107 protein-coding genes, 1 tRNA gene and 2 pseudogenes (2 of these 110 only partly in view) are annotated in these 112,659 nt (G+C 62.2%); 58 read left to right on the top strand and 52 right to left on the bottom strand.

Translation table 11 applies throughout. From position 1 onward, the window contains the following. The 3 genes and pseudogenes from glgX to treY form a co-directional block, all read left to right on the top strand. On the top strand, window positions 1–974 hold the end of the coding sequence (gene glgX, locus ACVW17_RS18565; RefSeq protein ID WP_456753216.1) for a glycogen debranching protein GlgX. 1,099 nt of this gene lie to the left of the window's left edge; 974 of the gene's 2,073 nt are visible here — the last part of the coding sequence; its start codon lies beyond the left edge, outside the window; the stop codon is at window positions 972–974. Then, window positions 971–2,722: a malto-oligosyltrehalose trehalohydrolase gene (gene treZ / locus ACVW17_RS18560; protein WP_456753215.1), complete on the top strand. Its 1,752-nt coding sequence runs from the start codon at window positions 971–973 to the stop codon at window positions 2,720–2,722. Before glgX ends, treZ begins: the two co-directional genes overlap by 4 nt. Before the next feature lie 4 nt (window positions 2,723–2,726). Continuing rightward, a pseudogene (gene treY, locus ACVW17_RS18555) lies at window positions 2,727–5,511 on the top strand (malto-oligosyltrehalose synthase). A gap of 9 nt (window positions 5,512–5,520) precedes the next feature. Here the strand turns inward: treY and ACVW17_RS18550 are convergent. Further along, the gene (locus ACVW17_RS18550) at window positions 5,521–5,829 is read right to left on the bottom strand and encodes a polyhydroxyalkanoic acid system family protein (RefSeq protein ID WP_456753213.1); all 309 of its coding nucleotides are present in this window, start codon (window positions 5,827–5,829) and stop codon (window positions 5,521–5,523) included. Between the two features lie 166 nt (window positions 5,830–5,995). On the opposite strand from ACVW17_RS18550, the gene ACVW17_RS18545 reads away from it, so the two are divergent. After that, complete coding sequence (locus ACVW17_RS18545) at window positions 5,996–6,160, top strand: DUF3309 family protein (protein ID WP_082190472.1); 165 nt, start codon at window positions 5,996–5,998, stop codon at window positions 6,158–6,160. A gap of 162 nt (window positions 6,161–6,322) precedes the next feature. On the opposite strand, the gene ligD is transcribed toward ACVW17_RS18545, so the two are convergent. Continuing rightward, entirely contained in the window at window positions 6,323–8,965 is a 2,643-nt protein-coding gene (gene ligD / locus ACVW17_RS18540; protein WP_456797778.1) for a DNA ligase D, read from the bottom strand. A gap of 106 nt (window positions 8,966–9,071) precedes the next feature. Between ligD and ku the strand changes: the two genes are divergently transcribed. Continuing rightward, complete coding sequence (gene ku, locus ACVW17_RS18535; protein WP_456753211.1) at window positions 9,072–9,959, top strand: non-homologous end joining protein Ku; 888 nt, start codon at window positions 9,072–9,074, stop codon at window positions 9,957–9,959. 110 nt (window positions 9,960–10,069) lie between these two features. On the opposite strand, the gene ACVW17_RS18530 is transcribed toward ku, so the two are convergent. From ACVW17_RS18530 to ACVW17_RS18500, 7 genes are all read right to left on the bottom strand, one after another. Further along, window positions 10,070–10,312 (bottom strand): DUF6496 domain-containing protein, encoded by a 243-nt coding sequence (locus ACVW17_RS18530; protein WP_456753210.1) that lies wholly within the window; start codon window positions 10,310–10,312, stop codon window positions 10,070–10,072. A gap of 185 nt (window positions 10,313–10,497) precedes the next feature. Next, a complete protein-coding gene (locus ACVW17_RS18525) occupies window positions 10,498–11,187 on the bottom strand; it encodes a response regulator (RefSeq protein ID WP_456753209.1) in 690 nt (229 codons plus the stop codon). After that, complete coding sequence (locus tag ACVW17_RS18520; RefSeq protein ID WP_456753208.1) at window positions 11,184–13,895, bottom strand: DUF4118 domain-containing protein; 2,712 nt, start codon at window positions 13,893–13,895, stop codon at window positions 11,184–11,186. The genes ACVW17_RS18525 and ACVW17_RS18520 overlap by 4 nt, the downstream gene beginning before the upstream one ends. Before the next feature lie 39 nt (window positions 13,896–13,934). Continuing rightward, window positions 13,935–14,540: a K(+)-transporting ATPase subunit C gene (locus ACVW17_RS18515; protein ID WP_456753207.1), complete on the bottom strand. Its 606-nt coding sequence runs from the start codon at window positions 14,538–14,540 to the stop codon at window positions 13,935–13,937. A gap of 114 nt (window positions 14,541–14,654) precedes the next feature. Continuing rightward, window positions 14,655–16,766 (bottom strand): potassium-transporting ATPase subunit KdpB, encoded by a 2,112-nt coding sequence (gene kdpB, locus ACVW17_RS18510; RefSeq protein WP_456753206.1) that lies wholly within the window; start codon window positions 16,764–16,766, stop codon window positions 14,655–14,657. A gap of 24 nt (window positions 16,767–16,790) precedes the next feature. Further along, the gene (gene kdpA, locus ACVW17_RS18505) at window positions 16,791–18,494 is read right to left on the bottom strand and encodes a potassium-transporting ATPase subunit KdpA (RefSeq protein ID WP_456753205.1); all 1,704 of its coding nucleotides are present in this window, start codon (window positions 18,492–18,494) and stop codon (window positions 16,791–16,793) included. A 117-nt stretch (window positions 18,495–18,611) separates the two neighbouring features. Further along, window positions 18,612–18,701 carry a K(+)-transporting ATPase subunit F gene (locus ACVW17_RS18500; protein WP_016846764.1) on the bottom strand — a complete coding sequence of 30 codons (90 nt, stop codon included), beginning with the start codon at window positions 18,699–18,701 and terminating at the stop codon, window positions 18,612–18,614. A 380-nt stretch (window positions 18,702–19,081) separates the two neighbouring features. On the opposite strand from ACVW17_RS18500, the gene ACVW17_RS18495 reads away from it, so the two are divergent. The 6 genes from ACVW17_RS18495 (at window position 19,082) to ACVW17_RS18470 (ending at window position 23,400) form a co-directional block, all read left to right on the top strand. Continuing rightward, window positions 19,082–19,546 carry a hypothetical protein gene (locus ACVW17_RS18495; RefSeq protein ID WP_456753204.1) on the top strand — a complete coding sequence of 155 codons (465 nt, stop codon included), beginning with the start codon at window positions 19,082–19,084 and terminating at the stop codon, window positions 19,544–19,546. A gap of 13 nt (window positions 19,547–19,559) precedes the next feature. Next, window positions 19,560–19,835 carry a hypothetical protein gene (locus ACVW17_RS18490; protein ID WP_456753203.1) on the top strand — a complete coding sequence of 92 codons (276 nt, stop codon included), beginning with the start codon at window positions 19,560–19,562 and terminating at the stop codon, window positions 19,833–19,835. A gap of 114 nt (window positions 19,836–19,949) precedes the next feature. Further along, on the top strand, window positions 19,950–20,204 hold the full coding sequence (locus ACVW17_RS18485; RefSeq protein ID WP_456753202.1) for a hypothetical protein: 255 nt from the start codon (window positions 19,950–19,952) through the stop codon (window positions 20,202–20,204). Window positions 20,205–20,213: 9 nt separating this feature from the next. Further along, window positions 20,214–21,131 (top strand): 4-hydroxy-tetrahydrodipicolinate synthase, encoded by a 918-nt coding sequence (gene dapA, locus ACVW17_RS18480; protein ID WP_456753201.1) that lies wholly within the window; start codon window positions 20,214–20,216, stop codon window positions 21,129–21,131. 113 nt (window positions 21,132–21,244) lie between these two features. Continuing rightward, on the top strand, window positions 21,245–22,639 hold the full coding sequence (locus ACVW17_RS18475; protein WP_456753200.1) for an NfeD family protein: 1,395 nt from the start codon (window positions 21,245–21,247) through the stop codon (window positions 22,637–22,639). Then, window positions 22,636–23,400 (top strand): slipin family protein, encoded by a 765-nt coding sequence (locus tag ACVW17_RS18470; RefSeq protein WP_456753199.1) that lies wholly within the window; start codon window positions 22,636–22,638, stop codon window positions 23,398–23,400. The genes ACVW17_RS18475 and ACVW17_RS18470 overlap by 4 nt, the downstream gene beginning before the upstream one ends. 9 nt (window positions 23,401–23,409) lie before the next feature. Here the strand turns inward: ACVW17_RS18470 and ACVW17_RS18465 are convergent, their stop codons facing one another. Then, window positions 23,410–23,574, bottom strand: a complete 165-nt coding sequence (locus ACVW17_RS18465; protein ID WP_456753198.1) for a hypothetical protein — start codon at window positions 23,572–23,574, stop codon at window positions 23,410–23,412. A gap of 1 nt (window position 23,575) precedes the next feature. Then, a complete protein-coding gene (locus ACVW17_RS18460) occupies window positions 23,576–23,851 on the bottom strand; it encodes a hypothetical protein (protein ID WP_456753197.1) in 276 nt (91 codons plus the stop codon). Window positions 23,852–24,113: 262 nt separating this feature from the next. Here ACVW17_RS18460 and ACVW17_RS18455 point away from each other — a divergent pair, with 262 nt between their 5' ends. Both ACVW17_RS18455 and lon read left to right on the top strand, forming a co-directional pair. Further along, the gene (locus ACVW17_RS18455; RefSeq protein ID WP_456753196.1) at window positions 24,114–24,521 is read left to right on the top strand and encodes an Hsp20/alpha crystallin family protein; all 408 of its coding nucleotides are present in this window, start codon (window positions 24,114–24,116) and stop codon (window positions 24,519–24,521) included. 12 nt (window positions 24,522–24,533) lie between these two features. Beyond that, window positions 24,534–26,912: an endopeptidase La gene (gene lon, locus ACVW17_RS18450; RefSeq protein WP_456753195.1), complete on the top strand. Its 2,379-nt coding sequence runs from the start codon at window positions 24,534–24,536 to the stop codon at window positions 26,910–26,912. 179 nt (window positions 26,913–27,091) lie between these two features. Here lon and ACVW17_RS18445 read toward each other — a convergent pair whose 3' ends face one another. From ACVW17_RS18445 to mobB, 4 genes are all read right to left on the bottom strand, one after another. Beyond that, complete coding sequence (locus tag ACVW17_RS18445; RefSeq protein WP_456753194.1) at window positions 27,092–27,343, bottom strand: hypothetical protein; 252 nt, start codon at window positions 27,341–27,343, stop codon at window positions 27,092–27,094. A gap of 93 nt (window positions 27,344–27,436) precedes the next feature. Beyond that, window positions 27,437–29,092, bottom strand: coding sequence for an OFA family MFS transporter (locus ACVW17_RS18440; RefSeq protein ID WP_456753193.1), 1,656 nt, complete (start codon window positions 29,090–29,092; stop codon window positions 27,437–27,439). Between the two features lie 323 nt (window positions 29,093–29,415). Continuing rightward, entirely contained in the window at window positions 29,416–29,685 is a 270-nt protein-coding gene (locus tag ACVW17_RS18435; protein WP_456753192.1) for a sulfurtransferase TusA family protein, read from the bottom strand. Window positions 29,686–29,732: 47 nt separating this feature from the next. Then, window positions 29,733–30,260 (bottom strand): molybdopterin-guanine dinucleotide biosynthesis protein B, encoded by a 528-nt coding sequence (gene mobB, locus ACVW17_RS18430; protein WP_456753191.1) that lies wholly within the window; start codon window positions 30,258–30,260, stop codon window positions 29,733–29,735. Between the two features lie 624 nt (window positions 30,261–30,884). Between mobB and ACVW17_RS18425 the strand changes: the two genes are divergently transcribed. Further along, window positions 30,885–31,196: a hypothetical protein gene (locus tag ACVW17_RS18425; RefSeq protein WP_456753190.1), complete on the top strand. Its 312-nt coding sequence runs from the start codon at window positions 30,885–30,887 to the stop codon at window positions 31,194–31,196. A 163-nt stretch (window positions 31,197–31,359) separates the two neighbouring features. Next, window positions 31,360–33,921, top strand: coding sequence for a fused MFS/spermidine synthase (locus ACVW17_RS18420; RefSeq protein WP_456753189.1), 2,562 nt, complete (start codon window positions 31,360–31,362; stop codon window positions 33,919–33,921). Between the two features lie 130 nt (window positions 33,922–34,051). Here the strand turns inward: ACVW17_RS18420 and ACVW17_RS18415 are convergent, their stop codons facing one another. Further along, on the bottom strand, window positions 34,052–36,001 hold the full coding sequence (locus ACVW17_RS18415; RefSeq protein WP_456753188.1) for a molybdopterin biosynthesis protein: 1,950 nt from the start codon (window positions 35,999–36,001) through the stop codon (window positions 34,052–34,054). 9 nt (window positions 36,002–36,010) lie between these two features. After that, window positions 36,011–37,120 carry a molybdopterin-binding protein gene (locus ACVW17_RS18410; protein WP_456753187.1) on the bottom strand — a complete coding sequence of 370 codons (1,110 nt, stop codon included), beginning with the start codon at window positions 37,118–37,120 and terminating at the stop codon, window positions 36,011–36,013. A gap of 306 nt (window positions 37,121–37,426) precedes the next feature. Between ACVW17_RS18410 and ACVW17_RS18405 the strand changes: the two genes are divergently transcribed. After that, window positions 37,427–38,617, top strand: coding sequence for an ABC transporter substrate-binding protein (locus tag ACVW17_RS18405; protein WP_456753186.1), 1,191 nt, complete (start codon window positions 37,427–37,429; stop codon window positions 38,615–38,617). A 125-nt stretch (window positions 38,618–38,742) separates the two neighbouring features. On the opposite strand, the gene ACVW17_RS18400 is transcribed toward ACVW17_RS18405, so the two are convergent. Then, the gene (locus ACVW17_RS18400; protein WP_456753185.1) at window positions 38,743–39,723 is read right to left on the bottom strand and encodes a TAXI family TRAP transporter solute-binding subunit; all 981 of its coding nucleotides are present in this window, start codon (window positions 39,721–39,723) and stop codon (window positions 38,743–38,745) included. Window positions 39,724–39,842: 119 nt separating this feature from the next. On the opposite strand from ACVW17_RS18400, the gene ACVW17_RS18395 reads away from it, so the two are divergent. Together ACVW17_RS18395 and ACVW17_RS18390 are read left to right on the top strand one after the other, a co-directional pair. Further along, the gene (locus tag ACVW17_RS18395) at window positions 39,843–40,811 is read left to right on the top strand and encodes a Bug family tripartite tricarboxylate transporter substrate binding protein (protein ID WP_456753184.1); all 969 of its coding nucleotides are present in this window, start codon (window positions 39,843–39,845) and stop codon (window positions 40,809–40,811) included. Between the two features lie 112 nt (window positions 40,812–40,923). After that, window positions 40,924–40,999: transfer RNA gene (locus ACVW17_RS18390), tRNA-Ile, on the top strand. Window positions 41,000–41,004: 5 nt separating this feature from the next. On the opposite strand, the gene ACVW17_RS18385 is transcribed toward ACVW17_RS18390, so the two are convergent. The 6 genes from ACVW17_RS18385 to ACVW17_RS18360 all read right to left on the bottom strand — a co-directional run bounded on the left by ACVW17_RS18385 (window position 41,005) and on the right by ACVW17_RS18360 (window position 44,485). Next, the gene (locus ACVW17_RS18385) at window positions 41,005–42,150 is read right to left on the bottom strand and encodes a tyrosine-type recombinase/integrase (protein ID WP_456797777.1); all 1,146 of its coding nucleotides are present in this window, start codon (window positions 42,148–42,150) and stop codon (window positions 41,005–41,007) included. Continuing rightward, window positions 42,147–42,404 (bottom strand): helix-turn-helix transcriptional regulator, encoded by a 258-nt coding sequence (locus ACVW17_RS18380; RefSeq protein ID WP_456797776.1) that lies wholly within the window; start codon window positions 42,402–42,404, stop codon window positions 42,147–42,149. Before ACVW17_RS18380 ends, ACVW17_RS18385 begins: the two co-directional genes overlap by 4 nt. After that, window positions 42,404–42,982 carry a hypothetical protein gene (locus ACVW17_RS18375; RefSeq protein ID WP_456797775.1) on the bottom strand — a complete coding sequence of 193 codons (579 nt, stop codon included), beginning with the start codon at window positions 42,980–42,982 and terminating at the stop codon, window positions 42,404–42,406. Before ACVW17_RS18375 ends, ACVW17_RS18380 begins: the two co-directional genes overlap by 1 nt. 5 nt (window positions 42,983–42,987) lie before the next feature. After that, window positions 42,988–43,182 (bottom strand): hypothetical protein, encoded by a 195-nt coding sequence (locus tag ACVW17_RS18370; RefSeq protein ID WP_456797774.1) that lies wholly within the window; start codon window positions 43,180–43,182, stop codon window positions 42,988–42,990. 566 nt (window positions 43,183–43,748) lie between these two features. Continuing rightward, window positions 43,749–43,961 (bottom strand): hypothetical protein, encoded by a 213-nt coding sequence (locus ACVW17_RS18365; protein ID WP_456797773.1) that lies wholly within the window; start codon window positions 43,959–43,961, stop codon window positions 43,749–43,751. Continuing rightward, a complete protein-coding gene (locus tag ACVW17_RS18360) occupies window positions 43,958–44,485 on the bottom strand; it encodes a hypothetical protein (RefSeq protein ID WP_456797772.1) in 528 nt (175 codons plus the stop codon). Before ACVW17_RS18360 ends, ACVW17_RS18365 begins: the two co-directional genes overlap by 4 nt. A 543-nt stretch (window positions 44,486–45,028) precedes the next feature. Here ACVW17_RS18360 and ACVW17_RS18355 point away from each other — a divergent pair. Beyond that, the gene (locus tag ACVW17_RS18355) at window positions 45,029–45,433 is read left to right on the top strand and encodes a hypothetical protein (RefSeq protein ID WP_456797771.1); all 405 of its coding nucleotides are present in this window, start codon (window positions 45,029–45,031) and stop codon (window positions 45,431–45,433) included. Window positions 45,434–46,118: 685 nt separating this feature from the next. On the opposite strand, the gene ACVW17_RS18350 is transcribed toward ACVW17_RS18355, so the two are convergent. Further along, a complete protein-coding gene (locus tag ACVW17_RS18350) occupies window positions 46,119–46,259 on the bottom strand; it encodes a hypothetical protein (protein WP_456797770.1) in 141 nt (46 codons plus the stop codon). Window positions 46,260–46,432: 173 nt separating this feature from the next. Here ACVW17_RS18350 and ACVW17_RS18345 point away from each other — a divergent pair, with 173 nt between their 5' ends. Continuing rightward, window positions 46,433–46,870 carry a DUF5658 family protein gene (locus ACVW17_RS18345; RefSeq protein WP_456797769.1) on the top strand — a complete coding sequence of 146 codons (438 nt, stop codon included), beginning with the start codon at window positions 46,433–46,435 and terminating at the stop codon, window positions 46,868–46,870. 60 nt (window positions 46,871–46,930) lie between these two features. Here the strand turns inward: ACVW17_RS18345 and ACVW17_RS18340 are convergent, their stop codons facing one another. From ACVW17_RS18340 to ACVW17_RS18295, 10 genes are all read right to left on the bottom strand, one after another. Next, window positions 46,931–47,575 carry a hypothetical protein gene (locus ACVW17_RS18340; RefSeq protein ID WP_456797768.1) on the bottom strand — a complete coding sequence of 215 codons (645 nt, stop codon included), beginning with the start codon at window positions 47,573–47,575 and terminating at the stop codon, window positions 46,931–46,933. Continuing rightward, window positions 47,572–48,090 carry an ATP-dependent Clp protease proteolytic subunit gene (locus ACVW17_RS18335; protein WP_456797767.1) on the bottom strand — a complete coding sequence of 173 codons (519 nt, stop codon included), beginning with the start codon at window positions 48,088–48,090 and terminating at the stop codon, window positions 47,572–47,574. The genes ACVW17_RS18340 and ACVW17_RS18335 overlap by 4 nt, the downstream gene beginning before the upstream one ends. 182 nt (window positions 48,091–48,272) lie before the next feature. Then, window positions 48,273–49,541 (bottom strand): hypothetical protein, encoded by a 1,269-nt coding sequence (locus ACVW17_RS18330; protein WP_456797766.1) that lies wholly within the window; start codon window positions 49,539–49,541, stop codon window positions 48,273–48,275. A 102-nt stretch (window positions 49,542–49,643) separates the two neighbouring features. Further along, complete coding sequence (locus tag ACVW17_RS18325; RefSeq protein WP_456797765.1) at window positions 49,644–49,964, bottom strand: hypothetical protein; 321 nt, start codon at window positions 49,962–49,964, stop codon at window positions 49,644–49,646. 236 nt (window positions 49,965–50,200) lie between these two features. After that, window positions 50,201–51,253 carry a phage major capsid protein gene (locus tag ACVW17_RS18320; RefSeq protein WP_456797764.1) on the bottom strand — a complete coding sequence of 351 codons (1,053 nt, stop codon included), beginning with the start codon at window positions 51,251–51,253 and terminating at the stop codon, window positions 50,201–50,203. Further along, window positions 51,237–51,869, bottom strand: a complete 633-nt coding sequence (locus tag ACVW17_RS18315; protein ID WP_456797763.1) for a hypothetical protein — start codon at window positions 51,867–51,869, stop codon at window positions 51,237–51,239. The genes ACVW17_RS18320 and ACVW17_RS18315 overlap by 17 nt, the downstream gene beginning before the upstream one ends. 364 nt (window positions 51,870–52,233) lie before the next feature. Beyond that, complete coding sequence (locus ACVW17_RS18310; RefSeq protein WP_456797762.1) at window positions 52,234–52,617, bottom strand: hypothetical protein; 384 nt, start codon at window positions 52,615–52,617, stop codon at window positions 52,234–52,236. Then, window positions 52,614–52,886 (bottom strand): hypothetical protein, encoded by a 273-nt coding sequence (locus tag ACVW17_RS18305; RefSeq protein WP_456797761.1) that lies wholly within the window; start codon window positions 52,884–52,886, stop codon window positions 52,614–52,616. The genes ACVW17_RS18310 and ACVW17_RS18305 overlap by 4 nt, the downstream gene beginning before the upstream one ends. A gap of 371 nt (window positions 52,887–53,257) precedes the next feature. Continuing rightward, window positions 53,258–54,430 (bottom strand): VapE domain-containing protein, encoded by a 1,173-nt coding sequence (locus ACVW17_RS18300; RefSeq protein WP_456797760.1) that lies wholly within the window; start codon window positions 54,428–54,430, stop codon window positions 53,258–53,260. 753 nt (window positions 54,431–55,183) lie between these two features. Further along, entirely contained in the window at window positions 55,184–56,017 is an 834-nt protein-coding gene (locus ACVW17_RS18295) for a sugar transferase (protein ID WP_456798985.1), read from the bottom strand. 356 nt (window positions 56,018–56,373) lie between these two features. Here ACVW17_RS18295 and ACVW17_RS18290 point away from each other — a divergent pair, with 356 nt between their 5' ends. Beyond that, the gene (locus tag ACVW17_RS18290) at window positions 56,374–57,714 is read left to right on the top strand and encodes an O-antigen ligase family protein (protein ID WP_456797759.1); all 1,341 of its coding nucleotides are present in this window, start codon (window positions 56,374–56,376) and stop codon (window positions 57,712–57,714) included. On the opposite strand, the gene ACVW17_RS18285 is transcribed toward ACVW17_RS18290, so the two are convergent. Next, window positions 57,655–58,971 (bottom strand): glycosyltransferase family 4 protein, encoded by a 1,317-nt coding sequence (locus ACVW17_RS18285; protein WP_456797758.1) that lies wholly within the window; start codon window positions 58,969–58,971, stop codon window positions 57,655–57,657. The two genes, ACVW17_RS18290 and ACVW17_RS18285, sit on opposite strands and share 60 nt — an antisense overlap. Beyond that, a complete protein-coding gene (locus ACVW17_RS18280) occupies window positions 58,946–59,659 on the bottom strand; it encodes a class I SAM-dependent methyltransferase (RefSeq protein ID WP_456797757.1) in 714 nt (237 codons plus the stop codon). The genes ACVW17_RS18285 and ACVW17_RS18280 overlap by 26 nt, the downstream gene beginning before the upstream one ends. A gap of 289 nt (window positions 59,660–59,948) precedes the next feature. On the opposite strand from ACVW17_RS18280, the gene ACVW17_RS18275 reads away from it, so the two are divergent. From ACVW17_RS18275 to ACVW17_RS18265, 3 genes are read left to right on the top strand one after another with little or no spacing between them, the layout of a single operon-like run. Next, complete coding sequence (locus tag ACVW17_RS18275; RefSeq protein WP_456797756.1) at window positions 59,949–61,127, top strand: polysaccharide deacetylase family protein; 1,179 nt, start codon at window positions 59,949–59,951, stop codon at window positions 61,125–61,127. Between the two features lie 17 nt (window positions 61,128–61,144). Then, window positions 61,145–62,620 carry an oligosaccharide flippase family protein gene (locus ACVW17_RS18270; protein WP_456797755.1) on the top strand — a complete coding sequence of 492 codons (1,476 nt, stop codon included), beginning with the start codon at window positions 61,145–61,147 and terminating at the stop codon, window positions 62,618–62,620. After that, window positions 62,617–63,840 carry an acyltransferase family protein gene (locus ACVW17_RS18265; RefSeq protein ID WP_456797754.1) on the top strand — a complete coding sequence of 408 codons (1,224 nt, stop codon included), beginning with the start codon at window positions 62,617–62,619 and terminating at the stop codon, window positions 63,838–63,840. The genes ACVW17_RS18270 and ACVW17_RS18265 overlap by 4 nt, the downstream gene beginning before the upstream one ends. Here ACVW17_RS18265 and ACVW17_RS18260 read toward each other — a convergent pair. From ACVW17_RS18260 to ACVW17_RS18250, 3 genes are read right to left on the bottom strand one after another with little or no spacing between them, the layout of a single operon-like run. Further along, window positions 63,837–65,093 (bottom strand): polysaccharide biosynthesis/export family protein, encoded by a 1,257-nt coding sequence (locus ACVW17_RS18260; protein WP_456797753.1) that lies wholly within the window; start codon window positions 65,091–65,093, stop codon window positions 63,837–63,839. The genes ACVW17_RS18265 and ACVW17_RS18260 overlap by 4 nt on opposite strands. Window positions 65,094–65,114: 21 nt before the next feature. After that, window positions 65,115–66,737, bottom strand: a complete 1,623-nt coding sequence (locus ACVW17_RS18255) for a hypothetical protein (protein ID WP_456753174.1) — start codon at window positions 66,735–66,737, stop codon at window positions 65,115–65,117. A gap of 43 nt (window positions 66,738–66,780) precedes the next feature. Further along, window positions 66,781–67,905 (bottom strand): hypothetical protein, encoded by a 1,125-nt coding sequence (locus ACVW17_RS18250; RefSeq protein WP_456753173.1) that lies wholly within the window; start codon window positions 67,903–67,905, stop codon window positions 66,781–66,783. Window positions 67,906–68,340: 435 nt separating this feature from the next. Between ACVW17_RS18250 and ACVW17_RS18245 the strand changes: the two genes are divergently transcribed. Next, complete coding sequence (locus tag ACVW17_RS18245) at window positions 68,341–69,588, top strand: WecB/TagA/CpsF family glycosyltransferase (protein WP_456753172.1); 1,248 nt, start codon at window positions 68,341–68,343, stop codon at window positions 69,586–69,588. Window positions 69,589–69,609: 21 nt separating this feature from the next. Then, complete coding sequence (locus tag ACVW17_RS18240; protein ID WP_456753171.1) at window positions 69,610–70,839, top strand: glycosyltransferase family 2 protein; 1,230 nt, start codon at window positions 69,610–69,612, stop codon at window positions 70,837–70,839. 23 nt (window positions 70,840–70,862) lie between these two features. Here the strand turns inward: ACVW17_RS18240 and ACVW17_RS18235 are convergent, their stop codons facing one another. Then, window positions 70,863–71,804, bottom strand: a complete 942-nt coding sequence (locus ACVW17_RS18235) for a glycosyltransferase family 2 protein (RefSeq protein WP_456753170.1) — start codon at window positions 71,802–71,804, stop codon at window positions 70,863–70,865. Between the two features lie 432 nt (window positions 71,805–72,236). Here ACVW17_RS18235 and ACVW17_RS18230 point away from each other — a divergent pair, with 432 nt between their 5' ends. From ACVW17_RS18230 to ACVW17_RS18215, 4 genes are all read left to right on the top strand, one after another. Beyond that, window positions 72,237–73,058, top strand: coding sequence for a response regulator transcription factor (locus tag ACVW17_RS18230; protein WP_456753169.1), 822 nt, complete (start codon window positions 72,237–72,239; stop codon window positions 73,056–73,058). Window positions 73,059–73,641: 583 nt separating this feature from the next. After that, entirely contained in the window at window positions 73,642–74,145 is a 504-nt protein-coding gene (locus tag ACVW17_RS18225) for a YciE/YciF ferroxidase family protein (RefSeq protein ID WP_456753168.1), read from the top strand. Between the two features lie 93 nt (window positions 74,146–74,238). Further along, window positions 74,239–74,835: a hypothetical protein gene (locus ACVW17_RS18220; RefSeq protein WP_456753167.1), complete on the top strand. Its 597-nt coding sequence runs from the start codon at window positions 74,239–74,241 to the stop codon at window positions 74,833–74,835. Window positions 74,836–74,858: 23 nt separating this feature from the next. Then, window positions 74,859–75,626: an SDR family NAD(P)-dependent oxidoreductase gene (locus tag ACVW17_RS18215; RefSeq protein WP_456753166.1), complete on the top strand. Its 768-nt coding sequence runs from the start codon at window positions 74,859–74,861 to the stop codon at window positions 75,624–75,626. Window positions 75,627–76,351: 725 nt separating this feature from the next. Here the strand turns inward: ACVW17_RS18215 and ACVW17_RS18210 are convergent. Then, window positions 76,352–77,539, bottom strand: coding sequence for a DUF2252 family protein (locus tag ACVW17_RS18210; RefSeq protein ID WP_456753165.1), 1,188 nt, complete (start codon window positions 77,537–77,539; stop codon window positions 76,352–76,354). Window positions 77,540–77,708: 169 nt separating this feature from the next. On the opposite strand from ACVW17_RS18210, the gene ACVW17_RS18205 reads away from it, so the two are divergent. Beyond that, a complete protein-coding gene (locus ACVW17_RS18205; RefSeq protein ID WP_456753164.1) occupies window positions 77,709–79,088 on the top strand; it encodes an inorganic phosphate transporter in 1,380 nt (459 codons plus the stop codon). Between the two features lie 182 nt (window positions 79,089–79,270). Here the strand turns inward: ACVW17_RS18205 and ACVW17_RS18200 are convergent, their stop codons facing one another. Then, a complete protein-coding gene (locus ACVW17_RS18200; RefSeq protein ID WP_456753163.1) occupies window positions 79,271–79,507 on the bottom strand; it encodes a hypothetical protein in 237 nt (78 codons plus the stop codon). 438 nt (window positions 79,508–79,945) lie between these two features. Here ACVW17_RS18200 and ACVW17_RS18195 point away from each other — a divergent pair. After that, window positions 79,946–80,600: pseudogene (locus ACVW17_RS18195) on the top strand (carbonic anhydrase). An 88-nt stretch (window positions 80,601–80,688) separates the two neighbouring features. Here ACVW17_RS18195 and ACVW17_RS18190 read toward each other — a convergent pair. Beyond that, the gene (locus ACVW17_RS18190) at window positions 80,689–81,639 is read right to left on the bottom strand and encodes a cation diffusion facilitator family transporter (protein WP_456756466.1); all 951 of its coding nucleotides are present in this window, start codon (window positions 81,637–81,639) and stop codon (window positions 80,689–80,691) included. 424 nt (window positions 81,640–82,063) lie between these two features. Here ACVW17_RS18190 and ACVW17_RS18185 point away from each other — a divergent pair, with 424 nt between their 5' ends. From ACVW17_RS18185 to ACVW17_RS18105, 17 genes are all read left to right on the top strand, one after another. Then, on the top strand, window positions 82,064–82,588 hold the full coding sequence (locus ACVW17_RS18185; RefSeq protein ID WP_456753161.1) for an NADP-dependent oxidoreductase: 525 nt from the start codon (window positions 82,064–82,066) through the stop codon (window positions 82,586–82,588). Next, window positions 82,582–82,998 (top strand): zinc-binding dehydrogenase, encoded by a 417-nt coding sequence (locus ACVW17_RS18180; RefSeq protein ID WP_456753160.1) that lies wholly within the window; start codon window positions 82,582–82,584, stop codon window positions 82,996–82,998. The genes ACVW17_RS18185 and ACVW17_RS18180 overlap by 7 nt, the downstream gene beginning before the upstream one ends. A gap of 12 nt (window positions 82,999–83,010) precedes the next feature. After that, the gene (locus ACVW17_RS18175) at window positions 83,011–83,241 is read left to right on the top strand and encodes a hypothetical protein (protein ID WP_456753159.1); all 231 of its coding nucleotides are present in this window, start codon (window positions 83,011–83,013) and stop codon (window positions 83,239–83,241) included. Continuing rightward, the gene (locus ACVW17_RS18170; RefSeq protein WP_456753158.1) at window positions 83,238–84,212 is read left to right on the top strand and encodes a cupin domain-containing protein; all 975 of its coding nucleotides are present in this window, start codon (window positions 83,238–83,240) and stop codon (window positions 84,210–84,212) included. Before ACVW17_RS18175 ends, ACVW17_RS18170 begins: the two co-directional genes overlap by 4 nt. A gap of 1,479 nt (window positions 84,213–85,691) precedes the next feature. Continuing rightward, on the top strand, window positions 85,692–86,963 hold the full coding sequence (locus ACVW17_RS18165) for a DUF892 family protein (RefSeq protein WP_456753157.1): 1,272 nt from the start codon (window positions 85,692–85,694) through the stop codon (window positions 86,961–86,963). Window positions 86,964–87,053: 90 nt separating this feature from the next. Beyond that, the gene (locus tag ACVW17_RS18160) at window positions 87,054–87,176 is read left to right on the top strand and encodes a hypothetical protein (RefSeq protein ID WP_456753156.1); all 123 of its coding nucleotides are present in this window, start codon (window positions 87,054–87,056) and stop codon (window positions 87,174–87,176) included. Between the two features lie 82 nt (window positions 87,177–87,258). After that, window positions 87,259–88,269: a cytochrome c oxidase subunit II gene (gene coxB / locus ACVW17_RS18155; protein ID WP_456797752.1), complete on the top strand. Its 1,011-nt coding sequence runs from the start codon at window positions 87,259–87,261 to the stop codon at window positions 88,267–88,269. Continuing rightward, a complete protein-coding gene (ctaD, locus tag ACVW17_RS18150) occupies window positions 88,266–90,179 on the top strand; it encodes a cytochrome c oxidase subunit I (protein WP_456753154.1) in 1,914 nt (637 codons plus the stop codon). The genes coxB and ctaD overlap by 4 nt, the downstream gene beginning before the upstream one ends. Next, entirely contained in the window at window positions 90,176–90,775 is a 600-nt protein-coding gene (locus tag ACVW17_RS18145; RefSeq protein WP_456753153.1) for a cytochrome c oxidase subunit 3, read from the top strand. The genes ctaD and ACVW17_RS18145 overlap by 4 nt, the downstream gene beginning before the upstream one ends. After that, the gene (locus tag ACVW17_RS18140; RefSeq protein WP_456753152.1) at window positions 90,772–91,125 is read left to right on the top strand and encodes a hypothetical protein; all 354 of its coding nucleotides are present in this window, start codon (window positions 90,772–90,774) and stop codon (window positions 91,123–91,125) included. The genes ACVW17_RS18145 and ACVW17_RS18140 overlap by 4 nt, the downstream gene beginning before the upstream one ends. Continuing rightward, the gene (locus tag ACVW17_RS18135) at window positions 91,113–92,108 is read left to right on the top strand and encodes a cytochrome c oxidase assembly protein (RefSeq protein WP_456753151.1); all 996 of its coding nucleotides are present in this window, start codon (window positions 91,113–91,115) and stop codon (window positions 92,106–92,108) included. The genes ACVW17_RS18140 and ACVW17_RS18135 overlap by 13 nt, the downstream gene beginning before the upstream one ends. Before the next feature lie 44 nt (window positions 92,109–92,152). After that, on the top strand, window positions 92,153–92,896 hold the full coding sequence (locus ACVW17_RS18130; RefSeq protein ID WP_456756465.1) for a heme-binding protein: 744 nt from the start codon (window positions 92,153–92,155) through the stop codon (window positions 92,894–92,896). Window positions 92,897–93,047: 151 nt separating this feature from the next. Continuing rightward, window positions 93,048–94,844 (top strand): PQQ-dependent dehydrogenase, methanol/ethanol family, encoded by a 1,797-nt coding sequence (locus ACVW17_RS18125; RefSeq protein WP_456756464.1) that lies wholly within the window; start codon window positions 93,048–93,050, stop codon window positions 94,842–94,844. Further along, window positions 94,828–95,658 (top strand): substrate-binding domain-containing protein, encoded by an 831-nt coding sequence (locus ACVW17_RS18120; RefSeq protein WP_456797751.1) that lies wholly within the window; start codon window positions 94,828–94,830, stop codon window positions 95,656–95,658. Before ACVW17_RS18125 ends, ACVW17_RS18120 begins: the two co-directional genes overlap by 17 nt. A 3-nt stretch (window positions 95,659–95,661) precedes the next feature. Then, window positions 95,662–96,285, top strand: coding sequence for a c-type cytochrome (locus tag ACVW17_RS18115; RefSeq protein ID WP_456753149.1), 624 nt, complete (start codon window positions 95,662–95,664; stop codon window positions 96,283–96,285). A gap of 20 nt (window positions 96,286–96,305) precedes the next feature. After that, a complete protein-coding gene (locus tag ACVW17_RS18110) occupies window positions 96,306–96,695 on the top strand; it encodes a c-type cytochrome (RefSeq protein ID WP_456753148.1) in 390 nt (129 codons plus the stop codon). A 5-nt stretch (window positions 96,696–96,700) separates the two neighbouring features. Further along, the gene (locus ACVW17_RS18105; RefSeq protein WP_456753147.1) at window positions 96,701–96,919 is read left to right on the top strand and encodes a hypothetical protein; all 219 of its coding nucleotides are present in this window, start codon (window positions 96,701–96,703) and stop codon (window positions 96,917–96,919) included. 82 nt (window positions 96,920–97,001) lie between these two features. Here the strand turns inward: ACVW17_RS18105 and ACVW17_RS18100 are convergent, their stop codons facing one another. Beyond that, window positions 97,002–97,859: an SDR family oxidoreductase gene (locus tag ACVW17_RS18100; protein ID WP_456753146.1), complete on the bottom strand. Its 858-nt coding sequence runs from the start codon at window positions 97,857–97,859 to the stop codon at window positions 97,002–97,004. A 119-nt stretch (window positions 97,860–97,978) separates the two neighbouring features. On the opposite strand from ACVW17_RS18100, the gene ACVW17_RS18095 reads away from it, so the two are divergent. Beyond that, complete coding sequence (locus ACVW17_RS18095) at window positions 97,979–98,299, top strand: low affinity iron permease family protein (protein WP_456753145.1); 321 nt, start codon at window positions 97,979–97,981, stop codon at window positions 98,297–98,299. 1,285 nt (window positions 98,300–99,584) lie between these two features. Here ACVW17_RS18095 and ACVW17_RS18090 read toward each other — a convergent pair. The 4 genes from ACVW17_RS18090 to ACVW17_RS18075 form a co-directional block, all read right to left on the bottom strand. Continuing rightward, window positions 99,585–99,896: a DUF6894 family protein gene (locus tag ACVW17_RS18090; protein ID WP_456753144.1), complete on the bottom strand. Its 312-nt coding sequence runs from the start codon at window positions 99,894–99,896 to the stop codon at window positions 99,585–99,587. Between the two features lie 432 nt (window positions 99,897–100,328). Continuing rightward, complete coding sequence (locus tag ACVW17_RS18085) at window positions 100,329–100,664, bottom strand: hypothetical protein (RefSeq protein WP_456753143.1); 336 nt, start codon at window positions 100,662–100,664, stop codon at window positions 100,329–100,331. A gap of 176 nt (window positions 100,665–100,840) precedes the next feature. Further along, complete coding sequence (locus ACVW17_RS18080) at window positions 100,841–101,086, bottom strand: DUF3551 domain-containing protein (protein WP_456753142.1); 246 nt, start codon at window positions 101,084–101,086, stop codon at window positions 100,841–100,843. Window positions 101,087–101,345: 259 nt separating this feature from the next. Then, on the bottom strand, window positions 101,346–101,654 hold the full coding sequence (locus tag ACVW17_RS18075; RefSeq protein ID WP_456753141.1) for an NUDIX hydrolase: 309 nt from the start codon (window positions 101,652–101,654) through the stop codon (window positions 101,346–101,348). 322 nt (window positions 101,655–101,976) lie between these two features. Between ACVW17_RS18075 and ACVW17_RS18070 the strand changes: the two genes are divergently transcribed. Next, entirely contained in the window at window positions 101,977–103,353 is a 1,377-nt protein-coding gene (locus ACVW17_RS18070) for an Nramp family divalent metal transporter (protein WP_456753140.1), read from the top strand. A gap of 98 nt (window positions 103,354–103,451) precedes the next feature. On the opposite strand, the gene ACVW17_RS18065 is transcribed toward ACVW17_RS18070, so the two are convergent. Then, window positions 103,452–104,237 (bottom strand): SDR family NAD(P)-dependent oxidoreductase, encoded by a 786-nt coding sequence (locus tag ACVW17_RS18065; protein WP_456753139.1) that lies wholly within the window; start codon window positions 104,235–104,237, stop codon window positions 103,452–103,454. Window positions 104,238–104,392: 155 nt separating this feature from the next. On the opposite strand from ACVW17_RS18065, the gene ACVW17_RS18060 reads away from it, so the two are divergent. From ACVW17_RS18060 to ACVW17_RS18045, 4 genes are all read left to right on the top strand, one after another. Continuing rightward, the gene (locus tag ACVW17_RS18060; protein ID WP_456753138.1) at window positions 104,393–105,568 is read left to right on the top strand and encodes a zinc-dependent alcohol dehydrogenase; all 1,176 of its coding nucleotides are present in this window, start codon (window positions 104,393–104,395) and stop codon (window positions 105,566–105,568) included. A 43-nt stretch (window positions 105,569–105,611) separates the two neighbouring features. Further along, on the top strand, window positions 105,612–106,127 hold the full coding sequence (locus ACVW17_RS18055; protein WP_456753137.1) for a hypothetical protein: 516 nt from the start codon (window positions 105,612–105,614) through the stop codon (window positions 106,125–106,127). 34 nt (window positions 106,128–106,161) lie between these two features. Then, entirely contained in the window at window positions 106,162–107,301 is a 1,140-nt protein-coding gene (locus tag ACVW17_RS18050) for a DUF305 domain-containing protein (protein ID WP_456753136.1), read from the top strand. Window positions 107,302–107,598: 297 nt separating this feature from the next. Further along, the gene (locus ACVW17_RS18045) at window positions 107,599–108,396 is read left to right on the top strand and encodes a Crp/Fnr family transcriptional regulator (RefSeq protein WP_456753135.1); all 798 of its coding nucleotides are present in this window, start codon (window positions 107,599–107,601) and stop codon (window positions 108,394–108,396) included. Here ACVW17_RS18045 and ACVW17_RS18040 read toward each other — a convergent pair. Together ACVW17_RS18040 and ACVW17_RS18035 are read right to left on the bottom strand one after the other, a co-directional pair. Beyond that, window positions 108,300–109,331 (bottom strand): hypothetical protein, encoded by a 1,032-nt coding sequence (locus tag ACVW17_RS18040; RefSeq protein WP_456797750.1) that lies wholly within the window; start codon window positions 109,329–109,331, stop codon window positions 108,300–108,302. The two genes, ACVW17_RS18045 and ACVW17_RS18040, sit on opposite strands and share 97 nt — an antisense overlap. Then, window positions 109,328–109,636 (bottom strand): hypothetical protein, encoded by a 309-nt coding sequence (locus tag ACVW17_RS18035; RefSeq protein ID WP_456753133.1) that lies wholly within the window; start codon window positions 109,634–109,636, stop codon window positions 109,328–109,330. The genes ACVW17_RS18040 and ACVW17_RS18035 overlap by 4 nt, the downstream gene beginning before the upstream one ends. 336 nt (window positions 109,637–109,972) lie before the next feature. On the opposite strand from ACVW17_RS18035, the gene ACVW17_RS18030 reads away from it, so the two are divergent. The 3 genes in view from ACVW17_RS18030 to ACVW17_RS18020 are tightly spaced (at most 3 nt apart) and all read left to right on the top strand, a layout consistent with a single transcriptional unit that may run on beyond the window. Beyond that, entirely contained in the window at window positions 109,973–111,067 is a 1,095-nt protein-coding gene (locus ACVW17_RS18030; protein ID WP_456753132.1) for an inositol-3-phosphate synthase, read from the top strand. A 3-nt stretch (window positions 111,068–111,070) separates the two neighbouring features. Then, entirely contained in the window at window positions 111,071–111,664 is a 594-nt protein-coding gene (locus tag ACVW17_RS18025) for a histidine phosphatase family protein (protein ID WP_456753131.1), read from the top strand. After that, window positions 111,661–112,659, top strand: partial view of a CgeB family protein gene (locus ACVW17_RS18020; RefSeq protein WP_456797749.1) — the 5' portion only. 105 nt of this gene lie beyond the right edge of the window; only the first 999 of its 1,104 coding nucleotides appear in the window; the start codon lies at window positions 111,661–111,663; the stop codon falls past the right edge of the window. The genes ACVW17_RS18025 and ACVW17_RS18020 overlap by 4 nt, the downstream gene beginning before the upstream one ends.

Raw genomic sequence — 112,659 nt, 5'->3', positions numbered from 1 at the left:
TCCGTCAGGACCCGGTATTGGCAACGGTGAAGATGGTCGCCGAACCCTGGGACCTCGGCCTCGGCGGCTACCAGGTCGGCGCCTTTCCATCGCAATGGTCGGAGTGGAATGACCGCTATCGCAGCGCGATGCGACGCTACTGGAGCGGCGAAGGCAGCCTGATCGGCGACATCTCCGGCCGCATGACCGCGTCGTCGGATCTGTTTCACCACGACAATCGCGCGACCCGCGCCAGCATCAACCACATCACGGTGCATGACGGCTTCACCCTCGCCGACCTGTTCAGCTACAACGAGAAGCACAACGAGGCCAATGGCGAGGACAATCGCGATGGCTCCAACGACAATCACAGCAACAATTGCGGCCATGAAGGCCCGACCGACGATCCCGCGATCATCGCGCTGCGCCGCCAGCTCAGGAAGAACGCGCTGGCCTGTCTGCTGCTCGCCCAGGGCACGCCGCTGATCCTCGCCGGCGACGAGGTCGCCAACACGCAAGGCGGCAACAACAACGCCTATTGCCAGGACAATGAGACCGGCTGGATCGGTTGGGACAATCTCGGCACCGACGACGATGCGACCGATTTCATCGGCCACCTCACTGCGCTGCGCCAGCGCTTCGGCCAGATCCGCTGCCAGAGCTGGCTCGACGGCCGTCGCACGGACGGCAGCTATGGCGTGCTGTGGCTGACACCAGCTGCGGAGGAGATGAAGGAATCCGACTGGAAATTCCCGGAGAGCCGGTTCCTCGCCTATGTGCTCGGTCCCATGGAACAAGGACAGGCGCCGATCTTTATCGTGCTCAACGCCGCGCCGCAGGAGATCGTGTTCAGGATGCCGAGGATGGTCGAATACAACAGCTGGCAGCAGGTTTTGAACACGACCAAGACCGAGCAGACCGGCGAGCAGTTTGCATCCGGCGCCGACACCACCGCACCGCCGCGCTCGGTGCTGGCATTCGCAGGCTCCGCATGAGCACCCAGCATTTCGGCCCTGAGCTCACTCCCGATGGCACGCGCTTCCGGCTGTGGGCGCCGGCGGCAAAGCGCGTCGACCTGCTGCTAGACAAGCCGCACCCGCTGGCGCGCGACGCGGCCGGCTGGTACGTCGCCGAGATCCCGGGCGCCCGCGCCGGCTCGCGTTACAAATTCCGCATCGATGACGAGGTCGACGCGCCCGATCCCGCCTCCGCCTTCCAGCCGGACGACGTGTTCGGCCCGGGCGAAGTCATCGATCATGCCGCCTTCCAATGGCGCGCGACCGACTGGCGCGGACGTCCATGGCATGAGGGCGTCGTTCTCGAGGCCCATGTCGGCACCTTCACGCCGGAGGGCACCTACCGCGCCATGATCGACAAGCTCGATCATCTCGTCGCAACCGGCATCACCGCACTCGAACTGATGCCGCTGGCGGATTTCGCAGGCTCGCGCAACTGGGGCTATGACGGCGTGCTGTGGTACGCGCCTGACAGCGCCTACGGTCGTCCTGAAGACCTCAAGACCCTGATCGACGAGGCGCATCTGCGCGGGCTGATGGTGATGCTCGACGTGGTCTACAACCATTTCGGGCCGGAGGGGAATTACCTCGGCCGCTATGCGCCCTCTTTCTTCAGCGACGCGCACACGCCATGGGGCAGCGCGATCGACTACCGCGTGCCCGAAGTGCGGGCCTTTGCGGTCGGCAGCGTGGTGAGCTGGCTGCACGACTATCGCTTCGACGGGCTGCGGTTCGACGCGGTCAACACCATCGTCGAAGCCGGCGAAATCTCGATCCTGCATGATTTCAGCAGGGCCGCGGGCCAGCTCGCCGCCGAGACCGGTCGCCATATCAACCTCGTGCTGGAGAATGGCGACAACATTGCGAGCCTGCTCGACGCAGTCGAGGATCCGCCGGACGGCAAATTCCGTGGCCAGTGGAACGACGATTATCATCACGCCTGGCACGTGCTGCTGACCGGCGAAGAGCAAGGCTACTATGGTGACTACCGCTCAACGAAGCAGGACCTCGCACGCGCGCTGTCGTCCGGCTACATCTATCAGGGCGAAATCTCGGAGTTCTGGGGCGGCAAGGCGCGCGGCGAGCCGAGCGGCGCGCTGCCGCCGACCTGCTTCATCAACTTCCTGCAAAACCACGACCAGATCGGCAACCGGCCGCTCGGCGATCGGCTCGAAAGCATAGCAAAGCCCGAGGCGATCGAGGCGGCGCTGGCGGTCACGCTGATCGCACCCAACACGCCGATGCTGTTCATGGGCGAGGAATGGGGCGCCACGACGCCCTTCCCGTTCTTCTGCGATTTCAAGGGCGACCTCGCCAACGCCGTCCGCACCGGGCGGCGCCGCGAATTCGCCTGGGCCTACGCCAAATATGGCGACGAGATTCCCGATCCGCTGGCCGAAGCGACGGTGCGGTCGGCGGTGCTTGACTGGGCCGCGCGCGAGCACGATCCGGGCCGCGCGCGGCTTGCGCTGGTGCGTGACCTGCTCGCCGTGCGGCGGCAAGAGATCGCGCCGCGGCTGCAAGGGGCGCGTTTCGGCGACGCCATCGTGGCGGGCGACCTTCTGACGGCGCATTGGCAGATGGGGGACGGCAGCACGCTGCGGCTGACCGCCAATCTATCGGATCGCGCCATCACCGAAGCGCCGGAGCCGAAGGGAACTGCGATCTGGGGCGGCGCGTTGTCGGGCGACCTCCCCGCCTGGGCGGCACGCTGGCACATCGGATAGCACAATGCCTCCGGCGATCCCGATCGCGACCTACCGACTGCAACTCACTGCCGATTTCGACTTCGATGCCGCAGCCCAGGTGGCGCCGTATCTGAAGGCGCTCGGCATCAGCCATGTGTATGCCTCGCCGTTCATGAAGGCACGCAAAGGATCGACCCATGGCTACGACGTCGTCGACCACACCAAGTTCAATCCGGAGCTCGGCGGCGAGGAGGGCTTTGCGCGGCTCAGTGACGCGCTGAAGAAGAACGACCTCGGCCTGATCCTCGATTTCGTGCCGAACCATGTCGGCGTGCATTTCGCCGACAACCCGTGGTGGCTCGACGTGCTGGAATGGGGACCGGTGTCGCCGCACGCGGTCTCCTTCGACATCGACTGGGATCAGTTGCCCTATCGCGCGCGCGGCGGCGTGCTGCTGCCGATCCTCGGCTCGTCCTACGGCCAGGCGCTGGAGCGCGGCGAGATCGAGCTGCGCTACGATGCCGACGAAGGCAGCTTTTCAGCCTGGTATTTCGAGCACCGCCTGCCGATCGCGCCGGAGCGATATGGCGAGGTACTGCGGACCATCGTCCGCGAGGCCGGCGCCGAAGACAGTGCGGCCGGGCGCGCGCTGCTCGAGCTCGCCGCCAGGTATCGCGGGCTGCGTCACCCGAACCGCAAGGAAGCGCCGGCGCTGAAGGTGGCGATCCGGGCGATCGAGGGCGCCGCCGAGCTCATCGCGCGCGGGCTCAATGCCTATCGCGCCGGCGAGGATCGCCCCACCCAGACGCTGGCGCTGCATCATCTCCTGGAGCGTCAGCACTACAAGCTCGGCCATTGGCGGCTTGCCTCAAGCGACATCAACTATCGGCGCTTCTTCGACATCAACACGCTTGCGGGCCTCAGGGTGGAGGACGCCGCCACCTTCGAGGCGAGCCACAGCCTGGTGAAGCGATTGATTGCGGAGGACCGGCTGCAGGGCCTGCGGCTCGATCATATCGACGGCCTGCGCGATCCCGCGCAGTACTTCCAGCGGCTGCGCCGTCTGATCCGCTCGGCGCAGGGCGCCGAGGCCAGGCCGTTCTACATGGTGATCGAGAAGATCCTCGGCGAGAACGAGAAGTTGACGAAGTTTGCCGGCGTCCACGGCACCACCGGCTATGAATGGATGAACACGATCAGCCAGGTGCTGGTCGACGGCGCCGGCCTCGATCCGCTCAACGAGATCTGGCGCCAAATCAGCAACCAGTCGCCGAACCTCGTGCCGGTGCTGCGCGCCGCCAAGCGCCGCGTGCTGGAGACCTTGCTGACCAGCGAATTCACCGTGCTGGCGCGGCTCGTCGCGCGCATCGCCAGCGGACATTACTCGACCCGCGACTTCTCCGCCGACAGTCTGCGGCAGGCGCTCGAGCTCTACGTGCTGCATTTCCCGGTCTATCGCACCTATCTCACCGCCTCCGGCCCGACAGCGCATGATCGGACGCTGATCAGCGAGACCATCGAGCGCGCCCGCGCCGACTGGTTTGCCGCCGACGACGGCATCTTCGACTTCCTGCGCGATGCCCTGACCATGGACCTGCTGAAGCCCGGCCGTCCCCCGCACAGCGCGCCGCGGGTCCGGCGCTTCGCGCTGAAAGTGCAGCAGTTCACCGGGCCGATGATGGCGAAGTCGCTGGAGGACACGGCGTTCTATCGCTATCACCGCCTGCTGGCACTCAACGAGGTCGGCGGCGATCCCGCGGCGAGTGCGATCGCGCCCGAGACCTTCCACGCCATGATGCAGGCCCGCGCCCGCGACTGGCCGCACGGTATGACGTCGACCGCGACCCACGACACCAAGCGCGGCGAGGACGCCCGCGCCCGCATCATGGCGCTTGCCGAAATCCCCGGCGAATGGACCAGCGCGGTGGCGCGCTGGAAGGTGCTGAACGCACCGCATCTGGTGCTGGACGGCGAGATGCGCGCCCCCTCGGCGACGTTCGAATACATGCTATATCAGGCCCTGCTCGGCGCCTGGGATCCGGACGACCCATCGCTGGGCGCACGCATCCAGGCCTATGCGCTGAAGGCAGCGCGCGAGGGCAAGCAGGAAACCAGCTGGCTCAATCCGCACGAGCCTTACGAGGCCGGCGTGAAGACATTCATCGCGCGGATCCTCGATCGCAACATCTCACCCGAGTTTCTCGGCGCCCTCGACACGCTGGCCGGGCGCACGGCGCTGATCGGCGTGCTGAACTCGCTCAGCCAGATCACGCTGAAGGCGACCATGCCGGGCGTGCCGGATTTCTACCAGGGCACCGAAAGCTGGGATCTTTCGCTGGTCGATCCGGACAACCGCCGTCCGGGTCGACTTTGCTGCACGCGCGGACATGCTTCCAGCGCTCGATGCACCGGATTGGGATGCGCTGGCCCGGAGCTGGCGCGACGGCCGGCTGAAATTCGCGTGGACGCGGCATCTGCTGCGGCTGCGCAACGAGCTGGCCGAAATCTTCACCAGCGGCGGCTACGAGCCGTTGACGGTCAACGGCCCGCATCGCGATCATGTCATCGCCTTCGCGCGGCGCCATGGCCGCGAGGCTGCTATCGTCGCGGTGACGAAATCATTTGCGCCATTCACGCAGGACGGACGCAGCTGGCCCCGTCCTGAGGCGTTTGAAGGCGAGCTCGACCTGAGCGGATACGCGCCGCCGGGCGGGGACAGCAAGCTCCAGCTTTCGACGCTGTTCGCCAAACTGCCGGTCGCGGTGTTGAAGGCCAAGACCGCGGCAGGAACAAAGCACGCCGCAAGGCGTGCACGCGCACACAGCTAGCACCGCGGGTCAACGCTTGGTCAGCAGCAACTGCCCGCTCTTCTGGATGGCAGCCTGTGCCACTTCGGCAAAGCGTTGCAGCAGCCATGGCAGCGTAACTTCCAGGCGCACATGAGTATCCTCGACATCGACGTGTCCGGCCGCGACCTGCCCCAGTGCGCGGACACGAAAGTTCATGCGGTTATTGTCCCAGTGCTCCTCATCAACGCTCATGACAGGCACGTTCGCGGCCGCGCGCGACAGGCCCGTCTTCAAGCGGCGCATGGCCTCGTCGCGGCCGAGGCTGTGAGGGATCGAGACGATTAGCGGAGCCGACATCGCAGTGCACTCCTCCATGGATTCCGCTGATGTAGTTCTGTTCCAACCTGAACGGAAGATCACACAGGTTTATCGTTATGCCGTAAGGGGAACCTTCGTAGTTGCGAATTGTTTCCGTCCCCGAAGGGCAGAGATCAATAAGCCCACGGGGCTGAGGAGAGACTCAATGTCAATTGGAACGATCATTCTTATCATTCTGGTCATCGCACTGCTCGGTGGCTTCAGCGGCATCGGCGGCGGACCGTTCTACGGTACCGGCTATTACGGCGGCGGCGGCCTCGGCCTCGTGATCGTGATCCTGCTGATCCTGCTGCTGATGGGACGGCTGTAGCATCCCGCGACGGAGCAACTCACATAGAGATGTCATCACCCGCGAAAGCTTTCGCGGGTGATCCGGTATTTCAGAGGCAGCAGCGGCCGAACCGACAAGCCGCGGCATGCTGAATACCCCGCCTTCGCGGGGTATGACGAACTAAGCCCGCGGCACAATCTGCTAATTCCCCGCAAGCTTCTTCATCGCTGCCTTGATCGACGATGCCGCATCCTCATAGCCGTCCCAAGCCTTGGTCTTGGCGAGCAGCGCCGGCACGGTCCGTACCGTAAATTTCTTCGGATCGAGATTGCCGCGCAGCTGGCTCCAGGCCAGCGGCATCGAGACCGTGGCGCCCGGCCGCGCCCGCGGCGACAGCACCGCGACCGCTGTCGACATCCGGTCGTTGCGCAAATAGTCGAGGAAGATCTTGCCCTTCCGTTTGGCCTTGGACATGTTGATCAGATAGCGCTCGGGCTCGTCCTGCTCCATCCACTGGCAGACGGCCTGCGCGAATGTCTTGGCCTCCTTCCAGCTCACCTTGTCCCTGGCGCCGTCGGTCAGCGGCGTGACGACGTGGAGACCCTTGCCACCCGTGGTCTTGCAGAAGCTTTCGAGGCCCACAGCCGACAGTCGCTTGCGCATGTCCTTGGCCGCGTCGATCACCTCGGTGAACGCCACATCAGGCGCAGGATCAAGATCGAAAACCAGGCGGCCTGGCGTATCGTAGGCGTCAGGCGCGCAGTTCCACGGGTGCAGCTCGAGGCCGCCGAGCTGCGCGACCGCCGCGAGACCCTCGATCTGGTCGATCTGCAAATACGGTTTGCGGTCACCGGACACCTTGGCGAGCTTAAGCAGCTTCGACGTGCCGGCCATTGCGTGGCGCTGGAAGAAGGTTTCGCCCTTGATGCCGTCAGGAGCACGAACGATCGAGCATGGGCGTCCCTTCAGATAGGAGATCATCCATTCGCCGACCGCCTCGAAATAATTCGCGAGATCGCGCTTGGTCACCGGCTCGCCGTCGCCGGCGTCCGGCCATAATGCCTTGTCCGGATGCGAGATCGCGACGCCCATGACTTCGGCGGACGATTTTCCGGCCGACGTTCCGGACGATTTCCCTTTGGCCATCGGCTTCACCACGTTGGTTGCGACCGGCCGTTCGGCCTCGACCTCGTGCGCCGGCTTGTCCTGGCGCAGGCCCTTGAACGCAGCCTGACGGATATTGCGGGCGTCGGTCCAGCCGGCGAACTCGATCTCGGCGACCAGCTCCGGCTTCAGCCAATGCAGGTCGCGGGTCTTCTTCGGCGCATCCTTGCCGCCGAACGGGCTGGTGTCCGATGCCGCGGCCTTCAGCGCCGGCATGATGCGGCGGACAGTGTCCTGGCCGAAGCCGGTGCCGACGATGCCGACAAAGGCCAGATGATCGTCGCGATAGACGCCGGCCATCAGCGAGCGGAATTTGCCGTTGGTGGTCTTCCAGCCGCCGATCACCACCTCATGGCCGGCGCGGATCTTGGCCTTGGTCCAGTCATCGGAACGGCCGGAATGATAGGTCCCGTTGAGCTTCTTGGAAACGATGCCTTCGAGGCTGAGCTCGCGCGCGGACTCCAGCACGGCCTCGCCGCGCTGCTCGAAATGCTCGACATAGCGGATCAGGAGGTTCTTGCCCTTGCGCGACGCCAGCAATTTCTTGAGCCGCGCCTTGCGCTCGGCGAGCGGCAGCGGACGCAGATCCTCGTGGCCGGCAAACAGCAGGTCGAACGCGTAGAAGATCAGGTGGTCAGTCTTGCCATCGGACAGCGCCGCCTGCAGCGTCGAGAAGTGCGGTATACCGTCCTTGTCGAGCGCGACGATCTCACCGTCGATCAGGACGTCCGGCAGCTTGCCTGCCTCCGTCACGATCGCACCGAACTTGTCGGACCAGTCGAGCCCCTTGCGCGTCTTCAGCACGGCCTCGCCGTCCTCGACGCGGAGCTGCACGCGATAACCGTCGAACTTGATCTCGTGGCACCAGCCCGCGCCGTTCGGCGGGCTCTCGACCGCAGCGCAGAGTTGCGGCTTGACGAAATCTGGCATCTCCGACACCTGCTTCGACGTCGCCTTTCGCGCCTTCAACTTCGCTTTCGGCGCCGGCGCCTTGGTTTTGGCGCGCGCGTCCGCGGCCATGCCGTGATTGGACTGCCAAACCGCATCCGCCTTGGCCTTCCCGTTCCCCTTGGCCAGCATGAACGGCTTCGGCGCCCGGCCTTTGCCGGCGGCGATCTGGTCCATCGAGCGTCCCGATGCGACCGAGCGATCCTCGTCGAGTATCGCCTCGCCGTTACCCTCCACGGCATATTCGTCGCGGTGCTTGATCAAGAGCCAGTTGGTGCGCTTGCCGCCGAAGCGGTCGTTCTTCATCCGCACCAGCACCCAGCTGCCGTGCAGCTTGTCGCCATGCAGCGTGAACTTGAGGTCGCCCTTCTTGAAGCCGCGCTCGGGATCGTCCGATTCCCAGGTGCCACGATCCCACAGCTGCACGGTGCCGCCGCCATACTGTCCCTCCGGAATCGTGCCTTCGAAATCGCCGTAGTCGAGCGGATGGTCCTCGACCTCGACCGCGAGCCGCTTGTCATGCGGATCGAGCGAGGGCCCGCGCGTCACCGCCCAGGACTTGAAGACGCCGTCGAACTCCAGCCTGAAATCATAATGCAGGCGCGTCGCATCATGCTTCTGGATCACGAAACGCCGTTGCTTGCTTGGCGCGACCTTGACTTCGCCCGACGGCTCGCTGGTCTTCTCAAAGTCGCGCTTCTTGCGATAGGTGGTGAGGTTTCTCAGCGACACGTGCAGGCCTCGGCGCAAATCATGGCCGCCGCCCCCGTGCGGCCTTCAGGAACCAAAACCTACGGTATCCGTTCAAGTTCCAAACTCAAGCTGTTTGGAGACGATCATGGCCGCTCCCCGCGCCTACTGGAAAGGCACGCTCAAACTTTCGCTGGTGTCGTGCCCGGTGGCGCTCTATCCGGCCTCGACCTCGGTCGAGAAAACCCGCTTCCACATGATCAACCGGGACACCGGTAACCGGCTGAAGCAACAGATGGTCGACAGCGAGACCGGCGACGTCGTCGAGGGCGACCAGAAAGGCCGCGGCTATGAGGTGAGCAAGGGCAAATATGTCGAGATCGAGAAGGACGAACTCGAGGCGGTCGAGATCGAGAGCAACCACACCATCGACATCGACAGTTTCGTGCCCGAGGGCGAGATCGACAAGCGCTATCTTGACCACCCCTACTACATCCGGCCCGACGGCAAGGCCGGAGTCGACGCCTTCGCGGTGATCCGCGACGCCATGAAGGACCAGGACCGGGTCGCGCTGGCCCGCATCGTGCTGACCAACCGCGAGCACGTGATCGCGATCGAGCCACTCGACAAGGGCATGCTCGGCACCACCCTGCGCTACCCCTACGAGGTGCGCGAGGTGGACGACTATTTCGACGACATCAAGAGCCCGAAAGTGACCAAGGACATGATCGAGCTTGCGAGCCACATCCTCGACAGCAAGGCCGCACATTTCGATCCGTCGAAATTCAAGGACGAATACGAGACCGCGTTGAAGGCGCTGGTCCGCCGCAAGGCCGCCGGCAAGCCGATCAAGGCCGCGGAACGCGAGGAGAAGCCGAGCAATGTGGTCAACCTGATGGATGCGTTGCAGCAGAGCTTGAAAAGCGGGAAGCACGGCGCCCGGCGCTCGCGCTCCACCGCGCGCCGCCCGACCTCGCACCGCCGCGCCGCCAAGAAGACGCACCGGTCGAGTGCGCGGTCGCGCAAGGCGGGGTGAACTGATTCGCCATTGCGAGCGTATCGAGGCAATCCATCTCTCCATATGCGGAGGGATGGATTGCTTCGTCGCTACGCTCCTCGCAATGACGGATGAATGCAATTCATCCGTTACTTCTTCTTCGAGCTCTTGCGCTTCTTCGCTGTCTTGCGCTTCTTCGACGCTTTCTTCTTGGAGGACTTCTTCGGTACCTTCTTGCCCTTGGCGCGCGCCTCGGACAAACCGATCGCGATCGCCTGCTTGCGGCTCTTCACCTTCTTCTTGGAGCGGCCGCTGCGCAGCGTGCCGGCCTTGCGCTTCTTCATCGCGCCCTCGACATCGCGCGATGCCTTTCGCGAATATTTTCTGGCCATGGGTTCTCCTCTCCCGGTGAGGGAAAACAAGCCTCGATGGCAGCGAAAGTTCCGTTTGGTGTCGTCGGACGAGGCACTAACGTAGCCCGCATGAGCGCAGCGACGTGGGGGAGATGCCCCGGATATCGCGGAGCCTGTCATCGGGCGCGCGTTCGCGCGACCCATTGGCTCATCCGGGCCACACGTTAGTCCGGCCCGCGCAGCCGATAGCCGATGCCGGTCTCGGTCAGCACGAATTGCGGACGTTCGGGATCGGCCTCGATCTTCTGGCGGAGCTGGCGCACATAGACGCGCAGATATTGCGCGTCGGTCAATTCGTCCCACAATTCCTTCAGCAGGAAGCGATGCGTCAGCACCTTGCCGGCGTGCTGCACCAGCACCCGCAGCAGGTCGTATTCCTTCGGCGACAGCTTGATCTCCTTGTCGCCGACCTTGACGATCCGGCGCACCAGATCGACCGAGAGGTCGCCGGAGCGGAACACCGGCCGCTCGCCCTGCACCTGCAACTGGTGGCGCAGCGCCGCGCGCAGCCGCGCCAGCAATTCGTCCATACCGAACGGTTTTGTGAGATAGTCGTCGGCGCCGAGATCGAGCGCCTGCACCTTGCCGGCCTCGTCGCCACGGCTCGACAGCACCACGATCGGGACGCTCTCGTTGCGACCGCGGATCATCCGCAGGAGGTCGTGGCCCTGGATATCCGGCAGTCCGAGATCGAGGATGATCAGCGCCGGCCCCTCGGCCAGCAGCTCCAGGGCGTTTCTCCCGTTGGAGGCTTCCAGAATATCGTAGCCCTGCGTGCTCAGCCCCATCCGCAAAAGCTTGCGGATCGGCGGCTCGTCGTCGATGACCAGGACCTTGATCGGCGTCGCATTCATGCAGCAGTGTCCAGCGCGTTGGTGTCCGCCGGGATCGGCAGGCGGATGGTGATGACGGCGCCGCTCCGGTCGGAGCGGTTGGCCGCCGCGATCGTGCCGCGCATCGCCTCGACGAAGCCGCGCGAGATCGCCAGCCCAAGGCCGGTGCCGGGGCGGACATGGTCGCCCTTCTCTGCGCGATAGAATTTGTCGAACACGCTTTCGAGCTCGGCGGCGGGAATGCCGTTGCCCTCGTCGAGGATCTGCAGCGTGACCGCGCCACGGTCGCGCGTGCCGCGGATCGAGATCGTGGTGTCCGACGGGGCGTATTTGGCGGCGTTGTCGAGCAAATTGAACAGCACCTGCTCGAACAGCACGGCGTCGAGCTCCAGCATCGGCAGGTCGGTGGCGAGTTCCAACGACACACGGTGATGCACCAGGATCTTGGCGGCGCGGCGCAGCGCGCTGCCGACGATCTCCCCGACATCGTGCCGCGCGGTGTTGGGCACGATCGCGCCAGATTCCAGCTTGGTCATGTCGAGCAGATTGGCGATGAAGCGATTGAGCCGCTCCGACTCGTCGATCACGGTGGCGAGCAGATCGTGCTTCTGGGCGTCGCTGAGGTTCGCGCCGAGATCGCGCAGCGCCGAGGCCGAGCCGAGCACCGAGGCCAGCGGCGTCTTGAGATCGTGCGAGATCGAGGTCAGGAGCGCGCCGCGCAAACGGTCGGATTCCACCGTGCGCTTGACGCGATCCATGTCCTCGACCAGCAGCACGCGCTCGATCGCCAGCGCGCCCTGATCGACCAGCGCGTCGAGCAACCGGCGCTGGTCCGGCGTCAACAGCGGCCCGGTGCGGTCGTCGTCGATGCCGATCACGCCGATCGGGCCCCGGCCGGTGCGCATCGGCAGGAACAGCCGCTTGCCGCCCGGCAGCGTGTCCGAGCCGCGGCCGGCAGGACGATCGTTGCCCCAGGCCCAGTTGGCGGCCGCGAGATCGGCCTGATCGAGCTGGTCCTCGGGCGGATAGCCGCTCTTGACGGTCAGCATGCCGCCCTCCGGCAGCAGCAGCACCACGCGGACCTTGAGCATCAGCGCGATTTGGTAGGCGGTCGCCCACAGCACGTCGTCCAGCGTCGCAGTGCCGGCGAGCTTGCGGCTGAAGGCGTAGAGCGATTCGGTGGTGCGGACGCGGCCGATCGCCGTGTCGGCCTGAGTCCGCACCCGCGCCGCGACGTTGGAGACCAAAAGCGCGATCAGCATGAAGAAGAAGAACGCCGCGACATTGGTCGGGTCGGTGATCGTGAACGTGTAGACCGGCGGCAGGAAGAAGAAATTGTAGCACAGCGACGCCGCGACGCTCGCCAGCAGCGACGGCCACAGCCCGTAGCGCGCCGCGGCGCCGACCACGGCCGTGATGAACACGAGGTCGACATTCTCGATGCCGAAGAACGGCTGGATCAGCTTGGCCGCGCCGAGCCCGATCGCGGTCAGCAGCAGCGCCATCAGATAGGGCCGCGGATTGAACGGATCCTGCCGCTGCGCGGTCTGCACCGCCGCCTTGCCGACCGGCAGTTCGTCGCCGGCGATCACGTTGACGCTGATATTGCCGGCGCGGCGCACCAGATCGTGCACGACCGATCCATGCGTCAGCTCGAACCAGCGCGAGCGCGTCGACTTGCCGATGATGATCTGGGTGACGTTGTTGGCCTGAGCGAAATTGATGACGTCGTCGGCGATGCGGCGGCCGACACCGGGCAGCGTCAGCGCCTCGCCGCCGAGCGATTCCGCCAGCCGCATGGTGTCGGCAAGCCGGTCGCGCTGCTCGTCGCTCAATTGCAGGCTGCGCCGCGTCTCGATGCTGACCGCGGTCCATTGCGCATGCAGCCGGTCGGCGAGGCGTTTGGTGTAGCGCACGAGGCCTGCGGCGCGCGGATCCTCGCTTAGGCAAACCAGGATGCGTTCGCCAGCAGCCCACGGACCCTGGATCGCATTGGCCTGCATGTGGTTGAGCAGCTGCTCGTCGACCCGCTCGGCGGTACGGCGCAGCGCCAGTTCGCGCAGCGCGGTCAAATTGCCGGGCGAGAAGTAATGCTCCAGCGCCCGCTCGGCCTGCTTGGGCACATAGACCTTGCCTTCCCTCAGCCGCTGGATCAGATCGTCGGGCGTCAGGTCGATCAGCTCGATGGCATCGGCGCGATCGATCACCGAGTCCGGCACGGTTTCGCGCACCCGCACGTGGGTGATCTGCGCGACGACGTCGTTGAGGCTCTCGATGTGCTGGATGTTGATCGCGGTGTAGACGTCGATGCCGTGCGACAGCAGCTCCTCGACGTCGAGATAGCGCTTGGGATGCCGGCTGCCCGGCGCATTGGTATGGGCGAGCTCATCGACCAGCGCGAGCTGCGGCCGCCGCGCGATCACGGCGTCGAGGTCCATCTCCTCGAGCGTCTGGTCGCGATAGCCCAGCCGCTTCCGCGGGATCACTTCGAGACCCCTGAGCAGCGCCTCGGTCTCCACCCGTCCGTGGGTCTCGACGACGCCGACCACGACGTCGACGCCCGCCTTGAGGCGAGCGTGGGCGCTCGAGAGCATCTCGTAGGTCTTGCCGACGCCGGGGGCGGCGCCGATGAAGATCTTCAGTCGCCCAGCGCGATCGGTCTCGCGGCGCGCCGCCTCCAGCAGCGCATCCGGCGAGGGTCGTTTATCGGGGTCGCGCTGATTGGCCATACCGCAATATAGTCATCCTGCGAGAGCGGGCCTACTCCCCTATTTCGCCTTTGCCGCGTCGAGCGCCAGGTTGAGCGCAAGAACGTTAACGCGGGGCTCGCCGATCACGCCGGCAAGGCGGCCCTGGGTGTTCTGCGCCACCAGCTCGCGCACCGTATCCTCCGACATGCTACGCGCCTTGGCGACACGTGGCACCTGGAACAGCGCCGCATCCGGCGAGATGTCGGGATCGAGCCCGCTGGCCGAAGTGGTGACGAGATCGACCGGTACGCTGGCGGACGGGTTCTCCGCCTTCAGCTTCTCGACATCCTCGTTGACCCGGTCGTTCAGCGCCTTGCTGGTCGGGCCGAGATTGGAGCCGCCGGAATTGGCCGCATTGTAGGGCGCCGGCACGGTCTTGGAAGCATCGCTCGGATCGGGCGCCACCGTCGCCGATGGCCGGCCGTGGAAGTATTTATCCTCCTTGAACTCCTGCCCGATCAGTGCGGAGCCGATCACCTTGCCGTCCTTCTCGATCAGGCTGCCTTGTGCCTGCTTCGGAAAGATGACGCCGGCGATCGCCGTCATGGCGAGCGGATAGGCAAGGCCGGTGATCGCGGTCAGCAGCACCAGCACCAGGATGGCGGGACGGATTTCTCTGAGCATGATAGGTCTCCTAAGTCTCTTTCGTCATTGCGAGCGAAGCGAAGCAATCCATGGTTCGGCATAACGGATGGGTGGATTGCTTCGTCGCTTCGCTCCTCGCAATGACGGTTGTGGTTACGCCAGGCCCAAGGCGGCGACGATGAGGTCGATCGCCTTGATGCCGATGAACGGGATGATGATGCCGCCTAAGCCATAGATCATCAGGTTGCGGCTGAGCAGCGCGCCGGCGCCGACCGCGCGATACTTGACGCCCTTCAGCGCCAGCGGGATCAGCGCAATGATGATCAGCGCGTTGAAGATGATCGCCGACAGGATCGCGCTCTGCGGGCTCGCCAGGTGCATCACGTTCAGCACCTGGAGCTGCGGGTAGAACGCGAGGAACATCGCCGGGATGATCGCAAAGTACTTTGCGACGTCGTTGGCGATCGAGAACGTGGTCAGCGCGCCGCGGGTCATCAACAGCTGCTTGCCGATCTCGACCACCTCGATCAGCTTGGTCGGGTTGGAATCGAGGTCGACCATGTTGCCGGCCTCGCGGGCGGCCTGCGTGCCGGTGTTCATGGCGACGCCGACATCGGCCTGCGCCAGCGCCGGTGCGTCGTTGGTGCCGTCGCCGCACATCGCGACCAGCTTGCCCTTGGACTGCTCATCGCGGATCAGCTTGAGCTTGTCCTCAGGCGTTGCCTGCGCCAGGAAGTCGTCGACACCAGCCTCGGCCGCGATCGCGGCCGCGGTCATCGGGTTGTCGCCGGTGATCATCACGGTGCGGATGCCCATCCGGCGCAGTTCGGCGAAGCGCTCGCGGATGCCGCCCTTGACGATATCCTTCAGGTGCACGACGCCGAGCAGCTTGCCGTCCTTGGCGACCGCCAGCGGCGTGCCGCCGGCCTTGGCGATCTCGTCGGCAATCGCCTGGATTTCGCGCGCCTCGGGGCTCATGTTCGCCGCGACCGCCCGGACGGTATTCCCGGAGGCCACCGTGCGGGGTGCGCCGCCGTCGACATAGGCGAGGACGGCGTCCACCGCACCCTTGCGAACCGACATTGCGCCGGCATCGATGCCGCTCATGCGGGTCTGCGCGGTGAACGGAACGAAGGTTGCGGCAAGCTCATGCATCTCTCGGCCGCGGATGCCGTATTTCTCCTTGGCAAGCACCACGATCGAGCGACCTTCCGGCGTCTCGTCGGCCAGCGAGGCAAGTTGCGCGGCGTCGGCGAGGTCCTGCTCGGAGATGCCGCGGATCGGACGGAACGCGGTCGCCTGGCGGTTGCCGAGCGTGATGGTGCCGGTCTTGTCCAACAAGAGCGTATCGACGTCGCCGGCGGCCTCCACCGCGCGGCCGGACATCGCCAGCACGTTGAAGCGCACCAGGCGGTCCATGCCGGCAATGCCGATCGCCGACAGCAGCGCGCCGATCGTGGTCGGGATCAGCGTCACGAACAGCGCCACCAGCACCACGACCGAGATCGAGCCGCCGGCATAGGCCGCATAGCTCGGGATCGTCACGGTGGCGAACACGAAGATGATGGTGAGGCCGGCGAGCAGGATGTTGAGCGCGATCTCGTTCGGCGTCTTCTGCCGCTCGGCGCCTTCGACGAGCTTGATCATGCGGTCGATGAAGGTCGAGCCCTGCGCCGCGGTGATGCGGACCCGGATCCAGTCCGACAGCACCTGGGTGCCGCCGGTGACCGCGGAACGGTCGCCGCCGGACTCGCGGATCACGGGCGCGGATTCACCTGTTATCGCCGCCTCGTTGACCGAGGCGACGCCTTCGATCACCTCGCCGTCCGACGGGATGTTGTCGCCGGCCTCGACCAGCACGATGTCGCCGACCTTCAGCGAGGTGCCGGGCACCATGCGATAGGTGCGGTCGGTACCGGTCAGGAGCTTGGCCTGGCTTTCGGTGCGGGTCTTCTTCAGCGATTCCGCCTGCGCCTTGCCGCGACCCTCGGCGACGGCCTCGGCGAAGTTGGCGAACAGCACCGTGAACCAGAGCCAGAGGATGATCTGGAAGGTGAAGCCGAGGTTGGCGCTGCCGGTGACGAGATCGCGCACGAAGATGACCGTGGTCAACGCGGCCACGACCTCGACCACGAACATCACCGGGTTCTTCGCCATCAGCCGCGGGTCGAGCTTGACGAAGGCCGATTTGATCGCCGGCACCAGGATCTTGGGGTCGAGCATGGTCGACGCCGTCACCTGCTTCTGCAGTCTAGTGGTTTCCATGGATGTCACTCCGGACAAATCAGATCAGAACAGGGTGTTGGCGTTCATGGCGAGGTGCTCGACGATCGGCCCGAGCGCCAGCGCCGGGAAGAAGGTGAGACCGCCGATGATCAGGATCACGCCGATGACGAGGCCGACGAACAGGCCGCCGGTGGTCGGGAAGGTGCCGGCCGAGGCCGGGATCGACTTCTTCTCGACCAGCGAACCCGCGATCGCCATCGCCGGCACGATCATGAAGAAGCGGCCGACGAACATCGCGGACGCCAGCGTCAGATTGTAGAACAGCGTGTTGCCGGTGAGGCCCGCGAACGCCGAACCGTTATTGCCGGTCGCTGAGGTGAAGGCATAGAGCACTTCGGTGAATCCGTGCGGACCGGCATTGGCCATCGAGGCCACCGCCGACGGCAGCACGACGCCGACCGCGGTCCAGCCGAGATACATCAACGGCAGCACCAGGATCGCGAGCATCGCCATCTTGACCTCGCGCGCCTCGATCTTCTTGCCGACATATTCCGGGGTGCGGCCGACCATCAGGCCGGCGACGAAGATCGCCAGCACGACGAACAGCAGCATGCCGTAGAGGCCGGCACCGACGCCACCGATGATGACCTCGCCGAGCTGCATGTTGATCAGCGGGATCATGCCGCCGAGCGCGGTGAAGCTGTCATGCATCGCGTTGACCGCGCCGCAGGACGCAGCGGTAGTTATCACGGCGAACAACGAGGACGCGACGATGCCGAAGCGGACCTCCTTGCCCTCCATGTTGCCGCCGATCAGGCCATAGGCCTGCAGGAGGGAGGTGCCGTTGGCTTCCGCCCAATAGGTGACGGCGACGCCAGCGACGAACAGGATACCCATCACGGCGAAGATCGACCAGCCCTGGCGCTCGTTGCCGACCATGCGGCCGAACACGTTGGTCATCGCCGCACCGAGCGCGAAAATCGAAACCATCTGTACCAGATTCGACAGCGCGGTCGGGTTCTCGAACGGATGCGCGGCGTTGGCATTGAAGAATCCGCCGCCGTTGGTGCCGAGCATCTTGATCGCGACCTGCGAGGCGACCGGCCCGAGCGCGATGGTCTGCTTGCCGCCCTCCAGCGTGGTGGCATCGACATAGGCGCCGAGCGTCTGCGGCATGCCCTGCCAGACCAGAAACAGCGTGTAGACGATGCAGATCGGCAGCAGCACATAGAGCGTGCAGCGCGTCACATCGACCCAGAAATTGCCGACCGTGCGCATCGACGAACGGGTGAAGCCGCGGATCAGCGCCATCGCCAGCGCGATGCCGGTTGCCGCCGACAGGAAGTTCTGGTGGGTCAGGCCAAGCATCTGGACCAGATAGGACAGCGTGCTCTCGCCGCCGTAGTTCTGCCAGTTGGTGTTGGTGATGAAGGAGATGGCAGTGTTGAAGGAGAGATCTTCGGCCACCGCTGTCTGTCCGGCCGGGTTGAACGGCAGCACCGCCTGCAGCCGCATCAAGCCGTAGATCAGCGCGAAGCCGCCGACATGGAACAGCAGCATGGCGACCGTGTAGGTCAGCCAATGCTGCTCGCGCCGCTCGTCGACGCCGCCGACCCAGTAAATGCCCCGTTCGATCGGGCGCAGCGCGGGCGAGAGGAAGGTATGCTCGCCGTTGAACACGCGGGTCATGTACCAGCCGAGCGGTTTGACCAGCGCGATCACGATCACGCAGAACAGGATAATTTGAATCCAACCGATGACGGTCATCGCGTCAAACCTTTCGAATGGGTGCGAAGCGCAGCAGCGACGCGAACATGCCGAGCAGCAGCCCGGTCAGCACCGCGTCGGCCAACAGAATTGTGCAAAGCGCTGACATCGACGGCCCTAGAAGCGTTCCGGCCGCAGCAGCGCGTAGGTGAGGTAGAACAGCAGGCCGAGCGAGACGAGGCCGGCGAGCGAGTAATCGAAGATCATCGCCGCCTCCGTTACAGCCGTTCGCAGGCGTAGGCGTAGCCGATGCCGGCCGCGAAGAAGCCGATCGCGAGCGCCGCCATGAGAATGTCCATCATGAGAGACTCCTATGCGTCCAGGGGCACGGGCGACGGTATAGGTGCTCCGCACCGGATCGCCGTGAAGTGCCATCCGGCGCATAGGTTTTCGAGATGTGACGCATAAGGACGTTATAGGAATCGTATAAGTGCCTCCGTAATCGTCGTCCCGGCGAGGGCGGGACGACAGCGAGGTCTTTATGGAATCCCTATATCTCCGCCCCTCGCCTCGTCTCGTTTTCAAATAGCACTCCGGCCATTTTGGGCCTGCGGCCAATGCTTTGGCACCCAGGACGAGATGATGCCATGTCCGTGCTATCCCAAACCACCTCGACCGATCTCGGCGAACGGCTGCGCGACGCTTGCACTGTCACGGCCGAGTTCATGGCCGACATCATCAGCCAGACCTGCCGGCGCTTTCCCTCGGTCGGGCAGAGCGCCAAGACCTCGCGCGTCGAGCGCCTGATCCAGTCCGGCGCCTGGACCGATGCCGCGATCGCGCTGCTCGATCTCGAACTGCCGCAATGGCAGATCCGCCGCCTGGTTTATGACGAAGGCGAGTGGCACTGCGCGTTGTCGCGCGAGCGCGAGTTGCCCGATTGGCTCGACCAGTCGATCGAGACCCGCCATGCCGATCTCGCGCTCGCGATCCTCAGCGCATTCGTCGAAGCGCAGCGGATCTCGGCGCCCGAGAATCGCACCAGCGTGCCGACCGTCCGCCGTGAGACCCGCACGCTCTACGAGCCGCTGTTCGTCGACAATATCGGCTGATGGCGGCGCGGCCGTGAACACCGAACGACTGCCGCGGCAGCTGCAATCGGTCCAGGTCATGGTCCGGTTCGGCTTCCGGCTCGCCATCATGATCGGCTTTGCCATCTTTGCCGGCGCTGGGTTCGGCAAGGGCCTGGTCACGCTGCTGTGGATGTCGGCGCTGATCTGCGCACTCGTAGGCGTCGTCAAGCGCGAGGTACCGTTTGCCGCGAACCTCAATCATTGGGACGAAATGACCGCCTATGTCGCGTTGTGCGCGCTCGGCACCGGCCTGATCCAGGGTCTCTGAACCATACCCGAAAATCCTATGCCGCCCCTATGAAGTTGCTGTCCGCTCACGCTCGATTTCATATCCGGTAACACAGACATTGATCGCGTGAATTCCACCTCAAGGACCACGTCAGTGAAACTCGTCGAACCTCCCTCGTGTAGCGCAGCGTCCAGTATTGTCTTCATCGGCCGCAACCGCCGCGGCCAGTGGGTCGCCCAGCAGCAGAACGGCCTCTATGGGGGCCTGTTCGTCAACCGCGCTCAGGCGGTCAAATACGCGCTGTTCGAGAACGGCCAGCACCCCGAAATGATCGTCGAGCTGTCGCGTGAGATCGAGCTCGATATGCGCGGCGAGACCGCAAAGCTTCCCGCAAGCCGCGTGGCCTGAGCCACTCCCATGACTGCGAAAGCTGACACGGCCGATTGGCTGTCGGGCTTCATCCCGGATCTTCCGACCCCCTTCACCCACCGCGACGAGATCGATGCCGAGGCGTTCGGCCGGCTGTGCGAGCGCCAGATCGCGGCCGGCGCCACGGCGCTGGTGGTCGGCGAGACTGCGGGCGAAAGCGCGACGCTGGAGCCGGCTGAGCGCGTGCAACTGGTTCGCACCGCCGCCCATGTCGCGCGCAGGCGGGTCCGCATCATTGCCGGTGCCGGATCGAATGCGACGGATCGAGCCGTCACCTTCGCGCAGGCCGCCGAGGCGGCCGGAGCCGACGCCATCATGTCGGTCGTGCCCTATTACAACAAGCCGATGCCGCAGGGCATGGCGGCGCATTTCCGCGCCGTCGCAGCGGCCACCACGCTGCCCGTGATCCTGCACGACATTCCGCAGCGGACGGTTAAGGGGCTTCCGGATGAGACCCTGCTCGGGCTCGCAGCAGTGCCGGCGTTCATCGGATTGCGAGACAGCAGCGGTGACGTCGCGCGCATGGTGCGCCTGCGCTCGCGTCTGCCGGCGACGTTCCGCATGTTGACTGGGGACGATGCATCATCGGTCGCCTGGCTCGCGGCCGGCGGCGACGGCTGCATCTCGACCGTGGCAAATATCGCACCCGATCTGTACGTGGCCGTTCACCGACATTTCCGCGCGGGCCGGCCATATCAGGCGCGTGAGTTGCACCAGCGCCTGGTGCCGCTCGCAACGTTGCTGGAGCGCGACCATCCCGCCGCGTTGAAGTTCGCGCTGGGTCTGCTGGGGTTCATCCAGCCGGCGACCCGGCTGCCGATCGTTCAGCTCGGCGGACCGGCGAAGGCCGAGGTCGCGCAGGCGATGGTCGGGCTTGCCGACGCGTATCTTGCAGCCGCGCGCTGAGATTTGCCAAAGCCATCGCAATGCACAATGAGATCAGTGCACGGGCCCGTGACACCGCGCCATATTGAGGTTCCCGGACGGCGCCCCATATCCACGGCAAGGGAGTGCTTGCCGTGCAGACCCTCAAGGCGGCTCTCGTTGTGGCGACCGTCCTGGTCGCCTTGGTTGCTTCCATCGGTCCCGGCGCAGCCGCGGACAACAACCGTCTTGCCCTGACCATTTCGATCGACGGCGCGATCGGCCCGGCATCGGCCAACTACGTCAAGGACGGCCTGGCCAAGGCGACCGAGCGGCACGCCGAAATCGTCATCCTGCGCCTGAACACGCCGGGCGGTCTCAGCACCAGCATGCGCGAGATCATCACCGACGTGCTGGCCTCGACCGTTCCCGTCGTCGGCTACGTTGCGCCCTCCGGCGCCCATGCCGCAAGCGCCGGGACCTACATCCTCTATGCGACCCATCTCGCGGCCATGGCGCCCGGCACCAATGTCGGCGCCGCGACGCCGGTGCAGATCGGCGGCCCGCTGCCGGGCCTGCCGGGCAGCACCCCGGACAAGGGCGGCAAGGAGAAGGACGGCGGCAGCGTATCGGAAACCAAAGATGCCATGACGGCGAAGGTGACGAACGATGCCGTTGCCTTCATCCGCAGCCTCGCCGAACTGCGCGGCCGCAATGCCGACTGGGCCGAGAAAGCGGTCCGCGACGCCGCCACCCTCTCCGCCAACGCCGCATTGCAGGCCCATGTCATCGAATTCATCGCCCATGATACGGCCGACCTGCTCAGGCAGGTCGATGGCCGCACCGTGGAGCTTTCCGGCGGCAAGACGCAGCGCCTGGCGACCAGGGACGCCGTGATCGAGGCGATCGATCCCACCTGGCTCGCACGCGCGCTTGCGGTCGTCACCGACCCCAACATCGCCTTCGTCCTGCTGATGGTCGGCATCTACGGCCTGATCTTCGAGTTCATGTCGCCCGGTGCCGTGGCGCCCGGCGTGGTCGGGACGATCTGCCTGCTGCTCGGCCTCTACGCGCTGAACATGCTGCCGATCAACTACGCCGGTTTTGCTCTGATGCTGGTCGGCATCGCGCTGTTGGCGATCGAGGCCTTCAACCCGACGGTGGTGATCGGCCTAGGCGGCATCGTCGCCTTCGTGCTGGGGGCTGCCATGCTGTTTCGGGTCGAGGCGCCCGGATACCGCTTGTCGTGGTCGGTGATCGGCATCGTCGCGGCGATGTTCGCAGGCCTCATTCTCGTCGTGCTCGGCGCGCTGCGCCGCGCACGCAACGGCCCACTCCGTGTTGGCGCACAGGCCATGCGCGGGCTGCCGGCCGAGGTGCTCGACTGGACCGGGACGACAGGTCACGTCTTCACCAATGGCGAGCGCTGGCAGGCGCGCGGCACCGAGGCATTCAAGGCCGGAGAGACGGTCGAGGTCGCCAACATTGTCGATTTGACGCTGGTGGTGCGGCGCGCGCCGGCCACCGCCGGCGAAGGAGGTAAAGCATGATGCTTGATTATTTCACCTATGCGGCGATCGCGTTGCTGATCATCGTCTTCCTGACCCAGGCGGTGCGCGTGCTGCGCGAATACGAGCGCGGCGTCATCTTCACGCTCGGCCGTTTCACCGGGGTGAAGGGTCCGGGGCTCATCATCCTGATTCCGGTGGTGCAGCAGCTGGTGAAGGTCGATCTCAGGGTGGTGGTCCAGGTGGTGCCGCCGCAGGATGTGATTTCGCGCGACAACGTCTCGGTCAAGGTCAACGCCGTGCTCTACTTCCGCATAGTCGATCCCGAACGCGCCATCATCAAGGTCAGCGACTACATGGCCGCGACCAGCCAGCTGGCGCAGACCACGCTGCGCTCGGTGCTCGGCAAGCACGAGCTCGACGAGATGCTGGCGGAGCGCGACAAGCTGAACGCCGACATCCAGGAGACGCTGGACAGGCAGACCGACGTCTGGGGCATCAAGGTCACCGGGGTCGAGATCAAGGATATCGACATCAACGAAACCATGGTGCGGGCGATCGCCAAGCAGGCCGAGGCGGAGCGGTTGCGGCGCGCCAAGGTGATCAACGCGATGGGCGAGCAGCAGGCGGCCGAGAAGCTGGTCGAGGCCGGCCGGATCCTGGCCCAGGAGCCGCAGGCGATGCAGCTGCGATATTTCGCGGCGCTGCATGACATTGCCGGCGAGCGCTCCTCGACCGTGGTGTTCCCGCTGCCGATGAATCTGCTCGAACACCTGACGCGACGAGGTGAACCGGCGACTTGATCGGAATCGCTAATGCCCGTGATGCTTGGCCCGCCAGGCCGGGCCCGGGCCGCGCATATAGTGCGCCTCGGGCCGGTACGTGCTGATCGGCTCCTCGCCGATCCAGGCGAGGAATTTGAGCAGCCCCTCTGCCGCGCTGCGCAGCAGCGAACGGATCGATGTCACGGCGCGCATCTCAGTAGTCCCACTTCTCGCCGAGCACGACCGGCGGGCGCGGATACCTTTCGGCATCGCCACCGGGCACGCCGGCATCGATGTGGGTCCGCACCCAATCGTCATGCCCGCGATGCAGCAGCAGCTCGTTGCGCAGCCGATGGATCTTGGCGGCAGCGATGGCGCGGTGAAGCGTTCTGAAGGCGAGACCGATCCGCCGGATACTCCGCCGGAACATCGCGGGCATCGCGCCGGCCGAACCGTGCGGCCGGGCATCGTGTACTTGGAGCAAGGTCATGTCCCACCTATCTGTTGGCGGCACGCGCGAGCGCCGCGTCACACCAGAAGATGCTGGGAAGGCCGTAGGAATTCGAGAGGACCCGTAGCCCTGTCGCATAGCCGCAGCATAAGCGGCCGCCGAAGGCGGCGGACGCATCGCAGCGATGCCGCAAATCGCAACATTACGGACAATTTTACCCTCAATCGGCAACGCGAGGGCCCGGTTTACGGTCGGCGGCAAGACCGGTAACCTCGCCCCCGATGCGACGTGGAGACGACCCATGCGGCCCAAAGATCAGACCAACTGGATGTTGACAGACGCGATCGAGGCGCTCGCCCGGGCGGAACGGTTGCACCAGAGTTTCCTGAACATCCACCCGCGCGCGGGCAGCAGCGAGCCGAGCTGGGAACCGCCCATGGACGTGATCGAGACCGAGCAGGAGATCCTGATCCTGGTCGCGCTACCCGGGGTCGATCCCGACGAGGTCGAGGCCGCGCTCGACGGCGGCACGCTGGTGATCTCCGGCCGCCGCACCTTGCCCGCCGAGCTCCGCAACGCCCGCATCCTGCGCCTCGAACTGCCGCAAGGCCGGTTCGAGCGCCGCATCGCGCTGCCGACGGGCCGCTACAGCATCAGCCGCTTCGCCGCGCATGGCTGCGTCGGCCTGCGGCTCGGAAAATCGAGCTGAGGGGATTTCGCCATGGCCGCATCAGACGTTTCAAGCCCGGCATCGAGTTCGACGCCAATCCCGAGCGATGCGACGATCATCGTCCCCGTCCGCAACACCGTGCTGTTTCCGGACGTCATCATCCCGATCACGATCGCGCGTGCGACCTCGATCGCCGCTGCCCAGCAGGCGGTGCGCGAGCAGCGGCCAATCGGCATCCTGCTGCAACGCGATCCCGAGACCAACGATCCCGGCCCGGACGGGCTCTACCGTGTCGGCACCGTCGCCAACATCGTGCGCTACATCACCGGCGCCGACGACAGCCATCATCTGGTCTGCCAGGGCGTGCAGCGCATGCGCGTGCTCGACTATCTGCCCGGCACGCCGTTCCTCGCCGCCCGCGTGCTGCAGATCCCCGAGCCCACCACCACCTCGCCCGAGATCGAGGCGCGCTTCCTCAATTTGCAGCGCCAGGCGCTGGAGGCCGCGCAATTGCTGCCGCAGACGCCGCCCGAATTGATCGCTGCGCTGCAAGGCACGACGTCGCCGGCGACCCTCGCCGACCTTGCGACCTCCTACATGGACATCAAGCCGGCGGAGAAGCAGGACATCCTGGAGACCATCGATCTCGTGGCGCGGATGGACAAGGTCTCGCGGCATCTCGCCGAGCGCATCGAGGTGCTGCGGCTGAGCCAGGAGATCGGCCAGAAGACCAAGGCGGTGTTCGACGAGCGGCAGCGCGAGGCGATCCTGCGCGAGCAGATGGCGACGATCCAGCGCCAGCTCGGCGAGGGCGACGGCAAGGCCGCCGAGGTCGCCGAACTGACCAAGGCGATTGTCGATGCCAAGATGCCACCGGAGGCCGAGGGCCAAGCGCAAAAGGAACTGCGCCGCTACGAACGCATGCCGGAAGCGGCGGCCGAAGCCGGCATGGTGCGCAGCTATCTCGACTGGCTGATCGACCTGCCCTGGAGCCTGCCGGAGGAGAAGCCGATCGACATAGCCGAAGCGCGCAAGATCCTCGACCACGACCACTATGGCCTGGAGAAGATCAAGAGCCGCATCATCGAATATCTCGCGGTGCGCAAGCTCGCGCCCGGCGGCAAGGCGCCGATCCTGTGCTTCCTGGGTCCCCCCGGCGTCGGCAAGACCTCGCTCGGCCAATCGATCGCGCGCGCGATGTCGCGGCCGTTCGTTCGCGTCTCGCTCGGCGGCGTGCATGACGAGGCCGAAATCCGCGGCCATCGCCGCACCTATATCGGCGCGCTGCCCGGCAACATCATCCAGGCGATCAAGAAGGCCGGCGCGCGCAATTGCGTGATGATGCTGGACGAGATCGACAAGATGGGCCGCGGTGTCCAGGGCGATCCGTCGGCGGCGATGCTCGAGGTGCTCGACCCCGAGCAGAACTCGACCTTCCGCGACAACTATCTCGGCGTGCCGTTCGACCTGTCGCGCGTCGTGTTCATCGCTACCGCCAACATGCTCGACGGCGTGCCGGGCCCGCTGCTCGACCGCATGGAGCTGATCAGCCTGCCCGGCTACACCGAGGATGAGAAGCTCGAGATCGCCAAGCGCTATCTGGTGCGCCGCCAGCTCGAGGCCAACGGCATCAAGGCCGACCAGGTCGAGATCGATCCGGATGCGCTGCGGCTGATCATCAAGAGCTACACCCGCGAGGCCGGCGTCCGCAATCTGGAGCGCGAGATCGGCAAGGTGTTGCGCAATGTCGCGGTGCAGATCGCCGAGGGCAGCACCAGCCACGTCACCATCGCGCCGAAGGACATCGCATCGCTGCTCGGCCAGCCCCGGTTCGAGAACGAGATCGCGCAGCGCACCAGCATCCCCGGCGTGGCCACCGGGCTGGCCTGGACCCCGGTCGGCGGCGACATCCTGTTCATCGAGGCCTCGCGCACGCCGGGCAAGGGCGGGCTGATGATCACCGGACAACTCGGTGACGTCATGCGCGAGAGCGTGCAGGCCGCGCTGACCCTGGTGAAAAGCCGCGCCTCCCAGCTCGGCATCGATCCTGCCGTGTTCGAGAAAAGCGACATCCACGTCCACGTCCCCGCCGGTGCAACACCGAAGGACGGCCCGAGCGCAGGCGTCGCGATGTTCACCGCCCTCACCTCGCTGTTGACCGACCGCACGGTGCGCAGCGACACCGCGATGACCGGCGAGATCTCGCTGCGCGGTCTCGTGCTTCCGGTCGGCGGCATCAAGGAGAAGGTGGTCGCCGCCGCCGCCGCGGGCCTGACCCGGGTGATGCTGCCGGCGCGCAACAACCGCGACTACGACGACATCCCGGCCGGCGCCCGCGCCAAGCTCGAGTTCATCTGGCTCGAACGGGTCGACGAGGCAATCGCCGCCGCGCTGGAGCCCGCCAAGGCCACGTCTGCGGCGGCGGAGTGAGCGCGGCGGATAACGCTCCGCGTTGATCATCTCGCCCGGGGCTCACCTCTCTCCCCAGCCCTCCCCCGCATCCGCCTTCGCCAAGAGGCTTCGGCGGACAAGAGGGGAGGGCTGGGGAGAGGGGTGCCGCACGGCGTGCTCTCTCCACTCCATGTTCAGCGCACGCGGAGCGGTGACGCTCAGCTCTTGCCCATGCAGTCTTCGATGTAGAACCATCGATCGTCGCCGGTCAGGCCCTTCTGCTTCACCTCTTTGCGGCAGGCCTTCAGCTTGGGCTTGTTGGCGCTCCACTTCGCCTTCATGTCCTTCAGCTTCTGCATGGTGATCTTGACCTTCGACGGCTTGGCCTCGGTCGTGCTCTGGGCTGCTGCGGTGTGCAGCGAGCCGGCGAGAAGCAAGGCGGCCACAACGCAGCTTGCGGTACGAAACATGGCTGAAAATTCCCTTTGATTATCTGTTGAATTGAACATGCCGGCGCAGTCGCACGCGGGACGCAAGATGTCCCGCGCGCGACCGGTCTGCGATCAGAGGATTTTGACCGCACTGAGCAGCGTCATGTAGACGCCCCAGGCCAGCGGAATGCCGACGAACAGCCAGAACAGCGCGGCCTTGGCGTCGAGCCCGCCAAACCCGATGCCGTAGGAGCCGTGCGGTCCGGCCGCCGCGGCGCTGGCGCTCGCATCCTGCAGCTTGGCGACTTCGGCGTCGCTCATGTGCCACTTCGGATCGACCGGCTTGATCAGGTAATTGCAGATCAGGCCGGCGATCAGCATGGCGCACAGGATGTACATCGTGGTGTTGTAGAGCTGGTCGCGCGGCACGCCGGCGGCCAGCTGGAATTCACGGATGTAGTTCACCACCACAGGACCGATGATGCCGGCGGTCGACCATGCCGTCAGCAGACGGCCATGGATGGCGCCGACGAACTGTGTGCCGAACATGTCGGCGAGATAGGCCGGCACGGTGGCGAAGCCGCCGCCATACATCGACAGGATGATGCCGAAGCCGAGCACGAACAGGAGCTTCGATCCCATTGCGGCAAAGGTCGGCGCCAAGGCGTAGAGCACGATGCCGAGAATGAAGAACGTGTAGTAGGTGTTCTTGCGGCCGATCTTGTCTGACAGCGATGCCCAGAAGAACCGGCCGCCGATGTTGAACAGCGACAGCAATCCGGCAAAGCCCGCCGCGATCGCGGCGATCTGCGCCTTCTGTCCGGCATCGAGCTGGTTGAAGCCGACATTGGGCAGCCCGATCAGCTTGCCCGCAAAGATCTCCTGCAACATCGGCGAGGCCATGCCGATCACGCCGATGCCGGCCGACACGTTGAGGCAGAGCACCCACCAGATCAGCCAGAATTGCGGCGTCTTGTGCGCGTTGTCGAGATGGACGTTTTTGCTCGAGATCATCGCGTTGGCTTTCGCCGGCGGCGTCCAGCCCTCCGGCTGCCAGCCGGCCGGCGGAATGCGGTAGCGGAACGCACCGATCATCATGAACACGAAGTAGATCGCGCCCATGGCGAGGAAGGTTTCCCAGACGCCGACCGAGGTCGGGGTCTTGAAATAGTTCATCAGCTTATCGGCGAGCGGGGCGCCGATCATCGCGCCGCCGCCGAAGCCCATGATCGCCATGCCGGTTGCCATGCCGCGACGATCGGGGAACCATTTCACCAGCGTCGACACCGGCGAGATGTAGCCGAGGCCGAGGCCGACACCTCCGATCACGCCGGAGCCGAGCCACATCAGCCAGAGCTGATGCGTGTAGACGCCCAGTGCGCCGATCACGAGACCGCCGGCCCAGCACAGCGCGGCGACGAAGCCGGCCTTGCGCGGACCGACCTTCTCGAGCCAGCCGCCCCAGATCGCGGCGGAGACGCCGAGCAGCACGAAGAACAGCGTATACATCCACCCCAGGCTTGCGACCTTCCAGTCGCAGGTTGTGGTGAACAATTCCTGCACCAGCGAAATATCCGGGCACGCCTTCGGCGCGGTCAGCCCGATCGCGCGCGACAGCGGCAGCCAGAACACAGAGAAGCCGTAGGCCATGCCGATGCACAGATGGATGCACAGCGCGGCCGGCGGCACCAGCCAGCGGTTGAAGCCGGCGGTCGCGATCGTGTGTTCCTTGTCGAGGAAACCTGCGCCTGCCGCAGACACGCGTCCAGCGCTGCTCATCGTCGTCATTGTAACCTCCCCTGCAGCCGCCGTTACATCGGGCGCATCTGCGTCTTCGATCCCGTCTCAGCCCTTGCGGCAACCGTAGGCTCGGCTGCTCCGCACATTCCCTCGATGCGCCGGGACCAACCACGCGCATTGTCGGAAATGCTAACCCCCGATACGAACGGTTATGCCTGGCCGTGCAGCCCGACCAGGACGCAGGCCGGCCCTTGTCCGTCCAAATGCCCACGTCAGGGCACAGCTTCACCTGCACGACCCGGCGGAGATTATCAATTCGCGCAGAAGGGGAAATAGGTGTCGATAGGCAAAAGGTAGATATTCAGCTGCATCTAGCCCGTACGCGGCGATGCAGCATTCGATTTATCTATCGTTCCATTGATCTTCTCGATCAGGAAAACGATCCGGACATCGCTGCGTTCGGTGATCTCGACCTTGTCGCCGGTCTCCTGGATCAGGGCCGGGATATCGATCACCGACAGCGGATCGGTGCAATGTACTTCGAGGAAATTTCCCGCCGTCACGCCCCTGAGCGCCTTGCGTGTCTTCAGCGCGGGCAGCGGGCATTTCAGGCCGGTGAGATCGAGCTTGGTCGTTGTCATGGTTCGACCATGGCGAAGCCGTCATGCATCGTCAACGCACCACCTGCTCAGCTTTCGACGGGCGCCGACGCACGCACGTCGTCGATCGGGATCGCGGCGCGCAGCATCAATTCGGCAACATCCTCGGTGTCGTCGAGATGCACGACCGGCAGCGTGGTCTCGACGGCAACATCGCTGGCGATCCCGACCACGCGCGGGTCGTCGGGAAACAGCAGCGGCTTGCCATTGGCGGCGCGATACACCTCGATCTTGTTGACCGGCTCGCGCTTGAAGCCCTCAACCACGACCAGATCGACAGGCGCCATCTTGGCGAGCAATTCCGGCAGCCGCGGCTCGGCGGCGCCGCGCAGCTCGTGCATCAGCGCCCAGCGCCGCGTCGAGGACACCAGCACCTCGGTCGCGCCGGACTGCCGGTGCACCCAGGAATCCTTGCCGGGCAAGTCGACGTCGAATTCGTGGTGGGCATGCTTGATCACGGAAACCCGCAAGCCCTGCCCGAGCAGATGGGGGATCACCCGCGACAGCAGGGTGGTCTTGCCGGCACCGCTCCATCCCGCGAGGCCAATCACTTTCATGCGCGTCTCCAAAGGCACTTAGCGTCCAATGCTGCTTATATCAGCGTTGAGCCCATGTCATGCCAGCCTGGGTGACGAGCGATTGGGTCCCCTAGTGGAGCGCCTTCGGAAGCTCGTGGAGCAGATGCGACCACAGCACGAGCGTGAATCTCGGCAACCGCCCGATGGCGACGAGCAGCAAGGTGCCGACTGCCGCGATTGGGGCTCATCCCGCGGCTCGCTATCCTGCAGCGATCACCCGGCCCGCTGACCGACCGGCCGTCCGGGCCTGGCAGGTCTTGCTGATCGACCCTCTCTGGCGGGTTTGCAGCGCACTCGCTTCCGCGGGCGTTGCGTGTCGGCTGCCAGCACTTCTTCCAGTGTCGTGTTCCTAAAGCGAAGCCTTCTGGACATCGCATCGCTCCCTGAACGGGTAGGAGCCCCATCAGTCGTTCAGCCACCGGCCCCGCGACAGGGTTCATGTCGGTGACCAGGGATAACCAGCGACGGAGCGCTTTGCTCCAGGAGAACAGTCGCCCTTCGCCCCACGTTACCGACCAACCGGCTATCCAGCGGATATACCTCGAAGTTTCCAATGCGCGGGACGGCCGGAACACGATAATGTGCAGCACTGGAGGATCATCCATGCCTCGCTCGCCTTCGATCGTGCCGCAGCAAGTCGACCGCGACACCTATCTGGTGCTGAACGATTTCGGCCGGCTTGGCCGTGCCTGGTGCGAAACCGAAGAGGAAGGCTCAGACCGGAAAACGCTGATCCGCCGCCTGCTGGATGACCAGTACAGCCAGCCGGTCCGCATCGTGGCCTTCAATACCAACGAGGGATGGTCGCGCGACGTCACGACCGATATCGCCGACGAGCTGCGGCGCCGTTTCGTCGAATACGATGAAGTCCCGAGTTCGGTGCGGCAGTTCGTGGAAACGGCCATGCGGCACTGAGCCGGATTGCCATGATCCAGCGCCGGCGGGCTCGAACCCCCACCCGAATCCAGATACCCCAATGAAATAAATGAGTTATTCGGCGGATCCCATGGCCGCCCCATAAGGCAATATTAACAGCATCTGCCTTACCTGTTCTCCCGGTCAACGGGAGATCCGATCAGTGCTCAATCGTGATGCTGTGCGAGACGCCACGGGCGCCAGGGACCGGGTCCTGGTCACCGCGATCTTTTTGGCGTCGGGCGCGGCATCCCTGATCCTTCAGGTGCTCTGGTTCAAGCAACTGCAATTCGTGCTGGGCAGCGCGACCGTCTCGGTCAGCGTCACGGTGGCAAGCTTCTTCTTCGGCCTCTCCCTGGGCAGCGCCCTCGGCGGCCGGATCGCCGACAAGGTCAGCCGCCCCCTAACGATCTACGGCTTTCTCGAACTCGCGCTCGCCGTCGTTTCCCTGGCGGTGACGGCGTTGCTGTCGCATTGGTCGACTTGGGTGGGCTGGCTGTCGCCGATGCTGGACCTGGAGTCGCCATTCCGGTTGCCGCTGATGGTGGCGCTGTCGCTCGCCATCCTGTCGCTGCCGACGATGCTGATGGGCGCGACCCTGCCCTTCCTGGTGAAATTCCTGACCCGCACGCAGACCGATTTGGCCAACCGCATCGGCCTGCTCTACGGCTTCAACACCCTGGGCGCCGCCATTGGCACCCTGACCGTTGGCTTTGTCCTGATGGGCCTGTGCGGCATCACGGGATCGAGCCTGGTTGCGGCGACGTTGTACCTCTGCGTCGGCGGCGTGGCCCTGCTGGTTGCGCGCAGCGCAAGCCCGATCGTTGCGGTCGCGGCAACCACGCCGGTGCCAACCGCCGCGCCGGCACACGACAGGACGTCGATCCTGATCGCGATCTTCGCATGCTCCGGTTTTGTCTCGATCGCCTATGAAGTGGTCTGGTTCCGCTTCCTGACCAATATCAGCACCTCGAGTGTCTACGCATTCTCAGGGATGCTCGGCGTCTACCTGCTGGGGCTGGTGATCGGCGCCCTGATCTGCGCCAGGCTGCTCGCCCCGCGCAAGGATCAGTTGCTGCGATACTTCGCCGTCACACAGCTCTTGATCGCAGTTGCGGCCACGCTGACCGTCGCAATCCTCGGCAAGGCGCGCACCGTCGGCGTAACACTGTCGCCGATCGTATCGGGCCTCTTGCCGGTCCAGGTGCAGGAGCTGCTGGGCGGTGACGTTCCATTCTTCCTCATTTGTGCCATTGCCCTGTTGCTGCCGACCACGCTGATCGGCATCAGTTTTCCGCTGGCCAGCGAACTGACCGTGATGCAGATGAGCGCGCTCGGTCGCAGGATCGGCACGCTCTACGCCTTGAACACGATCGGCGGCGTGCTGGGCTCGCTGGCGGCGGGGTTTCTCCTGATCCCCTATCTGGGCAGCCAGGGCGCGCTCACCGCATTGATCGTCCTCAACGTCCTGCTGTTTGTTACGACGACTTTGTCGCAACCGGATCTTCTGAAACAACGCACCCTGTGGCGGCAGGGAGCGATTGCCGCCAGCGTCATCGCCGCATCGCTGCTGCTGCTCACCCCGCATTATCTGCAGCGGGTGCTGACCGCGATCGAAGGCGGCGATGTCCTCGAATTGCGCGAAACCAAGCAGGCGACTTTTGCGGTGGTCGAGTATCGCGAGAAGGCGGCGGGCACCTATCAGCAGCTGGTGGTGAATTCGAAGAGCTACGCCAACAATCGCCCCGAGGGCCGGCGCTACATGGCCGCGATGGGCCACTATCCGATCCTGCTGCACCAGGGCCCGGTCGAAACCGCGGTCGTGATTTGCATCGGGACCGGAACCACGGTGGGCGCGATCAGCACCCACCGGGAATTGCAATCCATCGACGCGGTCGATCTGGCCTCGACAGTGTTCGAAGTCGCGCCGCGTTTCGTGCCGATCAACAAGCAGTTCCATCAGAACCCCAAGGTCCATCAGATCGTGGCGGACGGGCGCCACTTCCTGCTCGGGACCAAGGAAAGCTTCGACGTCATCACTCTCGAGCCGCCGCCGCCGCACGACGCCGGCGTCATCAACCTCTACACCGAGGAATTCTATACGCTGGCAAAGCAGCGGATGCGCCCCGGCGCCGTGCTCGCGCAATGGGTGCCGCTGGATTTCAATCGCGGCATCCTGCCGAAGATGATCCTCAAGGCCATGATGGGCCAGTTCAAGCATGTCTCGCTGTGGCTGCCGTCCAGAATGGAAGGCGTGGCGATCGCCTCCGACGAACCCCTGCAGATCGACCCGCGCACGCTTGCGATGCGGATGTCAAAGCCCGGTGTGGCTGACGATCTGACGGCAAACGGCCTGGGCGAGCCCGAGGATTTTCTGGCGACATTCATCGCCGCCGATGCAAAGCTCGCAGCCTTTGTCGGGGACGTGCCGACCCTGACCGATGATCGGCCGCGCCTCGAATATTACAACTGGTATCCGCTGAGCCCGATCAGCGTCGATGAATTGAAGCGACTGCGCGAACCGTTGGAAGCCTATCTCGCCGGCACGCGCATCGACGAGGCCCGCCTCAACACCGCGCGCACCGTCGCCAATGCGATCCTGGATGAGCACAAGGCCAGCGCTGACGGCGACGCCTCCGCCGCCCGCGCCGCACTTCGCCTCGCCGTCAAGCTCGACCCCGACAATTCCTATGTCGGCTTCCTGGACCGCAAGCTGCACGAGTGAGGCCGCCTCGGGCGGAGTCGCGAATTGCTGAACAATGCTGCAATGACGAGTCCCACTCACAACGAGCGCTGCGGCGTATGGGTCCCGGCCTTCGCCGGAACGACGGCGGTGGATCTGGCGCCGCGCGCCACTACGCCGGCCTGAAGCCCGCCTTCGTCAACGCGGCCCGCCCTTCCTCCGACGCCAACGCGTCGAGAAACGCCTGCACCGCGGGCCGCCGCTTGCGCGCCGTGACCAGCGCGAAGTCGTAATGCTCTTCGGCGAGCGGAATGAAGCCGAGCCCGGAGGCATCGGCGACCGGCGCAATCGTCATGCCCCAGTCGGCGCGATGCTGCGCTACCGCGGCCGCAACCGCATTGTGCGAGCGCGGCTGATTCCAGTAGCCGTCGGGCCGAACGCCACCCAGCAGGCGATCGATCAGGATGCGGGTGCCGGCGCCCTGGTTGCGGTTGACCATGATGCAGGCGGGATCGGCGAGCGCGGCGCGCACCGCCTCCTCCGCACTCAGGCCGGCAAAGCGCGCATCGTCGTTACGGAACACGATGCCCTGCATGCGCCGCCAGCCCGGCACCAGTTCGAGGCCGTCGGCGAGATACGGCGCGTTGTAGGTCTCGGTCTTGTCGTCGAACAGATGGATCGGCGCGAGATCGCATTCGCCGCGCTTGGCAGCCGCGAGCCCGCCGAGGCTGCCGACCGCGATCGAACGCACCACAAGGCCTGCATGCGCCAGCGGTGCGGTGACGAGATCGAGCCCGGTGCAATGGCTGCCGACGATCACAAGATCGGGCACCCGCACATGCGGCGTGAACAAGATCACCTCGGCGTCGCTGCCGGCCGCCAGGTGGTCGGCCAGCGCCTCGATCTTCAGGAAGCCGTCGGCTTGCGCGAACGAGGTGATCGCGCCCGAACCCTTGCCGCTCGGATAGGCGATCAGGCCGTCGGCGCCTTCGACCAACGACACCATCACGAACTCGGTGCGGCCGAGTTCGGAGGCGATGCGCACCGGCACCTTCGCCGCGACCTTGGCATCGGACCGTGGCGGCAGGCCGGCCATCCGCCGCAGCGTCGGCACGATCATGTCGTGGAAGGTGAACATCGCCGAGGTCGGGAAGCCCGGCAGGATGATCACCGGCTTGCCGTCGCAGACCGCAAGGCACAGCGGCTTGCCCGGCTTCAGCGCCACGCCATGCGCGACGATGCCGGGCTTGCCGAGCTTTGCGATGATGCGGTGCGAGACGTCGCCAGCGCCCTTCGAGGTGCCGCCCGACAGCACCAGCATGTCGCTGTCCGCCAGAGCCTTGCGCATCGCGGCCTCGAGCATCGCCTCATTGTCCGCGATCGCGCCAAGGAACGACGCGTCGCCGCCATTTTCGGCGATCGCCGCGGTAACGATCGCGCCATTGGTGTCGTAGATCGCGGCCGGCCGCAGCCGCTCACCCGGCTGCACCAGTTCGTCGCCGGTCGAGAGGATCGCAACGTGCGGACGGCGCACCATGGCGACTTCGGCGATGCCGCAGGCCGCGAGCATACCGATCTCGCGCGAGCCGATCATCGTTCCCGCGCGCAACAGCGCCTCGCCGCGCGCGATGTCGGAGCCGGCGTAAGACACGAACTGCCCGGGCGACGCCGCGCGCCGGACCTCGATGGCATCCTTGCCGGCTGGCTGGGTGTGCTCGACCATCACGATCGCATCCGCACCGCGCGGCACCGGGCCGCCGGTCGCAATCGCGGTCGCGGTGCCCGGCAGCACCGGCAGGGCCGGCGCGGTGCCACACGAGATGGTCTCGCCGTTCAGCGCGAGTTGCACCGGCGCGCCCTCGCCGGCGCGCGCAAGATCGGCAGAGCGTACGGCAAAGCCGTCGACATTGGAGCGATCGAACGGCGGCACGTCGATCGGCGCCACCACGTCCTCCGCCAGCGCACGGCCGAGTGCATCGGCGAGCAGCCGCGTCTCGGACGGCATTTGCCGCGGGAACAGCGCTGCCTCGAAGTGCGCGATGGCTTCCTCGCGCGACAGGATGGTCAGGAACTGGTCCTGCTCGACGGACGGGTTTGGTTTCGGCGTGAACGGTTGGGTCATCTCGGGAACTCACTCCCGCAACATATAGGCATCGACGACCGTGCCCGCAGCGAAGCCTTCCGCGGAGCCGGGCACAATCAGCAGGGCTTCGGCGCGCGCGATGGCATCGAGCGACAGGTCGGCGATCGCAAGCGCAGCCCAGTGGCTCTGCCGACGCGTCAGCAGCACGACCTCCGCCATACCGACGCCGGAGGCGATCTTGCGTTCCAGCGGCAGCGCCAGGGTCTTGCGCGGCTGCCGGCCCGACAGGCGGTCAAGCACGGGAAGCGCGACTGCCCACCAGGCCGCGAAGGCCTGATCCGGCGCGCCCGGCAAGGCGATGACCGGCGTCGCGTCGATCCGGCCGGCTGCCGCAGTCCGCCCGGGTTGCAGGGCAATGCCATGCGCGATCAGTGTCCCGCGCGTCGCCACCGCATTCACCGCCGCATCGGTGTGACCGACGCCGGTGCCGCCGATTGTGGCGATCAGATCGCAGCCTGCGGTATCGAGCGCGTCTGCGATCGCCGCCATATCTGGCGCCACCTCGGTGCAGACGATTTCGGCGCCCGCGAGGCGCGCGGTGTCCGCGATCAGCTGTGCGGTCAGCTCACCGTTCGAGATATTGACGATGCGCAGCCGCGGCCGCCGGACGCGCAACATCTCCAGCCCGGCCGCGCGCGCGAGCAGCAAACCGCGCGGCAGCAGCGGCTCTCCCGCAGCAACCACGTCGCGCCCCGCCGCAATATCGCTGCCGGCACGCCGGACGCCCTGCCCCGGGATCGCCTCAGTGAGCACCTGCGGCAGCGGACCGGAGATGTCGACCGCATCGGCGTCGACCACGCAGTCGGTGCCGTCGGGCATCGTAGCACCTGCCTCGACCCAGACCGGGAGTTCGGCCAGCGGCAGCGGCGCATAGGAGGACGCGCCGACCAGATCATCGGCGCGCAGCGCCCAACCGTCGCGGGCCGCGACATCCTGCGGCGGATAGGAGCGCAGGGCCGGCATCTCGGCGGCAATGCAGCGCAAGGCATCGGCCGGCGGCAGCTCGACCGGCTCGACCGGCACAAGGTCGCGCAGCATGGCAGCCAGCGCCATATCGAGCGGGGTAAGCGAAGCCGGAAAGCGCTGGGCAGTGACCATGGCCCGCTATGGACCGAATCGGCCCCGAAAGAAACCGCCTCGCGCCGGTCCGCCACCGCGTCATTAGACCGATGGCGCGTTGACGCGGACCCCAAACTAGTTGCAAAAGAAACTAATATAACCGGGTTCCAGAGGCCCGGGACAATCATAATGGCCAATGCGCCAGTTCAGGAGGGAGACAGAATGAACGCCACCAGAGCGCTTTCAAGCGACGTGGATACCGGTTCGCGTAAAGAAGACGCGTCAAAACAAAAATCTGGAGCCCGGCTCCGATTCAATCGGAGCGGAAATGGCTCCAGACTCGCCATGTTCGGGACGCTCGCAGCCGCGCTGCTGGCCTCCTCGGCCGCATCGGCGCAGGTATCCGATGACATCGTCAAGATCGGCGTGCTGACCGACATGAACGGCCCGGCCTCGACGCCGACCGGACAGGGCTCGGTGACCGCCGCCCAGATGGCGGTCGACGATTTCGGCGGCAAGGTGCTCGGCAAGCCTGTTACGGTGATCGTCGGCGATCACCAGCTCAAGCCCGACATCGGCGCCACCATCGCGCGGCGCTGGTACGACGTCGATCAGGTCGACCTGATCGTCGACGTGCCGGTCTCGGCGGTCGGCCTCGCGGTGCAGAACATCGCCAACGAGAAGAAGAAGCTGTTCATCACGCACTCCACCGGCGCGACCGATTTCCACGGCAAGTTCTGCTCGCCCTATGCAATGCAGTGGGTGTTCGACACCCGCGCACTCGCGGTCGGCACCGCACAGGAGGTGGTGAAGCGCGGCGGCGACAGCTGGTTCTTCATCACCGACGATTACGCGTTCGGCCACTCGCTGGAGAAGGACGCCTCCGCGATCGTGACCAAGAACGGCGGCAAGGTGCTCGGCGCGGTGCGGCCGCCGTTCGCGACACCCGATCTGTCATCCTTCATCCTGCAGGCGCAGGCCTCCAAGGCCAAGATCATCGGCATCGCCGGCGGACCGCCGAACAACACCAACGAGATCAAGACCGCGGCCGAGTTCGGCGTGTTCGCCGGCGGGCAGCAGATGGCGGCGCTGCTGGCTCTGATCACCGATGTCCACTCGATCGGGCTGTCGGCCGCCCAGGGCCTGTTGCTGACCACCTCGTTCTACTGGGACATGGACGACAAGACCCGTGAGTGGTCGAAGCGCTATTTCGCCAAGATGAACCGGATGCCGACGATGTGGCAGGCCGGCGTGTACTCCTCGGTGACCGCCTATCTGAACGCGATCAAGGACAGCGGCACTGACGATCCGCTCAAGGTCGCGGCCAAGATGCGCGAGAAGCCGGTCGAGGATTTCTTCGCCCGCAACGGCAAGCTGCGCGAGGACAATTTGATGGTGCACGATCTCTGGCTGGTCCAGGTCAAGACCCCGGCCGAGTCGAAATATCCATGGGACTATTACAAGATCCTGGCGAAGATCTCCGGCGAGGACGCATTCGGCCCGCCGGACCCGGCGTGTCCGATGGTGAAGAAATAAGATGGGCAGCGGTCATTCCGGAATGGTCTGAAGGACCATATCCGGAATCTCGAGATTCCGGGTTCGATGCTGACGCATCGCCCCGGAATGACATCAGCTGAGACGCGATAGCGTCTCCGCTGATGTCACTTCGCCACTCCGATCTCGCGGAAATATCTGAGCACGCCGGGGTGGATCAGATTGATGTCGGGCGCCGCGGCGACGGTGTTCGCCGCCGTGGTCTCGCACGCCTGGGCGAGCTTCTTGCAGAACTCCGCCTCGACGCCATGCAGCGTCTTCGCCAACCGGTAGGCGACATCGTCGGACAAGGTCTCGCGCACCAGGACGTAGCTCCACGAGCCGATCGACGCGATTGCCTCGGTCTGCTTCGGATAGCTGCCGGCCGGAATGGTCAGCGGCTTCAGGAAAGTGTGCTTGGCGCGGACGCGCGCGATCTCCTCCGTGGTCGGCGCGATGAACCGCGCTCCGGCCGCACTCTCGGCGAGCTTGGTGAAGCTCGGCCAGCCGATCCCGGCGCCCCAAAGTGCTGCGACGCGGCCATCCTCCAGCATCGCAGGGCCATCGCCGGCGCGGTCGAGATAGATCGATTTGAAATCCTCGTCCTGCTTCAGCCCAATGCCGTCGAGGATGTAGCGCGACAGGATCGGGATGCCGGAGCCCTTGGCCCCGAACGCGACCGATTGGCCAACCAGGTCCTGGATGGTCCGGTACGGGCTGTCGGCGCGGACCACGAACATGCCCGGGGCCGAATACATCGCGGTGAGGATCTTCAGTTTCGTCGCCGGCGGCCGGCCGATGCCCTTGAAGGCCTCATAGGCCGGTTCGCCCGCAACCGTTGCGATATCGACGCTGCCGGCCTCGAGCAGCGGAATGTTCTCGTTGGAGCCCTTGGTGTTGCGCGGCTCGATCGACAGCGTCGGATCGGCCGCGTTCACGACCTCGGCGAGCGCGTCGCCATAGAGCGGAAAGCCGCCCCCCGGCGTCGCGGTGGCGAAACTGATCGTGGTCTTCGAACTTTCCTTGGAAATGGTCCTGCCCCCCTCCTGCGCCGCCGCGCCGCCCGCGAGCAGCAGCGCGCCGGCGCAAATCATCACAGCGAATTTCATCCCGGGCCTCAAGCATTGCACATGAGCCCGACTATCGTCGCACGGGCAGGGTCGTAGGCAAAGCCGGCGTTTTGTGAAACCATGACGGCAACAGTCACAAGAAAATGACGGGAGAGACGATGTTCCGGTTCGCACGTGCTACGTTGCTTGGTTTGATCTGCTGCCTTGCCTCGGTTGCCCCCTCCTCCGCTGCCGACTATCCGAATCGTCCGGTGCGCTGGCTGATCGGCTTTGCCGCCGGCGGCCCGGTCGACATCGTCGCTCGCATCATGAGCCAGTGGCTGTCCGATCATCTCGGCCAGCAATTCGTGGTCGAGAACCGCGCCGGCTCCGGCGGCAACATCGCCGCCGCCGCCGCGATCAACTCGCCGGCGGACGGCTACACGCTGCTGTTCGTCGCGCCCAACAACGCGATTTCGACCTCACTCTACAAGAAGCTGCCCTACGACTTCCTGCGCGACACCACGCCGGTCGCCAGCATCATGCAGCTCACAAACATGCTGGTGGTCTCGAACGCGATGCCGGTGAAGACCGTTCAGGAGTTCATCGACTATTGCAAGGCCAATCCCGGCAAGATCGCCTATGCGTCATCCGGCAACGGCACCTCGGTGCACATGTCGGCCGAATTGTTCAAGGCGATGACCAAGTGCGACATGCAGCACGTGCCGTATCGCGGGTCGGCGATCGCCTTTCCGGACATCATCTCCAACAAGGTGCAGCTGATCTTCGACAATCTGCCGTCGGCGCTGGAGCAGTCGCGCGGCGGCAGCGTCCGCGCGCTCGGCGTCACCTCGCCGCAGCGCTGGCCGGGTGTGCCCGATGTGCCGGCGATCGCCGAGACCGTTCCCGGTTTCGAGTCGGTCGGCTTCTACGGCATCTCGGCGCCGAAGGGCACGCCGCCGGAGATCGTCGAGATCCTCAACAAGGCGGTCGGCGAGGCCTTGAAGGACCCCAAGCTGGTGGCGCGCCTCGCCGAGGTCGGCGGCATCCCGAAGCCGATGACCCCGGCCGAATTCGGCAAACTGGTCGCCGACGAGACCGAGAAATGGCGCAAGGTCGTGGATTTCGCCGGCGTCTCGGTGGATTGAGGCGTGGATGGCTGCCACGGGCCGGTCGGGGGCGGCATTGCCGAAACCCGACGCAGCCTGTAAACGGAGCCCGCACCGTTGCCCGCCGCACCATGCGGCCCGCAAGGCGGCGGGGCCTGTAGCTCAATGGTTAGAGCCGGCCGCTCATAACGGTCTGGTTGCAGGTTCGAGTCCTGCCGGGCCCACCAGCGCGCTATTTGCGCTCTGAATCATCTAACTTTTTTCTCCGATTTGTCTCACTGTTCGGTGCAGGGCCGGAAAGTGAGACACTTTTCCGATTCCTGTGCTCATCAAGGCGAGCAAATGCATTATCGACCATGATGCGTTTCCGGGCCTCGCGGATGTAGATCTCCGCGGTCTCGAGCTTTGACCAACCAAAAAGTGCGCACATTTCCGGCGCAGTGGCTCCGCTCTCCGCCATGGCTACCGCGCTGGCCTTGCGAAGACCGTGCGATGAGCATTGCGGAAGCTTTGCTTCGTCGCACCAATCGCGCATCTTGTTTCCGAAGCCGGCGATCGTGAACGGGCGACCGAGATCATTGACGAGATAAGTCAAGTCGCCGACCGGCGTCGCCGCCAAAGCCTGTTTCAGTTCCGGGGTAAACCGCGCGACAATCGTCTTGCGCGTCTTTGCCCGGTTGCGGCCCTTCCACGCGACAAACTCTAAGTATCCGTCGATCTCGTGTTGGCGGCCGACGCGGCAAGCATCTGAGCGACGCGCGCCGATGTTGAGCATGATCTCAAGCGCAAGGCGCGCCTTCGTGCCGACATCGTGATGCTTTCGGTACTGCTCAACTTCGGAGCGCGTCCAGGTGTGCCAACCCTCCGTCTCGTTGATCTTCACGACGCCGACCGCGGGGTTAAATTTTGCGTGCTTCTTTGCTATTGCCCACTTGAACAGGCCGCGCAGGTATTTCACCAGCTTGTCTGCTGCTCCTGGGGTATTCCTCCGCTTGTCTCGACTGGCCTCAACGTCTTCAGTGCGATACGCAGCAAAGGGCAGATTGCCTGCAACCACGCAAAACCTGTCCAAGACGCTTCGCTTGTCGGCCTGCGTTAGCTTGTCGAAGCCTTCGAATTCAGCCGATCGATAGTACCTGTCGACGAGCCAATAAAACGTCGTCTCGCGAGGTGCCGCCGGTTGCTGGCCCACCCTTCCTTCTAACCCTTCCAAGGCCTGGAAGTACGCCTTCATGAATTCCGCCGTGATGCGGCCGGTCGCGTCCTCGAAGGTTTGACGAATGCGAATCTTTTTATGGCCAGGCTTGCGGACGTAGTAACGAGGGTTGCCGCGCGGGTCTGGATCAAATACGCAATATTTCAGCCGAGTCTTGATCATGCCGTAACACCATCAAAGGGATTCTTGGCCGGAAGCTCGCCGTCGCGCAGCCTTTCCCAGGCCTCGCGAACTTCTCCAACATCCCACAATACGACGCCGTCGATCTTGCGCCCTTTTGGCATCCTGCGATCCCTGACCCACTCATCGAATTTGGTCGGAGAAACGCCAACCGACGCCGCCGCCTCCTCGCGACGCAGTGCGAAACGTGGGATCGACACATCTCGAGGCGACAGAGCCGGGCCGGTGGCAGCCATCAGGCGACCTCGCTTATTTTTTCCAGGGCGCGGCGTATTTCGGATTGGGAATCCTTCGGGAACAGCGTGAACAACATCTCGTTGCGCTGACAGTCGAATAGCGAAAGTACAACCGACCAGAAATTGTCGCGCGTCGCCACAACCGAAGGGTTAGCAAAGTCGTTTCTAGGGTCCAGATGCAGAATCTTTATTTCGCGCTCGCAATGGCTGGCGATGACGCAGTGGTTCTCTCTGGATTCAGATGTCTTGCAGACAACCAAACAGGTGTCCGGCTCATCGAGAAACCGAGGAAGGCATTGTAGCCAGTGAAGTGTGGCTTTGATGCCACCCAAATCCGACACCTGTGTCGGATTTAGTCCGGATCGGGCTAGCTTCATGTAGCGCTGCGCCTTGCGCTCTGGAACACCGGCAGCGCTTAGGAAAGGCAGCCATTCGCCATGGTCGCAAGCTGACCTAGCCTCATTCAACGACTCGCCGGCCGCCATCGCGAGAGCGATGGCCGATGTTTCTGCTGCCGAGGAAGCAGCTAGCTTGTCCTTGATATCGGCCGCCAGCACGGTGAGGCGATTAGATTGCATCGAGCCTACTCGGCAGCGATCATCTGATGCTTCGCGACGTCCTCGGGCACGGGCACGGGCACCACCGACGCCGCCAGCGCGATAGTGATCTTTCCGTCCTTGTCGATCTGGGCATGCGTCGGCTGAAGGCCCGCTTTCTGGACCGCCAAAATAGCTCTAGTTAGATTGGTGCGTTTAAAGTCATGCGCCGCATGGGACATCTCAAAAATCTCCGTTAAGAACGCGATTTCCCGGCATACCGCCGTCCGCGCGCATAATCCTAAATTTTCTTGGGTTACCCCCAGGCCGCCCACAGAATTCACAGGTCTTTTTTCGGGCGAAAGCAGAATCAATCACTTACCGAGCAACGCGAAACGCCTCGTTTACTTGACGTCCTAGGCCTGTTGTCGGTTGGTTTCACGAAATCGCGAGAATGATAGGCCGGGCGCCGCACCCCATTCCCTCACACGCTCGGTAGAACGTCCAATCGACAGGAACGATTCAGCGTCGGGAAAATTATGCAATCGGCGACGGCGCGATCCTGCCCCCAAAGCCCGCTGCCCTCGCCATCAGTCCCAGCGTCCTTCCCCGGGGCGCTGGGACTTATTTATGCGGACCCAGCTTCGCCCACCCCCAGACTGATGAATTGCAGAAAATTTCAGCGAGTTAAGCAACCGAAGCGCAGGCATTGACGTTTGCTCGCGCTGGGAATTTCAGGGCCCAGAATTTGGAGTGAACGCCGCCGGGCATGTATTGCAGATCCCGGTGGCGTTTTTTCCTTGACGGCTCAAACCCGCTCGCGGGGCTCGAGCCTGTGCACGACCGCCATTATCGGCCGCTGTGCGGTAACGGTGGCCTCCTGATCAGATGCAGACAGGAAGCCGGTCACGAGTTCCTCGGCCAAACGCAGCACCGCCAGCGCATCCTCGCAATACTCCGGCAGTTGACAGGCTATCTGGATTGCCTGTCGGCGGCGCCAGTCCTGCGGCTGCTGCGTCATGCCATGCTCCCCCGTTGCCAATCATTAGTACCCGCCTGTTCGTGGAGGCCTTCGTGGTCGCCGATGCCGGACTCGGCCGGGTCCTGCTCGAGATCGCGACGACCGCCTGCTGCCCATTCCTCTTGGCTATGCCAATGGTCCAAGCTGCCGAGGCTCGGCTCGCTGTCCGCTTGGTCCTGCTCAGCGTCGATCTCGACCGGCTCGCCAACGCGCTGCCTGTTGCAGTGCTCCTGGCTCAGCATCCGGTCGAAGCTGCCGAGATCCGGCTCGCGGTCGTCGCCGCCACTGCCCCGACCCATTCCAGGGAACGCCTCCTGGAAGCCCAGCGAGGGCTCGTCAGAGCCGTCCGGCTCCCGCTCCATGTGGTCGTCGGTGTCGTCGAGAAACCGGATAAGCCGGTCTATCTCGTCCCTGGCTTCCTTACGGAGGCGCCCTATGGCCTGGAAGATCTGCTCGGGGGAAACGTTGGTTCGGAAATAAAGCCCTCCAGCGGACTCCGCTGGGGCTCCTAATGGTGCTTTCATGGTGGTTCTCTTCAGATTGGCCGATCAAAGCCGTACCCGGTGGACGGACCGGGCAGCCGGGAGTTGATCGCCCGCTGAAGAGACGGGCCGGCGGCGTTTAAGGGTTTCCCCTCTGGACATAGCGCACCGCTCCCGGCCATAATGGCCAGGTCGGCGCACCCGCCAAGGTGCAGCCAGCGCTGTCGAGCCCGCCAAGGCTCATTCGCGCAGACGGTCTCCCGGCGCCAACCGGTTTCCGTCTCTTCAGTCCGGGCGATCAAACCCAACAGACAGAAAACCACCGGTCCGGTGATTTGCCAAGCCCCTCCGGGGGCCGCTGGCGCTTGCCGCTAGCCTTGCCCGGCCTCCCAACGCTGCAAGGAAACCAGATCCATTCTGGGTCAGTGTGCTGTCGATCTTGATCGGCGCGTCCAGCGATCTCAGGCCGAACTTGCCCACGCCGTGCTTATTAGCTTCGCGATAGTGCGCCCTGACGAATTCTTGGACGCGAGCCTGCACATGGTCCAGCCGCAGTGAGCCCTCTAGAATCGCCAGGAAGATCGATTGAATGACGTCGTCCCTGACGTCGTGTGGCAACTGGTATGGCACGAGTCGAGCGACGCGCTGATATTCTTGCTGCACCGGCGTGAGGGCGACCTCGCGATGCGCGATGATATTGGACCGCGGCCGAACCAGAAGTATTTTGGTCGTGTAAAGCCTGTCGAACTCCGGATTGTTCCGTCGAAGTATCTTCAGCTTGTTAAAACCGAAAATCCGGTCAGGAGATCCTTGACCAACTACTTGTCGACGGACGCTTCCTTGCCGCTATTGCTGGCGGCTTTCAGGCCTGACGGAGGAAAGGGCAAATGTTGCGGTGGTTGCTATCGCCGGTTCTTGCGTTTCTTTTTGCACTCGACGTGGCTCAAGCACAGTCAATCATGTGCACGTACAACGAATGCCGGCCGGTGACGCCGGGCTGCCACGTAGCTCATGGGCCTTCATGGTTACGAGAGGGAAGTATGCCCGGCAAATGGCTCCGGTAGTAACTCACCCAGTTCTGGCCACGGCCAGGTGACTTGCACGAAGCAGAAATCAAACTGCTTAAAAGCCAATGCCAATTCCCCTGAGCTTTTGGCGAAATGCGAGCCAGCGCATCGACAATGCCTAAGCACGGGAGTTTGGGTTGGTCCTCTAGTGACTTTGCAAAATATGGTACGGCGCTGATTAGCAGACTCTTCATCGGCATGCGTCAGAGATCGTTAACTGGCGCTCTGCGTCGCTTGACCAATCCCTTGTCGGCCGGAGCGCCCTTCCCTCGATTCCTAGCGGCTTCACTTCGCACGCAATCAGCGCGAACTTGGGGCCATGCCCTGGCGCCGCAAGCCCGCTCACTTCCTCCGCTACCTGGTCCGGCCCCGTTGATCGCAACGCCCGGTTTCAAAACTGTGCTCGTCTTCTGCGTCGGCTGTCAGCACCACAACGGCCGGCTGAGGCTTGCCGACCTTCCGGACTGGGACTGGTCCGATATCTCGGCGCATCTGAAGTGCACCGCATGCGGCAGGGTCGGCTGGGTCGATACTCGGCTGGACTGGGGTGAGGTCGTAAACTTCGCGAAGGGCGTCTCCGGCTGATTCGCCTAACCGGCGTCGAGTGCCTATGTTCCGGTATGCCCATTGCTCGAAAGCCGCTCGAAATCCCGCCGGAGGTGGCCAGGAAATTCGCCGCCAAAATGCAGGCGTTCCACGCCGAGCGCGATCCGCTCAAGCGCGACGAGATTGCGGCTGACACGCGGCATATCCTCCTGCAGCACATGCCAAAGGGCGCGAAGCTGTCACCCCCATCGTTTGTGAACCAACTCACCTGCGGGCCCCCGTAAAACTACGTCCGTCGTTATGTCACCTTCTCGGCGACGGTAGAGCTACTTTCAATGAGGGATGATTTGAGACGCTTTCTTGGGGCTACCGACGAATGAAAGTTTGGATCTATACCGACACAAGCAGAACTGTTGGCGACCCGCTGCACTTGAAGGTCTTTGCGACCAACGAGACCGCACAACGTTGGTTCAAACAGAACGATCCCGAAGGCGTCGCGTTCGCCTACGAGGTTATCTTGGGGGCACGTTACCTGGCCAAAACACTCTTGGTGCTCCTCGTCCTAATTCTTGGGCTAGCCGATCTGTTTACCACCAACACGATACTCAATCTCGGCGGGGGCGAGTCGAACCCGTTCATGCATATCGCGCAGACATGGCTTGGCCCCTGGTGGCTTATCCCGAAGCTCGGTTTAACCTACTTGATGATGTGGCTGCTTTGGCGCAGCAACAAACCCATCAACATCGCCCTGGTGGTAGCGTTTTGCTTTACGCCCGTGTTGAACAATCTCCTCATCATCACAGGCACGAAATAGACCCATTCACATCCCCGTTTACGGATAGGACGTTCAGCGCGCGCTCCGCTCACATCGTTATTAGATCCAGCCCGGAGTGAAGCCACTCGGGACAGTGCCCACAAATGCGGATGCGCCGAAGTTGGCGGTCAGAACATCATTGCTCAGCCCGAACCCGACCGCCGGAATCAGCGCTCCGGACGGGATCGAAACTCCGTTATGGTTCGTCGCCGGATCACCTACGGCAACGGAGCCGTTCCACAAGCCTCCCGCCGTCAGGTTTTTGAACCAGATTTTTCTGTTGTCGAGGTCGACCGCGATACCGATTACATCTCCATCCGAGATCGTTCCGAGCGAATATCCTGACGAGACGCCGCTAGCGGATATCGGACCTTGATAAAGCATGGTTGAATTTGTAGCGGTGTTAAGATCTCCCACTGTCGCAAAAGTCGTTGCGATTCCAATCTCTCCCGCAAAGATTATGCCGCCAACTAGGACCCACTTCATCTCGAAGTAGACTTTACCAGACGTCTTGGCTTCATCAGCGAATACGAAGCAACCGCCAAGTCCGGGCGGCACACCGGTTACCGTCAAATTGTGATTGCTAACCGTCGCCTTAACGGCTGTTGACGGATCAAAATTTGCTGTCGCCAATCCAAACGAGCAGCGCATGATGGGCACTGCCGTGAATTCCACTGCGTAAATGTCGTCGATCAGCTTGTTCATGCCCCGAACCCCGCGACCGAGTGAACGAAACCCTTCGCGAGAGCCTCAGTTGCACTCCATGCGCGACCTTCTGCTAACCACGCGCGGGCATTCTGCTCAGTGACGCCCAGACGAGATACCAGAAAAGAAGTCGTGATGTCGTCGCAGTCGCAGAGGCTTTCGTTGATTGCATTCCGGTCTTCAGCAGACAGATGATATTGCACCGCCTTGAACTGCTGTTCGCTGTAGCACCTGACGGCCGCATGGACTAACACGCGTCCCTCTGGGACAATGGTTCGAACGTCCGCCGACAGCGCGAGAAGTACCGCGCTCGAGCTGCACCGACCGGTGATCTGAGCCTCAACATGCTGCGGGTGCGACAGCAGCGCCACGGCAATCGCCAGGGCATCATTCGCCACCCCACCTGCATCGTCGATTTTCAAGACAACCCTGCGGTCGCGCGCTTGGTGGATTGACCGCAGATACGCCGCCACGTCGCGGCGCGGTGATTTCCCCATCGCGATATCGATCGGCAATGGAGGAGGTTCAGAGAACTCTAGGACAAGCGGGCGGTCTCCTACACCGTACGGCCGGCATGACGGGCTGGGAAATTGCGGGAGTACAGACTGGCTCCGCCGCGGGGCCGCTGAAACCACAACGACTTTTTCGTCGCTCATTGAACCTCGATCTGCTGGACTAAGCCCACGCGCCGTCAGCACTAGCAACCGATCATGCCCGCGCCGCCTCCGCTCGGAGCGGTAATCGTGGTCCCGCTATTGTTCCCGAGGTCGAACGCATTCGTCGCGTTGAAAGTCGCGCCACCAGTGAATGCGATGTCGCGCAAGGCGATATTGGAAAACGTCTGCGTTCCGGATGTAATGGTGACCGTTGCCTGACTGGTCGGCGTGTCAGAAAACAAGCCGCTAGGTGATGAAGCTGTGCCCGTCGTGACCAGTGCACCGAAATTGAAATTGTTGGTGGCTGACAGGATAAGACTGGCCTTCGGACCGATCGTCACCAAATTGAACGTGATGTTGTTCGCGGCCTGACCAATCATATGGCAGCCTGCACCGGAAAAGGTGATGTTATTGTATGTAAGCCCAACACTGAACAACTCCCGCGGCGCAGAGCCGCTTGGCGCATTGCCCGAAAATACGATCGTCGACCCATTCGCATTGAATGTAAGGCCAGTGCTCTGATTGATCGCCCAAACGGCAGTTACACCGCTTGTCGTGGTCGTGAGCGACCACGTTCCATTGCCCATCCTAAATGTTCTGGTCGCCGTGCCGTTTCCGTTGAGGGCAAAGCTGGAGGCACTTAGCGTTACGTTATTGTTGTTGACGCTGAAATCGATGGTACCGGAAGAAAATCCACCCCAGACGATCGATTGAAACGTTCCTGTTCCTCCAAAATTTGGAGTAACGGTGCCTCCACCACTCGATCCGTCGAAGGTTACCGCGTCAGCCGATCCAGGCGCGCTTGCGCCTGAACTGCCACCAGTTGAGGACGCCCAGTGCGTCGTAGCAGATAAATCCCACGTTCCAGTCCCGCCAACCCAGAAACGAGACGCATTGTGAACGGTCAGACTATCTACGATGTAGGAGTGATCGCCATCGATATCGAACCGGTACCAAATCAGCGAATTGTCTTCGATCTCCTCGATCGTCGCGATCGTGACGGGGTGGTCGGCATCGTCATAGATCACATCGCCGACGACTAGATCGCGCGCGTGGCAGACCCCGAGACCATTGCGCCAAACGCTTTGCTCGCGGAACAAGAGCAGCGAGCCGTTGATCCGGTACCAGGCGAACGGCGGCACGGTCTCCTCAATCGACCACCAGCGGCACCATTCCGCATAGTCGACGGGCTCGATATTCTCGACGTGGTTGATGATCGGCGCGCCTGTTGCCGCATCGAATGCGCAGACCTCGTCGCCTCTCGCCAGAGATGCCGCACTCTTGTAGCCGGATGGGGTCAGGACTTGCATATGATACCCTCGCTTACGAGTTAAAGATCGGACTGAGCGAAGCTTTCGCCCTGCTCAGCCCAATCTGGCGCCGGTTCTTCCGCGGTCGCCGAACACATCAACTCAGTGCAGTACGGAAGGCACGCGCTCCCATTCTCGGCGCAGCTTGGCGCGCGAGAGGAAGGCATCGAGCTCCGCGCGGCCTACGGTCGCCGCAGAAGAGCGCGTCTCCGTCCACGTCACTGACATCTTGGCTTTGGTCTCGCTCGCAATCAGCTTGCGGCTGAACGCTCGGTAGCCGTCGAGCCAGTCGTTCGGCGCCTTGCCGTTCTCGATGCAGACGATGGTGTCGCCGGTCTCGAAATCGATGCGACCGTGCCACCCGTCCGACATACGGACAGCAAGGCCCTTTCGCGTGTAACTCAGCTTGTAGCGTCGCAGCATGGTCTACCCTCAAGGCGTCAACGGCGGCGGAGGAGATAGAGGCCCCGGAGGAGGCGGTTCGCGAACCGGTCGTACAGCTGCACTCGGCGGCGGCACGACCTGAATGTCGGGCAAAACTATCGCGGGCGGGCTGGTTGTGTTTTGCGACACGTTTGATGGATCGCTGGGCGGAATCGGACCGTCAAACGGTACTTTCCGCTTAGGCCGCATATTCCCGGCCGGAGAACGTCTCTTCATCAGGCCGTCCCCACGAGCATAGCCACTGGACCAAGAGTCGACGCATCGCCAACGTCGTGGTTGACGATGTCGCAACGCTGGACACCGCGGACGAGAACTTGGTCGCTGTCCATTGCGCGGTCTCGGCTGATGGCCAGAATCGTCTGCGCCTGCCGCTCGACCAAGACGCTCGACTTGGTCAGATCGCCAAAAAACATCATCGGCTTGCCTGCGAGACTTGTCGTCACGTTCGGCAATTTGCCGCTGAAGCGAACCGGGAAGCCCAAGTAGCTCGCCTGGATCGTTCCATCTGGATTCGTTGTCGCCACCAAACCGCCGCTGGTTGCCGCAAGTCGGCAGAACACTTGCGCGTAACCGATGGCCGAGGTGTACCAAGCCGCTCCAGGAATGCCGGCTGCGATAACACCAGCCATCAGGTTAGAAATGTCGTTCACATCAATCTCGGCGAACGTGTCGTGTCCCGTTCCAGCCGCAACAGCAGACTTCATGCCTACGAGCTTGTTGCCGAGCCCGGTCATCCCAACATAAGTCGAGGTGCCGTCGCCATTGAAACCGCAATCGTCCTCCTTTGTGGCGAAGGCATAGCCGACTTCGGAGGTAACAAATTCGCCGAGATCGGCGGCGGCGTCTTCAAACAATTCGGCACTCGCGCGACCCAACACCGCGAACTTTTTCAGCGCCGTCTCGACCGCATCCAATTGGAACGAGCTTTCCGGGATCGCCGCACCTTCCGCCACAAAATTTGCGGTCAAGCCACCGGTCCTACGCGGACGGACCTGACCGTCAGATCCAGCGGGACGCACCTCGGCGCCCTGTCTGAATGCCCCCATCGTCTCGCGAACGTTGATAATCGCTGCGTCGAAGTCCTGTGGTGCAAGGAAACCACCGGCAATATTGGCGCTCTCGCCTGTTGCGCGCGTCACTGGAACACCGTGCTCGACGCACCACGCCTTGGCCTGGTCCTGCCCGAGCAGCGCTTTGAACCATTGGCCGACGCGCTCGGCGCGCTGCTCGGCGTTCGGACCGGTGAAAGCTTTAATTCGCGTTTGCATTCTGCGCCTTTCTGATCTCGGCATTGGTCACGATGCCCTGCTTCAAGGCCTCGTTCTTCATTTCTGAAAGCGGATCGCCGATCCCAAGCATGGAAAAGCCGGACCCGATCGTCGTCGCCATAGCCATAGCGATCTTGACGTCTAGGGCGCCCCTGATCGGCTCGAGCAGGTCGCGCGCTCGTGATTCCAAGCTCTCGAGCCTCACGGCTGTAAGCACGATTTCCCGGCAAAGCGCGCGCCATTCCTTGTCGTGCTGGTCAGCGTACTGCTGCGCCTCGCGATCTCTGGCGTCCTCGTACTGGTTGGCCCAGTACCTATCGGCCAGCCGAATGGCTTCGAGCTCGGCGCGAATCTGCTCATCCCTCGAAGCGTCAACTGGCCCGATAAGATGTTGCGGCGTCGCGCCGTTCAAAAGATTCTTAATATGGTCGCGCACCCGAATTTCATGCTCACTGAGCGCCCTCGGCGGAGGCATCCCCTTCCTGGCTGCCTCAAAATTCCGTTGGCCTTCGGCAATCAGCGCTTGCTCGCGCGCAGTAAGGGCCACCCGGACTTGGTGGATTTCCGCCGTAGTGGTCGGATGCTTGTTGATGACTGGGTCGGTTTGCTTTGCCATGCGCGGACCATAGCCCGCGAAATTTCCGCGAAACGCATGCCATGCGTTTTAATTCTTGCGGCGGCGTAGATCCCGAAAGCGTTGCGCGAGCATTACCTGGGTATGTGGGTCACTGGAGAACAGCTTCGCGACCTGCCTGGCCGAGTTACGACTGTTGCCGCGAGCAGCCATCTCAGCTAGCGCTCTCTCGTTTTCTCTCCGGAATCGTTCCGATGGACGCTCCTCTTCCAGAAGCGCGGAAATTCGCTCGACGCCGCGGGCGACGGCCACTTCCGTGGTCAGTTGCCTGCGGACGTCGTCGACTATCGCGCGCACTGCGACTTCAAGGCGCGGATCTCGAGATATGGTCGCTGAACGCGCCAATTCAGGTCAGCGGCGCCTCGCGCTTGGGCCGATCCTCGCCGGGCGCTGGCCCAGGATCGAGCAACGATCCGTAATGCCAGGGATCACGCCACTTCACTGAGTCCAGGCCAGCCACGATGGCCCGGACAAGCATGAGGTCGATTGGCGGCCGGACGGCGCGTTCGTCCACCGCGATCTGCACCATGGCCTCCAGCTTTGCTGCGGCCAGCAAACGCGCTTCCGGCGGCCAGCACGGATCGCGGGCCAGCTCTAAGAGGCGATCGATATCGACGGCATCGTGGACGTCGTCTATTGCGCGCCGGACCAGGTCGAGCCGTTCCGTTGATTGTTGATCGTGAAGACCTACACCCCGGTAGGTCGCGACAATCGGGATTGTGTCGGTCATGCCTTGCCTCCATTCAGTATGCGCAGCGCGCGCCGCGTAACGGGATCGGGTGTGTTTTGGTCGCCGGTTTTCTGCGGATTGCCGTCACCGCCGGCCAACAGTGCTTTGGCTGCGGCGACACGCGCCGAAGCCGGCGCGCTTTCGTCAGCGGCGATCGAACGCAGAACGTTCGTCGGGTCGACGGCCGAGAGATCGACATTCGCCAACGCGCTCTTGCTGGCCTGTCGCCGCGTCGGGCGACCACTGCGCCGCTTAGCTTTCTTCGTCATTGCGATGATCCTTGGTGAATTTCTGGGAATTTCCGGCGCGCGCGTACACGATGCGCGTGAGGGCCCATGCGGTTCCGCTCCCAAATGGTCGAATTTGGCAAGAAACCCGCATCCCGGTTCGTGGCCGGTCGCGCCGCCCCCGTCCGTTTGCAGATTGGCAAACCCGGAACGTTAATGAAGCTGTCACCACTGTCACCGGTGACATCAGTAAGTCCAAAACTCCTACCTGCGCGCGCAGGCGCGCGTGCGTGTATGTTACTGGTGATAGTGGTGACACTGGTGACAATGTAGGTTTGGCAATTGTTTCTTGCGTCACCAGTCGCGTTGATGTCACCGGTTTGAACCGGTGACTGGAGCGAGGTACTAGCCATCTATTGGGCACCTCGCTGATAGCGCCACGATCTCTTGTCCCCAGTTCTGACTTGGACGCGCAGCCAGCCGCGGGCCCGCAGGCACCGAGCAACGCGGTTCTGTTCTGTCTGTCCCATCCTCGAGCGGTCGACGCCGATAGCCTCGAACAAGATCTCCGACACCGTGACGTCGCGTTTGTCCGCCAAGTAGTTGCCGATCGCCTCTTCCCAAGGATCGTCGGTGAGCCGCGCCAACTGCTCAGCTTTGGCCTGGCTAATTGCCTCGGGGTTCAACAGCCACCAAGCAACGCCGGCTCGATACAGTGCGACTGCCTCAGCCCAAAGCTGATCGCGATCTCGCTCGATGTCGCCAAGCTTGATCTTGTTGGCTCGCACCGGCCAGAAACGCCGGTTGCCAGTTTCGTCCTTCAGGTAGCAGTCGTGGTTGGTAGTGCCAGCGAAGACGCACGAGCGCGGGGATTCGATAATACGGCTGCCGTAGGGCGGCCGGAAACGGTCGACGGTGCGGGAAGTCCACGCCTTAATCCGGGCCGTCTCCGCTCGCGAGTACGCGTCGAGCTCGGAAAGCTCGATGCACCATACGCCAGCCATCTGCAACGCCGCGTCCTTTGAGCCAAGGTCCGCCATTTCGTCGGTAAACCAGGGCTCGTATAACCTCCGCAAGGCGGAGGATTTGCCGAGACCCTGATTGCCCTCGATGATCGGTATGTGGTCGTGCTTGGTGCCGGGTTGCGTGATGCGCGCTACGGCGCCGATCATAAACGTCCGGCCGATCGCCATCGTATAGGCGTCATCATTAGCACCGAAGTAATCCGGGAATAGCCGCTCGAGGCGGCTTTGCCGGTCCCACTCGAGGCCTTCCAGGTATTCTAGCGGCGGATGGTAGGAGCGCTCTTTCGCGACCATCTGAACGGCCTGACTGGTCGTTATGACCTTCACCGGTATGCCCGCGCGCTGCAGATGTTCGGTCAGATTCAGATCGTCATTGTCCTCCCAGGCGCGCTCCACAAACGATGATGGATCAAACTCCCAAGGTGGGGGCTTGACCATCATGGTCCGCATCGCGAACGCGTCATAGGCAATAATGAGCTGGAGCGCGGGCAACTCGCGGATTGCCGCTGCCGCAGTCGCCAAATCGCCGCGCGGAGGAGTAAGCGATGAAACCGGTTTCATGCGCGCGTCACCTGCGCGCCGAGATATTCGGCCAAGGCCTCAGCGCCGGCAGATGCTCGGTCTTCATCCCCAATCCGCTGGCTTAGCCAAGCGATATCGCCGCCACGGCTGATATGCCTGATGCGCCAAAAGTGGCTGCCATCCCGATCACGGGCTGGGACCACGGTAATAAGGCCGCCCAGCGCGTGCACGTCGCGAGCCTGCGTCGTCGTTCGGCGCCGATTCATCGCGACACCGAAAAGGCTAGGTGCGCGATGGTGGCAGCTACCGCGTAGCCAACCAGAAATGATCTTGCGATCCGCGAGGCCTGCCTATTGGCGAGCTCGTCATGGTGCGCTATGGTGTCGGTGCTGAAACGATCCAAGTTGCGGGGGCTGCCTGGCAGGGCGGCCCCTTCGCTTTCAGGTGGGACAAACTCCTGAGACAAACATAGAGAAACATCGCTGTTTTTCGGTGTCTCACTTTTCGCTAAGTGCCTGTTTTCGCTGGAGTGCAGTAGTCCTGCCGGGCCCACCAAGCGGATGCGATTTGTGCGGACACTTTGAAAACGACTCGATTTCACCTTTTAGAACGACTCGATCTCGTTCCAAAAACGACTCGATCTTAGATCCCACTGAAACACCTCACGAATTTTGCCTCGATTTGTTTTCCTATTTTTGGAGCTCGAAAGATCCAGCTGCACGAGCGTGCACAACGGTCCGTCCGTTCAGTTGAAGTCGCGAAAAGCTTATGTGGCGGGCTTTCGCTTGCAATTCAGCACGCATTCCTCGGCCGAAGGACTTCTCTGACCGTCATCGCCAGGATGACGAGATCAAGCCGAAACGACCAATGGCGTATATACGCGAGATCGCGGGCGACTCGCTTCTCCATAGCCGTCAAATCCCGCGTCTCACCTCTGCATCCATTCACTTGTGCCCATCCGGTCATTCCCGGCCTCACCGAGTGACGGTAGGCGTACCTCGTGATCAGCCTGGAATACATCGCGTCGTGGACAAGAGCGTGCGGCCTTGGACCAACGACTGACATGTCGCCCCAGAGAACGTTGAAGAGTTGGGGAAGCTCGTCCAGGCTCGTCTTGCGCAGCACTCGCCCAATCCGAGTCACGCGGGAATCGCCCGGGCGCGCCTGACAAACATGTGCACCGTCCTCCATGCACGTCATCGTCCGAAACTTCAATATTTGAAAGCGTTGGCCGCCACGCCCCCCGCGCCATTGCCGAAATAAAATCGGCCCCCGAGTCTCGATCTTCACTGCTATCGCGATCATGATTATCGGCAAGAGCAGGATCACAAGCGCCGACGCAGCGATCATCAGGTCAGACGCTCTTTTGAATCTGCAGTTTGGGCCGATTTGCTCCCGCTCCCTCGCAATCCGGCTGCGGAACGTCCCTGCTCTCTTCAGCCTTAGATCTTGGGAACGCCCATCACGGCGCCCGTCTCCCGTCGTACTACGCTGAGGTTTGAAGGGATCCGACCGATCGGCTTCACCTGCAATTCCTCCACGGATTACACCGCGCCGATCTCTGTGGTTACGGGCGAGATGCCTGGCAAGCACGCCAGACGCGCCAAGGACATTAGGCCATTGCATTCCGATCCTCGCATGGGAAACGACGACCATTCCTCCTGGCTGCTGTCGCATCCAGATCGTCGCGTCGGTTATCCAAACATCGAGGATGCCGATCGGCGTCCCCTCGGATGCTCCAGCTCGGCGCCCACGCCCGTAGCGCCCGCTAGAGACAGACCTCGCATCGATGACGACGATACAGTCGATGTTCGCGGGATGGCGAGATTCCGTCGGTGTTAGGTCTGATGCGCCTACGTCGATCCGTTTGGACGCTTGCGGGACCGGCAAGACCGCCCTACTGAATGCGGCGGCATCGACATCACATCGCGCGGACGGATACGAAGCGCCATCCCATCGCGTGGCGTCGGCCCAGGAGCTCCGTGACAGCCATCATTCTGGCGGCATTCGGTTCCCTACTTCTCCTGACGCGCGTCATCGGCCTGCGCCAGATGATGCTGGCCGTCATGCTTTTGCGACCGTCCTGCGATCGCGCGTTTGATATTATAAAAGCCAGCCTTGGCGAGCATTCCGGGCCTGGTGCAGCGATCAACGCACTATTGATTGCCATGGCGCTCATCGCCGTCGTCCAACTTCCCAACGTTGCATTCTCTGCAACCTTGCTCGGATGGGGCGGCCTGCTTCTTACGAGCGCGATATCCCTGCTTCAAACGACGGATCTAAGCGCAGGCATACGAAACGTTCTCGCCCTCGCGACCTACGGGGCCGCCTTCACCCTTCCGTATGTGCTCGTCAAGAACCGGCGAATTGCGGCACAGTGTCTCGCCATTGCGCTCAGCTCGTCCGTGATACCGTCGATGTACGCGCTCGTCGAACTCGCGGCGAATCCCGCAATCCTGACCGGGGCACAGCGACTTCAGAGCACGTTCACGCATCCAAATATTTACGCGTTCTACATCATCGGCGTTCTCGCCCTCATTCTCTTCATGCATTGCTCTGCGGGATTCGGCATCTCGGCTCCAATGCGACGGGCTACGTTCGTCTACGCGCTCTATCTGCTGTTCTTGCTGCTGCTGACCAAGACCCGCAGCGCGTGGCTCGCGGCACTGCTCCTCACCGCGGGCTATGCGATAGTTGTGGACCGCCGCTGGCTCCTCGCCGTGCTCGTGGTGCCGGCCTCGCTTTTCTTGCCGGGGATCTCTGACCGCGTGGCCGATCTCGAGGTCGGCGCCGTCGATGGCGCTTACGAGCATCTAAACTCGATGGCGTGGCGAGAAGTGTTGTGGAAAGACACGCTTGAATGGCTCGCCTCCAACCCCCCAGGTCTATTCGGCTACGGGTTGGGATCCTATCAATCCTACTTTCCTCTTTTCTTCGCGCGCGGAGACGGACAGGAGGGGATCGGTCCCCACAATGCTTTCCTGCAAATCTACTTCGAAATGGGAATCGTCGGACTATCAAGCTTCCTTCTTCTGATGGTTGCGATCATGTACAGGCTCGTCTCGACCATCGGCAGGGATTTCGCTGGCTCCTTCACAATGCTCTTGTTGTGTGTCGGCTATCTCATCGTTTTCTATTCAGACAATCTTCTTGATTACTTGCAATTTCAGTGGTTCTTCTGGTTCACGATGGGAACCACGTGCGCTTCACGTCGTTTCGCCGAACCGGCATCGCAATTGCGTCACTTCCCAAGCAGCGTCGTACTATCGAGTGGCTATCCTGAGCGATCGCTCCGGAATCAAGGAATCGTTGTGCGTCGATAGCTGCTGTGTGAACAAACGTGCCAACACCGACGCCTCTCGATCCACATCGTGCAAGGCCATGACGCGCTCACGGGACCTATGTCCCATGGCTCGCAAAGTCTCAGGCTGGGCAACGAGACATTCCGTCATCGCCGAGGCGAGCTCCTCAATGCAACCCGAAGGAACGATCCAGCCCGTTTTGCGAGCGATCACCAGCTCCGGAATGCCTGCGATTTGCGTTGCCAGCACCGGACGCCTGAGCGCCATTGCTTCCATGATGACTACCGGCAGATTTTCCGCGAGGCTTGCCACGACAACCGCTCGAGCTTTTAGCATTTCATGACGAACGTCGGCGCTGCTCAACCAGCCGAGCAGATGGACCGACCGAGACAGCCCAAGCTCCACAATGAGGTCCTCGAGCTCAGGGCGCGCTTCTCCGTCTCCAATGATTGTCAGCTCAAACCGGTGGCCCGCAGCGGCCACCAGTGCTGCAGCCCGGATCAGAATGCTTTGACCCTTCTCCCTGCATAGCCGGCCCACACACAAGAGCCGCGCGGCATCGGCAGCTCCCTCGTCGGCCGCCTCATAAAACTTTCGATCTAAACCGCAACGAACGAGCTTGATCTTATTCTGATCGGCAAGGTCGCACCAACGGTAGAGTTGAGACCTCCCGTATTGGCTGACGGCGGCGACGAACGCGGCTTCACGGATCTTAACTCGCAACCCGATGAATTCAGGCTTGTCGTATTCATCGTAGCCGTGGACCGTAAAGCTGTACGTCACGCCGGAAAGACGGGCAGCGAGCAGCGCGAGTTCGGCAGGATTGGTTCCGAAGTGAGCATGAATATGTGTAGCGCCGGTTCGCCGTACGAGAGAGGCCACTCCGCACGCTTCGATGAAGTAAAGCAGATGCAGCAAAGGTCCACGATCACTCCGGCGCATCAAGCCCATGGTCGCTGCCAATGCCCTCGCAAAGCGTCGCGGATGCAGCAGAAGAGATTGAGCGACTGCACCCAGCAGGCCGAACGGCCGCTGAAGCAGGTAGGTCGTCCTGGATTCCTCCTCGATATCGCCGGGGTCAACCAAGGTCTTGCCGGCTCTTGCTGCGACGCGGACGACCTTAACGCCCAAACGCTCGAGTGCCTGGACCTCTCTCTTGATGAAAGTGTGCGTCACGGCGGGATATTGATTGATCACATACAGGACGATCGGCCGGCCATTTTCCGCCATTGGCACACGCTGAACAAATGGATCAGTTCTTGGAATGACCGGACGCATAGGCTGGGCCCTCTCCATGGATCGCTTCATGCGGCCAATTCCGCGGTCGGCAAACCCGGATAGTCCAGGACACCCCGGAGCTGTGTGCGATCCGGACACTGTCTTTCACGTCCACCAGACCTTCCGATCGCTTCCACGCTCGCCGCGAGTCGTCGGATTCCCAAAGCGATACGAGGAAGGATCCGTTCGGCTCGAGGAAGTTGCCAAAGCGGATCAGGATTTCTCCCGGCCGCTGGAAGTAATAGAGGACCTCATTGAGGATGATCGTATCGAACTTGCGCTCCGGGGTGTACGTGGCGATGTCGCTCGCAACGAATGTCGTGCGCGGGTCTGCCCAGGCCCGTCTTGCGACCTCGATCGCACGGTCGGAAATGTCCACGCCGACATACTCGATGTTCGTTAGCGGGCCGAACCAATTCCGCAGAATGCCCGAACCGCATCCAAGATCGAGCACATTCGCCACACGTCCGTCATACCGGCAGTAGCCGGCAATTACTGCGTAGCGGGCCATCTCCTCGATATTGTTGAGATAGTCCCATCTACCGATCTCGTAATCACGGTTGGGGGGCTGCGGCTCAGCCGCAAGACGGCGGTGCGAGCTCTGGTGGAACACCGCCCCGGTCAGTCCGCGGACACTTTGACGTAGCCGCCCGGGGACAATCCGTTCGATCATTTGACGCGTCTGCATCTGACGTCCTCACGCCTGCGGGCCCCGCCAGGGCGAATCCGGTCAGTTCCGATTGCGGGGATTGAGTGTCGAGCCGCCCCGATTTCTCCCTCGTCGCAAACAACTAACGCGGCGTGTGCCCATTGGACAGGCCAACCGACGGCACAATTGCGTACTAGTCCAGACAGATCATTGACGCTACGGCCACACCGCGGACTATCGCTGATGTCAGGCAGACCTGCGGTGATTGGTGAAAGTAACGCAGACGACATTCAACAACGCCGCCCCCGCACACGCGAGACGATCCGTGGTGAGTCACCTTCTGCGCGAGATGGTCCGAACTACCCTTTACCGGATCGGGGCGTTGCCGCTTTATCACAGGCTTCGTAACCGGCAGACCTTGACGGTCGTCACGTTCCATCGTGTCCTCCGGCGCAGCGATCCGCGTTGGGAAACAACGCTTGCCCCTTGGACGCTCGACGACCGGACCTTCGATCAGTGTCTCGCCTTCTTCAAGCGCCACTACACCATCGTAGGGCTGGACGACGTCAGACGATCCCTGAGGCGGGAGCGCTCTCTTCCAGCGAGGAGCCTGCTGCTTACATTCGATGATGGTTTCGCCGACAATTTCGACTACGCGTTGCCGTTGCTACAAAAGCACGGCACGCCGGCCACGATCTTCGTCACTTCAGACCGGATTGGACGCGAGGAGCGGCTCTGGACCGAGGACTTGCTCTCCGCCGTCATGGTTGGACGGATCGGTCAGCAGCAGGTCGCCTCCTTGTATCAGATTCTGCTTGGTGCAAACGATGATCCGAACGACACCAGTCTCGTTTGGGACATCGTGCGTCGCGGTCCCGAGCTTGAAGTCGCGATGGTCGAGACGGCTCTCTCCGCAGCGGGGGTCGATCTGCGAAGCATTAGGTGCCCGCGCCAGATGCTAACATCTGAAGAAATCGTCACTCTCGTGCTGAACGGGATTTCCATCGGCGCCCATGGACAAACGCACACGGCGTTTCCCCTGTCGTCAAATCCTTCAGCCGAGCTTCATCAACCCCTTGCAGTGCTGAATGAAATCGTCACGCCATGCGGCGGCAGCCCGGTCGACGCCGTTTCATTTCCCCACGGAGCCTACACATCCGAGATCGCCGATCAGGCGCTCACCTCCGGCTACAAGCTGCTGTTCACCGGCGATCCGGAACTACATGTTCTCGATCACGGCTTTCTGCCGAGCCCGTACATTGGGCGGCTCGATGTCGAGGGGGAGCGGATCGCCCCCAATGGCCGGTTCCGGCCAGAGGTCCTCGCGACGTCGTTGTTTGCCGCGCGCCGGCAGTCCACGGCTCGCGTCCTGCCTCCGGATGGAAAACGTCGAAGCGCCGTCGTCCAAATCATGGCGACGAAGGCGCGCAGCCCGTCGGCGGACATTTCGCGGTGGCTAAGGTTACCGGCGAACACAGCGTCCAGCACGAAAAGCGAGGCTCGTTGATGCGCCTGCGACGGGCCATGCTGAATTCTGCCCTGCAGCAGAATGCAACCCTTCTCCTGTTTTTCGCAACAGGCATTGTAATCGCCCACCTGCTCACGCCACGGCAGGCCGGATCCTATTCGATAGCCATAGCGGCCGCCGGCACTGTCGCTGATTTGAAGGATACTGCGCTTGGATCCTATGTCGTCAGCGCACCACAGCTCGATAAGCCTCTGTTGAGGGCGGCCTTCGGTCTCAGCCTGTCGATCGCCGTTGGTCTCACAGTGGTATTGATGGGGCTGAGCTTTGTTCTCACCGATTTTTATGACGACGAAGCTGTCGGCCGCTCCTTGCGGATTCTGGCCTTTGCCCAGCTCGGTCCAGCCATCGCCTTTCCTGCGACGATGCAACTCATGCGCGCCATGCGCTTCGGCGTTCTACTTGCTGTCGGCCTGGTCGCCGCAAGCTGTCAAAGTGCCGTTTCCATCACTTTGGCAAAACTCGGATATGGAGCCGATGCGCTGGCGTGGGGCTATTTCACGTCCGCAGCAGTCACGGCAGCAATGACCGTTGCTTGCATGCCCGACGGCTTGCGCCTGGCTCCGACGCTTGCAGGTACGCGGCATCTGCTCACCTTTGGAGGCTGGACTTCCGCGACCCTCCTCGTTGGAAGCGCTACAATATCTGGACCGGAACTAATGATCGGCCGAGCCGTCGGGCTCGCCGATACCGCGCTGTTTTCCCGAGCTCAGAATCTCGTCTCCTTCGTCAGAAATGGTCTTGTGCTGGGCATGACAAGACCCATGCTGCCGAGCCTTGCGGAGCGCGAGAGCCGCGGCGCCGATATGGCACCGATCTACGGATCATTTGTTGAGGCAATGACGGGACTGGCTTGGCCGGTCTACGCCGTGCTAGCGATTTGGGCCGAACCCATTGTCGGGACAATCTACGGAGACGCATGGCGCTCCACGGGCCGAATGATGATTCCGATCGCCATCGCCCACGCCGTGACGCTGATGGCAGGTCCCTACTACGATATCCTGATCGTCAAGCGACGTCAGCGCGCACTTTTTGCCTGCGAAGGCGCAGTCTGCATTTTCTCCATCGCTGCGGTCGGCTTCGGCCTGACGTTCGGAATCGAGGGGGCGATCTGGAGCCTGCCGATCAGCGGCGCCTTCTTTGCAATTTGCTATTTGGCTCTGCTGCGATCTGTCATCGAGTATGATCCGATGCGGTTGTTGAAGGCCTGGGGACGCAGCTTTGCCAGCACGCTCGTGGCGCTTCCGGCTCCATTCGTCTTTCGTCACACCCTCGGCCAGAGCACTGCCGAGGTTCTCTTCGGATTTGTGGGGTCGAGCGCAATCTCGATCGCGATCTGGGTCGCCGCGATCGCATTCCTTCGACACGAGCTGTCGGATCATGTTCGCAGCCTGATCGATGACCTGTCGCGTTCCATGGGGATCAGCGCATTTCCACGGATCCTGCCGCAACCACCCGAAACGGATCGAGGATGATCTTTGCGGGACCGAGCGGAGCGCCCAAGCCCCGGGACGACCGGCCGTCCGTCGAATGCGATCACGGCCGCGAGCGCAAGGACCGACTGGATCTCCTCCGCCGCCCTCCGCATCCGGCCGCCGATGCCTCCCAGGCTTCGACAAATCAGCGGCTTCCGACCGCGGCGCACGCAACCCCGGCTCTTGACGGGCTTCGCGCGCTCAGCATCGGCTTAGTCCTGGCAGCTCATCTGCTTCCGCTCGGGCCAAAGCATCTCGCGCTGAATTCGACCGCCGGACCGATGGGCATGAGCCTGTTCTTTGCTCTTTCCGGCTATCTGATCATTCGAAGCTTGCGCTCCACGAACATCCTCGACTTCATCGTGAGGCGCATCGCCCGGATCCTACCGCTGGCATATCTCTACATCGCATTCGTGTTCTGCGTCTTTGGTTTGGGCTGGCAAGCCCTGCTCAGTCATCTGGGGTTCATCATCAACTACCGGCTTGATCGAATGATCCCGGTCACCGAGCACCTTTGGTCGCTATGCGTTGAGGTTCATTTCTACGTGCTTGTAACGGTGTTGGCGGCGCTTGGCGGGCGCAGGGGCCTGATCGCAGTCTGGCCTTGCTGCGCCGCGATTACGGCCCTTCGCATCTGGTACACCGCGCCGATCGAGGTGACCACCCACCTGCGCCTCGATGAAATCCTCATCGGCGCCTGCGTCGGCACCCTGCCAACGCACCGGCTCCCCTACTCGAAGGCCGCGCTCGTTTGGGTGGTCGCGGCGGTCTCATGGGCAACGAGTTCGCACCCCGATGCTGGCTGGCTGCAATACTTGCGGCCTTATGCTACGGGCGTACTGCTCTGGGCGACGCTTGCGCAACCGTCCAACGCGCTCATCGGGATACTCAGCAGCAAGAGCCTGTCCTATGTTGCTGCGATCTCTTATGCGCTCTACATCTTTCATCCGCTCACCGCACATGGATGGTGGAACGACGGCAATGTCTACCAGCGCTACTTGCTGAAGCGGCCTGTTGGCTTGGTTATCACGTTGCTGGCGGCCCATTTCTCGACGTTCTATTGGGAGCGCATATGGATACGGGCGGCCCGGCGTCGACTACACTCAAGAGGCTTCTCGAAAGCATCATCAGAGCTGAGGAGCGCGGCGCCCGCAGCTGCACGTATGAACGCCGAAGCCGTCCATTCGACCGGCACTGCGCGACCTGCCCGGCCGAGCTAGCGCTGCGCCTTCTCGCTTGGCGATGACCCAAGGCTCACTTCATATGGTGCAGAATGGATCGTTGGAATCTTGATGATATCATCAGGCTGCACGGGATCTGCTTCATCGGCCACGATTTCTTCCGTCGCATCACCGGTTCTCCGGACCAGCGTGAAGCCAGAGCGCCGATCCTTCTGCGCCAAGCGCTCCCTCGCTTCGGCCGGAGCACCGATCTGCGCTTCGGTAAGCAGATCGCCCTGCGTCTTGATCCGCGCCCGCACTTCCGCAATGTTATCCCTCGTTTGTTCGAGGTCCCGCGTGTCGGCCTTCATTCTCTCCTGCATCCGCTCGTGAAGTTGACGCGTCGCCAACGCGACACTCTCTTGGGCCCTTACGATGCTCGTCTGTATCGTCAATTGCTCATTGACGATCTGCGCGAGAGACCGCTCCATCGAAAAGACCGTTGGCGCGAGGGCGAGACCTCGGGCGGAAAGAGCACGAAATTGCTTTAGCTGCTCCTGCGTACTGTCCCTCTCCTGAGCCAACGCGCTGACTTGCCCTCGAAGCGACTCGGTCTCGCTCTCATACAGAGCCTTGAGTTTTTCGAACTCCGCCTGTTCCGAACGGACTGCATTGTTCTCCAATTCGAGCGCCGAACGCTCGTCCTGGAGAATTGAGGAGATCTCCGGATTGTCCTTCCGATCCAGTTGCGGCGGGACCACGATATCCGTGCGCCCAGCGAGCGCCGCCGTTAGGCGGGCTTCGCGTGCGAGCAGGCGATATTGCTTCATCGACAGGGTCCGGAGCTCTCCCTGGGCCATTGCCATATCGCGATCCAAGCGAAGGAGACCAAATTCTGGCCGATAGTATCCGCCGGCGATGCTGATCGCCCCAAGGACCGTCAGGCCAGGCCGATAGGGATATTGGCCTGGGCGCTGCACATCACCCACGATGGAAAACGGTCTATACTGAATGATCTCGACCGCAGTAACCGGTCTTTCGGAGTCTTCGGAGCGACGTTGCAGCCGGTCAGAGATCTCCCGCGCCAGATCGTTCGGGCGCCGACCCGCCGCATCAACGTCTCCGATCAACGGTAAGGCAATTGCACCGTCCGCGGCGACGGTATATTCGCCGGTCAGATCAGGCCATTCCTGCACCTTGATCTTTACCCGATCCGACGCGCCGAGCTTATAGGCTTGCGCAAATGCGGACGGAATAGCAAGGATCACGGCGACGTTGATCGCGACAGCGATTAAAAGCGCCTTTCGCGGCATGATTCACACTCCTGTCGATACTTAAAGGCCGAATCTGGCCGACGCCTTTTGTTGCGCCTGCCTGCCGCTTAAATTCTCGAGCCGCAGCACTTCTCGCGGAACCTTGTTGAGAATCGTCCCAAAAACCTTTTCCCGCACCGGCCCTAGTGAACCAAGAGCATCGCTCAATTCGGCCTCGGAGGCGCGGCCCCACTCCACCACGACCAATAGATGGTCGATGATCTGGCCGGCCGACCGCACGTCGGCTGCCGTGGCAAGCGCGGGTAGATCCAGGATGATCCAGTCATAGGCGCACTCGCGCTCTGCACCGATCGCGTAGGCGAGGTTTCCCCAGAGCATATCCAGGTTGCCCAGCATGTCCCCACTCGGGAGAAGATCGAGATTCGGGCTGATCTCAGGCTGAATGGCGTCTGCCGGTGCAACCTCCCCGCGCAGCAATTCGTGCAAACCGGCTACCTGCGGCGCTGACCTTGGGGTAGCAAATCCGTTCCACTGCGCCGCATCGACCAGCAGTACACGACAGCCGTCATTTGCCAGGAACCTAGCCCAGTTGCTCGCCACGACGGTCTTGCCTTCACCGGAAAAGCAGGACGTGACGCCTACGAAACGCGGAAGCTGGCTCGATGTCTCGAGTACCGCCGAGCGGGTGCGTTGAAGTACCGTTCGTCGCAGGATCGACGTAGAGTAGGAATGGCCGGATCGAGGATCTTTCATGCGCGGAAGAGTGCCGAAGCATTCCACCGAGCTCAACGAAACCAGTTGCTCGGTGCTGCGCAAGCGCCGATCGAACAGTGCAATGCCAAGCCCAAACCCACACGCCAGCACAGCGCCAATGATCGGCGCCAGGAGCACAACGACCGCGGCCGGAAGCCCATCGCTGGAGGTCGGGGGGACAGCCTCGCTGATGATCCGCGCGGTCGGACCAAGCACTTTGATGCGCTCCCGCAGCGCCGCGCTCGTGCTGACAACCGCACTGGTATCGTTCTGCTCCTGAACAAACGATGCCGCCAGTTCGTTCGTCAGCCTCGATGCCTCTTCGCGGCTACGCGCGCGTGCCCGAACAGAAATGATAAGGCTCGCTCCGACACGAGTGACCGTCATGCCGGACCTCAGTCGCGCGAGCACTCTCTGCCTCCGCTTGTCGTTTGATAGGTCATCATCGGATGAGGTATTCGACGTTTGCAGAAGGTCGCGAGCTCGCGGCCATTTGATCCTGCCGACGGCTTGTTCCAGGCTGGATCTTGGCAAGATGTTCTCAATCTCATCCAATCCAACCTTGTCGATCACCCGTCCAAGGACTCTGCTGGACCTCAGCATTTCAATTGCACTCTGGATCAGCGAATTCTCGACCAAGATCTGGGTCACGACCGCATCAGGTCCGGACATTTGCAGTGTCGTATTCGAAATGAGTAGTTCGGAAGTCGCGCTGAAAACCGGCGCCTTGATGTCGCCATAAACGACGCCTGCCAACCCTCCGATGATGGCGCCAGCGAGCATGAATCGCAGAAGCGATCGACGACCCTGACGAATTTTTGACACTGCGATCTTGAGTCCGAGCCCGTCGTGCCAGACATCCGACCGACCTGGCGCGTCAGCAACGCGATCGAAGACGTACGTGCGATTTTTGGATGAAGCGTCGAGCATTAATGCGTCTCCTGCCTGTTCCGTCCGCCGGCCAAGCGAGTCATCATTGCTGTCGTCTCGACTGGATTGCTTCCAGCAGATGCCACGGGAAGCCACGAAGCCGGTTATTGCCGTCCGGATAGCAGGCGGCTACGGCATAGCCTTTGGGGCACTGCAAAATGCCGCCAATTCCATAGTAGGGATGATCAGGTCCCTTTGAGAGCGGGTTTTCGGCGTAAAACACGACCGCACCCGCTGTATCGCGGACGACTATTCCGTATCGCTGCGCGGCGCGTGCCAACATGGCCGCGTAGGGATCCATATCGAGATCATCGAGATCGACACTGCTCGGGATTCGGAACGTTGTGCCCTCCGGAATTGCGTCGGGATCGTCGTCCTCGCCATCAGTGCGTTGTGCGGGATCAACCCAAACCGACCGTCGCGTTTGCGGCAGGGCGATATGAAGAGCATGATTGATCTCACCGCGCCGCTGCTCCGCGACGGTGATCAAGCCCGCAAGCAAGGCGAGGCCCGTTGCCGTCGCACCAAACTTGTAGCCATCACCGGTTGTCGGGAAATACCCCGGACTGGTCGCCAGGTTATCGATCCTGCCGCCCCACGAGGCCCGCCATTCGTCCACGCTCTCACCCGCCGAGTTGGTCGTTTTTCGCCCACTCGGTTCCATTCCCCAGAATTCCCAGTAGCGCGCTGTCGACGGCTGATAGACGACAGCTTCCGCGTCAGTTCCACTCGAAGGCCGAAATCCGACGGGCAGCGGGACGCTGTCCCATTGTCTTTGCAGCGGGTCAAATTGCCAGTTCGGAGTGGTTGCGCGCTCCGCCCGCACCCGAACCGTTGGCTGATCGCGGGAAACAACATAAAGCGGCGGCGAATAGCGGTCGATATTGACCGACGCAATGCCGTAGTGGGACTTTATCTGGCTCTGGAGTGCCGCTACCCATTTATCCGAATGTGAATCACGCGGCGCATCCGGTGGCAATCCGGCGTGCACATAACTCGTGGCCGAGAATTCCCGGTCCGGCATCATGATTAGGGACGGACGATCCTTCGCATCAAGGGCTTGTCGCGACGTGCGACCGCCATCCATCACGGCGCCGGCGCAGATCCCTAGACCAAGAGCAATCATCGCGCCGGCCGAAATACAAACTTTGACGATCGGCTTTCGCATGCTCGGCATTCTCGTTCAATTTAGCGGCGTTGTATTCGCACCCGTGTACGATGCCTCCGCCCAGCCTCTCGTGTCGTGACTGAAGAGATGAGGACATGCGCCGCGGCACCGCAACGGCTTCAAAGCAACTAGTCCTTTTGGAGGTGCTCATAGAGCGTGCGCGAGAGAACCTATCGCGGCTAGCGCCGCCAACAAGGCGCCTGCGCGAGCACAGTTCCGGCACCAGGCTCCAGGATTAGTTCGACCAGATACTCGCGGTCTCGACACGAACTAGTCAGCATTGCTTGCGAACCCATCCCTGAGAGCCCCCTAGCCAAGCGCCCGCTTGGCTACACTCCGTCTTGCCTCCCAGATGAGCGACGAGGCCGCGCAAGCTGCAAGTAACGCACGCCGCGCTTGCGCGCCATTCTATCAGCGGTCGGTGGACAACGCCTGATGCGTACTGCGCTGCAAGCACAATCGGCCGCCGAAAATGGCTTTCAGAATTCGCCCTTGCCCGACTTCTCCCGGAAAGTCGTCTGCATCGAGGGATTGCTATGCGATGCAGTAACGCTGGAAGAAGCGAAACGACAGATTGTTGCGTCAATCAGGGGCGATCGCCGCTGCAATATGGTCACACCCAATACGAACTTCCTGCGCCTGATCCGCTCGGATGCAAACTTCAGGGATGCTGCGCTATCGAACGATCTTTCCGTCATCGACGGGATGCCACTCGTCTGGCTCGCCCGCTTGCTCGGACTTCCGGTCCGACAGCGCGTCGCGGGATCTGACCTGTTCGATGCACTCCGAGCAAGCGGCGAGCGCATGAGCGCTTTCTTTTTCGGTGCGACGGATGACGTCGGCTGCCGCGTACGTGAGCGCCTCAACGAAGCAAACTCGGCGATCCTGTGTGCGGGCACCCTCGCTCCGGGTTTCGGCTCAGTCGAATCGATGAGCGATCCGGAAACCCTCAGGACGATCAACGCGGCCGCCCCAGACCTTCTGGTCGTCTCGGTGGGAGCGCGAAAGGGCATGCTGTGGCTCAGTCGCAACGAGAGCCAGCTCACGGCGCCCGTCGTCTGCAATCTCGGAGCGACCATCAACTTTGTTGCAAGAGACGTGAAGCGCGCCCCCGAACTCATTCGTCGCGCCGGAATTGAATGGCTTTGGCGCATCAAGGAGCAGCCCGCGCTTTGTAGCCGCTATGCACTTGATCTTGTGACGCTGGTCCAAGTCTTGCTGCGCCAAGTTCTCCCCTGGCTCATCTACTCTCGTATCCACCGACCTTCCGATACACAGCTGGCCACGGCCCGTGTCAGGCATTATCGACGCGGCAATGACGAGGTGCTCGAGTTCTTCGGCGCGTGGACAGCGCAGAATATCCTGCCGGCACGCTCAGCTCTGACCAAAGCGTGCGTTGGCCAAGACAATCTTGTCGTCTGCCTCGACGGTGTCACCGGCGTCGACGCCGCGTTCCTGGGGCTGCTATTGCTTGCATATGGCTACCGACGCCGAATAAACCGGGGATTTTCCGTCGAGGCCTCAAGACGGCAGATCAGAAAGATGCTGCGCCTTAACGGTTGCGAGTATCTGCTTTCCGCTGGCCGAGCCGACCCCTCGATTTCGAAGTCAAATGACGTCGAACGAGCGGGCGCTTATCCCGAAAAGCGCATGAAGGCGATCGGTCCCGACGATGGGGTTTAGCGAGACCTGACCAGGTATACTATGCTGCTTTCGGTCCTTAACATTTCGCTGGAGATCGCCTCTGGCCTCCTGGCTCTTCTCACGGCAGCGTTCGCGACGCAGGCGATAGCGACGTTCTTCTTGAACGCTCGATCATTCGAAATCTCGGCGCATCGCCCCACGGTCGCAGTATTGGTGCCGGCGCACAATGAAGAGCGGAGCATCGAGGCGACGCTATCTTGCCTCAAGCAGGATCTTTCGCCGGGCGATCGGTTGCTGGTCGTGGCAGATAATTGCAGCGATTGTACTGGGGAGCTTGCCGCCCAATCGGGGGCGGAAGTCCTGATCCGAAGCAATGCCGAGCAACGCGGGAAGGGCTTTGCCTTGGCAGCTGGCCTTCAACTACTGGCTCGGACGCCTCCCCAGGTCGTCGTATTCATCGACGCTGACTGTCAAATCAGCTCGAACGGCATTGGGCTGTTGGCACAAGCCTGTGCAACGGCCGGAGCGCCGATCCAGTGCCTGGATCTCATGGAAGGGCATCCCGACAGTCGACCGCGGCCGCGGTTGGCCGAGTTCGCCTGGCGCATCAAGAATGATCTTCGTCCTGACGGCTATTCTCGGCTTGGATTGCCATCCCAGCTCCATGGGACGGGCATGGCCGTGCCTTGGGCATTGATCAACCCGGCGCTGTTTGAAACGGGGCACTTGGCTGAAGACATCTTTCTTGGACTTGAGCTCGCGATCCAAGGCCATCCTGCTCGCTTCTTTCGAGAAGTGCGTGTCACCAGCTACTTCCCAGACGCACGCCCAGGCCAAGCCCAGCAAAGGCAGCGTTGGGTCCATGGACATCTTGGACTGATAAAAAGCCACCTGCCCCGTATCGTGCGGCATGCCATGAAAACGCGCGATATCCGCCTGCTTGCACTGTCGGCAGATCTTGCAGTTCCTCCCCTCGGCGTACTCGCGATGGCAAATATCATGCTGCTGACAATCAGCTTGATCGACCTTGCCATTGCCGGTCTCAAGGCACCGCTCGTGTGCGCCATCTTCGCGTTCGCTCTTTTTTCGCTCCCGCTAGCGGTCGCCTGGCACGTCGTCGGCCGCGACCTGATAGGCTTCAAGGAACTCGCCCAGGCACCGCTGCACGCGATTTCGGTCGTACGTTCCGCTGTTACATTGGCCTGCGGCCGACGAGCGCAATGGATCCGAGCTGACCGCCTATGGTCAACAGCGCGCGTCGGCCGACACACGGATCGCACCAGCCGCTAGCGGCACAACAACCATCAGCAATCTCAGGCAAGAGCTCCGCCCTTCGTTTGCGACTCGAACAGCGCACGTCCGATCATCGTCGTCCGCGCCAGTCGCTTCAGAAATCGGCTCAGGTCATACCGGGGAATGCAGTCATGAATGAGAATAGCCTGAGCCTCGTCATAAAGGCCTGCATCCAGTAGCTGACGCGCGTGCTCCAGCATGAGGAAATTCACGTAGCGCCTACCGGACTCATGCAGGCGGTGCGGAACGGCATGCTGACGCATTAGATCGGAAAAGCGCTGTGCAAAAGGAGGCCGCGATATCCTGCCGGAGCCACCACGAAGTGATGGCGAACCGGCGTCATTGTACGTCGCAGACGGCACAGCGTTATAATGAAACGGACCCCGGCACGCCAGCCTGCACCACATGTCGACGTCCTCGCCCATCGACACGCCTTCTGCAAACAGTCCAGCCGTCAGCAATTCGTCTCGGCGGATCATGATGGAGCTTGAACTAGCTGGATACGACCCATGTGAAAGCGCAAACGAGAAATAGTCATCGACCCTCTGTGCAGGGACGGCCGGGTCGATCAGGGGAACGCCGCCCCGGCTCTGTAGCCGCAAATTGCTGAAGACTGCGATAGCATTGTCGCCTTGCGTTGCCCACCAAAGACCCGCGAGATGATCCCGCGACCACAGATCATCTGCATCGAGGAGCGCGACCCATTTCCCCCGGGCAGCTCTAATTCCACAATTGCGTGCGGCCGAAACTCCAGCGTTTGATTGCTGGATCAGCTGGACATGCGGCACGCGAGCCGCCTTCACCAAGGTTGCGCTACCATCTGTCGATCCGTCGTCAACAATGATGAGTTCAAAATCGACGTCAATCTGCCGAGCCGCCGAACATAACGTGCGCAAAACGACGTCTGCCTTGTTGAACAAGGGTATGACGACGGTGATGGAAGGCGCCTGGCTGCCGATCACGGATGTTATCCATGGCTAGCGGACCGCGACGATGACGTGCGGCCTGCCAGCAGTATCTGGCCGACGCGCTCCGAAAGACAATCGCGGACTCGAATTAGTTCGCGTGCGTGAGCGCCAGAGGTCATGCAGAGCATTTGCAGGGTTAGGCGCAGCCAGCGTCATTTTTGGAACAAGGGAACACGCCGGACGTTCATTGGTGTTAGTTCCGGGCTAAAGGTGACAGTTGCCTAGTTTGCGGTCAATTTAGCCGTAGTGTCTCGAATACGTTTCAGGTTTCGAGAAAATTAGACAGTTCCGTAGCTCGCTTTATCTTATGTTATTGGACCATGTCCGATGTCCGGTATTTCTTCGCTCCAAACGTATTAAGAACAATTGCGCGTTCCTGAAGTAATCCGGTCAATCTCTTTGGTGGTTGCGTGAGGATAATGGGACATGTCGAGCGCTGCGATAGTACCAACGTTTATCCTCCAAATTGATGGTCTCTTTCGCGAGGGGCTTCGGCTCATACTTTCAAGAACCCGATTTTCGCCGCACGGCTGGGGGATCGAGCTCGATGAACTCAACGCCGTTCCGAGCGATGAACCGAGCCTCTTTATAGTCGGCGTCGAACAGAAGCGTGATCAGATCTTCGAACGGATACGCGCGCTCTATCCGCTGTCGTTCATCGTGGCGGTCGCCGACGAGCGCAGCGCCGACTGTCTGGCGTGCGCACTCGATGCTGGTGTCAACGCAGCTCTCTTCAACAGCGTCGCTCCGAGCGTTCTGGTTAACTGCCTTCATGCCATTACGGACGAACATCTGATCGTGATAGATGGTCGCCTCTGGCCTCTGGCTTCGGCCAAGCCGAACGCTGACGGACGACCTTCGCTTGCCGACCAAGACGAAACAGTTTGGGAGCGAGAAGCGTCGATCATCGCCGCGCCGCTCTTGTCCGCAAGAGAGACCGGAATACTGGAACGAATCGTCCGAGGCGACACAAACAAGCACGTCGCTCGTTTCTTCCAAATTGCTGAGCCGACCGTCAAAGCTCATGTTAAGGCGATTTTTCGGAAGATAGGCGCAACAAATCGAACCCAGGCTGCCATCTGGGCACTCAACAACCGGCTTCTCGTCGGCACCCAAGAGACACCGCAGGACACTGCTGCGCCGCTTCAGCCCAATTTGGCCGGCCGAGCCCGGCGCGCAGCGCTCACCGGGTTCGATGCAGAAACCGGCGATGCGGAGATCAGAGAAGCACCGATCGCACGAAGGTGAGCTAACAGCGGGATCGCTCCGACTTCCGGATTGTGGCGCGCTTCAACATCCGAAAACCGTGATGGGGTAACGTCTTGCGAGTACCCTGTCGCGAACACGAAGGGAGTACGTTAGCTCCTGAGTTCGTCCGCGAGAGTGTAAGCTCCCTGCGCCGAGAGCGTCAGCAACGTCAGGAGCTTGCATTGGTTCCTATGGCAGATCGTTTGCTCTCAGTCGCGAACCGGGCCACCTAGAGTGCTATGACGCCCCCGCGGGCTGGCTATCATATGCTGGGCTGTCGCATATTACCTGCCTCCGAAGGGCGCACCCCAAAATACCGAAAACAACCCCATGCAAAGGAGCCGGCGGGTCCCGGTAGGCGGATCCCGGTATTCGACACGGCGCTTCACATGTCGGGCAAATCAACAAGATTGTTCTATTATTCCGAAATATCACACACACCTTATCTCACGTGACGTGACGTGGGCCGTAGCCACACGCGATTGCCCTGCCCGGGGAACTTGGATGGATTTGTCGCACCGTCGTTTGGAACGCGCATCGTTTGCGACCGTTGCTCCCGTAAGCTCAGCAATTGGAGTAAGCAATGGGATTTTTCACCAAAGACATCAAATCGCTGGATGACCTGTTCGTGCATACGCTGCGGGACATCTATTATGCAGAGCAGCAGATCATAAAGAACCTCCCAGACATGATCGACAAGGCAGGCGACCGATCTCTGAAGGAGGGGTTTGAAACTCATCTCGCCGAGACGAAGAACCAGATCATGCGACTGGAACGAGTCTTCAAGATGCACGGTGTCGAGGCGAAGGGGGTGAACTGCCCGGCGATCGATGGCATTCTGGAAGAAGCCAGTGACGTAGCCGGCGATGTCGACGACAAGACGGTGCTGGACGCAGCACTTATCGCCGCAGCCCAGGCTGTCGAGCACTACGAGATCACCCGCTACGGATCGCTGATTGCGTGGGCCAAGAAGCTGGGCCGAGAGGACTACGCTTCCATTCTCCAGGAAACCCTCGACGAGGAAAAGGCCACGGACAAGAGGTTGAACGATTTGGCCGTGAGCAGCGTCAATCAACGCGCTGCTTGAGTCATCCTTGCCGCACATATCGGCCCCCGTAATGGGCAGCCAGCCAACGATACGGCCTGCATGCCACGCGCAATCATTCGGAGCTTAGTGTGGATGAGCGTTAAGGACACTCTCGTAGGAACCGCCAAGCAATTCGTCGCCGAGATCGTAGGTGATGGCAGACTTGCGAATGAAGGCTCGGCCCAAGCCGGCGGGAGCCGCCTGGAAACGATCGATGCTGCGAATGAAGTGCCTCGGGAAACGCCGATGCTGCAGCCCGATGAGCAGCCTGTTCCACCGGAGGTGCCACATCCGGATGAAAACAGGTTTACTGCTTTGCTCGGCAACGCCGCGCTGGCGGTTTGGGCGGACCTTCCGCGGGACGCACAGGAGCGCTTGTTCGCAGCAGCGGCAGCCGACAGAGAAATAGCAAACGCTCTTGCCTCGTTTTTGCATGATCGGCATCCGAGAACGGCGCACCCGCCCAGACCGACCGGGCCAGCGTATGCCACAATACCCCGCGATAAGATACAGATGTCAATCAACCCCCAAAAGCGCGACATCGCTGAAGCCTTCGAAAACGGAACGCGGCGAGCGACGCGTGATCGTCAAGGACGCCGGCAAGACCGAAGACAGGACCACGATCTTGTCCATGCGGAGGGTGGGACGCTTGGGCTTGGCAAAGGCAAGGATCTCAACCATGACGACTAGCCGATGACGGAAAGGACGACCGAATGACCGGCCGTTTCGAAGGAAAGGTCGTGATCGTGACGGGCGCGGCGTCCGGCATCGGGGCAGCGGCCGCGCGCCGCTTTGTATCCGAAGGCGCGAGCGCCGTGCTTGTTGACCGCGAGGAGATGAAGCTCGCGGACGTCGCGAAAGAACTTGGGTTCGGCCGCGTCCTGGCTCACACGGCAGACGTCTCTGACCCGGACGCCGTGGAGGAGATGGTGGCGACGACGATCAAGCACTTCGGCCGGCTCGACGTCCTGGTCAATAACGCGGGCGTTCACGAAGGCGGAGACCCTGGCACCATCACGAACAATCAGTGGCGCAAGGTCATGGCGACAGACGTAGACGGTGTGTTTTTCGGCTGCCGCGCAGCGCTGCCCCATTTGGAGAAGACCAAGGGCTCGGTAGTGAACACCGCCTCGGTGTCAGGGACCGGGGGTGACTGGGGTATGAGTCCGTACAACGCGGCAAAGGGCGCGGTGGTCAATCTAACGCGCGCTCTCGCGATGGATCTGGGTAAGAGAGGCGTGCGCGTCAATGCGGTTTGTCCATCCCTGACGCGAACGGGAATGACCGCCGACATGATGGATGACCAGGAACTGCTGGCCAAGTTCGCCGAGCGGATTCCGCTCGGCCGCGTATGCGAACCAGACGAGATCGCCTCCGTGATCGCTTTCCTCGCAAGCGACGATGCGAGCTTCATGACCGGCGCCAACGTGGCCGTCGATGGCGGCGTTTCGGCCTCGAACGGCCAACCGCCGCAGCAATAGCCGGTTTAGGACCCCGCTCCGCCCGTAACGTCGTGACCGCGCTGAGGTCCGCCAGACAGACTGCAATGGCCTCGTCGGCTGGACACCGAGAACGTTTGCTGCCGCTTCAACCAACCGCCTCACGATGCGTCGGCGGCTATCCTGAAGGAAAAGAAACTCCAAGCTCTATCGCATCGGTGGCTGAAGCCCAGCCGACGAAACCCAATCATCAATGTCTGCAGCTATTTCCGCTGTGCGGGCTCGCTTCAGCAGACTGTCTCGCTCGACACCTGCCGGCATAGTCGCCGCTGTTTGAGCCAGCTCTCTGGCGAACGCAGAGAGACGATCCTGCAGTGATTTTGTTTGCTTAGCTCTATTTCGCTTTTTCGTCATACCGCACCCTTGTCTAAAACGGGAGAGCGGCAACTCTCCACCTTTTTAAGGAGCGTAGCTTGCTACGACATTATCGGCGACAACCTAGGTTTATAGGTGAGACAATCTCTTGAACGAACTGGCGCGCCAGACACTTTGACGGTGACGTCGCGATGCTCGGCTGCAAAGCCAGGCTCAGCCCCTGTCGCCTAGCCCTTTTCGGGTCGCTTACTCAATTTACCCTTTAGGCCGATGACGCCGACCGGCGATCGCCGTTGGTTTGCGATGCTAGGTTGACGGTTATAAACGCTCTTTAGCCTACGTCATGCAATTGAGATGATTTAGCGTCTTGCGTAGCAGAGCTGACGATCCGGCTACTCTGCATAGCGGCGACAGTGCTCAAGATACGCTGTTTCATGCCGAGCAATGAGAGAGAGGACGCTTGACCAGAGCCACGAAGGTGCATTGAGCGACTTGCTTCTGCCGCGGCCCAGTTCCGTTCGCCAGCTCCTGCGAGTGAGAGGGTCCATCTGGCGCGCATGCGCACGTCCGACGACCGCTGCCAGGTAACGTCCGACATGAACCGCGTCGGGCGGCTTGAGACTCTCAATGTCGAGCTTTAGGTCCTGAGGCAACAACTCTCGTACAAAGACGTCTCGACGCAGCAGTGAGGCCGCAATCATTCGGCCACCCAGAAATGGTGACAACCTGCCGGCGCCCTCCACAACGCGCTCCGCGTCGTTGTGCGGCAACTTTGCCCCTTTGCTACGAGGCGCGACCGGCTTTGCCGCTTGCTTAACGTCCAGCAAGCAGAAACTGCTATCGTCCGCGCCATCGATTCCCAACAATACGGCGCTCCGAAACAGGCCCAGCGAACTGCAGCCCTTCCTCCAGTACGCTGCGTCAAGCAAGGCGATGTCGGAATTGCGTTCTCGCGACCGCAAAAGCGTCGCGAGCCGAGCGACTTCCTCCGATGAAATCAGAGTGCGAAGCGCGCCCTCTTCTCTTCGCGACAGATCCCAGAAGGATCGACCACGCGGAATATCTGGCTTGGCGTCCCTAATCGATCGTTTGGCCAGCTTCTTCCATGAACCGGCGACAGCGGCTTTCATCGCCAACCGCATTGCTGGAGGTCGCTCTTTCAGACGCGACTTTCCAGATAATGCGTCGCGATATCCGTCGACCATCTGCTCGATCATCTTCTCCGTCACGATGCCCGGGAGGTCCGATCCGCGTGCGGCCATTGCCAAAGAAAGCGCCAACCGGATCAGATCATAGGCGGGATTGCTGATGACCGTTTGGTCGAGGTCCCGAATCTCGATCTCGACATCGTCGTCGGCGTTCGCAAGCGGGCCGAGGTTGCCGCTATGGCAATCCCCACAAATCCAAACCGCCGGACCGGATGGAATCCGCTCATTCTGCTCGGACAGAAGCTCGTAGAAAAGGGCGACACTTCCGCGAACGAAGGCATGTGGCGAGCGCGCCATTTTGTGTAGCCGGCGTTTCTCGAGGATTCTGCATCGACGGCCAAGCGATGGATTTTCATCGGGCTTGCGGGCCATGGTCCAAGTGGGGCCTCCTGACAATTCAACGCTGTCAAAGAAGATCGTTCCAAAGTCGATCGGCTAGGGAACATTTCGTCCCAGGCTGGCTTTACACGAGCGATTGGGCGGGCGTCGTGGCTTGCGAACGAGTGCCAGCCGCCCGATTTGCGCGAGATAGAGCAGGATTATGCTGGAATTCTTCACCCCCGGTTCGCCCGCGCTCTTCGTGCTGCTCATATTGTGCCTCGCCCTTGTCCTGTTCTTCGAGTTTTCAAACGGCTTTCACGACACGGCGAATGCTGTTGCCACCGTCATCTACACTCATTCCCTGAAAGCGACCCAGGCCGTCTTATGGTCGGGCGTGATGAACTTTATCGGCGTGCTAGTCGGTGGAATTGCCGTCGCCTATGCGTTGGTCGAGATCATTCCACCTGATGTCTTGACGCCGCCAGATGGTGCGCTGGCTGTAGGCATGTTGGTGGCGCTGACGCTTGCCGCATTGACCTGGAATGTCGGGACCTGGTGGCTGGGCATTCCCAACTCGAGCTCCCATGCTTTGGTTGGAGCATTGATCGGCATTGCCCTGGAGTACGGATTCGTTCAAGGACACAGCTTTACAGGCGCAGTGAACTGGCACCAAGTTGGCGGCGTTCTGAGCGCCCTATTGATATCGCCGCTACTCGGGTTCGGATTCTCATTCACCTTGTATCGTGTGATTTGCCGGCTCATACCGAATCGCGAGCTTTATCAGGCGCCGATCGACGGAAATCGGCCGACCTGGTGGCTGCGGGGGTTGCTTGTAGTGACGAGCACGGGCGTATCGTTTGCTCACGGGACGAACGATGGCCAGAAGAGCATCGGGTTCATCATGCTGGCGATCATCGGCCTGATGCCGCAATCATACGCGCTGAATGAATATGTCTCCGGCGAACAACTCGCCCAATCGCTGCAGATTCTTCCGCAAAGTATAGCGCTGTTTCAGCAGGTCGGCGATCAACAGAGAGAAGCTGCCATCAATAGTGCGCAAAAGCTTCGTGGAAGCCTAACAGATGTGCGTTCGATCGGCGCCATTCCGTCGAACGAGCGAGCTCCTCTGCGGCATCAGTTCAACGTCGTCATTGCAGAGCTGAGTGCAATCGCACAGAAGAAGTCGGTGACGGATGCACAGCGACATCAAGCGAAAACCTATCTCGATAGTTTGACCTTAGCTGTACAGTATGCACCTTGGTGGGTCCGTATCCTGAGTGCACTGTGCCTCGGCGCCGGCACGATGATCGGCTACAAGCGCATCGTTAAGACACTAGGGGAAGGCATCGGGAGGGTAAGGATGAGCCCCATGCAAGGTGGAACAGCTGAAGCAGTGGCATCGATCCTGATCGCGTCCGCCGGTTTCACAGGTCTACCGGTGAGCACGACCCATGTGGTGACTGCGGGAATCGCCGGGGCAATGGTCGGCTCGGGTGCGGGGCTGCAACCGCCGGCACTCCAGCGGATAGCGATAGCCTGGATTTTGACGCTGCCCGGGACCATGGTGCTTTCAGCGTTTTTCTTCTACGCGCTTTCGTAGGCGATGGATAATGAGAGTACCTTGGGCGGGTCGCTGATTGCGTGGCTAACATTGGCTCGTCATCGGTCGTGAAGGAGTCCGGCCGCGTTTTGCATGTTGAGCCGTGCGTTGAGGCTGCCCGCCTCGCGGCTGATTGGGCAAGATGGCACGCGCGCCGCTAACGCGGACCTGACAAGGCCGCCTTACTCTCTCAGCGCCTTGCGGATGTCGTCCCTGTGCAGAATAAACAACGCCTGACTTGCGTAGAAGCTATCCAGTATCTTTCTAGCGTCCGTTACGTTTAGACCCTGGCTAGCCATTTTTCTAATCCGCTCCTCTTGTTGAGCGATGTGTCGTTCGCCTCGGACGACATGACTTTCAGCTAGCCCCAGATGGCGAAGCTGCATCTCGTGGTAGCGTGACTGAAGCGAGCCAGCCATGACGCCCTCCCAATGCAGGCGGCAGCGCGCTCGGTCTCTCAGCCGTCACCGCCTACGGGCAGAACCTTATCACGTTCTGATGCGCCCGGTTCGTTCTCCGAGATTTATTTCCGGGATCTAGGCCGAAGGTGAGGATGGCACAGAACGCGTGAAGCGCGGGCGTCATCCGACGACCAGGAACTAGTGCCCCGCCCGACCGATGACCCGATCAGGCATGTGATGAAAACCAGCTGGACCACGTACGTGGTATCTCAGTTTGAATACCGGCCCTCGGTCTGCTTGAGGGCCTCAGGTACTCACCGTAGTCATCGGTGAAGGGCGACCAACGTTTTGGGCACCGTGAGGCTTCGGGTGGGTTCCAGGTGCCGCGCTGCGGGCTGTCGCCGCTCAGCTGCGACAGCCTTGCTGCGGACACGAGCATGTGGTTAGTCAGAGGCCATGAAATCCTTTCCGAAGCAGTTGATCGACGGTTACCTTGCCTTCGCGACCGAGCGGCTGCCGACTGAACAGTCGCGCTACCGGGATCTGTCGGAGCGCGGGCCAGTCTCCCGAGACCATGGTGATCGGCTGCTGCGATTCTCGCGTCTCTCCGGAGGTGATCTTCGACGTCGGTCCCGGCGAGTTGTTCGTGGTCCGCAACATCGCCAATCTGGTTCCGGTCTACCAGCCCGACGCCAACGCCCACGGCGTCTCGGCCGCGCTGGAATATGCCGTAACGGTGCTGAAGGTGAAGAACATCGTGGTGCTGGGCCATGCCCAGTGCGGCGGCATTCGCGCCTTCGTCGACAAGATCAAGCCGCTCACGCCGGGCGACTTCATCGGCAAATGGATGCAGATGTTCATCAAGCCGGGCGAGGTGGTCGAGCAGCGCGCGCATGAGAGCATGCAGGATTTCGTCACCCGCATCGAGAAGGCTGCGGTGTTCCGCTCGCTGGAGAACCTGATGACCTTTCCGTTCGTCCGCGAGCGGGTCGAGAGCGGCGAGATGCTGCTGCACGGTGCTTATTTCGGCGTTGCCGAAGGCTCGCTATTCGTGCTCGACCGGATCGCAAAGGAGTTCATCAGCGTCGGCGATGGCCTCAAAGACTGCTAGGAGGAATCTACGCGCATCGCCGACACGGCTGGACTTCAGAGCGCTTAGCGGCTGCTGCCTCGCGTCAACCTAAGCATGATGCAAGCGTTCATCTCCTCACTGTCCGCCGCTCCGTCCGAAGGGCGTGATACCTCGCGCTGGTCTGGGGTTTGATGAACAGAGCCGAGACGCTCGGGTGCTGTCTGCGGACCTCGTTTTCGATTGATATGACGCAACGCTCGATGTCGTCGGCGCGCTTGTCGTCCGCGAACTCGACGCTCAGCGCTGCGACGATCTCGGCCGGCGACAATTGCATAGTCATCAGCCCGTTGACTCGAAGGACGCCAGGTGACTGTCGCGCAATATCGAGGATGGACTGTGACAGTTCCGAATGAGCGGGCTCGCCGATCAGGAGGCTCTTGCTCTCCCTGGCGAGCCCGACCGACGCGACCCCGAGCAGAATTCCGATCAGGATCGAGCCAATGCCGTCCCAGACCGGCTGCGCCAGCAGCACTGCTGCGGCAGTCGCGGCAGCTGCAATCCCGATGCCGATCAGCGCAGCGCTGTCTTCGAGCAGCACCATGAAAGCGGGAGGGTCCTTGCTGCGGACGAAGGCCTCGTACCAGCCGAGCCGCGCGTCCGAACGAAAGCGGCGCAATGCAAAAAGCCAGGAAGCGCCCTCGAAAAGGAACGACAATCCGAGCACGACGAAGCTGACCGTGGGATCCTCAATCGGCTGGGGCGCGGTGACGTGGAGAGCGCCCTGATACAGCGATACGCCGGCGCCGAGCGCGAATATCAGCAGCGCAACGATGAAGCTCCAGAAATACAACTCGCGCCCATAGCCGAGCGGATGAGATTCGTCGGGCGGGCGGCTCGCGCGATGGTAGCCATAGAGCAACAGCACCTCATTGGTCGTGTCGACCAGTGAGTGTACAGCCTCGCTCAGCATCGCCGAGCTTCCGGTCCAGGCTGCGGCGCCCATCTTGGTGGCCGCGACGAGAACGTTACCGGCAAGTGCGGCATAAACGATGGTCTTCGATGATCGTTCTGCGGTCATATCTCCCGTCATTTTGGCTCGGATAGGCAAGAGCGGCGCCGACGGCGTCGTCGAGCAGTGCGTTGCGGCCGAGCTCCACATATTCAGCATCTGCTGTTGAAATTCGCCGTCTCCATCGAACTCGCGGCGCGAGCCTACGTATTGCTGTATGGCGGCGACGACGAAGGCATCGCGCTGATGCTGAAGGTGCGAGCGCGGGATCGACGAATTGACTCGTGTAGCAACACTCGAAAGCCTCACACAGCAGCTCAACCGGCATGATTTTGCGAACGTCCGGTTCCTACCGTACTGCCTCCTGGATTGCCGTATTCTGATCAATCGAGCTGCTTGCATCCAGTTCCTAACCGAGGCAACCGGCGCCTGGTGGACCGACGTCGATCAGCACCGAGATAGGAACTCGTGCCGGATTGAAGCGTCAGCCAACATGGCACAGTCTCTCAAAATCCGATTTCACCAATTCGGCGGCAACGATGCGCTTCGCGTCGACTGCGTCGAGCAATCAGCTCCCGATGCACGCCAGATCCTGGTCACCGTCCGGGCAGCAAGTGTCAACCCCGTCGATTTCAAGATCAGGTCTGGCAGATATCCGTCCGTCAAGGAGGATCGCCTCCCCTACACGCCAGGGCGGGACGTCGATGGCATCGTCGACAGCTGCGGCGCCCAGGTTACGAAATTTCGCCCCGGTGACGAAGTCTTTGGAATGGTCCCGGTGTTTGGCGGCGGTTACGCCGAACAGGTTGTCCTGGACGAACGAGCGGTGGCTTACAAACCTCGTGGGCTCGACCATCTCCATTCCGCCGCTATTCCACTCGCGGGCCAAACCGCCCATCAGGGGCTATTTCGGTACGGGAAGCTAAAGGCCGGAGAATCCATCCTGATCATGGCGGATCCGGCGGTGTCGGCCATTTCGCGATTCAATTTGCCAAGGCGAACGGGGCTCGCGTGCTGACGACCGTTTCAACGGAGCACGTCGATTTCGCGCGCTCGCTCGGAGCCGACAAGGTGATCGATTATAAGACGCAGCGCTTCGAAGAAATAGCGAAGGATCTCGATATGGTCTTCGACCTGATCGACGGAGAGACGCGCGAGCGGTCCTGGCCGCTTCTCAAAAGGGGAGGACGCCTGGTATCGACTTTGACCGAACCTTCACAGGATCAGGCCAAGGCTCACGGCGTGACGGCAATGCGTTACACCGTCGAGCCTGATGGCGACGAGCTCGCTGCTATCGGGGAACTGGCCGACAGCGGCAAGCTGAAGCCGCACATTCAGGCCACCTTCCCGCTTGAACTGGCAAGCCAGGCCCTGGAAACTCTGGAACGAGGTCACACGGCCGGCACGATCGTGCTGACGTGCGGCTGACGAGGGCGTGCCATGAACAATCCCGACCGAAGATATCTGCTGGCCGCCGCCGCGGTGCTCGGTGCCACGGCAGCAGCCTCAGCGCAGCAGCGCAATGAACCCGTGGTCGGCAACAAAGGCGCGCCGATCATCGGGCCGCGCAATCCAGAGCGCGCGCTGCAGAACCCGAACATTTTGCAACCGCCGCCCACCGACCATGGCTCAATGCCGAACTTAGCTTTTCTTTCGCTGACGCGCACGTGAAGATCCGCGAAGGCGGCTGGTCGCGCGAGGTCACTCAGCGGGAATTGAAGGTCGCGACCACGATGGCCGGGGTCAACATGCGCCTGACGTCGGGAGGCGTCCGCGAGCTGCACTGGCACAAGCAGGCCGAGTGGGCCTTTATGCTGGCTGGGCGAGCACGCGTCACGGCAGTTGATAACGACGGCCACAATTTCATCGCCGACGTCGCGGCTGGCGATCTCTGGTACTTCCCGTCCGGCATTCCGCACTCGATCCAGGGACTGCCGGATGAGGGTTGCGAATTCCTGCTGGCGTTCCCCGACGGCGAATTCTCCGAGGACAGTACCTTTGCAATCACGGATCTCTTCGCTCACAATGATCCCGAGGTGCTGGCCAAAACCCTCGCTATCGACAGGAAGGCGCTCGACCACATTCCCAAGCAGGAGCGCTTCATTTTCCAGGCAGAGCTACCGCCGCCCCTGCAGGATGACGCAGCGCGCGATCCCATCGGCGCGGTGCCGCTCGACATGGTGTTCCACCTCACTCAGCAGCCACCGACCCGATCACCTGGCGGGACTGTCCGCATTGCCGACGCCCGCAACTTCCCGATCTCGACCGACGTGGCCGCGGCACTCGTCGAGGTCAATCCAGGCCATATGCGTGAACTGCATTGGCATCCGAACGCCGATGAATGGCAATATTACATCTCAGGTCAGGCACGGATGACCGTGTTCGCCGCCGAAGCCAGGGCGCGGACGTTCGATTATCGCGCAGGCGACGTCGGTTACGTCCCGATGTCGAAGAGCCACTTCATCGAAAACACCGGCAGCGAGCCGCTGCGTTTCCTTGAACTGTTCAAGGCGCCCCGCTTTGTAGACGTTTCGCTCGCGCAATGGATGTCATTGACCCCGTCCGAGCTCGTCGCGGCACATCTGAACATCGATCGGGCCGTGATCGAGACATTGCGCAGGGACAAGCAGCCGGTCGTCTAGTATCCCGAATCCGACGTTCGCATCATTTGCCGCGGTTCGGAACGAACTTCGGATAAGGACACTAGCAAACCTATGATTCTAGTGTGCTTTATGAATGCGAAGTTCGTGAAAGCGGTCGCCGCGCGAAATCGCACGAACTTCCCATTCAGCACACTAGCAGGCGCAGGATCCAGATCCGCTCGCGCGGAGCCGTTGGGTCGCTTCGCCACACGAACCATCGCAATCCCGACCGAGGTCGACAATTGCGCTGCTGAGGAACGGCGCGCGGTTCAATGCGTCTCTTTCTGCAGAGGTGGCTCATGTCCCATTGGCGCTTCTTTGCGATGATCGCGGCCTCGACCGCTCTTCCTACCATGAGCGTGGCGCCCTGCCTCCACCTGCACGGACTGACGAGAGCACCGGCATCGAAACCACCAAAATTCCCCGCTGATTGTCACCGATTCAATGCCGGGCGATGAGTATCAGATGGCTGATCCAACCGAAGCCCCGGTTCACCCGGCAAGGAATTCAGTCACCTGCTCCGAACACCGATCGCACCGTCATCACGAAAATCCCGGACAGCACAGAAGAAATTGCGAACGCCGTCCAATCCGGTCGCGCGGTCCCGGCAACAATGCTCTCAAGCAACGCTTGCGGCCACCTCAGCATTCATCCCCCGGAAGCCGCATAAGATAGGCCAATCCGAAGCTCGCGAGTTCTTCGGCGTCACCGTCGCGCGTCTCCCAGCCTCCATGCAAATGACGCTCGAGGAGGCATCGGCGACGATCCGCGTCATCGATTCCGGAGTGGGTGGCGCGGAAAACGTGCCAGGCGGTATCGACCGCTGTCCGCAGTGTCACAGCATCCGCCATTCACAAAGCTCCGAGCGCAAGTCCTCCTGCCTCGGCAACTCGGCATCGCGGCAGAAGTTGCTAGTCTTTTTCCCGATCTGGATCGCGCCAGCCGCCGTTGGCTCGCGGAGTACCGCCCTGGCAAAACTCAGCGCCTATCGGGATGGGCAACCTTCCGAGAAATGGCCCTGCTTCGCTCGGCGTGGTAGACGTCCTGCAACGGATGCACGAAGGGGTCGTTCAGCGAGCTTCGGTTCGCTGCTGCTCAACAATGCGTCGCCCGGCCTCGGCAACATACCTCTCAGCCGGCTATAGATGATGGCGCTGCGTCTCGTGGTTGTACGATGAAGTTGGCTCGCCATGGCGAAGAGCTCCATCCTTTGTAGGCGGGAGCGTTCGGTCTGTCGGCCGCCGAGACCTTCGGCCAGAACCCTGCTCGGCGATGGCCGGACGATGCGCCGCGAGACCGTGGGTTGCTGGAAGGAACTCGTTTCACCTCCGGCGAGCCATGGGCGACACCTGCGTAGCAATACCGACAACAACGAGCGATCGCGATCCGGCCATGCATCTATCTTTGGCCTCCCATAGGAACGAACGCTGCGGCACCGCCGTTCGGACCCGATCCCCGCTCAGGAAGTTGAGGTTCTCAATGTATCACCACGTCAAAAAGCTGATGTTCACCGTTCGCGTCGACGAGCCCGACCCCCGCTTTGGCAACATGCTCCTCGAGCAGTTCGGCGGCGCAAACGGCGAACTCGCAGCAGCCATGCAATATTCCATTCAGGGTCTGAACTGCGAGGACCCGGACCGCAAGGACCTCCTGATGGACATTGGCACGGAGGAGCTCAGCCATCTGGAAGTGGTCGGCACGCTTGCCCGCATGCACCTCAAGCCCTCGAAATTCGACCGCCAGGCGGCCGAGGCGGATCCGCTGATCGCGATCGCGGGCGGCGGTGGGGTCAACCTGTTCAATTCACAAGGCAATGCCTGGACCGCCGACTATCTCAAGATCACCGGCGAACTGGACGTCGATCTGCGCAACAACATCGCCGCCGAGGCGCGCGCCAAGATCGACTATGAGCGGCTGATCAATTTCACCGACGATGCCGGCACCAAGGACGCATTGCAGTTTCTGATGACCCGCGAGATCACCCACATGAAGGCCTTCTCGCTGGCCCTGGAAAGCTTGAGCAAGCCGCCTTTCAGCATCGGCCGCATCGCGCCGACGCCCGGTCTGGTCAATCAGTACTTCAACGATTCGACCGGTACGGGCGACCATGGCGAGATCGACACTCGGGGGCCGTGGAACGAGGGGGGCGACTGGGTATTCACGGAGTCCCCGGCCATCCAGGCTGGCGAACCGGGTCCCGCCAGCTCCGTCGTCACGGAGAGCTCGCCGCCGGCCGATGAGGCTGGTCTCGGCGACCTCCTGATCGACGAACTTCGCGACATTCTCCACGCCGAAAAGCAATTGACGAAAGCGCTCCCAAAAATGGCGCAGGCAGCCCGCTACGACCAGCTGCGCGAGCTGTTCGAGCAGCACCTCGCCGAGACCGAAGCTCAGATCGAGCGCATCAACGAGTGCTTTGAGCTTCTCGGCAAGTCGGCCCGCCCCAAGCCGTGCAAGGGCATGATGGGCTTGATCGAAGAAGGAGAGGAAATCATTGGCGAAGGCGAAAAGAAGGAAAATGCCGCTGCCGACCTTGCGCTGATCGGCGCCGCGCAACGCGTCGAGCACTATGAGATGGCAGGCTATACCACAGCGCGCAATCTCGCCCAGCAACTTCGCCATAGCGCTATCGTCAGCCTCCTGTCCAAGTCACTGGCAGAGGAAGAAAACGCCGATCAGTTGCTGAATCAGGTGGCACGTTCGCTGATGTCGGTCGCGAAGATGCCCGCGGCGGTCGAGCCGGCGGAATAAGCCGGCACGCTGGTTTTTGCTCACGAGAGTACTGCGGCCGGGAGTCCGAGGAGCCCGGCCGAGGGATACTGAGGGAAGGGAGATCGCACGATGCTCGAAGGGCTGCGGGTGATGACCGAGCCGGGCGCGATCATCGCGACCTTGCTCGTGCTGCTGCTGTTGGCTGCGGCAGATGTCGCGATCGTCATCGCGACCAAGGGCTGGCCGGTGTGACGATCGGCATGCGCCGCGCCTGACATAGGAACCTTTGTAGCAGCCGGCGGTTCGCCCGGGCAACCATGCTCAATGAGTGCCCATGCCTGCCTGGGTCCGATCCGGCCTTCTCCTCTCCGTCGCGTTGCCGCTCGTTGCTTGTGCCGGCTCGCAGTCGGCACTTGACCCGCAAGCTCTCCAATCCGAGCAAATCCGTCACACATTCATCATCTTTCTTGCGGTGTCCGGGGCAGTCTGGAGTTGCGTCATTGCTGCTCTCGGGGTCGGCCTGCTGCGCCGAAATCGCATCATAGACGCGCCGCTCGAACTCCGCTTTTCCTTTGAGATGGGTGCCGGGCGCATCATTCTGGGGCTCGGCATTGCCACCACATTGATCGTGCTCGTCCTGTCTTTCGTAAGCTATGCCGGCCAACGCACCCTGTTTGCCACGAACCAGGAAGCCCTGAAGCTCAGGATTGTCGCTCATCAATGGTGGTGGGAGGTTCATTACGAGGCAGACAGCCCACACAACAGCTTCGCCACGGCAAACGAGATCCGCATTCCGGTCGGCAAGCCAGTCAAGGTGGAGCTCGAGTCGGCGGACGTCATCCACAGCTTCTGGGTGCCGAGCCTCACCGGCAAGATGGACCTGATCACTGGACAAACCAACGAAATCCAGTTTACGGCGAGAAATCCCGGCACCTATCGCGGCCAATGCGCGGAATTCTGCGGCTTGCAACACGCCCATATGGCGTTCGCGGCAATCGCGCTCCGGCCCGATGAATTCGAGCGTTGGCGCGAGCACGAGAACCAGAGCGCAACCAGCCCGACCGACACGCTAGCCAAGCAGGGAGAAGAGCTGTTTCGCGGCCGCGGATGCGCGTTGTGCCATGCCGTTCGCGGCACCCTGGCAGGCGGCCAATTGGGTCCTGACCTCACCCACGTGGGGAGCCGAACGACGATAGCGGCGGGCACGCTGCCGCAAACGCCGGCGGCGCTGGGAGCCTGGATTGCCGACCCGCAGCACATCAAGCCCGGCAATCTGATGCCGAGGATGCCGCTGCAATCGGGAGAACTGATCGCGATCATTCAGTATCTGGAGCAGCTCAAATGAGCATGGCCGTCGAGCAAAGAGAGCTGCGGGACGATGCCCTCCACGGGCTGCAACTTGCAACGCGACTGGAGCGCATCTGGCGGACGCCATCGGGACCGATCGGCGCGCTCATGTCGGTTGATCACAAGATTATCGGACGACGCTACATCGTGACGGCATTCGCCTTCCTGGTTCTCGGCGGACTCCTCGCGATCTTGATGCGTATTCAGCTGGCGGCTGCCGAGCAGCGTCTGCTTTCGCCGGACCTGTACAATCAGGTCTTCACGATGCACGGCTCGACGATGATGTTCCTGTTCGCCGTGCCGGTCATGGAAGCCTTCGCGGTTTACCTGGTGCCGCTCATGGTGGGCACGCGTAATATTGCTTTCCCGCGCCTCAACGCCTTCAGCTACTGGATGTTCTTGTTCGGCGGCTGTTTCCTCTGGATCTCCTTTGCATTCAACGTCGGTCCTGACGTCGGCTGGTTTGCCTACACGCCGCTTTCCAGTCTGCAGTTCACGCCAACCAAGCGCGCCGACGTATGGGCCCAGATGATCACCTTCACGGAAGTGGCAGCGCTCGCGGTTGCCGTCGAGATCATCGTCACCGTCTTCAAGCAGCGCGCCCCCGGAATGACGCTTGACCGCATCCCGCTCTTTGTCTGGGCGATGCTGGTTACGGCCTTCCTCGTAATGTTTGCGATGCCGTCGATCATGGTCGCATCCACCTCGCTCATCCTCGATCGGCTGGTCGGCACTCGCTTCTACGATCCTTCGTCAGGAGGCAATGTGCTGTTGTGGCAGCATTTGTTCTGGTTCTTCGGGCATCCGGAGGTCTATATCATCTTCATTCCGGCAACCGGCATGGTGTCGATGATCCTCGCCACCTTCGCGCGCCGGCCCGTGATCGGCTATCCCGCGATCGTTCTCTCGCTGATCGCGACGGGATTTCTGTCGTTCGGACTTTGGGTTCACCACATGTTCGTGACCGGGCTGCCCCAGCTCGGGGCCGGCCTGTTCACCGCGTCAAGCATGTTGATCGCCGTGCCGAGCGGCCTGCAGATATTCTGCTGGATCGCTACATTATGGGACGGCCGCCCGGTGTATCGGACGCCACTGCTGTTCGTGCTCGCGTTCATCGCGATCTTCGTGATTGGCGGACTCTCCGGCATCATGGTGGCGTCGGTACCGATCGATACCCAGGTGCACGACACTTATTTCGTCGTCGCCCACTTCCATTATGTCCTGATCGGCGGCGCCGTCTTCCCGCTCATTGGGGCTGTCTACTACTGGTTTCCGAAGATCTGCGGCCGGATGTTGAGCGAGCGGCTCGGCCGCTGGAACTTCTGGCTTGCCTTCTTTGGCTTCAATATCGCGTTTTTCCCAATGCATATTCTCGGCCTGATGGGGATGCCCCGTCGGGTCTACACCTACACGCCCGAAATGGGCTGGGATCGGCTGAATTTGCTGTCGAGCATCGGCGCCGCGATCTTCGCGCTCAGCTTTGCGGTGCTGCTCGCGAATGCGATCTACAGTCTCCGCAGGGGAATGCCGGCCAGCGACAACCCCTGGGATGCATCCACTCTGGAGTGGGCGACGGCATCTCCCCCGCCACCGCAGAACTTCGACCGTATTCCTGTCGTGACCCATCGCGATCCACTATGGGCCGACCCCGACACGTTGCCGGTCATCGCAGGCCTCAGCATGGAACGCCGCGAGGTGCTGCTGACGTCGCTCGCCGAGGCCGAGCCGCAAATACGTGAGGCGTCGCCGGAACCCAGCATTTGGCCGCTGCTCACCGCGATCGCGACGACGATTTTCTTCATCGGCTCGATCTTCACGCCGTGGGCCGTGTTGTGGGGAACGCCGCCGATGGCGATCGCCTTGATCGGCTGGTTCTGGCCGACCGGCAGCAAAGAGGACGAGGAATGAAGCAGATCGTCATCCGCAACGTCGGAGAACTGCCGACCTTTGGCTTCGGCCCGCAAAGCGGACCGTGGTGGGGCGCGATGAGCTTCATGGCGCTGGAAGGCATGGGCTTCGCCATTGCGATCGGCACCTATCTCTATCTCTATGCCGTCAACCCGAGTTGGCCGATCGGCGCTTCGCCGCCCGATCTCTGGCCCGGAACGGCGGAAACCATCGTCTTCCTGCTCAGCATCATCCCCAACCAGTATACCCATCGGGTCGCGCACCAGCAGGATCTCCAAAAAGTGCGCGTCTGGCTCGTCGTCATGTCGCTGATCGGCATCCTGCTCTTGATCCTGCGTGGCTTTGAGTTCGCCCACCTCAATACCCGCTGGGACAACTCCGCGTATGGCTCGGTGGTCTGGCTGATCCTGGGCCTGCACACCACGCATCTTGCGACCGACCTCGGCGATACGATCGTGCTCGCCGTCCTGATGTTCACGGCCCACGCCAAGCCACGCCGCTTCAGTGACGTGACCGACAACGTGTTCTACTGGAACTTTGTCGTGATCGCATGGCTGCCGCTCTATGTGTTGCTCGATTGGGTGCCACGGCTATGACCGACAATGAAGCCAATGCCAGATTGCTCTATTGGGCAGGCGTAGCGCTCGGGCCCATCGCCTGGGCCGCCAATCTGCAGGCCGTCTACGCCCTCGCCCATCTCGCATGCGAGAAGGCGAAGTGGGGCGGCATCGCCTTGAGCACGTTTCTGGTGCTCGCATCGCTGGCCGGCACCGTGATCTCGGCTCGCGCGGTGCGTCGCGGTGCCGGGACCGAATGGAGCGACGCCGCAGGCGGTGGTCCCAGAGCATTCATGGCCTGGCTCGGGGTGGGTACCGGCGTGCTGTTCGCGCTCGTCATCACCGATCAGCTTCTTGCCGCGCTCATGATCAGTCCATGTTTACGTTGAGCCTCTTGCTGCTTCCAGCGCTGCTGCCATCGTCTGCTTCGGCGCATGGACTGTCAGACGTATCGGACCCGACGGCGCTGTGGAGCTACGATCCTTGGTTGCTGGTCCCGCTCTATCTTGCGGGTATTGCATACTACGTCGGAACACAGCGGCTGTGGCGGAGCGCCGGCGGCGGACGCGGCGTTACATACCGGCGGGTGACAGCATTCTGGACCGGATGGCTGGTCGTGGCGCTTGCCTTGACCTCTCCGCTTCACTGGCTCGGCGAGCGGCTGTTCACGGCGCACATGATCGAGCATGAGCTCCTGATGCTGGTTGCCGCTCCGCTGATCGCCTATGCACGGACCAACGGCCCGCTGCTGTGGAGCTTGACGCCCTCGCTTCGGCGCGCCGGCCGCCTGCTGAGCACAGCTCCGTTGGCGACGATGTGGGCGTTTCTCGGTCACCCGGTCAGCGCAACCGCCCTGCACGGGCTGGCCTTGTGGATTTGGCACGCGCCACCGCTCTATACGCTTGCGCTTGAGAATATCGCGATCCATCGCCTCCAGCACCTCAGCTTCTTTGCCACGGCGCTGCTGTTCTGGTCGGTGCTGCTTTATGGACGCGGGAGAGGGCGCAGCGAGCGGATGCGTGACGGCATCGGCATCGGCTGTCTCTTCGTGACGGTTCTGCATTCCGGCGTGCTCGGCGCGTTGCTGACCTTATCGACGCGTGTCTGGGTGCCGACCCAGGGCGCGCTCGCCGGCGATTTCGGCCTGTCTCCGCTCGAGGATCAGCAACTGGCTGGAATCCTGATGTGGGTCCCGATGGGCATTCTCTATACCGGCGCGGCCCTGCTGTTCGCCTATCGCTGGCTGACCGTGCTCCAACCGGCGAGCGTCTCCGGCACGCTGCGCGATGCGCCCCGGCGGTTAGGAACGCGGCCTGCCGACGAGCGTTCGCAGGTGATCCCTACAACGTCTTCTCTCGTGGAGGATACGTGAACAAGCTTTGGACGGGGGCAGTAGCCTTATCAGTTGCCGGTCTCCTGCTCTCGAAACAGTCTGTTGCGCAAGATCCCTCCCAGGGTGCCGGCGCATCCTGTCCGGTCGATCACGACCACCTGGCCGATATCCTGAAGAAAAGCGTCAAGCCCTCGGGCGGGCCGAGCAATGGCGGGCTCGACAATCATGAATGGGCCGCGGTGGTCAACCGGCAGGGCGTTGTCTGCGCAGTTGCATTCAGCGGCAACAAGGCCGACGATCAATGGCCGGGCAGCCGCGCCATCGCCGCGGAGAAGGCCAACACCGCGAACGCGTTCAGCCTGAAGGACAAGGCGATGGCGACCGCGAATCTCTACACCGGAGCACAACCCGGCGGCTTTCTATTCGGTGCGGCGTCGAGTAATCCGCCAATTCCGGATACGATCTATGCGGGCCAGAGCCAGGATTTCGGGACGCAGCATGATCCGATGATCGGCAAGCCGATCGGCGGTGTCATCGTCTTCGGCGGCGGATTGCCGCTCTACGACGGCAACGGCATCGGGGGCGCGCTCGGCGTCAGCGGAGACAGTTCGTGTGCAGACCATAACGTCGCCTGGCGCGTGCGCCACCTGCTCGACCTCGATCATGTGCCTGCCGGCGTCAGTCCCAACATGAAGGACGCGATCATCTACGATATCGGACCGGACGGCAAAAGCCCCTCGGGCTTCGGTCATCCGAAGTGCAACGGCAAGGAAGACCAGATTGCGGTCGATCTCGGCGCGGGCGTGTCAGGAAACGTCGTGCGTTGAGCCACCCAAGCCATTTTTGGAACCAAGCCAAGGCGCAACGTTTGTACGTCGGTGACCGGAAATGCAACGCGGCACCCGGCCTCCATCGCCGTGGAGACTTTCACCTATGTTAAACACGAACGGTCGCCGCGCCTTGGTCGCAACGGCGAGCATGGTCTGCGCTGCCTGGACCTCATTTGCTTTCGCGCAAAGCGACCTGCAGAACCGAATGAGGGATCCCGGACAATGGCCGATGGCGGCGCGCGATTACGCCAACACGCGCTATAGCGGTCTCGATCAGATCAATGCGGGCAACGCATCGCGCCTGCAGCTCGCCTGGACTTTCTCGGTGGGAGCTGACCGCGGTCAGGAGGCGGCTCCGCTTGTCGTCGACAATACGATGTATGTGGTGGGTCCCTACGCAGGCCCTTATCCCAATCGCGTCTTCGCGCTGGATGCCACCACCGGAGAGCTGAAGTGGTCCTATGCCCCGAAGCCAGAGCCGGCGGCGGCCGGCGTTGCCTGCTGCGATGTGGTCAACCGCGGCCTCGCCTACGACAATGACAAGGTTTTCCTCAACACGCTCGACAACCATACCGTGGCCATCGATGCCAAGACGGGCAAGGAACTCTGGCATACGAAGCTCGGCGAAATCAACAAGGGCGAGACCATCACGATGGCGCCGATCGTCGCCAAGGGGAAGATCCTGGTCGGCAACAGCGGCGGCGAAATGGGTGTGCGTGGCTGGCTCACTGCGCTCGACGAGAGCACAGGCGCGATCTTCTGGCGCGCCTACTCCACCGGCCCGGACAAGGACGTGCTGATCGGCGACGACTTCAAGCCATTCTACGCCAATCTCAAGGACAAGGACCTTGGCGTGAAGAGCTGGCCGGCGGACCGCTGGCAGGTCGGCGGCGGCACCGTGTGGGGCTGGGTCTCCTACGACCCGGAGCTCAACCTCGTCTACTACGGAACCGCCAACCCGAGCCCCTGGAATGCCAATCAGCGCAGCGGCGACAATCTCTGGAGCAGCACGATCTTCGCGCGCGATGCGGACACCGGGCACGCCAAATGGGCCTATCAACTCAATCCCCATGACCTGTTCGATCACGACGAGATCAACGAGAACGTCTTGGTCGACCTCGCTATCAATGGGCAGACGCGCAAGGTGCTGATTCACCCCGGCCGCAACGGCTACATGTATGTCATCGACCGCAGCACGGGTGAGGTGATTTCCGCCGACGCCTATGAGCTCATCAACGCCTACAAGGGCGTCGACCTCAAGTCGGGACGGATCATACCGAACGAAGACAAGACGCCGCTGCTCGGCAAGACCATTGAGGATATCTGCCCGGCGTCGCCGGGCGCCAAGGATTGGCAGCCCACCGCCTGGTCGCCTCGAACCAAGCTGCTCTACGTTCCGCATCAACATCTCTGCATGAACTTCAAGGCGTCCCAGGTCGGCTACATCGCCGGCACGCCTTATGTCGGTGCCGACGTCGACATGTATGCCGGGCCCGGCGGCTATCGCGGCGAGTTCATGGCCTGGGACCCCGTTGCACGGAAGAAGGTCTGGGAGATTCACGAGCGTCTCCCGGTGTGGAGCGGCGCGCTCGTCACGGCCGGCGACGTCGCCTTCTACGGCACCATGGATCGGCTCTTCAAAGCTGTGGACGCGAAGGACGGTCACCTGCTTTGGCAGTTCCGCGCCGGCTCCGGCTTCATCGGCCAGCCCATCTCTTACCGCGGCTCCGATGGGCAGCAGTATATCGCGATCCTGTCCGGTGTCGGCGGCTGGCCCGGGGTGGTCGCGAACGCAGAGGTCGATGCCCGGGTGCGCAACAGCGCGCTGGGCTTCACGGGAGCCACCCAGGATTTGCCGTTCTACACCGCAGGCGGCAGCGAATTGCTCGTGTTCAAGCTCGGCGGCACAAATGGTCAGGACAACGGTCATGCGCCGGCTCGTTGAGTGTGTTTGCACGATCCTGGCCGTTACGCTCGGCACTGCCGCCGCGGCTACGGAGCAGGCTGGCGAGCTTCGCGTGTGTGCCGATCCGAACAATATGCCGTTCTCCAATCGCGCGGAGCAGGAGTTCGAGAACAGGCTCGCCGCCATGATGGCCGAACAATTCGGGATGCGGCTCTCCTACACCTGGTGGGCGCAGCGCCGCGGCTTCATCCGTAATACGCTCAGGGCCGGAAAATGCGACGTCGTGATCGGCGTTCCGGACCGCTTCGAAATGGCGGAGACGACGAAGCCGTATTACCGCTCGACCTACGTCTTCGTGACGCGGCGGGACCGGCATCTCGATGTCGCATCGCTGCTCGATCCGAAACTGCATCAGTTGAGGATCGGGGTTCACTTGATTGGCGATGACGGAAACAATGCGCCTCCGGCCGAGGCACTCGGCGAACAGGGCATCGTCGACAATGTTCGCGGCTACTCGATCTACGGCGACTATCGCGACGCCGATCCACCCGCGCGCCTGATCGAGGCGGTCGAAAGCGGCGAGATCGATGTCGCCGCAGCGTGGGGGCCGCTCGGCGGCTACTTCGCCAAAGGATCGCCAGTCAGACTCATGGTCACCCCGGTCCGGGACGGCGAACGATTTGCGCCGCAGCAGTTCCAGTTTTCGATTTCGATGGGCGTACGCAAGGGCGATCATGCGCTGCGAGACCGCCTCAATGAATTCATCGACGGGCATCGGCCGGAGATCACCTCGCTGCTGCGCAGCTACGGCGTCCCCTTGGTCGAGACGCAAACCTCCGCCGGAGGCGGTTAGCTGATGCGGACGGTCCTCGCACTTGGTGGATTCCTGCTTTTCGCGAGCAGCCAAGCCGCGATCGGCCAGCAGAGCCTGCCGCAATCGCAGGAAGCGCAAACGCCCACGGTCTCTCCGCGCCCGGATTTCGGACAAAGCGTCGGCAACGGCCGGCCTGGCGTGTTCATGCAGGTGCCCGTCAGCCACCTCTTTCCGGGCGCTCAGCCAAGCAACCCGACGATCAAGAACCCGATGCAGGGTGATCCGAAGGCCGAGCAGCGCGGCATGACCTATTTCGTCAACTTCAACTGCGTCGGCTGCCACGCCGCAAATGGCGGCGGTGGCATGGGCCCGTCACTCAGCAACAACATCTTCACTTACGGCTCGCAACCGGAAAACATCTACCTTTCCATCTACCAGGGACGGCCGAACGGCATGCCTGCCTGGGGCGCCGTATTGCCGGACACGGTGATCTGGGATCTGGTCACCTATATCGGCAAGATCAGCAACGAACCGAGCCGCCATTGGGGCCGCACATTCTCCGCGGAACCGTTGTCACCCGAGATCGAGCAGGTTCCGACCGAGCAGGTCTCGACCAGCGATCCTTGGTCCAGCACCAAGAAATTCAGTTCGGGTCAAAAGCCGTGAGCGCGCGATGGCAGCCCCCAATGGGCGGCAGGATCGCAATGTCGGCGCGCCGCTTGCTCGTTGTGCTTTGCCTTGGATCAGCCTTGACCGCGTACGGAAACATTGCCGCGTGGGGTGCCGAAAATTTCAATGGCAGTTCGCGCCGCGGTGCAGATCTCGTGAAACGGTACGGATGCGGTGGCTGCCACGAAATTCCTGGAATCGCTAACGCCGACGGAAATGTCGGCCCCTCGCTTCGACGAATCGCCACCAGGACATATATCGCCGGATTCATCCAGAACTCGCCCGAGAACATGACGTTCTGGGTTCAGGATCCGCAAAGAATGCTGCCCGGCAACGCCATGCCGAGCTCGGGTATTTCGCAGGACGATGCGAGCGATATCGCCGCATTCCTCTACACGTTGCGATAACGGCCATGGGTCAGCCCAATCCTGCGCCAGCGGTGTGGCACGAACTGGTTGCTCGCCTCGCGCATATCGACCGCCGAATGGTCGTGGCGGAAAGCATGTTTGTTGGCGGTTGGGCATTGATGTGGGCTTCGTCGCTTAAACTTATTCCCTTCATCCTGCCGGAAATCTGGCTCGCACTGATCATCCTCGGCCTTCTCGGCGCGAAGCCGAAAAGACCGAAATAGGTCACCCACGTCGAGGACATTCTCGCGCGCTGATGACTTCAGCCACGCCGATCGTCGCTTTCGGGCAGCAACGGCATCGCTCTCATATGAAGGGTTTGCCGCCGGTGACCGCCACCGTCGTCCCCGACGTGTAGCTCGAAAGCGGATCGGCGAGCATGACGTACGCGGTTGCGAGCTCGGCGGGTTGCCCTGCGCGCTTCATCGGCACTTGCTGGCCGAACGTCTTGACCGCCTCTTCCGGCATCGTGGATGGGATGAGCGGTGTCCAGATCGGACCCGGCGCGACCGCGTTGACCCGAATTCCCCTCGCTGCAAGCATTTGCGCAAGTCCGCCGGTGAAGTTCTGAATGGCGCCCTTTGTGGTCGCATAAGCCAACAGGATCGGGTTTGGCATATCGGAATTGACGGAAGCCGTATTGATGATCGCGGCTCCGGGCTTCATGTGAGGCACGGCCGCCTTGCTCAGGTAGAACATGGCGTGGATATTGGTTTCGAACGTGCGTTGCCACTCTTCATCGCTGATGTCGCCGATATCCTTGAATGTCGCCTGATGCGCAGCGTTGTTGACGAGAATGTCGATCCCGCCCAATTCATCCACGGCGCGGCGAACGATGCCGCGACAATGCTCGGCGTTGCGAACGTCACCGGAAATCAGCACGGCCTTGCGTCCCTCTCTTTCGACCAGGCTCTTGACCTCGGCAGCGTCCTCGTCCTCGTCGAGATAGGCAAGCACCAGATCCGCCCCCTCCCGCGCATAGGCGATCGCGACCGCACGTCCAATTCCGCTATCGCCGCCCGTGATGATCGCTTTGAAGCCGGTAAGCCGGCCGGATCCCCTGTAGCTCGCCTCGCCATGATCGGGCCTTGGGTCCATCTTGCTGGTCAAGCCCGGCATCGGTTGCTTCTGAGGGGGAAACGGCGACTTGGGAAAATCGGTCATGGCGCACTCCAAGATGGAATTGACCAACCGCGGGCTCCCCACGGTCGTTCCTGCATCCGTCCGCCGAATCCGATTCGGCGCCCATTGGAACCGCTCCAGCAAATCGACGTTCCCGCAGAATGTCTTTTGCATCAGCTAAAGGTTGGCTTACCACGCTAGGCACAGCAACGGCACGGCCCGCCGCCTTCGTCATCTTTGTGCTGTACTCGATCGCCTGGATTGCGTTTGGCAATGGCCTCGAATGGCATTCATTCGCCACACTGGCGACATGGGGCATGACACTGCTCATCCAACGAGCCGAGCATCGCGACACACAAGCCATTCACGCCAAGCTTGACGAACTATTAAGGGCGAGCGGACATCCGCGCCTGATGGAAGTCGACGACGAGGACGCGGAGGAAGTTGAACGGCAGCGCGAGCACGTCAGACGAAAACGCTGACGTTCGGGGCTTGGCGGAGCCCCAGTCTATTTCGTGCGCTTGCGAGCGCTGTTGCGTCGAACCTGCGCGCCCGCTGCTTGACTGCACAGCAGGGCAAATGGCCGATGCCAGGCTTCCGAAGCAGGTGATCCATTGGCTCGAGGGATGCAGGCAGTGCAGATTTCACCAGACCACGCGGATTGGCTCGAGGACGCCCGATCGCCGGTTTATCGCACCAACGTCCGACGCTATCGACGGCTCCGCACCGGTCCGGCGGTGCCCCGCCCGCCTGGGCCGCCGCTGACCGATTGCGCAACAGATCCCGAGCCGGCCTTCAAAACCGGCTCGGGCAAACTCCCTCAGCGTCCCCGGCGCTCCTTCGTGTCATTCATGGTTGCTCCGGGGTTCGCCGAGCGCGGGCTGCTCGAGGCACCCTGACCGGTAGCTGCCGCCGGAGAGTCACCGCCGCCTGCGCCGCCAGCCGAGCCTCCGGCGCCTGCACCGCCCGCGCCTGCGCCACCTGCACCCGCGCCGGCACCGCCACCGGCGCCGGCCCCGCCTCCGCCGGCACCGCCACCGCCCCCGCCGCCGCCTTGGGCGGTTGCTGCGGCTATTGACCCGAAGATGATTGCGGCTGCCAAAGCGATTTTCGCTACTTTCATTTGAGCGCTTCCTCTGTGTTGGACCAGAGCGAGCAACATCTCTCGGGTACCGACGTTCCTAAGAGCGCTTCCTTCAGCAGGATGTGTCGCAGCGGCGATGCGTCGCGGCGAGGGCTTCAAGCCTCGCGCGCTCTGATCACGAGACTGACTGCTCCCAACATTCCGGACGGGCCGATATCGGGCTCTCCAGCAGCTTCCTGTCCAAGAAAGGGGCTTGCTGCGCGGAGAACGATGGTTATCGACGGCAGCCGGCCACAGGAATACTCTCTCATCGAAGAGATGGCCTCGTCGCCTTCCTGAGATTCGTCTTCAACGCCAGGGTGACGCCCGATGGCCACTGGCAGATGCTGTCCGCTGCAGATTCCGGGCCAAATGCTCGATCTGGAAAGTCCTCACCTCAACGTCATGGACCATGAGCTTCTAGCACTCGCCCTGCATCCTGGGCTTCGTACCACACGATGCGCTACGCTGCCGGAACAGGCAGCGCCCAAACGTTGCGGACGCGTTGCGGCGCGAGACGATCGGCGCAACGATCTTCAGAGAATTGATCGTCAATGTAGGCACCGATCGGCGACCGAGCGCATGGCCCATCTTCTCATCGAGGGCCACAGCAGATTGCCAATCATTCACGCCCGACCGAACGTCTAGCTGGGCTCGATCTCGATGCGTTTGGCACGGACGTCGATCCTGAAGACCGGGGTATCTTCGCGCGTGACCACAACCGACCACTGGTTGGACTGGTCGAGATCCAGGTTAGAATCGATATCCCGAACGGTCATCACAGCAACCTCCCAGGCTGCCTCGTCGCTTGGCAGCTCCTCGCCTTCCGGGTCATAAAACGGGTGGCCATTTGAGATATGGAAGTAATATTTGCTCATCGAGATCAAACCATGTGCAGATGGCTCGTTCCTGCCGTGCAAATCAGACGCGGCCATACCAGACGCGACGCCATTCATGACTCTGGCACCGCACCACCCTGGCGCCAACGCGCATGACGTCGAAGCTTGCGGCGCTTCACATAGCATAAGGCGGGAACCGACTTCCGGTTGCAATACAGTGGGCGGCCTGAACCGCGCTGGCTGCTCGCGTGGAAGCAGTCCTGGCGTTTTACCGCGTTAAACGAGGGCCCTGTTCAGGATTCTGTGCTTGAGCCAGAAGGCCCGCTGTCGCCATCAATGTGGTGAGCCCTGACTCCTTGCAGGGGACGGCAGTATCATCGTGCTCGAATACGCCAACGCGGATCTGGTGATGAAGGCGGCCACAAAGATTATGCAAGAGACAGGACGCCGTGTCGTTGCGTGTGATGACCAAGCGAACGCGACCGGCACGGTTCGTCGCGTACAACCCCACACGGATCGCATCACCGGTCAGTGCATTCCCACCCTCTCCTATCTCTTCCGATCGGCCGACGGCCCGTCGATCGGTTTCCGAGGCGAATCAGCGGCCATCTCGGGAGATTTCTCCTCTGAGAACTCATGGCCCCGGAATGGATTCGCGGCTTCATCGTCATAACCGCGCCTGCTGCTGAAGAACATAAGCGCCATGAGGCCGCAACCAACGACGAGGGAGAAGAAAACTCCGAAGCCCATCGCCATCCATCCGGCACGAGTCATATCGGCTGAGCTTGCGGAATTCCAGCCGGCGACCGCAAGCATGATGGCGAGCACAAGCAATCCGATCAGCACCGCCAAGATGGCGACTTGTCCTCGACCAATGCAGGGCATGGCGATCTCCTTGCTGAGGGGCGAAGCTAGCTGCCGTCACCGCTCCATCACCCGCTGCGGCGCGTCTTCTCCGGCGTTCAGCGGCAGAGACGTCGAGCCCGTTTATCATCAGTCTCGCAAGCCGATCGAGGCCGAAGACGAGCTCCAGCTAATCCCGATCGGCCGAGACCAGAACATCAATACCGATCTCGATAGCGCGGACGCTGCTGACCGAACGCCGCGCGCGGGTTAACCCCGCATGTCACATTCCTTCCGGATGCCGATGCAAGACATTGGGCGCGCGTTTGGTACATGCAGTCGCCGGGATATCCGACGCCTCTTCCCTGCACGCACCATGGGTAGTCACGTGCATTGGCGACGGTGACGTTTGTCAGTCCTGAAATTGCAAGCGCCATGACCGCGATGAACAGATAGATACGCATGCTTGACTCTCTCGAGGCGATGCTCGTCCAACCGAGCAAAACGGCTCAAGTTCCTAACGGGTCGGCAGCCGAGTTCAGCGAGCCACGGCTTGAATAGGGATGGCGTCGAGCCTGACGCCCCGATGTGGCAGGCGCCCGACGGTCTCCCGCGCCCCTATTTGCGCCACTTGTTGCGCGCAAAGCGCGCGATCAACCGGCTCAGCTCAGATTTGTGGACCAGCGCTGCGGCCCGCTTTACCGGCAGCCATTTGGTTTCGCGTTACCCACGCTCGGGCCACCGAGGCTTTCGCGCGCGAACTTTCATCGGGAACAGCTGGACGTCGCAGGCAATCCTGCGCTTTCCCTTCCGGCTATTGTGACTGTAGCGGCCGATCGGCTTTCCTCGCACTCTACCCAGCACGCCCGCCTTCTCGAAGGCTTCGATCTCGGCGGTGCGCTGCGGCTTGCCGCGCTTCGGCCAACCCTTCGGGACCGACCACCGCTGCTTGCGCCCTGTCGTGATCAGCAGGATGCACAAGTCAGCCTTGCGTCGACGGAAAGGAAGAGCCGCGAATTGCTTGTTGCCCATGCGCGAAGACGGAAATGCCTGGTCAGCGTCGCTTACCGGGAGCGGAGTGCAGCGCCGCTTTACCAGCGCTCCGGAGCTCGTCGAGAGACGGCCGCCCATTGTGCACGGCTTGCAGCAACCCGAAAGCTACGCTGGTCCGCCGGCTCGTGTCGGACCGCGGCACATCTCCGCAGACCTCGTCAAGCACCGCGCGGAGCACTGCCGCCGTCTCGCTATCGAGCATCGCTGCCTCCCTGCCTTCACGGATAGACCTTGATGGTAGCGCGAGACTGCGGGAGATGATTTTAAGTATGTTAGGATAGCGTGCAGATTTCGATCCTATTTGCTGTTTGATTTCGATCGGCACCGTGAGGAACTTCGGGGCACCGCGCGCGCTGATCTCGGCGTGCCGACCGAACGTCGGCGGTCTAGATCCGGCTGTCCCGATTTGACTGACAACAGCGAGAAAACTCGCCCAAACTGGCGCCGCGCCCTCGGGCTCGGCATCGTGGCGGGCGCCGCCGACGACGATTGCTCTGCGATCGGGACCTATGCCAGTGCCGGCGCGCAGTTCGGACTCACGCTGCTCTGGATGGCGCCCGTCACGTTTCCGATGATGTTCTCGGTCGTCTATCTCTCCTCCAAACTGGGACAAGTCACCGGCAAAGGGCTATTCCAGGTCGTCCGAGAACGCTATCCGAAATGGCTGCTGTGGCCGATGCTGATCGGCGTGCTGATCGGAAACACCATTGAGGCCGCCGCCGACATTGCTGGCATGGCGGCCTGTCTGAACATCTTTGTGCCGATACCGCCGTTCCTGACCGAGATCGCGATCGCCGGCATCATCCTGCTGTTTCAGATGTTCGGCTCCTACGACTTCATCCGCAACGTGTTCAGATGGCTGGCGCTCTCGCTGTTTGCTTATGCCGGGTCAGCGATCCTCGCCAGGCCTGATCCGGCCGAGATCCTGCGCGGCACCTTCCTGCCCCATGTCGAACTGACCAGGGATTCTCTTTCGATCCTCGTCGCCATCATCGGAACCACGCTGTCGGCGTATCTCTATACCTGGCAATCCAACGTCGAGGTTGAAGAAAAAATTGCCGCCGGCAAGACCAGGACAGCCGAGCGACGCGGCGCGAGCGATGCCGAACTCGCACGCTCGCAGCGCGACATCGTCGTCGGAATGGTATTCTCGAATATTATCATGTACTTCATCATCCTATCGACCGGTGCGACACTGCATCAGGTCGGACAGACCAATATCGAGAGTGCGGCGCAAGCAGCGGAGGCACTTCGTCCATTGGCCGGCAGCGGTGCGACCGTGCTGTTCGCCACAGGGGTGATCGCGGTCGGCTTCCTGGCTGTTCCCGTGATGACGACCGGAGCCGCCTACGATCTCGCTCAAGCGATCGGCTGGAAAAGCAGCCTTCATGCGAGGCCTCGCGAAGCCAAGGCGTTCTATGCCTTGATCGCTGGCTTCACCACGCTCGCCGTCGTGCTGAACAGTTTCGGCATTAATCCCATGAAGGCTCTGGTCTATGCCGGCATCGTACAGGGCTTTTCGACGCCACCGCTGCTTTTGTTCATCGTGCTGCTCACCAACGATCGGGAGCTGATGGGAGATAAGACCAACAGCTTCTGGCTTAATCTGCTCAGCTGGGTCACCGTGGCCGCCATTTTCACGGCCAGCATCGGCCTCGTTGTATCCTGGTTGCTATAGGCGACAAGGCAAGACCTGCTCGCCGCAACCGCCTTGAAGAACCATCCTTGCGGAGATCGAGGCCGCCAGGCTGGTTCGGGCCGGCACTCAATAGGAGCTTACTTCTTGGCAGTTCCCGGCTCCGCCATCTTGCGGTGCTGCTTGGCAAGAAGGGCGGCGGGGGTAATGTCGGCAACTGCCGACTGCAGCTTATTTTTCAGGCCGGTGACGACGTCCCCCTCGCCCTTCATCATCGCATCGAAGCCGGCTCTGGCGACATCTGCGGCATCGTCCTTCTTCGTGGTGCCGACGCTAGTATCCATCATGTCAGCGCGGCGGAAAAATTCCGTCTCGGTCGCACCGGGCATCAGGCAGGTTACAGTGACGCGGGTATCGCGCAATTCTTCCCGGAGCGCAAAAGAGAATGAGTCGAGAAACGCCTTGGAGCCATTGTAGACAGCCTGGAAGCTGCCGGGGATGAAGCCGGCGATTGAGCCGGTGATCAGGATGCGGCCGGAATCCCGGCGGCGCATCTCGTTGCCGACGCAATGGAGGAGATAGACCGTTCCGGTGATATTAGTGTCGATGACCCGCCGGATGCCGTTGAAATCCTGGTCCAGGAAAGCGCGACCGAGACCGACGCCGGCATTCGCCAGCAGAGCGTCGACCGGACGGCCCTGCGTGGCGGCACAGAGACGATCGACCCCTTCCGTCGTCGAGAGATCCGCCAGCACTGCATCCACCTGTCCACCGAATCCCCGCAGCTCAGCAGCCGCCGTTTCGATCGCGTTCTCATCGGCGGCTATCAGGAGATCGAAGCCCGCCTGCGCGCAGCATCGGGCAAGTTCCAGGCCGATACCGGTGGATGCGCCGGTGACGATAGCAAATTGACGTGCGGCTGACATGAGCAATCCTCGAACAAATGAGTTGCTCGCTCAAATCGCCGACAGTCGGCTTGTTCCTATCCGTCCCTTCCATCACCGGCTGCAAAACTTCTCGAGCGCTAGCAACCAACTTTGTCGGTTCGACTTGAAATTCATCATTCAGGCCGGAGGCAGAGATGAAGGCGCTGGTTTGGCACGGCAAGGAAGATATTCGCTGCGACGAGGTCACCGATCCGCGGATCGAGGATCCGCGCGACGCCATCATCAGGGTCACGAGCTGCGCGATCTGCGGCTCCGACCTGCACCTGTTCCACAACTTCATCCCCGGCATGCTGCCCGGCGACATCATGGGCCACGAGACGATGGGTGAGGTCGTCGAGACCGGTGACGCGGTGGACGGCAAGCTGAAAAAAGGCGATCGCGTCGTGGTGCCCTTCACCATCATCTGCGGCCAATGCGAGCAATGCAAACGCGGCAATTTCTCCGTATGCGAGACCACCAACCGCAAGCGGCATCTGGCGGAAAAGGTGTTTGGCCACACCACGGCGGGACTGTTCGGCTACACGCACCTGACCGGCGGCTATCCGGGCGGCCAAGCGGAATACCTCCGCATTCCCTTTGCCGACACCACGCACATCAAGATTCCCGAGAGCCTCTCAGACGAACAGGTACTGTTCCTCAGCGATATCTTCCCGACCGGCTGGCAGGCCGCAGCGCAGTGCGACATCGAGCCGACCGATACGGTTGCGATTTGGGGCTGCGGTCCCGTTGGCCAAATGGCGATCCGCAGCGCGATCCTGCTCGGCGCCAACCAGGTAATCGCGATCGATTGCGTGCCGGAGCGGCTCAGCATGGCCGAGGCCGGCGGCGCGACCATTGTCGACTTCAAGGCCGAAAGCGTGATGGATCGATTGCAGGAGCTGACCGACGGCCGCGGTCCGGACAAGTGCATCGATGCAACTGGCATGGAATCCCACGTGATGCCGTCGCAGCCGGACACAATCCTCGATCGCGCCAAGCAGATGCTGATGCTGGAGAGCGATCGTCCCCATGTTTTGCGCGAGATGATCTATCTCTGCCGGCCGGGCGGCGTGATCTCGATTCCCGGTGTCTATAGCGGCTTCTCGGACAAGATCCCGATGGGAGCCCTGATGAACAAGGGGCTCACGGTCCGCACCGGTCAGACCCATGTCAGCCGCTGGACCGACGATCTGCTGCGCCGCATCGCCGACGGCGAGATCGACCCGTCCTTCGTCATTACCCACATCGTCGACCTCGAGCACGGACCCGAGATGTACAGGCTCTTCCGTGACAAGCAGGACAGCTGCGTCAAGGTCGTGCTGAAGCCCTGAACCCAAAGCGAGAGCTGACACCATGTACTATGTTGCCAACATCATGCGCTCGAAGGGCGATCCGAAGATCGTGCGCAGTGGACCGCGACATGCTCCTCCGGCGGACCGTCTTGCGCGCTCACTCGGCTGGTTCAGCATCGGGCTCGGTACTCTCGAGCTGCTCGCGCCTCGCCGCATCACGCGGCCCCTCGGCATGCAGGGGGACGAAACCTTGGTGCGCGCGTTCGGTCTGCGGGAAATCTTCAGCGGCATCATGTCGCTGTCCATCGACCGCAATGCCGGCCTGTGGAGCCGGGTCGCCGGAGATGGGCTCGACGCCGCGGCATTGATGTCGGCGATGACACGGGACAATCCCAAGAAGCACAACGTCGCGCTCGCCTTGCTGATGATTGGCGGCATCGCCTTGCTGGACTACCGCGGCGCACGGGAAACGACGCGGCGGCCGCAAAGCGGGCGCCGCCGGCTGTATCCGGATCGCAGCGGCTTCCCGAAGGGGTTGGCGAGTGCCAGGGACTCGGCTCGGAAGATGCTATCGCGTACCAAGGCCGCATCATCCTAAGTGCGCATGGCGTACGCCAAGACAGAGCGGACCGATGACCGCATTGGCCGAGGCAAATCGAAACACGGCAGCCGCAGCCCATAAATCGCATTGGCTCGCCGCGGTGGAGCTCGGCCTGATCAGCAGCAGTTTCTCCACTATCGTCAGCCAGTTGGCCGCCGCGAGGATTGGCCGCGACGCCGCTGTCGACTGGATGACGGTTGCCGCGATCCCGGCACGGGACGGGGTGCTCGGCCCGGAGCCGTCATGGAGCGCGATCCTCGTTGGCATTGCTTTTCACCAATGGGCCGACTTGTCCTGGGCCGTCGTATTCTTTGGCCTGCTCGGCCGTTGGACCACACACCTGACACCGACGCAGATCCTGCTTGCGGCACTGCCTTGGGCGATCCTATCGTCCGCAGCGGAATGGTTCGTTCTGGTCCCGCTGTTCCCATTCTTCCAGCCGCTCTTCACGCTTCAGCAACCCTACTGGATCGGGCTGCTGGTTCACGCCTCCTCAGCCGTGATGTATCCGCTGTTCGTTTGGCTGCGCTGGCCCGCCCGATATGTGCCGGCTCGCGATGCGCAATTCGCCCGCAGCTGGGCTACCGCAGCCCTCATCCTCGTCATCATTCTTTCCTCCGCGGCGCTGGCCAGTGTGACCGGTCGCGAGCTTCCATGGGCCGGCGGCGATCTGGATGCGGATCAACTCTACATCCGCCATATGGCGACCCATCATGCCCAGGGTATCGAGCTTGCACGGCTCGGTGCCGAACGTGCCCGCGATCCCCATCTTCGGGCACTCGCTAGACTTATGGTCGCGAGCCAGGCCGGCGAGAACCGCATATTCGAACGCTGGTGGCAAAGCTGGTTCGAGGCTTCAATGCCGGACTGCACGGGCGACGAGCGCGCCCGAATGCCAGGCTTTCTGACCGCCCAGCAACTGCAAGAGGTTCGCGACGCCTCACCCGAGGCGTTCGACGAAGTGTTCGTGCAGATGATGACGCTGCATCACAAGGGCGCGGTCAAAATGGCGGACCAGGAATGGCGCAGCCGCGGCGACTTCCGGCTCCGCATCATGGCGCAGGCCATCCGTCACGAGCAGCAGGGTGAAATCGCCATGATGCAGGGTGCAACCGGGCCGCCGGCGGTCGCAATCGCCTTCCGCAACATGTTCAACGACAATGTCAACTAAGCTCCTCCGGCAACCAGTGCAGAACCGGCCGCCATGAGGTGCACGGCATACAAGTTCACGGAGACGGCTTCACGGAGACGGCGCCCAGCTGCCGGCAATCAACTTTGCTTGAGGTTTTCGTCGCATCGAAGCTCCGGCTCGCTCAATCCGCGGACTCTGCGCCAGGGTTGCCTCGATTACAGCGCGCCGCTTCCCCGCCGCTTTCTGGCTGTATCGCGCTGTACCAATTGTCCCAAGTTAATGACGGGCCCCCTGCACTCGCTAAGCTTTACTTCTAGGCCAAGTCTGGGCGACGCCATGCAAGCAGGATTCTCGTTTTCAAGATTTGCCGATCGTTTGGCGGGTCTGGGCGAACTATCGTCCGATACTCTCGACTTCTTGGCTGGGATGCCGAGCAGTATCGGCCACTACAGCTCTCGCCATCAACTCCTGCGGAGAGGAGAGCTGCCAGCGCATTGTCACCTGTTGCTGCAGGGATATCTCTGCTGGCAGGTTCCCGAGGGGCGCGATGGCAGGATCATCTCGATCCATGTCCCCGGCGACGTTCCGGATCTCTACACGATCCACGACCCCCGCATTGATTACGATCTTGTGACGGTTGGTGCCGCCGTCGTCGCGTCGGTGCCTCAACGCTTCTTCGTGGAGCTGGCCGAACTTTCGCCGTCACTCTCGCGTTCGCTATTTCGGCTCATTCTGATCGATGCCGCGAATTCGCGGAACTGGATCCTGAACGTGAGCAGCCGCGATGCGCTCGAACGCGTCGCACATCTCATTTGCGAAATAGCCACGCGGCTGCGCGCCGTGGGTCTGGCCAGAGACTTGCGAATTCCTTCCCCCTTCACGCAATCCGAACTTGCGGCGGCCTGCGGCATATCGGCCGTTCACGCCAACCGGACCATTCAGGAGCTGCGCCGCAGCAACCTGCTGCAATGGCATTCGAAGACCATTACGATCACGAACTGGTACGGCCTGGTTCGTCTGGCCGGATTTAATCCGGCCTATCTGCGGTTGCCGGCGTGCAACGAGATCGAGCCGGCGGAGCCGCCGGCGGCAAGATCAGCCGATGCAGTCGCTGTCGCCGCCTCGCTGCGCTGACATAGAGCAGTCCGGACTTCTTCGATAACGGGCGCCCAATCGCCCGGCCTTCTCTGCCGAAACAGCCTGGCCATCGGGTACCAGATGGAGCGTTGACCCGATGCAGGCCAGCGCCAGTCGCAGTCGGCATGCAGAAGCACCCACACCTCGAGCCCGAGCGCGCCGGCAAGATGCGCGATCATCGTGTCGACGCAAACGACCAGATCGAGCTGGGCTATCCGCCGGCCGAGCAAGCAAATATCCGCCGTGCTGATGTCCTGCGCGCCGATATCTCGTGACATCGCAGCGCCGGGTCCCAGCTGCAAAGAGTACAGGTCAAGATTGGACGAGCCGAGACGGCGCAGCTCGGACACTGGAATTTCTCTCCGCTTGTCCCAGGCGCCCACTTCCCAGACCAAGCCCACCGCCAATCGACCGCTTCCGCTTCGTCGAAATCCCGAAGGGCCCGGCGACAGGCTCAGATAGGGTCCCTGCAAGGCAATTTGGCTGCAGGTGGCCCTGATCGCGTGCGGTACCTCCATGATCTCGATATCGGTATCGAATTCAGCGTCCGGCCCACCATCGTGAAGTGGGATAGCACGATCGACGCCATCGGCGTGGGCGATAATCGGAAGCAATGCCGGCTGGCATAACAGCGTCACCTCGCGCGCAACCGCGCGCAATGCCGGCATGAAGCGAACGAACTGAATTGTGTCGCCAAGTCCGTGATAGCAACGAACCAGAACGTTCTGGCCGCGCAACTTCTCGCCCCGCCAGATTCGCTGCAAATGCCGCGGTCCGCTGTACTTGTCTACGTCAGACCGCCACAATTGCAGCAGGTAGCGATCATTGATCGTCCACGCTCGCTCGAAATCGCCCGCGCGCATCGCATCGATCCAGTCCTGTCCCGGCTTCTCGCCGGGTGACCGATCGGATGGCGTAACGCCATCGCTCATTTGGCGCCGGTGCGCCGAACGAATTTGTGAAAGCGGCTTGTCTTTCCGTCCTTGGTGCGATCCTGATAAAGGAACGCAAGGTCAGCCTCGTCGAACTTGCGGAAGAATTCGTCCCAGCCGATCCGGTCGAGTCCCTCGTCCGGCGGATCGAAGTCGATCCGTAGGATTCCTGCATGACCATCTCGTTCGGTCGCCTCCACCGTTGCCGGACGGCCGCTCCGCGATTCCACCCAGTGCCGGATTGCGTTGTGGTCTGTGGTGGTGTGGGCTTCAGGCTCTCCCGCCTTGGGATGGCTTTTCGTCATGGTCGTATCTCGCGTGCTTACTGATTTGATGGAGTACATAACTCAACTCGGGCTCTTCGGCGCAACGCCGCTTCGTCCGTTTTGTTCTTAGCGAGTTGCCGCGGACGCGCAGGTGCTTGCCCGCATCTGGAGCATCATCTTCTTCATCTTCATCCAGAACGAAGATCGTTCCATCTGGCGGGCTTCCGACACTAGCCTGAGTTAAACTATTTCGATTTATTCGGCCTGAGCCGCGATGTTGTCGCTCCCAACGGGATCTACTCAGGAACGAACATACCTGCGGTACGTTCGCCGACGTACTTACGTTCGTGCAAACTTCCCGGAGGATCATCGCAGATGCATTCACGCCTTCAGGACCGGCGGCGCGTTCGCGTCGGCATCGTTGGAGTTGGCAACTGCGCGAGCTCACTCGTGCAGGGCCTCGCCTATTACAGAGGCGCCGAGTCGAATGAGCCGGTGCCCGGCCTGATGAATGCGAACGTCGGTGGGTATCACATCAGCGACATCGAGATCAGTTCCGCGTTTGACGTCAACAGCAACAAGATCGGTCGCGATGTGGCCGACGCGATCGGAGCGGCCCCGAACAACACGCACCGCTTCTGCGATGTCGAGCGGACTGGCGTCGTCGTCCAGAAGGGCCCGCTGCTCGACGGGGTTGGCCGCTACCTCGAAGGCGACATTCCAGTGGACCACACGCCGCCGGTCGATGTCGTTGATACCCTGATGAAATCGCGGACGGATGTGCTGGTGTCGTATTTGCCGGTCGGCTCGCAGCGTGCCGGTGAATGGTATGCCGAACAGGCAATCGGAGCGGGCTGCGGATTCGTCAATTGCATTCCTGTATTCATTGCCTCCAACCCGTCCTGGCGCCGTCGTTTCGAGGAAGCCGGCCTTCCGCTGATCGGCGACGACATCAAGAGCCAGGTCGGCGCCACGATCGTGCACCGCGTCCTTGCCAATCTGTTTCGCGAACGAGGCGTCCGGCTCGACCGGACGTACCAGCTGAATGTCGGCGGCAATACCGACTTCAAGAATATGCTGGAACGCGATCGGCTCATATCGAAGAAGATCTCGAAGACCCAGGCCGTCACCAGTCAATTCGACGTGCCGATGGATGCCGACAATGTTCATGTCGGTCCGAGCGATCATGTCCCGTGGCTGACCGACCGCAAGCTCGCCTTCATCCGTCTCGAGGGAACGACGTTCGGCGGCGTTCCGCTTTCGGCCGAAGTCAAACTTGAGGTCTGGGACTCGCCAAATTCCGCAGGCGTCGTGATCGACGCGGTCCGCTGCGCCAAGCTCGCGATGGACCGCGGGATCGCCGGGGCTCTGACCGGTCCTTCAAGCTACTTCATGAAATCACCTCCACAGCAGTTCACCGACGATGAGGCCCGTCGGCGCACGCGTGCCTTTATCGAGGAGGGGCAGTGACTGATGGCGAAGACCATTCACCTTATCCGGCATGGCCACCACCCGCTGCTTGGGCGGTACCTCTGCGGCAGGCAGCCGGGAGTATCGCTTGACCTGTTGGGGCGCCGCCAAATGGCACATTGCGCCGAATTGATGCACCCGCGACCGGACATCGTCCGCTCGAGCCCTCAACTCCGCGCCCGGCAATCGGCCAATGTTTTGGGCGGCGCACTGGGCTTGCGGGTCGAGGTTGCCTCTGAAGTCGACGAACTCGACTACGGCGAATGGACCGGGCAGCAATTCGCGGATCTGCAAAGCGATCCGGCCTGGTTGCGGTGGAACACCCAGCGCAGCAGAAACCGCCCGCCAGGCGGCGAGAGCATGGGCGCGCTGCAAACCCGGGTCGTCGCATATCTTGACCGATTGCGGAACGATCCTGCCGGGACCATCGCCCTGGTCAGTCACGCGGAGCCGATCCGGGCGGCACTACTTCACTACAAGGGCCTCTCGCTGGACGAATTTCTCTCAATCAAAGTCGAACCGGCCAGCATCAGCACACTGTCGCTCGAGGAGGACCGCGTTCAGGTCGGCCACAGCAACGATGGGGTGGCAGCGTGAAGATCGTGATCTTCGGCCTGACGATCTCGTCGTCATGGGGCAACGGCCATGCGACCCTCTGGCGCGGCCTGTGCAAGTATCTCGCCCGTCACGGTCACAGTGTTGTGTTCTATGAGCGGGACGTGCCCTACTACGCGGCAAACCGGGATATGTTCGAACTGCTCGGCGGTCGCCTGGAGCTGTTTTCGTCCTGGTCCGAGATCGAGGATCACGCGCGCGGCGACGTGTCGGATGCGGATGCCGCGGTGGTCACCTCCTATTGTCCGGATGCCATCGCGGCGACCGACTTGATCCTTCAGCACGGGAGCGCGCTTCCCGTCTTCTATGATCTGGACACGCCCATCACCATAGCTCGGCTGAACGCCGGACAACCCGTTTCCTATATCGGAGCGTCAGGCCTCCGAGGTTTCAAGCTCGTGCTGAGCTTCACCGGCGGTCCACGGATACGAGAGGAATTTCAGCGACGGTTGGGCGCCGAAAAGGTTTGCCCGCTCTATGGTCACGTTGACGGCGAGGTGCATCACCCTGCGGCTCCCCAGCCGCACTATCGCGCCGCCCTGTCATATCTTGGAACATATTCCGAAGACCGTCAGAGGGTGTTTGAGGATTTGTTCGTCACTCCCGCGCGCAAGAGACAGGATCTGCGGTTCCTGATCGGCGGCGCACAGTATCCCGAAAACTTCCCATGGTCGCCGAATGTCTTCTTCGTTCGTCATCTGCCTCCTTCGGAGCACGCGCCGTTCTTTGCATCCTCGCGCCTCACGCTTAACGTCACGCGCAGGGCGATGGCGGAGATGGGCTGGTGTCCGTCGGGGCGGCTGTTTGAAGCTGCCGCCTGCGGCGCACCGCTCATCAGCGACGCCTGGATGGGGATCGACGAATTCTTGACGCCGGGCGACGAGATATTGCTCGGGAATGACGCTCACGACGTGCTCGCAGCGCTCGACATGGACGATTCCGAGTTGCAGCGGATGGCTCGCCGTGCCCGAGAACGC

It is taken from the genome of Bradyrhizobium sp. USDA 4473 (assembly GCF_054063335.1).
Note: the sequence above shows the minus strand (reverse complement) of the source record. Positions and strands in the feature narration are given on the sequence as shown.

Excerpts from the sequence above, each read along its gene's own strand:
- ACVW17_RS18325 (WP_456797765.1), bottom strand. The coding sequence starts at position 49,964 with ATGCTGCGACGCTACAAGCTGAGTTACACGCGAAAGGGCCTTGCTGTC.
- ACVW17_RS18270 (WP_456797755.1), top strand. The coding sequence starts at position 61,145 with ATGCTGAATTCTGCCCTGCAGCAGAATGCAACCCTTCTCCTGTTTTTC.
- ACVW17_RS18375 (WP_456797775.1), bottom strand. The coding sequence starts at position 42,982 with ATGCAATCTAATCGCCTCACCGTGCTGGCGGCCGATATCAAGGACAAG.
- ACVW17_RS18175 (WP_456753159.1), top strand. The coding sequence starts at position 83,011 with ATGAACAATCCCGACCGAAGATATCTGCTGGCCGCCGCCGCGGTGCTC.
- kdpB (WP_456753206.1), bottom strand. The coding sequence starts at position 16,766 with ATGGAAACCACTAGACTGCAGAAGCAGGTGACGGCGTCGACCATGCTC.
- ACVW17_RS18050 (WP_456753136.1), top strand. The coding sequence starts at position 106,162 with ATGACCGCATTGGCCGAGGCAAATCGAAACACGGCAGCCGCAGCCCAT.
- ACVW17_RS18440 (WP_456753193.1), bottom strand. The coding sequence starts at position 29,092 with ATGACGACGATGAGCAGCGCTGGACGCGTGTCTGCGGCAGGCGCAGGT.
- ACVW17_RS18345 (WP_456797769.1), top strand. The coding sequence starts at position 46,433 with ATGAAAGTTTGGATCTATACCGACACAAGCAGAACTGTTGGCGACCCG.
- ACVW17_RS18405 (WP_456753186.1), top strand. The coding sequence starts at position 37,427 with ATGTTCGGGACGCTCGCAGCCGCGCTGCTGGCCTCCTCGGCCGCATCG.
- ACVW17_RS18210 (WP_456753165.1), bottom strand. The coding sequence starts at position 77,539 with ATGGCCCGCAAGCCCGATGAAAATCCATCGCTTGGCCGTCGATGCAGA.
- ACVW17_RS18045 (WP_456753135.1), top strand. The coding sequence starts at position 107,599 with ATGCAAGCAGGATTCTCGTTTTCAAGATTTGCCGATCGTTTGGCGGGT.
- ACVW17_RS18025 (WP_456753131.1), top strand. The coding sequence starts at position 111,071 with ATGGCGAAGACCATTCACCTTATCCGGCATGGCCACCACCCGCTGCTT.
- ACVW17_RS18460 (WP_456753197.1), bottom strand. The coding sequence starts at position 23,851 with ATGACCTTGCTCCAAGTACACGATGCCCGGCCGCACGGTTCGGCCGGC.
- ACVW17_RS18200 (WP_456753163.1), bottom strand. The coding sequence starts at position 79,507 with ATGGCTGGCTCGCTTCAGTCACGCTACCACGAGATGCAGCTTCGCCAT.
- ACVW17_RS18415 (WP_456753188.1), bottom strand. The coding sequence starts at position 36,001 with ATGACCCAACCGTTCACGCCGAAACCAAACCCGTCCGTCGAGCAGGAC.
- ACVW17_RS18145 (WP_456753153.1), top strand. The coding sequence starts at position 90,176 with ATGAAGCAGATCGTCATCCGCAACGTCGGAGAACTGCCGACCTTTGGC.
- ACVW17_RS18040 (WP_456797750.1), bottom strand. The coding sequence starts at position 109,331 with ATGAGCGATGGCGTTACGCCATCCGATCGGTCACCCGGCGAGAAGCCG.
- ACVW17_RS18115 (WP_456753149.1), top strand. The coding sequence starts at position 95,662 with ATGCGGACGGTCCTCGCACTTGGTGGATTCCTGCTTTTCGCGAGCAGC.
- ACVW17_RS18310 (WP_456797762.1), bottom strand. The coding sequence starts at position 52,617 with ATGACCGACACAATCCCGATTGTCGCGACCTACCGGGGTGTAGGTCTT.
- mobB (WP_456753191.1), bottom strand. The coding sequence starts at position 30,260 with ATGAAAGTGATTGGCCTCGCGGGATGGAGCGGTGCCGGCAAGACCACC.
- coxB (WP_456797752.1), top strand. The coding sequence starts at position 87,259 with ATGCCTGCCTGGGTCCGATCCGGCCTTCTCCTCTCCGTCGCGTTGCCG.
- ACVW17_RS18300 (WP_456797760.1), bottom strand. The coding sequence starts at position 54,430 with ATGAAACCGGTTTCATCGCTTACTCCTCCGCGCGGCGATTTGGCGACT.
- ACVW17_RS18105 (WP_456753147.1), top strand. The coding sequence starts at position 96,701 with ATGGGTCAGCCCAATCCTGCGCCAGCGGTGTGGCACGAACTGGTTGCT.
- ACVW17_RS18030 (WP_456753132.1), top strand. The coding sequence starts at position 109,973 with ATGCATTCACGCCTTCAGGACCGGCGGCGCGTTCGCGTCGGCATCGTT.
- ACVW17_RS18525 (WP_456753209.1), bottom strand. The coding sequence starts at position 11,187 with ATGAATGCGACGCCGATCAAGGTCCTGGTCATCGACGACGAGCCGCCG.
- ACVW17_RS18385 (WP_456797777.1), bottom strand. The coding sequence starts at position 42,150 with ATGATCAAGACTCGGCTGAAATATTGCGTATTTGATCCAGACCCGCGC.
- ACVW17_RS18470 (WP_456753199.1), top strand. The coding sequence starts at position 22,636 with ATGATGCTTGATTATTTCACCTATGCGGCGATCGCGTTGCTGATCATC.
- ACVW17_RS18140 (WP_456753152.1), top strand. The coding sequence starts at position 90,772 with ATGACCGACAATGAAGCCAATGCCAGATTGCTCTATTGGGCAGGCGTA.
- ACVW17_RS18135 (WP_456753151.1), top strand. The coding sequence starts at position 91,113 with ATGTTTACGTTGAGCCTCTTGCTGCTTCCAGCGCTGCTGCCATCGTCT.
- ACVW17_RS18250 (WP_456753173.1), bottom strand. The coding sequence starts at position 67,905 with ATGCGAAAGCCGATCGTCAAAGTTTGTATTTCGGCCGGCGCGATGATT.
- ACVW17_RS18295 (WP_456798985.1), bottom strand. The coding sequence starts at position 56,017 with ATGCAATGGCCTAATGTCCTTGGCGCGTCTGGCGTGCTTGCCAGGCAT.
- ACVW17_RS18185 (WP_456753161.1), top strand. The coding sequence starts at position 82,064 with ATGGCACAGTCTCTCAAAATCCGATTTCACCAATTCGGCGGCAACGAT.
- ACVW17_RS18085 (WP_456753143.1), bottom strand. The coding sequence starts at position 100,664 with ATGCCCTGCATTGGTCGAGGACAAGTCGCCATCTTGGCGGTGCTGATC.
- ACVW17_RS18425 (WP_456753190.1), top strand. The coding sequence starts at position 30,885 with ATGCCTCGCTCGCCTTCGATCGTGCCGCAGCAAGTCGACCGCGACACC.
- ACVW17_RS18090 (WP_456753144.1), bottom strand. The coding sequence starts at position 99,896 with ATGAATGGCGTCGCGTCTGGTATGGCCGCGTCTGATTTGCACGGCAGG.
- ACVW17_RS18400 (WP_456753185.1), bottom strand. The coding sequence starts at position 39,723 with ATGAAATTCGCTGTGATGATTTGCGCCGGCGCGCTGCTGCTCGCGGGC.
- ACVW17_RS18550 (WP_456753213.1), bottom strand. The coding sequence starts at position 5,829 with ATGTCGGCTCCGCTAATCGTCTCGATCCCTCACAGCCTCGGCCGCGAC.
- ACVW17_RS18445 (WP_456753194.1), bottom strand. The coding sequence starts at position 27,343 with ATGTTTCGTACCGCAAGCTGCGTTGTGGCCGCCTTGCTTCTCGCCGGC.
- ACVW17_RS18225 (WP_456753168.1), top strand. The coding sequence starts at position 73,642 with ATGGGATTTTTCACCAAAGACATCAAATCGCTGGATGACCTGTTCGTG.
- ACVW17_RS18545 (WP_082190472.1), top strand. The coding sequence starts at position 5,996 with ATGTCAATTGGAACGATCATTCTTATCATTCTGGTCATCGCACTGCTC.
- ACVW17_RS18075 (WP_456753141.1), bottom strand. The coding sequence starts at position 101,654 with ATGGGCAACAAGCAATTCGCGGCTCTTCCTTTCCGTCGACGCAAGGCT.
- ACVW17_RS18530 (WP_456753210.1), bottom strand. The coding sequence starts at position 10,312 with ATGGCCAGAAAATATTCGCGAAAGGCATCGCGCGATGTCGAGGGCGCG.
- ACVW17_RS18515 (WP_456753207.1), bottom strand. The coding sequence starts at position 14,540 with ATGCTCAGAGAAATCCGTCCCGCCATCCTGGTGCTGGTGCTGCTGACC.
- ACVW17_RS18120 (WP_456797751.1), top strand. The coding sequence starts at position 94,828 with ATGCGCCGGCTCGTTGAGTGTGTTTGCACGATCCTGGCCGTTACGCTC.
- ACVW17_RS18495 (WP_456753204.1), top strand. The coding sequence starts at position 19,082 with ATGTCCGTGCTATCCCAAACCACCTCGACCGATCTCGGCGAACGGCTG.
- ACVW17_RS18285 (WP_456797758.1), bottom strand. The coding sequence starts at position 58,971 with ATGCGTCCGGTCATTCCAAGAACTGATCCATTTGTTCAGCGTGTGCCA.
- ACVW17_RS18165 (WP_456753157.1), top strand. The coding sequence starts at position 85,692 with ATGTATCACCACGTCAAAAAGCTGATGTTCACCGTTCGCGTCGACGAG.
- ACVW17_RS18370 (WP_456797774.1), bottom strand. The coding sequence starts at position 43,182 with ATGTCCCATGCGGCGCATGACTTTAAACGCACCAATCTAACTAGAGCT.
- ACVW17_RS18060 (WP_456753138.1), top strand. The coding sequence starts at position 104,393 with ATGAAGGCGCTGGTTTGGCACGGCAAGGAAGATATTCGCTGCGACGAG.
- ACVW17_RS18055 (WP_456753137.1), top strand. The coding sequence starts at position 105,612 with ATGCGCTCGAAGGGCGATCCGAAGATCGTGCGCAGTGGACCGCGACAT.
- ACVW17_RS18065 (WP_456753139.1), bottom strand. The coding sequence starts at position 104,237 with ATGTCAGCCGCACGTCAATTTGCTATCGTCACCGGCGCATCCACCGGT.
- ACVW17_RS18410 (WP_456753187.1), bottom strand. The coding sequence starts at position 37,120 with ATGGTCACTGCCCAGCGCTTTCCGGCTTCGCTTACCCCGCTCGATATG.
- dapA (WP_456753201.1), top strand. The coding sequence starts at position 20,214 with ATGACTGCGAAAGCTGACACGGCCGATTGGCTGTCGGGCTTCATCCCG.
- ACVW17_RS18500 (WP_016846764.1), bottom strand. The coding sequence starts at position 18,701 with ATGATCTTCGATTACTCGCTCGCCGGCCTCGTCTCGCTCGGCCTGCTG.
- ACVW17_RS18340 (WP_456797768.1), bottom strand. The coding sequence starts at position 47,575 with ATGAACAAGCTGATCGACGACATTTACGCAGTGGAATTCACGGCAGTG.
- ACVW17_RS18245 (WP_456753172.1), top strand. The coding sequence starts at position 68,341 with ATGCGTACTGCGCTGCAAGCACAATCGGCCGCCGAAAATGGCTTTCAG.
- ACVW17_RS18395 (WP_456753184.1), top strand. The coding sequence starts at position 39,843 with ATGTTCCGGTTCGCACGTGCTACGTTGCTTGGTTTGATCTGCTGCCTT.
- ACVW17_RS18260 (WP_456797753.1), bottom strand. The coding sequence starts at position 65,093 with ATGCCGCGAAAGGCGCTTTTAATCGCTGTCGCGATCAACGTCGCCGTG.
- ACVW17_RS18305 (WP_456797761.1), bottom strand. The coding sequence starts at position 52,886 with ATGACGAAGAAAGCTAAGCGGCGCAGTGGTCGCCCGACGCGGCGACAG.
- ACVW17_RS18280 (WP_456797757.1), bottom strand. The coding sequence starts at position 59,659 with ATGCAGACGCGTCAAATGATCGAACGGATTGTCCCCGGGCGGCTACGT.
- ACVW17_RS18110 (WP_456753148.1), top strand. The coding sequence starts at position 96,306 with ATGGGCGGCAGGATCGCAATGTCGGCGCGCCGCTTGCTCGTTGTGCTT.
- ACVW17_RS18380 (WP_456797776.1), bottom strand. The coding sequence starts at position 42,404 with ATGGCTGCCACCGGCCCGGCTCTGTCGCCTCGAGATGTGTCGATCCCA.
- ACVW17_RS18330 (WP_456797766.1), bottom strand. The coding sequence starts at position 49,541 with ATGCAAGTCCTGACCCCATCCGGCTACAAGAGTGCGGCATCTCTGGCG.
- ACVW17_RS18205 (WP_456753164.1), top strand. The coding sequence starts at position 77,709 with ATGCTGGAATTCTTCACCCCCGGTTCGCCCGCGCTCTTCGTGCTGCTC.
- ACVW17_RS18095 (WP_456753145.1), top strand. The coding sequence starts at position 97,979 with ATGTCTTTTGCATCAGCTAAAGGTTGGCTTACCACGCTAGGCACAGCA.
- ACVW17_RS18465 (WP_456753198.1), bottom strand. The coding sequence starts at position 23,574 with ATGCGCGCCGTGACATCGATCCGTTCGCTGCTGCGCAGCGCGGCAGAG.
- ACVW17_RS18435 (WP_456753192.1), bottom strand. The coding sequence starts at position 29,685 with ATGACAACGACCAAGCTCGATCTCACCGGCCTGAAATGCCCGCTGCCC.
- ACVW17_RS18160 (WP_456753156.1), top strand. The coding sequence starts at position 87,054 with ATGCTCGAAGGGCTGCGGGTGATGACCGAGCCGGGCGCGATCATCGCG.
- ACVW17_RS18350 (WP_456797770.1), bottom strand. The coding sequence starts at position 46,259 with ATGCCGCGTGTCAGCCGCAATCTCGTCGCGCTTGAGCGGATCGCGCTC.
- ACVW17_RS18455 (WP_456753196.1), top strand. The coding sequence starts at position 24,114 with ATGCGGCCCAAAGATCAGACCAACTGGATGTTGACAGACGCGATCGAG.
- ACVW17_RS18100 (WP_456753146.1), bottom strand. The coding sequence starts at position 97,859 with ATGACCGATTTTCCCAAGTCGCCGTTTCCCCCTCAGAAGCAACCGATG.
- ACVW17_RS18520 (WP_456753208.1), bottom strand. The coding sequence starts at position 13,895 with ATGGCCAATCAGCGCGACCCCGATAAACGACCCTCGCCGGATGCGCTG.
- ACVW17_RS18240 (WP_456753171.1), top strand. The coding sequence starts at position 69,610 with ATGCTGCTTTCGGTCCTTAACATTTCGCTGGAGATCGCCTCTGGCCTC.
- ACVW17_RS18035 (WP_456753133.1), bottom strand. The coding sequence starts at position 109,636 with ATGACGAAAAGCCATCCCAAGGCGGGAGAGCCTGAAGCCCACACCACC.
- lon (WP_456753195.1), top strand. The coding sequence starts at position 24,534 with ATGGCCGCATCAGACGTTTCAAGCCCGGCATCGAGTTCGACGCCAATC.
- ACVW17_RS18315 (WP_456797763.1), bottom strand. The coding sequence starts at position 51,869 with ATGGCAAAGCAAACCGACCCAGTCATCAACAAGCATCCGACCACTACG.
- ACVW17_RS18255 (WP_456753174.1), bottom strand. The coding sequence starts at position 66,737 with ATGCTCGACGCTTCATCCAAAAATCGCACGTACGTCTTCGATCGCGTT.
- ACVW17_RS18230 (WP_456753169.1), top strand. The coding sequence starts at position 72,237 with ATGTCGAGCGCTGCGATAGTACCAACGTTTATCCTCCAAATTGATGGT.
- ctaD (WP_456753154.1), top strand. The coding sequence starts at position 88,266 with ATGAGCATGGCCGTCGAGCAAAGAGAGCTGCGGGACGATGCCCTCCAC.
- ACVW17_RS18365 (WP_456797773.1), bottom strand. The coding sequence starts at position 43,961 with ATGACGCAGCAGCCGCAGGACTGGCGCCGCCGACAGGCAATCCAGATA.
- ACVW17_RS18265 (WP_456797754.1), top strand. The coding sequence starts at position 62,617 with ATGATCTTTGCGGGACCGAGCGGAGCGCCCAAGCCCCGGGACGACCGG.
- ACVW17_RS18080 (WP_456753142.1), bottom strand. The coding sequence starts at position 101,086 with ATGCGTATCTATCTGTTCATCGCGGTCATGGCGCTTGCAATTTCAGGA.
- ku (WP_456753211.1), top strand. The coding sequence starts at position 9,072 with ATGGCCGCTCCCCGCGCCTACTGGAAAGGCACGCTCAAACTTTCGCTG.
- ACVW17_RS18320 (WP_456797764.1), bottom strand. The coding sequence starts at position 51,253 with ATGCAAACGCGAATTAAAGCTTTCACCGGTCCGAACGCCGAGCAGCGC.
- treZ (WP_456753215.1), top strand. The coding sequence starts at position 971 with ATGAGCACCCAGCATTTCGGCCCTGAGCTCACTCCCGATGGCACGCGC.
- ACVW17_RS18125 (WP_456756464.1), top strand. The coding sequence starts at position 93,048 with ATGGTCTGCGCTGCCTGGACCTCATTTGCTTTCGCGCAAAGCGACCTG.
- ACVW17_RS18215 (WP_456753166.1), top strand. The coding sequence starts at position 74,859 with ATGACCGGCCGTTTCGAAGGAAAGGTCGTGATCGTGACGGGCGCGGCG.
- kdpA (WP_456753205.1), bottom strand. The coding sequence starts at position 18,494 with ATGACCGTCATCGGTTGGATTCAAATTATCCTGTTCTGCGTGATCGTG.
- ACVW17_RS18190 (WP_456756466.1), bottom strand. The coding sequence starts at position 81,639 with ATGACCGCAGAACGATCATCGAAGACCATCGTTTATGCCGCACTTGCC.
- ACVW17_RS18360 (WP_456797772.1), bottom strand. The coding sequence starts at position 44,485 with ATGAAAGCACCATTAGGAGCCCCAGCGGAGTCCGCTGGAGGGCTTTAT.
- ACVW17_RS18220 (WP_456753167.1), top strand. The coding sequence starts at position 74,239 with ATGAGCGTTAAGGACACTCTCGTAGGAACCGCCAAGCAATTCGTCGCC.